At 62.3% G+C, this 113,718-nt stretch carries 110 protein-coding genes, 2 tRNA genes, 1 pseudogene and 1 riboswitch (2 of these 114 cut by a window edge); of the genes and pseudogenes, 58 read left to right on the forward strand and 55 right to left on the reverse strand.

Annotated elements, in window-relative coordinates; genetic code table 11:
* From AC0969_RS00280 to AC0969_RS00300, 5 genes are all read left to right on the forward strand, one after another.
* Positions 1-130, forward strand: partial view of an ABC transporter permease gene (locus AC0969_RS00280; RefSeq protein ID WP_479622128.1) — the final stretch only. Its footprint begins 842 nt before the window's first position; only the last 130 of its 972 coding nucleotides appear in the window; its start codon lies off the left edge, out of view; it ends in the stop codon at positions 128-130.
* A 1-nt stretch (position 131) separates the two neighbouring features.
* On the forward strand, positions 132-446 hold the full coding sequence (gene rhaM / locus AC0969_RS00285) for an L-rhamnose mutarotase (RefSeq protein WP_479622129.1): 315 nt from the start codon (positions 132-134) through the stop codon (positions 444-446).
* Position 447: 1 nt separating this feature from the next.
* Positions 448-1,881, forward strand: coding sequence for an FGGY-family carbohydrate kinase (locus AC0969_RS00290; protein WP_479622130.1), 1,434 nt, complete (start codon positions 448-450; stop codon positions 1,879-1,881).
* Between the two features lie 181 nt (positions 1,882-2,062).
* Positions 2,063-7,585, forward strand: a complete 5,523-nt coding sequence (locus AC0969_RS00295; protein WP_479622131.1) for a diguanylate cyclase — start codon at positions 2,063-2,065, stop codon at positions 7,583-7,585.
* A 198-nt stretch (positions 7,586-7,783) separates the two neighbouring features.
* A riboswitch (FMN riboswitch) is annotated at positions 7,784-7,956 on the forward strand.
* Positions 7,957-8,035: 79 nt separating this feature from the next.
* Complete coding sequence (locus tag AC0969_RS00300) at positions 8,036-8,509, forward strand: 6,7-dimethyl-8-ribityllumazine synthase (protein WP_479622132.1); 474 nt, start codon at positions 8,036-8,038, stop codon at positions 8,507-8,509.
* Here the strand turns inward: AC0969_RS00300 and AC0969_RS00305 are convergent.
* The 7 genes from AC0969_RS00305 to AC0969_RS00335 form a co-directional block, all read right to left on the reverse strand.
* Positions 8,498-9,463: a response regulator gene (locus AC0969_RS00305; RefSeq protein WP_479622133.1), complete on the reverse strand. Its 966-nt coding sequence runs from the start codon at positions 9,461-9,463 to the stop codon at positions 8,498-8,500. The genes AC0969_RS00300 and AC0969_RS00305 overlap by 12 nt on opposite strands.
* Before the next feature lie 215 nt (positions 9,464-9,678).
* Positions 9,679-10,257, reverse strand: coding sequence for a flagellar transcriptional regulator FlhC (gene flhC, locus AC0969_RS00310; RefSeq protein WP_479622134.1), 579 nt, complete (start codon positions 10,255-10,257; stop codon positions 9,679-9,681).
* A gap of 10 nt (positions 10,258-10,267) precedes the next feature.
* The gene (gene flhD / locus AC0969_RS00315) at positions 10,268-10,594 is read right to left on the reverse strand and encodes a flagellar transcriptional regulator FlhD (protein WP_315246203.1); all 327 of its coding nucleotides are present in this window, start codon (positions 10,592-10,594) and stop codon (positions 10,268-10,270) included.
* A gap of 185 nt (positions 10,595-10,779) precedes the next feature.
* A complete protein-coding gene (locus AC0969_RS00320) occupies positions 10,780-11,808 on the reverse strand; it encodes an NAD(P)H-dependent glycerol-3-phosphate dehydrogenase (RefSeq protein ID WP_479622135.1) in 1,029 nt (342 codons plus the stop codon).
* 3 nt (positions 11,809-11,811) lie between these two features.
* Positions 11,812-12,279, reverse strand: coding sequence for a protein-export chaperone SecB (secB, locus tag AC0969_RS00325; protein ID WP_479622136.1), 468 nt, complete (start codon positions 12,277-12,279; stop codon positions 11,812-11,814).
* Between the two features lie 92 nt (positions 12,280-12,371).
* A complete protein-coding gene (gene grxC / locus AC0969_RS00330) occupies positions 12,372-12,632 on the reverse strand; it encodes a glutaredoxin 3 (RefSeq protein ID WP_479622137.1) in 261 nt (86 codons plus the stop codon).
* Positions 12,633-12,643: 11 nt separating this feature from the next.
* Positions 12,644-13,054 (reverse strand): rhodanese-like domain-containing protein, encoded by a 411-nt coding sequence (locus AC0969_RS00335; protein ID WP_479622138.1) that lies wholly within the window; start codon positions 13,052-13,054, stop codon positions 12,644-12,646.
* Positions 13,055-13,175: 121 nt separating this feature from the next.
* Between AC0969_RS00335 and gpmA the strand changes: the two genes are divergently transcribed.
* The 6 genes from gpmA to AC0969_RS00365 all read left to right on the forward strand — a co-directional run bounded on the left by gpmA (position 13,176) and on the right by AC0969_RS00365 (position 19,664).
* Complete coding sequence (gene gpmA / locus AC0969_RS00340) at positions 13,176-13,922, forward strand: 2,3-diphosphoglycerate-dependent phosphoglycerate mutase (RefSeq protein WP_479622139.1); 747 nt, start codon at positions 13,176-13,178, stop codon at positions 13,920-13,922.
* Positions 13,923-14,001: 79 nt separating this feature from the next.
* Entirely contained in the window at positions 14,002-15,438 is a 1,437-nt protein-coding gene (locus tag AC0969_RS00345) for a S41 family peptidase (protein WP_479622140.1), read from the forward strand.
* Between the two features lie 63 nt (positions 15,439-15,501).
* Complete coding sequence (locus AC0969_RS00350; RefSeq protein WP_479622141.1) at positions 15,502-16,251, forward strand: HesA/MoeB/ThiF family protein; 750 nt, start codon at positions 15,502-15,504, stop codon at positions 16,249-16,251.
* A 48-nt stretch (positions 16,252-16,299) separates the two neighbouring features.
* Positions 16,300-17,985: a SulP family inorganic anion transporter gene (locus AC0969_RS00355; protein WP_479622142.1), complete on the forward strand. Its 1,686-nt coding sequence runs from the start codon at positions 16,300-16,302 to the stop codon at positions 17,983-17,985.
* An 80-nt stretch (positions 17,986-18,065) separates the two neighbouring features.
* The gene (locus AC0969_RS00360) at positions 18,066-18,833 is read left to right on the forward strand and encodes a GGDEF domain-containing protein (protein ID WP_479622143.1); all 768 of its coding nucleotides are present in this window, start codon (positions 18,066-18,068) and stop codon (positions 18,831-18,833) included.
* Between the two features lie 3 nt (positions 18,834-18,836).
* On the forward strand, positions 18,837-19,664 hold the full coding sequence (locus AC0969_RS00365) for a MinD/ParA family protein (protein ID WP_479622144.1): 828 nt from the start codon (positions 18,837-18,839) through the stop codon (positions 19,662-19,664).
* Here the strand turns inward: AC0969_RS00365 and AC0969_RS00370 are convergent.
* The 4 genes from AC0969_RS00370 to folE form a co-directional block, all read right to left on the reverse strand.
* Positions 19,661-21,631 (reverse strand): sensor domain-containing diguanylate cyclase, encoded by a 1,971-nt coding sequence (locus tag AC0969_RS00370; RefSeq protein ID WP_479622145.1) that lies wholly within the window; start codon positions 21,629-21,631, stop codon positions 19,661-19,663. The genes AC0969_RS00365 and AC0969_RS00370 overlap by 4 nt on opposite strands.
* A 219-nt stretch (positions 21,632-21,850) precedes the next feature.
* Positions 21,851-22,720 (reverse strand): DUF429 domain-containing protein, encoded by an 870-nt coding sequence (locus AC0969_RS00375; RefSeq protein ID WP_479622146.1) that lies wholly within the window; start codon positions 22,718-22,720, stop codon positions 21,851-21,853.
* A gap of 87 nt (positions 22,721-22,807) precedes the next feature.
* On the reverse strand, positions 22,808-23,230 hold the full coding sequence (locus AC0969_RS00380; RefSeq protein WP_479622147.1) for a BLUF domain-containing protein: 423 nt from the start codon (positions 23,228-23,230) through the stop codon (positions 22,808-22,810).
* A gap of 4 nt (positions 23,231-23,234) precedes the next feature.
* The gene (folE, locus tag AC0969_RS00385; RefSeq protein ID WP_479622148.1) at positions 23,235-23,969 is read right to left on the reverse strand and encodes a GTP cyclohydrolase I; all 735 of its coding nucleotides are present in this window, start codon (positions 23,967-23,969) and stop codon (positions 23,235-23,237) included.
* A 199-nt stretch (positions 23,970-24,168) separates the two neighbouring features.
* On the opposite strand from folE, the gene AC0969_RS00390 reads away from it, so the two are divergent.
* On the forward strand, positions 24,169-24,540 hold the full coding sequence (locus AC0969_RS00390) for a nuclear transport factor 2 family protein (RefSeq protein WP_479622149.1): 372 nt from the start codon (positions 24,169-24,171) through the stop codon (positions 24,538-24,540).
* Here AC0969_RS00390 and AC0969_RS00395 read toward each other — a convergent pair.
* On the reverse strand, positions 24,537-25,757 hold the full coding sequence (locus AC0969_RS00395; RefSeq protein WP_479622150.1) for a urate hydroxylase PuuD: 1,221 nt from the start codon (positions 25,755-25,757) through the stop codon (positions 24,537-24,539). The genes AC0969_RS00390 and AC0969_RS00395 overlap by 4 nt on opposite strands.
* 116 nt (positions 25,758-25,873) lie before the next feature.
* The gene (gene xdhC, locus AC0969_RS00400) at positions 25,874-26,692 is read right to left on the reverse strand and encodes a xanthine dehydrogenase accessory protein XdhC (protein ID WP_479622151.1); all 819 of its coding nucleotides are present in this window, start codon (positions 26,690-26,692) and stop codon (positions 25,874-25,876) included.
* A gap of 27 nt (positions 26,693-26,719) precedes the next feature.
* Here xdhC and AC0969_RS00405 point away from each other — a divergent pair, with 27 nt between their 5' ends.
* On the forward strand, positions 26,720-27,250 hold the full coding sequence (locus AC0969_RS00405; RefSeq protein ID WP_479622152.1) for a hypothetical protein: 531 nt from the start codon (positions 26,720-26,722) through the stop codon (positions 27,248-27,250).
* A gap of 10 nt (positions 27,251-27,260) precedes the next feature.
* Here the strand turns inward: AC0969_RS00405 and AC0969_RS00410 are convergent, their stop codons facing one another.
* Positions 27,261-28,127 carry a tripartite tricarboxylate transporter substrate binding protein gene (locus AC0969_RS00410; protein WP_479622153.1) on the reverse strand — a complete coding sequence of 289 codons (867 nt, stop codon included), beginning with the start codon at positions 28,125-28,127 and terminating at the stop codon, positions 27,261-27,263.
* A gap of 196 nt (positions 28,128-28,323) precedes the next feature.
* Positions 28,324-28,674, reverse strand: a complete 351-nt coding sequence (uraH, locus tag AC0969_RS00415; RefSeq protein WP_479622154.1) for a hydroxyisourate hydrolase — start codon at positions 28,672-28,674, stop codon at positions 28,324-28,326.
* A gap of 77 nt (positions 28,675-28,751) precedes the next feature.
* Here uraH and AC0969_RS00420 point away from each other — a divergent pair, with 77 nt between their 5' ends.
* The 14 genes from AC0969_RS00420 to AC0969_RS00485 all read left to right on the forward strand — a co-directional run bounded on the left by AC0969_RS00420 (position 28,752) and on the right by AC0969_RS00485 (position 43,388).
* The gene (locus AC0969_RS00420) at positions 28,752-29,420 is read left to right on the forward strand and encodes a GntR family transcriptional regulator (RefSeq protein ID WP_479622155.1); all 669 of its coding nucleotides are present in this window, start codon (positions 28,752-28,754) and stop codon (positions 29,418-29,420) included.
* A gap of 33 nt (positions 29,421-29,453) precedes the next feature.
* The gene (gene puuE, locus AC0969_RS00425; RefSeq protein WP_479622156.1) at positions 29,454-30,401 is read left to right on the forward strand and encodes an allantoinase PuuE; all 948 of its coding nucleotides are present in this window, start codon (positions 29,454-29,456) and stop codon (positions 30,399-30,401) included.
* Between the two features lie 14 nt (positions 30,402-30,415).
* A complete protein-coding gene (gene uraD / locus AC0969_RS00430) occupies positions 30,416-32,176 on the forward strand; it encodes a 2-oxo-4-hydroxy-4-carboxy-5-ureidoimidazoline decarboxylase (RefSeq protein WP_479622157.1) in 1,761 nt (586 codons plus the stop codon).
* Between the two features lie 8 nt (positions 32,177-32,184).
* Positions 32,185-33,417, forward strand: coding sequence for a M20 family metallopeptidase (locus AC0969_RS00435; RefSeq protein WP_479622158.1), 1,233 nt, complete (start codon positions 32,185-32,187; stop codon positions 33,415-33,417).
* Between the two features lie 106 nt (positions 33,418-33,523).
* A complete protein-coding gene (locus AC0969_RS00440) occupies positions 33,524-35,836 on the forward strand; it encodes an NADP-dependent malic enzyme (RefSeq protein WP_479622159.1) in 2,313 nt (770 codons plus the stop codon).
* Between the two features lie 99 nt (positions 35,837-35,935).
* The gene (locus AC0969_RS00445; RefSeq protein WP_479622160.1) at positions 35,936-36,967 is read left to right on the forward strand and encodes an ABC transporter substrate-binding protein; all 1,032 of its coding nucleotides are present in this window, start codon (positions 35,936-35,938) and stop codon (positions 36,965-36,967) included.
* A gap of 67 nt (positions 36,968-37,034) precedes the next feature.
* The gene (locus AC0969_RS00450) at positions 37,035-37,841 is read left to right on the forward strand and encodes an ABC transporter ATP-binding protein (RefSeq protein ID WP_479622161.1); all 807 of its coding nucleotides are present in this window, start codon (positions 37,035-37,037) and stop codon (positions 37,839-37,841) included.
* A complete protein-coding gene (locus AC0969_RS00455) occupies positions 37,838-38,605 on the forward strand; it encodes an ABC transporter permease (protein ID WP_479622162.1) in 768 nt (255 codons plus the stop codon). Before AC0969_RS00450 ends, AC0969_RS00455 begins: the two co-directional genes overlap by 4 nt.
* Before the next feature lie 154 nt (positions 38,606-38,759).
* Entirely contained in the window at positions 38,760-39,071 is a 312-nt protein-coding gene (locus AC0969_RS00460; RefSeq protein ID WP_479622163.1) for a high-potential iron-sulfur protein, read from the forward strand.
* Positions 39,071-39,226 (forward strand): DUF2256 domain-containing protein, encoded by a 156-nt coding sequence (locus tag AC0969_RS00465; RefSeq protein ID WP_479591881.1) that lies wholly within the window; start codon positions 39,071-39,073, stop codon positions 39,224-39,226. The genes AC0969_RS00460 and AC0969_RS00465 overlap by 1 nt, the downstream gene beginning before the upstream one ends.
* The gene (locus AC0969_RS00470) at positions 39,219-40,769 is read left to right on the forward strand and encodes a cryptochrome/photolyase family protein (protein WP_479622164.1); all 1,551 of its coding nucleotides are present in this window, start codon (positions 39,219-39,221) and stop codon (positions 40,767-40,769) included. Before AC0969_RS00465 ends, AC0969_RS00470 begins: the two co-directional genes overlap by 8 nt.
* Entirely contained in the window at positions 40,766-42,031 is a 1,266-nt protein-coding gene (locus AC0969_RS00475) for an FAD-binding domain-containing protein (protein WP_479622165.1), read from the forward strand. Before AC0969_RS00470 ends, AC0969_RS00475 begins: the two co-directional genes overlap by 4 nt.
* A complete protein-coding gene (locus tag AC0969_RS00480) occupies positions 41,970-42,719 on the forward strand; it encodes an SDR family NAD(P)-dependent oxidoreductase (protein ID WP_479622166.1) in 750 nt (249 codons plus the stop codon). Before AC0969_RS00475 ends, AC0969_RS00480 begins: the two co-directional genes overlap by 62 nt.
* Before the next feature lie 99 nt (positions 42,720-42,818).
* Positions 42,819-43,388 (forward strand): hypothetical protein, encoded by a 570-nt coding sequence (locus AC0969_RS00485; protein ID WP_479622167.1) that lies wholly within the window; start codon positions 42,819-42,821, stop codon positions 43,386-43,388.
* A 41-nt stretch (positions 43,389-43,429) separates the two neighbouring features.
* On the opposite strand, the gene AC0969_RS00490 is transcribed toward AC0969_RS00485, so the two are convergent.
* From AC0969_RS00490 to AC0969_RS00505, 4 genes are all read right to left on the reverse strand, one after another.
* Positions 43,430-44,821: an MFS transporter gene (locus tag AC0969_RS00490; RefSeq protein WP_479622168.1), complete on the reverse strand. Its 1,392-nt coding sequence runs from the start codon at positions 44,819-44,821 to the stop codon at positions 43,430-43,432.
* Positions 44,822-44,963: 142 nt separating this feature from the next.
* Positions 44,964-45,596, reverse strand: a complete 633-nt coding sequence (leuD, locus tag AC0969_RS00495; protein ID WP_479622169.1) for a 3-isopropylmalate dehydratase small subunit — start codon at positions 45,594-45,596, stop codon at positions 44,964-44,966.
* Positions 45,589-47,007, reverse strand: coding sequence for a 3-isopropylmalate dehydratase large subunit (gene leuC, locus AC0969_RS00500; protein ID WP_479622170.1), 1,419 nt, complete (start codon positions 47,005-47,007; stop codon positions 45,589-45,591). Before leuC ends, leuD begins: the two co-directional genes overlap by 8 nt.
* Positions 47,004-47,903 (reverse strand): alpha/beta fold hydrolase, encoded by a 900-nt coding sequence (locus tag AC0969_RS00505; RefSeq protein ID WP_479622171.1) that lies wholly within the window; start codon positions 47,901-47,903, stop codon positions 47,004-47,006. Before AC0969_RS00505 ends, leuC begins: the two co-directional genes overlap by 4 nt.
* A gap of 106 nt (positions 47,904-48,009) precedes the next feature.
* Here AC0969_RS00505 and AC0969_RS00510 point away from each other — a divergent pair, with 106 nt between their 5' ends.
* A complete protein-coding gene (locus AC0969_RS00510) occupies positions 48,010-48,933 on the forward strand; it encodes a LysR family transcriptional regulator (RefSeq protein ID WP_479622172.1) in 924 nt (307 codons plus the stop codon).
* A gap of 74 nt (positions 48,934-49,007) precedes the next feature.
* Here AC0969_RS00510 and AC0969_RS00515 read toward each other — a convergent pair whose 3' ends face one another.
* On the reverse strand, positions 49,008-50,561 hold the full coding sequence (locus tag AC0969_RS00515) for a cryptochrome/deoxyribodipyrimidine photo-lyase family protein (protein ID WP_479622173.1): 1,554 nt from the start codon (positions 50,559-50,561) through the stop codon (positions 49,008-49,010).
* Between the two features lie 139 nt (positions 50,562-50,700).
* Between AC0969_RS00515 and AC0969_RS00520 the strand changes: the two genes are divergently transcribed.
* Positions 50,701-51,534, forward strand: a complete 834-nt coding sequence (locus AC0969_RS00520; protein ID WP_479622174.1) for a hypothetical protein — start codon at positions 50,701-50,703, stop codon at positions 51,532-51,534.
* A gap of 137 nt (positions 51,535-51,671) precedes the next feature.
* Here AC0969_RS00520 and AC0969_RS00525 read toward each other — a convergent pair whose 3' ends face one another.
* From AC0969_RS00525 to orn, 8 genes are all read right to left on the reverse strand, one after another.
* Entirely contained in the window at positions 51,672-52,424 is a 753-nt protein-coding gene (locus tag AC0969_RS00525; RefSeq protein ID WP_479622175.1) for an alpha/beta hydrolase, read from the reverse strand.
* Positions 52,425-52,485: 61 nt separating this feature from the next.
* A complete protein-coding gene (locus AC0969_RS00530; protein ID WP_479622176.1) occupies positions 52,486-52,686 on the reverse strand; it encodes a hypothetical protein in 201 nt (66 codons plus the stop codon).
* Between the two features lie 232 nt (positions 52,687-52,918).
* Positions 52,919-53,011: transfer RNA gene (locus AC0969_RS00535), tRNA-Ser, on the reverse strand.
* A 35-nt stretch (positions 53,012-53,046) separates the two neighbouring features.
* Positions 53,047-54,315, reverse strand: coding sequence for an aspartate kinase (locus tag AC0969_RS00540; protein ID WP_479622177.1), 1,269 nt, complete (start codon positions 54,313-54,315; stop codon positions 53,047-53,049).
* 42 nt (positions 54,316-54,357) lie between these two features.
* Entirely contained in the window at positions 54,358-55,350 is a 993-nt protein-coding gene (gene tilS / locus AC0969_RS00545; protein ID WP_479622178.1) for a tRNA lysidine(34) synthetase TilS, read from the reverse strand.
* Positions 55,351-55,356: 6 nt separating this feature from the next.
* A complete protein-coding gene (locus tag AC0969_RS00550) occupies positions 55,357-56,838 on the reverse strand; it encodes a sensor domain-containing diguanylate cyclase (protein WP_479622179.1) in 1,482 nt (493 codons plus the stop codon).
* Positions 56,839-56,949: 111 nt separating this feature from the next.
* The gene (locus AC0969_RS00555; RefSeq protein WP_479622180.1) at positions 56,950-58,941 is read right to left on the reverse strand and encodes a DEAD/DEAH box helicase; all 1,992 of its coding nucleotides are present in this window, start codon (positions 58,939-58,941) and stop codon (positions 56,950-56,952) included.
* Between the two features lie 219 nt (positions 58,942-59,160).
* Positions 59,161-59,757: an oligoribonuclease gene (gene orn, locus AC0969_RS00560; protein ID WP_479622812.1), complete on the reverse strand. Its 597-nt coding sequence runs from the start codon at positions 59,755-59,757 to the stop codon at positions 59,161-59,163.
* A gap of 27 nt (positions 59,758-59,784) precedes the next feature.
* Here orn and AC0969_RS00565 point away from each other — a divergent pair, with 27 nt between their 5' ends.
* Genes AC0969_RS00565 through rsgA form a run of 3 tightly spaced genes read left to right on the forward strand, consistent with a single transcriptional unit; the run spans position 59,785 to position 62,359 of the window.
* Positions 59,785-61,074: a M48 family metallopeptidase gene (locus tag AC0969_RS00565; protein WP_479622181.1), complete on the forward strand. Its 1,290-nt coding sequence runs from the start codon at positions 59,785-59,787 to the stop codon at positions 61,072-61,074.
* Complete coding sequence (locus tag AC0969_RS00570; RefSeq protein WP_479622182.1) at positions 61,071-61,421, forward strand: 4a-hydroxytetrahydrobiopterin dehydratase; 351 nt, start codon at positions 61,071-61,073, stop codon at positions 61,419-61,421. Before AC0969_RS00565 ends, AC0969_RS00570 begins: the two co-directional genes overlap by 4 nt.
* Entirely contained in the window at positions 61,373-62,359 is a 987-nt protein-coding gene (gene rsgA / locus AC0969_RS00575; RefSeq protein ID WP_479622813.1) for a ribosome small subunit-dependent GTPase A, read from the forward strand. Before AC0969_RS00570 ends, rsgA begins: the two co-directional genes overlap by 49 nt.
* On the opposite strand, the gene hisC is transcribed toward rsgA, so the two are convergent.
* The 7 genes from hisC to rpsP all read right to left on the reverse strand — a co-directional run bounded on the left by hisC (position 62,356) and on the right by rpsP (position 67,454).
* Positions 62,356-63,426: a histidinol-phosphate transaminase gene (hisC, locus tag AC0969_RS00580; RefSeq protein ID WP_479622814.1), complete on the reverse strand. Its 1,071-nt coding sequence runs from the start codon at positions 63,424-63,426 to the stop codon at positions 62,356-62,358. The genes rsgA and hisC overlap by 4 nt on opposite strands.
* Positions 63,427-63,490: 64 nt before the next feature.
* Complete coding sequence (locus tag AC0969_RS00585) at positions 63,491-64,474, reverse strand: CobD/CbiB family protein (RefSeq protein ID WP_479622183.1); 984 nt, start codon at positions 64,472-64,474, stop codon at positions 63,491-63,493.
* Between the two features lie 33 nt (positions 64,475-64,507).
* The gene (locus tag AC0969_RS00590; protein WP_479622184.1) at positions 64,508-65,206 is read right to left on the reverse strand and encodes a CoA pyrophosphatase; all 699 of its coding nucleotides are present in this window, start codon (positions 65,204-65,206) and stop codon (positions 64,508-64,510) included.
* Between the two features lie 77 nt (positions 65,207-65,283).
* Entirely contained in the window at positions 65,284-65,685 is a 402-nt protein-coding gene (rplS, locus tag AC0969_RS00595; protein WP_479622185.1) for a 50S ribosomal protein L19, read from the reverse strand.
* Between the two features lie 119 nt (positions 65,686-65,804).
* Positions 65,805-66,557 (reverse strand): tRNA (guanosine(37)-N1)-methyltransferase TrmD, encoded by a 753-nt coding sequence (gene trmD / locus AC0969_RS00600; protein WP_479622186.1) that lies wholly within the window; start codon positions 66,555-66,557, stop codon positions 65,805-65,807.
* A 17-nt stretch (positions 66,558-66,574) separates the two neighbouring features.
* Positions 66,575-67,153 (reverse strand): ribosome maturation factor RimM, encoded by a 579-nt coding sequence (rimM, locus tag AC0969_RS00605; protein WP_479622187.1) that lies wholly within the window; start codon positions 67,151-67,153, stop codon positions 66,575-66,577.
* A gap of 40 nt (positions 67,154-67,193) precedes the next feature.
* A complete protein-coding gene (gene rpsP / locus AC0969_RS00610) occupies positions 67,194-67,454 on the reverse strand; it encodes a 30S ribosomal protein S16 (protein ID WP_479622188.1) in 261 nt (86 codons plus the stop codon).
* A 229-nt stretch (positions 67,455-67,683) separates the two neighbouring features.
* Between rpsP and AC0969_RS00615 the strand changes: the two genes are divergently transcribed.
* Positions 67,684-68,205: an N-acetyltransferase family protein gene (locus tag AC0969_RS00615; RefSeq protein WP_479622189.1), complete on the forward strand. Its 522-nt coding sequence runs from the start codon at positions 67,684-67,686 to the stop codon at positions 68,203-68,205.
* Between the two features lie 9 nt (positions 68,206-68,214).
* The gene (locus tag AC0969_RS00620) at positions 68,215-68,661 is read left to right on the forward strand and encodes a TM2 domain-containing protein (protein ID WP_479622190.1); all 447 of its coding nucleotides are present in this window, start codon (positions 68,215-68,217) and stop codon (positions 68,659-68,661) included.
* 31 nt (positions 68,662-68,692) lie between these two features.
* Here AC0969_RS00620 and AC0969_RS00625 read toward each other — a convergent pair.
* Both AC0969_RS00625 and AC0969_RS00630 read right to left on the reverse strand, forming a co-directional pair.
* A pseudogene (locus AC0969_RS00625) lies at positions 68,693-69,030 on the reverse strand (inorganic phosphate transporter); the annotation flags it as partial.
* Positions 69,031-69,312: 282 nt separating this feature from the next.
* Positions 69,313-69,675: a hypothetical protein gene (locus AC0969_RS00630; RefSeq protein ID WP_479622191.1), complete on the reverse strand. Its 363-nt coding sequence runs from the start codon at positions 69,673-69,675 to the stop codon at positions 69,313-69,315.
* Positions 69,676-70,059: 384 nt separating this feature from the next.
* Between AC0969_RS00630 and AC0969_RS00635 the strand changes: the two genes are divergently transcribed.
* Entirely contained in the window at positions 70,060-71,340 is a 1,281-nt protein-coding gene (locus AC0969_RS00635) for an undecaprenyl-phosphate glucose phosphotransferase (RefSeq protein ID WP_479622192.1), read from the forward strand.
* Positions 71,341-71,404: 64 nt separating this feature from the next.
* Here AC0969_RS00635 and folK read toward each other — a convergent pair whose 3' ends face one another.
* The 5 genes from folK to AC0969_RS00660 are packed head-to-tail and all read right to left on the reverse strand — an operon-like array spanning position 71,405 to position 75,827.
* Positions 71,405-71,872: a 2-amino-4-hydroxy-6-hydroxymethyldihydropteridine diphosphokinase gene (gene folK, locus AC0969_RS00640; RefSeq protein ID WP_479622193.1), complete on the reverse strand. Its 468-nt coding sequence runs from the start codon at positions 71,870-71,872 to the stop codon at positions 71,405-71,407.
* The gene (pcnB, locus tag AC0969_RS00645; RefSeq protein ID WP_479622194.1) at positions 71,865-73,400 is read right to left on the reverse strand and encodes a polynucleotide adenylyltransferase PcnB; all 1,536 of its coding nucleotides are present in this window, start codon (positions 73,398-73,400) and stop codon (positions 71,865-71,867) included. Before pcnB ends, folK begins: the two co-directional genes overlap by 8 nt.
* Positions 73,397-74,071 carry a histidinol-phosphatase gene (locus AC0969_RS00650; protein ID WP_479622195.1) on the reverse strand — a complete coding sequence of 225 codons (675 nt, stop codon included), beginning with the start codon at positions 74,069-74,071 and terminating at the stop codon, positions 73,397-73,399. Before AC0969_RS00650 ends, pcnB begins: the two co-directional genes overlap by 4 nt.
* A gap of 11 nt (positions 74,072-74,082) precedes the next feature.
* Positions 74,083-74,754, reverse strand: coding sequence for a DnaA regulatory inactivator Hda (gene hda / locus AC0969_RS00655; RefSeq protein WP_479622196.1), 672 nt, complete (start codon positions 74,752-74,754; stop codon positions 74,083-74,085).
* Between the two features lie 2 nt (positions 74,755-74,756).
* Positions 74,757-75,827: an AI-2E family transporter gene (locus AC0969_RS00660; protein ID WP_479622197.1), complete on the reverse strand. Its 1,071-nt coding sequence runs from the start codon at positions 75,825-75,827 to the stop codon at positions 74,757-74,759.
* A gap of 220 nt (positions 75,828-76,047) precedes the next feature.
* Between AC0969_RS00660 and purM the strand changes: the two genes are divergently transcribed.
* Positions 76,048-77,097 (forward strand): phosphoribosylformylglycinamidine cyclo-ligase, encoded by a 1,050-nt coding sequence (gene purM / locus AC0969_RS00665; protein WP_479622198.1) that lies wholly within the window; start codon positions 76,048-76,050, stop codon positions 77,095-77,097.
* Between the two features lie 78 nt (positions 77,098-77,175).
* Positions 77,176-78,435 (forward strand): PilT/PilU family type 4a pilus ATPase, encoded by a 1,260-nt coding sequence (locus tag AC0969_RS00670; protein WP_479622199.1) that lies wholly within the window; start codon positions 77,176-77,178, stop codon positions 78,433-78,435.
* Here the strand turns inward: AC0969_RS00670 and AC0969_RS00675 are convergent.
* Complete coding sequence (locus AC0969_RS00675) at positions 78,432-79,730, reverse strand: hemolysin family protein (protein ID WP_479622200.1); 1,299 nt, start codon at positions 79,728-79,730, stop codon at positions 78,432-78,434. The genes AC0969_RS00670 and AC0969_RS00675 overlap by 4 nt on opposite strands.
* A gap of 23 nt (positions 79,731-79,753) precedes the next feature.
* Here AC0969_RS00675 and AC0969_RS00680 point away from each other — a divergent pair, with 23 nt between their 5' ends.
* Positions 79,754-80,599, forward strand: a complete 846-nt coding sequence (locus AC0969_RS00680; RefSeq protein ID WP_479622201.1) for a symmetrical bis(5'-nucleosyl)-tetraphosphatase — start codon at positions 79,754-79,756, stop codon at positions 80,597-80,599.
* Here AC0969_RS00680 and AC0969_RS00685 read toward each other — a convergent pair.
* The 8 genes from AC0969_RS00685 to AC0969_RS00720 all read right to left on the reverse strand — a co-directional run bounded on the left by AC0969_RS00685 (position 80,596) and on the right by AC0969_RS00720 (position 92,707).
* On the reverse strand, positions 80,596-82,059 hold the full coding sequence (locus AC0969_RS00685) for a DEAD/DEAH box helicase (RefSeq protein WP_479622202.1): 1,464 nt from the start codon (positions 82,057-82,059) through the stop codon (positions 80,596-80,598). The two genes, AC0969_RS00680 and AC0969_RS00685, sit on opposite strands and share 4 nt — an antisense overlap.
* A gap of 158 nt (positions 82,060-82,217) precedes the next feature.
* Positions 82,218-84,641, reverse strand: a complete 2,424-nt coding sequence (lon, locus tag AC0969_RS00690) for an endopeptidase La (protein ID WP_479622203.1) — start codon at positions 84,639-84,641, stop codon at positions 82,218-82,220.
* Between the two features lie 96 nt (positions 84,642-84,737).
* A complete protein-coding gene (clpX, locus tag AC0969_RS00695; RefSeq protein ID WP_479622204.1) occupies positions 84,738-86,003 on the reverse strand; it encodes an ATP-dependent Clp protease ATP-binding subunit ClpX in 1,266 nt (421 codons plus the stop codon).
* Between the two features lie 105 nt (positions 86,004-86,108).
* Positions 86,109-86,729: an ATP-dependent Clp endopeptidase proteolytic subunit ClpP gene (gene clpP / locus AC0969_RS00700; protein WP_479622205.1), complete on the reverse strand. Its 621-nt coding sequence runs from the start codon at positions 86,727-86,729 to the stop codon at positions 86,109-86,111.
* 90 nt (positions 86,730-86,819) lie between these two features.
* On the reverse strand, positions 86,820-88,130 hold the full coding sequence (tig, locus tag AC0969_RS00705; RefSeq protein WP_479622206.1) for a trigger factor: 1,311 nt from the start codon (positions 88,128-88,130) through the stop codon (positions 86,820-86,822).
* Between the two features lie 28 nt (positions 88,131-88,158).
* Positions 88,159-88,245: transfer RNA gene (locus AC0969_RS00710), tRNA-Leu, on the reverse strand.
* A 114-nt stretch (positions 88,246-88,359) separates the two neighbouring features.
* Positions 88,360-91,557 (reverse strand): efflux RND transporter permease subunit, encoded by a 3,198-nt coding sequence (locus AC0969_RS00715; protein WP_479622207.1) that lies wholly within the window; start codon positions 91,555-91,557, stop codon positions 88,360-88,362.
* A 7-nt stretch (positions 91,558-91,564) separates the two neighbouring features.
* On the reverse strand, positions 91,565-92,707 hold the full coding sequence (locus AC0969_RS00720) for an efflux RND transporter periplasmic adaptor subunit (RefSeq protein WP_479622815.1): 1,143 nt from the start codon (positions 92,705-92,707) through the stop codon (positions 91,565-91,567).
* Between the two features lie 297 nt (positions 92,708-93,004).
* Between AC0969_RS00720 and hpnC the strand changes: the two genes are divergently transcribed.
* From hpnC to hpnE, 3 genes are all read left to right on the forward strand, one after another.
* Complete coding sequence (gene hpnC / locus AC0969_RS00725) at positions 93,005-93,805, forward strand: squalene synthase HpnC (protein ID WP_479622208.1); 801 nt, start codon at positions 93,005-93,007, stop codon at positions 93,803-93,805.
* 10 nt (positions 93,806-93,815) lie between these two features.
* Positions 93,816-94,655 (forward strand): presqualene diphosphate synthase HpnD, encoded by an 840-nt coding sequence (gene hpnD / locus AC0969_RS00730; protein ID WP_479622209.1) that lies wholly within the window; start codon positions 93,816-93,818, stop codon positions 94,653-94,655.
* A 163-nt stretch (positions 94,656-94,818) separates the two neighbouring features.
* Entirely contained in the window at positions 94,819-96,063 is a 1,245-nt protein-coding gene (gene hpnE / locus AC0969_RS00735; protein ID WP_479622210.1) for a hydroxysqualene dehydroxylase HpnE, read from the forward strand.
* Here hpnE and AC0969_RS00740 read toward each other — a convergent pair.
* Together AC0969_RS00740 and AC0969_RS00745 are read right to left on the reverse strand one after the other, a co-directional pair.
* A complete protein-coding gene (locus tag AC0969_RS00740; protein WP_479622211.1) occupies positions 96,026-96,649 on the reverse strand; it encodes a ferritin-like domain-containing protein in 624 nt (207 codons plus the stop codon). The two genes, hpnE and AC0969_RS00740, sit on opposite strands and share 38 nt — an antisense overlap.
* A 202-nt stretch (positions 96,650-96,851) precedes the next feature.
* Positions 96,852-97,547, reverse strand: coding sequence for an HAD family hydrolase (locus AC0969_RS00745; protein ID WP_479622212.1), 696 nt, complete (start codon positions 97,545-97,547; stop codon positions 96,852-96,854).
* A gap of 21 nt (positions 97,548-97,568) precedes the next feature.
* On the opposite strand from AC0969_RS00745, the gene hemH reads away from it, so the two are divergent.
* From hemH to AC0969_RS00810, 13 genes are all read left to right on the forward strand, one after another.
* A complete protein-coding gene (gene hemH, locus AC0969_RS00750; RefSeq protein ID WP_479622213.1) occupies positions 97,569-98,675 on the forward strand; it encodes a ferrochelatase in 1,107 nt (368 codons plus the stop codon).
* Between the two features lie 48 nt (positions 98,676-98,723).
* On the forward strand, positions 98,724-99,944 hold the full coding sequence (locus tag AC0969_RS00755; RefSeq protein WP_479622214.1) for a BaiN/RdsA family NAD(P)/FAD-dependent oxidoreductase: 1,221 nt from the start codon (positions 98,724-98,726) through the stop codon (positions 99,942-99,944).
* A 98-nt stretch (positions 99,945-100,042) separates the two neighbouring features.
* A complete protein-coding gene (locus AC0969_RS00760) occupies positions 100,043-100,795 on the forward strand; it encodes a hypothetical protein (protein WP_479622215.1) in 753 nt (250 codons plus the stop codon).
* 103 nt (positions 100,796-100,898) lie between these two features.
* Positions 100,899-101,144: an outer membrane protein assembly factor BamE domain-containing protein gene (bamE, locus tag AC0969_RS00765; RefSeq protein WP_479622816.1), complete on the forward strand. Its 246-nt coding sequence runs from the start codon at positions 100,899-100,901 to the stop codon at positions 101,142-101,144.
* A 198-nt stretch (positions 101,145-101,342) separates the two neighbouring features.
* Positions 101,343-101,615: a type II toxin-antitoxin system TacA family antitoxin gene (locus tag AC0969_RS00770; protein WP_479622216.1), complete on the forward strand. Its 273-nt coding sequence runs from the start codon at positions 101,343-101,345 to the stop codon at positions 101,613-101,615.
* Positions 101,612-102,097 (forward strand): GNAT family N-acetyltransferase, encoded by a 486-nt coding sequence (locus AC0969_RS00775; protein ID WP_479622217.1) that lies wholly within the window; start codon positions 101,612-101,614, stop codon positions 102,095-102,097. The genes AC0969_RS00770 and AC0969_RS00775 overlap by 4 nt, the downstream gene beginning before the upstream one ends.
* A 481-nt stretch (positions 102,098-102,578) precedes the next feature.
* On the forward strand, positions 102,579-103,502 hold the full coding sequence (osmF, locus tag AC0969_RS00780; protein ID WP_479622218.1) for a glycine betaine ABC transporter substrate-binding protein OsmF: 924 nt from the start codon (positions 102,579-102,581) through the stop codon (positions 103,500-103,502).
* 4 nt (positions 103,503-103,506) lie between these two features.
* Positions 103,507-104,652 (forward strand): ABC transporter permease, encoded by a 1,146-nt coding sequence (locus AC0969_RS00785; protein ID WP_479622219.1) that lies wholly within the window; start codon positions 103,507-103,509, stop codon positions 104,650-104,652.
* Entirely contained in the window at positions 104,649-105,581 is a 933-nt protein-coding gene (locus AC0969_RS00790) for an ABC transporter ATP-binding protein (RefSeq protein WP_479622220.1), read from the forward strand. The genes AC0969_RS00785 and AC0969_RS00790 overlap by 4 nt, the downstream gene beginning before the upstream one ends.
* Before the next feature lie 65 nt (positions 105,582-105,646).
* Complete coding sequence (locus AC0969_RS00795) at positions 105,647-106,324, forward strand: ABC transporter permease (protein WP_479622221.1); 678 nt, start codon at positions 105,647-105,649, stop codon at positions 106,322-106,324.
* Between the two features lie 194 nt (positions 106,325-106,518).
* Positions 106,519-106,731 carry a 30S ribosomal protein S21 gene (gene rpsU, locus AC0969_RS00800; protein ID WP_092756237.1) on the forward strand — a complete coding sequence of 71 codons (213 nt, stop codon included), beginning with the start codon at positions 106,519-106,521 and terminating at the stop codon, positions 106,729-106,731.
* Positions 106,732-106,825: 94 nt separating this feature from the next.
* Entirely contained in the window at positions 106,826-107,287 is a 462-nt protein-coding gene (locus AC0969_RS00805) for a GatB/YqeY domain-containing protein (protein WP_479622222.1), read from the forward strand.
* 65 nt (positions 107,288-107,352) lie between these two features.
* Positions 107,353-108,543 (forward strand): FecR family protein, encoded by a 1,191-nt coding sequence (locus tag AC0969_RS00810; RefSeq protein ID WP_479622223.1) that lies wholly within the window; start codon positions 107,353-107,355, stop codon positions 108,541-108,543.
* A gap of 159 nt (positions 108,544-108,702) precedes the next feature.
* Here AC0969_RS00810 and gntR read toward each other — a convergent pair whose 3' ends face one another.
* On the reverse strand, positions 108,703-109,737 hold the full coding sequence (gene gntR / locus AC0969_RS00815) for an HTH-type transcriptional regulator GntR (protein WP_479622224.1): 1,035 nt from the start codon (positions 109,735-109,737) through the stop codon (positions 108,703-108,705).
* A gap of 224 nt (positions 109,738-109,961) precedes the next feature.
* On the opposite strand from gntR, the gene AC0969_RS00820 reads away from it, so the two are divergent.
* Genes AC0969_RS00820 through AC0969_RS00835 form a run of 4 tightly spaced genes read left to right on the forward strand, consistent with a single transcriptional unit; the run spans position 109,962 to position 113,311 of the window.
* Positions 109,962-110,471 carry a gluconokinase gene (locus AC0969_RS00820; protein ID WP_479622225.1) on the forward strand — a complete coding sequence of 170 codons (510 nt, stop codon included), beginning with the start codon at positions 109,962-109,964 and terminating at the stop codon, positions 110,469-110,471.
* A complete protein-coding gene (locus AC0969_RS00825) occupies positions 110,458-110,961 on the forward strand; it encodes a TRAP transporter small permease (RefSeq protein ID WP_479622226.1) in 504 nt (167 codons plus the stop codon). Before AC0969_RS00820 ends, AC0969_RS00825 begins: the two co-directional genes overlap by 14 nt.
* Before the next feature lie 6 nt (positions 110,962-110,967).
* Positions 110,968-112,260 (forward strand): TRAP transporter large permease, encoded by a 1,293-nt coding sequence (locus AC0969_RS00830; protein WP_479622227.1) that lies wholly within the window; start codon positions 110,968-110,970, stop codon positions 112,258-112,260.
* A gap of 31 nt (positions 112,261-112,291) precedes the next feature.
* Positions 112,292-113,311: a TRAP transporter substrate-binding protein gene (locus AC0969_RS00835; RefSeq protein WP_479622228.1), complete on the forward strand. Its 1,020-nt coding sequence runs from the start codon at positions 112,292-112,294 to the stop codon at positions 113,309-113,311.
* A gap of 84 nt (positions 113,312-113,395) precedes the next feature.
* Here AC0969_RS00835 and pmbA read toward each other — a convergent pair whose 3' ends face one another.
* Positions 113,396-113,718: the 3' end of a metalloprotease PmbA gene (pmbA, locus tag AC0969_RS00840; RefSeq protein WP_479622229.1), read on the reverse strand. 1,069 nt of this gene lie beyond the right edge of the window; 323 of the gene's 1,392 nt are visible here — the last part of the coding sequence; its start codon lies off the right edge, out of view; the stop codon is at positions 113,396-113,398.

Below are 113,718 nucleotides of genomic sequence, written 5' to 3' on the forward strand. Positions count from 1 at the left end.
CACCTTTGCGATGGGCATGGCCAACGTGACCGGCATCGTGATGTCGATGGTCGTTGGCTGCCTGCTCATCGTGTCCATGGTGCTGCCCAAGTTCAAGCTGCGTGGGCGGCTGGCAGCTGCAAAGGCCTGAGATGGAAAAAATCGCCTTCCGCATGTTCCTGCACCCCGGCTGTGTGGCCAAATATAAAAAGCGCCACGACGAGATTTGGCCCGAGCTGGTGCAATTACTGAAGTCGGCTGGTGTCAGCGACTACAGCATCTACCTCGACGAAGAACACCATGTGCTGTTCGCCGTGCTGCGCCGCCCCATCGGCCACAGCATGCACAACCTGCCCCAGCACCCGGTAATGCAGCGCTGGTGGGCCTACATGGCCGACCTGATGCGGGCCAATGCCGACGGTTCGCCAGTGGCGGAACCGTTGCCCTGCATGTTTCACCTGGATTGAAATGCTGGACCTCACCCTCGTCATCGACATAGGCAAAAGCCACGCCAAACTGCTGCTGGTAGACGACTTTGGTCATGTGCTGGAGCAGCATGGCCGCAAGAACGCACCCGTAACCGCCCAAGCACACGCCCCGCTGGACTACAGCGCACTCGACATCGCTGGGCTGACCGACTGGATCTGCACCACGCTGGCGGCATCTAGCCTCACGCCGCGCTGCGCCCGCGTGGTCACCAGCACCCACGGCGCAGCCTTTGTCGGCATCACCGCTGACGATGTGGCCTGGCCGCCGCTGGACTACGAATGCGACACCTATGCAGACCAGACCAGCGCCCTGCACCACGCCTACCAGCACCAGCGCGATGGTTTTGAGACCACCTATGCGCCCGATCTGCCGGTAGGCCTGAACGCTGCCCGCCAGCTCTACTGGTTGCAACACACGCACCCAGCAGCATGGGCGCGCACCCAGACCCTGCTGCCCTACCCGCAGTACTGGGCCTGGTGGCTCAGCGGCGTGGCGGCCAGCGAGGTATCGTCTTTGGGCTGCCACACCCAGCTCTGGTCGCCAGACAGCCAAGATTTTTCGCCCCTGGCCAAAGCCCAGGGCTGGGCCGACAAGTTCGCCCCTCTGGCCCCGGCCTGGCAGGTCTTGGGCTGCGTGCGCCCTGCCCTGGCCGAGGCACTGGGCCTGCCGCCTAGCTGCGAAATCCATGTGGGCGTGCACGACAGCAACGCCTGCCTGGCCCGCTACCTGTCCAGCACGGCCGAGCTGACCGTGGTGTCGTCCGGCACCTGGACCGTGCTGATGGCACCCGACGCGCCCACCGCCACATTGGATGCGCAGCGCGACATGCTGTGCAACGTCAACGTGCGTGGCCAGGCCACGCCCACTGCCCGCTTCATGGGCGGCCGAGAATTTTCCGCCCTGCTGGACGGCGCCCCCGCCGACCTGGGCACGCTGGAAGATGCCGAATCTCTGCTGCGCAGCCACACCAGCGCTCTGCCCAGCTTCGCCCCACAAGGTGGCCCGTTTATGCACCGCACCGGTGAGGTACTGCGCGCAGGCCAACCCATCGCCCTGCAAACCCTCACCCCCGCCGAACGCTCAGCCCTAGCCGCCATCTACTGCGCCCAGGTCACCGCCTGGCTGGTGCTGCAACTGCGCCCCGGTGCCACCGAATCCACGGTCGTCGTAGAAGGCCCGCTGGCGCACAACCGCCTGTATCTGGGCCTGCTGCAAGCCCTGCTGCCCGGCCACACCTGCTACGCCAGCATCGACGCCATGGAAGGCACAGCCCGTGGTGCCTGGATGCTGGGCCGCTGGAGCCAATCCACAGCGTCCCAGCACCTGCTGGCTGCGCCTGCTTACAGGCTGGATGGGTTGATGGCGTACCACGCGGAGTGGCTGGAGCGTTGCCTTACGGTAAGCGCCCAATAACCCAGGACTTACGCAAGCCTCCCGGTTCGCCCAACGGGCGGCACAGGGGGCGCTGCGCAAGTCCCAAAAACTGTACTTTTGATAGCTGCTAGCGCATATAGAACATGCGCTAGCGGCCTATTTCATTTAAAAAATACCCGCACACACCACCTGTCAAGACAAGCCACTATCATGCCTACCCATGACTGCGTTGCGCTTGCCATCCCTCTCGGTCTTCGATGCCACCACCGCCAGTGGGCAAGACGACACCGGTCCGGTGCCGATTTTTGCGGTGCCGGGCAGCAGCTTCGGTGCGTACACCGTGCTGGAGCAGGTGTACCAGGGACGGCGTTCGGTGGTGGTGCGCTGCCTGAAGGCCGGGGTGCCGATGGTTGTCAAATTTTTGCTGCGGGCACAGTTGGGGCCGGGCGATGTGGCCCGGTTTCGGCGCGAGTACGAACTGTCGCGCCGGGTGCGCCATGGCCATGTGGTCAGCGCCGAGACGCTGGACAGCCACGGTGGCGTGCTGTTTCTGGCCATGCCGGACGACGGCGCGGTGTCGCTGCGCAGCCTGCTGCAACACGGGCCGCTACCGCTGGCCGATGCCTTGCACATCGCCATCGCCGTGGTCGATGGCCTGGAGGCCATCCACGGCCACAACATCCTGCACAAGGACATTGCACCCGGCAACATCATCACCCACCTGGCCAGCGGCAGCGTCAAGCTGATTGACTTCGGGATTGCCGCCGACATGTCGGTCGAGCGCCCCCAGGCCACCAGCCTGCGCGACCTGGAAGGCAGCCTGGCCACCATGGCCCCCGAGCAAACCGGCCGCATGCACCGCGACCTGGACTACCGCGCCGACTTCTATGCCTTGGGTGCCACGCTGTTTGAACTGCTCACCGGCAGCCCGCCGTTTGGCCGCACCCGCGACCCGGTGCAGGCCGTGCACGCCCACCTGGCGCTGACCCCGCCAGCGGTCCACAGCCTGCGCCCGGACGCGCCCCGGGTGCTGTCTTCCGTGGTGGCACGTCTGCTGGCCAAAGAACCCGAGGCCCGCTACCAGAACCACCACGTGCTGCGGCGCGATCTGCAACACATCTTGCAGCACCTGCACGACCCGCAGGCGCTGGACGCGCTGGTGCTGGCGCAAGGCGATTTATCCGAACGCTTCCAGGTTTCCGGCCGCCTGTATGGCCGCGCCGACGGGGTCCGCCGCATGCTGGAGGTGTTCGAGACGGCGGCTGTCGGCCCGGCCCAAACGGTCACCATCGCCGGGGTGTCGGGCATTGGCAAAACCGCGCTGGTCAACGAGGTGCAGCGCAGCCTGCTCGGCCAGCGGGGTTTTATCGGTGAGATGGTTAACGGCAAATTCAACCAGTTTGGCCAGCACACCCCCTGCGCGGCTTTTGTGCAAGCGTTGGAGCAACGCGCCCGCCAGGTGCTGGCGCTGCCGCCCGGCGAACAGGCCGTGTGGCGCGACGCACTGCGCAGCCTGCTCGGCCCGAATGCCGCCGTCGCCCACAGCGCCCTGCCCGAACTGGGCGTGCTGCTCGGCGATGCGCTGCCACCGGTAGCGGTGCTCGGCCCTACCGAAACCGAAAACCGCTTTCTGCGCAGCATGCAGCTGTGTTTTGCGGCACTGGCCCGCGCCGATGCACCGCTGGTGGTGTTCATCGACGACCTGCAATGGGCCGACCGCGTCTCGCGCCGCCTGCTGCGGGAGCTGGCGCTGGACGAAGGTTTGCAGCACCTGCTGCTGATTGGCGCCTACCGCGCCGACGAAGTGCCACCCGACCACCCCCTGCACCAGGACCTGGCCGCACTGGCCGACAACGGCGGGCGCAGCCTGGCACTCACCGTGGACGCACTGCGGCTAGACGACGTGGCCCAGTTGCTGGCCGACACCCTGCGGCAGCCACTGCCCCAGGTGCAAGAACTGGCGCAGCTGTGCCTGGACAAAACCGGCGGTAACCCGTTCTTTCTGGGGCGCTTTCTGGAAGACCTGCACCGCCGCCAACGCATCTGGCTAGACCGCAGCCAGCCGCGCTGGTGTTGGTCCGAACAACGCATCCGTGGCGAACACATTGCCGACAACGTAGTCGCGCTGATGCTGGAGCAATTGCGCCGCCTGCCGCCCGACACCGGCAGCCTGCTGACCACCGCCGCCTGCCTGGGCAGCCGCTTCACACTGGACACACTGGGCACCGCCTGCCAGCGCTCTGACCACGCTGTGCAGCAAGCCCTGGCCCCGGCCCTGGCCGCCGGGCTACTGGTGCCACAAGACGCGCGCTACCAGTGGATGGCGGTGCTGGAAGCGCATGAAAGCCAAGGCCTGCGGGTGGAACTGGCTTTTGTACACGACCGCGTGCAAGAAGCCGCCTACCTGCTGGCCACGCCCGCGCAGCGCCCGGCCCTGCACCTGCGCATCGGCCGCCTGCTGCGCGATGGCACACCCGGGCAAGCGCCCGACTTTGCCGTCGTCAACCACCTGAACCAGGGCCAGGCCCTGGTGGACGATGCCGCCGAGCGCCGCCAGCTGGCCGACTTCAATGCCCAGGCCAGCCAGTGGGCCTGCGCTGCGGCCTCCTTCGACCTGGCCGCTGACTACGCGGCCCAGGCCATCGCCCTGCGGGGCCCCCGGCATTGGCAAGACGACCCTGCGCTGGCACTGGACCTGCAAGTACACGCCGCCCGCATGGCCGCGCTGAAAGGCGACGCGGCGGCGATGGATGCCTTGATCGACACCGCGCTGCCCCAGGTGGCCGACCCGACCGCCCGCGCCCGCCTGCTGGACGTGCGCATCGAATCCTTCTACGCCTCTGGGCGGCTGGACGAAACCCTGGAACTGGGGCTGGCCGTGCTGCGCCTGCTGGGCACTGCGCCGCCGCTGGCCGCCACACCCGCCGCCGCCATGCAACTGGTCGCCGCCGCCCGCGCAGAAATCGACACGCTGGGCATCGCCACCCTGGCCGACCAGCCCGCCATGACCGACCCGCTGTACCTGCAACAGCTCAGCGTAATCGCCAAAATGACAGCCGCCGCCTATATCGCCCGCCCGGCCTTGCTGCCGCTGCTGACGGTGATGCAGGTGCGGCTGATGGTGGCCCACGGCCATGCCCCGGCGGCACTATCGGCCTATTCGGTGATGGGGCTGATGGTGGCCGAATTTTTGCGCGACTACCGCTTTGGCACCCGGCTGGGCCGCATGTCGATGGCACTGATAGAGCGCCACGGCTGGCGCCACGTGCATGCGCATGCCGGCTTTTCATTCAACGCTTTTTTGCGCCACTGGACCGAAGGCATCGCCAGTGGCCTGCCCGCACTGCACGAAGTGCACCAGCTGGGCCTGGAAACCGGCAACCTGCGCCACGCCGGGCTGGCCCTGTACGTACACGACTACCACGCGTTTTTCACCGGCACCCCACTGGCCGAACTGGATGCCCTGCTGGCCCTGCACGCCACCACGCTGCGGCGCATCCGCCAGCCGGTAGCACAGGACTACCAGGGTGCGCTGCGCGCCGCCATCCACGCGCTGCGCCAGCCCCGGTTTGCCGACGTGCCCATGGAAACCGCAGCGTTCTCCGCCCGGCAACTGGAGCAGACCTACACCGCCCGCGCCGACCAGACCGGCACCCTGTTCCTGCAAGCCTGGCGCTGCATGCTGCACACGCTGGCGGGGCAGTTCGACGCGGCACTGCTGGCCGGCGATGCGGCCCAGTTGCTGTTCCCGGCCGGGCGCGGCATGGTGATGGTGCCGTTCTGCCTATTTTTTACCGCCATCGCCGCACTGGACCGCAGCCAGACCGTGGGGGCCACCGCCGACGCGGATCTGCACACCCGCTGCACCAGCGCACTCGACCGGCTGGCGCTGTGGGCCCAAACCTGCGCCGATGTGCGGCCCTTGCAGCACCTGCTGCGCGCCCGCATGCTGTTGGCTGGCGTGCTGCCACATACGGCAGGTGCTGCCCCCATGCTGGCCGAATTGGACGCAGCGCAACAGGCCGCGCAGGCCATCGACAACCTGCTGGTGCAGGGCCTGGTACACCGCTACCGCAGCCAGGCGCTGGTACTGGCAGGCCCACCGTACGCCGCCAGCGCTGCCGCCGAACGCGCCGAAGCCCGGGCCCTGTTTTTACGCTGGGGTGGCCGGGCGCTGGTAGACCGCCTGGACGGCGACATCGCCACCACTCCAGCCGCCGTGCCGCGCCTGCCCCTGGCTGCGCTGCATGCCGATGTGGAAACCGTGGTGGCCGTACCCGGTAGCGCGCTGGATGTCTCCACCCTGATGAAAAGTGTGCAAGCCGTGACCGGCGAGACCACCCTCGACGCCCTGCTGACCCGGCTGGTTCACGTGTTGCGTGAAAGCGCCGGGGCCAGCCGGGCCAGCATCGTGCTGCGTGACGGCGGCCAGTGGGTGGTGCAGGCCGACAGCGGGCTGCATACCGCAGCCACCATCCAGGTCATGGAAGGCCTGCCACTGGAAGACGCCGCCGCGCGCCTGCCCCGCGAGATGCTGCGCAGCGTGCTGAACACCGCCAGCCCGGTACTGGTACACGACGCGGCACACGACCCGGCATGGCAGCGGCTGCCCTACTTTCGGGACCGCACCACCCGCTCGGTGCTGTGCATGCCGCTGGTGCGCCAGGGCCGGGTGCTGGGCGCGCTGTACCTGGAGAACCAGGCCGTCAGCGGGGCGTTTTCGCCCGAGCGGCTATTGTTTCTGGAGCTGCTGTCGGGCAACGTGGTCAACGCCATCGACAACGCCCGCCTGGTAGCCGAGCTGCGCCGCCTGGCCGACACCCTGGAGCAACGCGTGGCCGACCGCACCCGCGAGCTGCGCGAAAGCGAAGGCCGGACGCTGGCGATTCTGCAAAATGCGCCCCTGCCCATGACGGTCACGCGGATAGCCGACAACGTCTTCGTCTACGCCAACGCGCGGGCCGCAGAACTAGCCGGTATGCCCGCCCCCGACCTGCTGGGCCGCGAGCCGCGCAGCATGTACCGCAGCCCCACCGACCGCGACCAGATGATGGAACAGTACCGCCGCGAAGGTGTGCTGCGCGACTACGAGATGTGCCTGCTGGTGGCCCCGGAACGTGAAATTTGGGTGCTGATTTCGATGGTGCCCATCATCTACGACGGCCAATCCTGCGCCCTGTCCACCATCATCGACATCACCGAGCGCAAGGCGATGGAAAACGCGCTGCGCCAGATCGCCACCACCGACAGCCTGACCGGCATGGCCAGCCGCAGCCACTTCATGGGCTACGCCGAAACCGAGCTGGCCCGCGCCCGCCGCCATGGCCGCCCGCTGTCGATGGTGATGCTGGACGTAGACCATTTCAAGCAGATCAACGACCGCCACGGCCACGCCATGGGCGACGCAGTGCTGCGCGTACTGACCCGTACTTGCCGGGCACTGGTCCGCCAGCAAGACCTGGTGGGGCGCCTGGGCGGCGAAGAGTTCGGCATCCTGATGCCCGATACCGACAACGAACACGCCTTGGCCCTGGCCGAGCGCCTGCGCAGCGCCATTGCGGCCCTGCGCCTGGCCACCCCTCACGGCGATACGGTCGCCGTGACCGCCAGCTTCGGCATCAGCATCCTGCTGGCCGACGACACGCTGGACCGCCTGCTGGCCCGCGCCGATGCCGGGCTGTACCTGTCCAAAAATGCCGGGCGCAACCGCGTCAGCTGCGCCCCGGTGCCGTCGCGCTATTGACACAGGAATACCCATAACTGGCGCAGTTCACCCCGGTGTCGCGCTCTGGACGCACAAGGTTGCAGCGCAAGTCCAAATACTACTATTTTGATAGCTTACAGCGCATACACCATATGCACTAGAGCCACATTTTCCTTATAAAAACAGGGTTTCTGCTTGCCCTTACACTCTGGGCCTCTGCGCCACTTTGGCGCAGAACAGCGTTCTCAGGGCGGGGTGGAATTCCCCACCGGCGGTGATGGCAGCCATGCACAAGCCCGCGAGCGCCTGCGGTTGGCAATAGCCGCAGGGTCAGCAGATTTCGGTGCGATTCCGAAGCCGACGGTTAGGGTTTTAAGCAACCCTTAAAGTCCGGATGCAAGAGAACGCGCCATCTGCAAACCCGTCTCTGGCGGCTTGTGTCTGTGCGCGTGCGTCCTGGGTTGGAAAGATTTTTTGCCAACACCTTTTATGACCACTACCGCTACCGCCCCCCTCCGTATCGCCTTCGTCCAGGCCACCTGGCATGCCGACATCGTCAACCAGGCCCGTGACGGCTTTTTGGCCGAAATGGCGCGCCAGGGTGTCGCCCGCGATGCCATCACCGTGCTGGAGCTGCCCGGTGCCTTCGAGATTCCGCTGCACGCCAAGAAGCTGGCCCAGTCTGGCCAGTTTGATGCCATCGTGGCCTGCGCGCTGGTGGTAGACGGCGGCATTTACCGCCATGAATTCGTCGCCAATGCCGTCGTCCAGGGACTGATGACGGTACAGCTGGATACCGGCGTGCCGGTGTTCTCTGCCGTGCTGACCCCGCACCACTTCCACAGCCACGCCGAGCACCAGCAGTTCTTTGGCGACCACTTCGTGCACAAAGGTGTGGAAGTGGCCCAGGCCTGCCTAGCCACCGTGGCCAGCCTGCGCAGCCTGCCTACGTCAGTGGGCTAAACCGGCTGCTGGAGTCAAACACACTCGACTCCACGCGGTTGCGGCCCTGGCGTTTGGCCTGGTAGAGCATGGTATCGGCCTGCTCCAGCAGCAGGGCCGGGTCGTGGCGGCCACCGGGTGGCCGTACCGGTCGTTGAACTGCTTGAAGAAATCCACATCCATCATCGCCAACCCCAGCGACTCCTTGCGCCGGGCCGTCAGTTGGCAGACCAGCTTGAGCGATTCATCGAACGAACGGCGGTTGGCAATGCCGGTCAGGCCATCGCGGCTGGCCAGGGGGTCGGCCCCGAGGTAGCGGGCGGTGGATTTGAGGATATGGGCCTGTCGGCCCAGTGTCTGGCGCGGCGGCGGGCCCACAGGCGGCAGCCACTGGGCCGACAGGTGGGCGAAGTCGCGCACAAAACCACGCAGCACGCGCTGCAAACTGGCCGGCCGACCGCCCAAGCGCGCCACCGCCAGCCGCAAATCCAGCCCCGGCAGCATGTCGGGCAAAGGGGTTTCGGTGGCCGGGGGCACAAATTGCAGCAGGGTTTGGTACAGGGCGGCCTCGTCAATCGGCTTGCCCAGATAGGCATCCATGCCCGCTGCCACGGTGGCCAACTGACCCACCTGCGCGTCGTGCGCGCTCAGAGCAATCAGCGGCAGGCAGGCCCAGCGCGCCTGTTTGCGGATCTCGCGGCTGGCCGCCAGCCCATCCATCACCGGCATTTGCAGGTCCATCAGCACCATGTCGAAGTCGCCCTGCGCCAGGCAGTCCAGCGCTTGCAGACCATTGGCCGCCAGCACCACCTGCATGCGCACCGCCTGCAAAAATTCACTGGCAACTTCGCGGTTCAGGGCGTTGTCGTCCACCACCAGCACCCGCAGGCCGGCCAGCGCCGCCAGCGCCGGGTCTGTGGGCAAGGCACCCAGGTTGCCTGGGCTAAAGCGCCCGTAATTCCCATGTCGAAACATCGTGCTACCTATCCAATGCCTGAAAACCAGAATTAATTCCAGTTCGGGTGCGTTCCGATGGGATCGAAAACTTCCGAATTCAAAGCGCTATGGTAAGGCGATAGATGCCGACATCTGAGTGACTCAAGTCACTTTCAATGATTTTTAGCGATGGGTTAACGTCCGTTGCACGCCAATTGCAAATACTTGGGCAATTCAGCGTCCGATTCGCACGTTTAATGCAACATCAGGGTGCGCTCGCCCTTGCACTTGCCGGCGCGGGCCGGTGGGCTGCACAGACCGCAGACGTATTGGCGGGGGTTTTCGTACAGTTCGGTGACAAATTTTCCACCGCAGCTGCTGCACTGGGTCATGTTGAGCATGTTGGCATCGACAAACTTGACCAGCCGCCAGGCCCGGGTAAACGACAGCAGCGGGTCCACCTCGGCGGCCACGATTTGCTCGTTGTACAGGCGGTAGGCCTTGGTCAGGATGTCGATGGAGTCCAGGTCCATGCTCTTGGACAGGTATTCGTAGATGTTCAGAAACAGCGACGAGTGGATGTTTTCTTGCCAAGACAAAAACCAGTCGGTCGAGAACGGCAGTTGGCCCTTGCTGGGCGACTTGCCCGACACCTCTTTGTACAGGCGCAGCAGGCGCTCGTAGGACAGGTCGGTTTCCGATTCCAGCACCTGCATGCGGGCGCCCATGCGGATCAGGGCGGCGGCGCGTTCGATTTGCTGCGAGTCTTGCAACACGCTTTTCGGAGCTTTGGGGGCCTTGGCCACTTTGGTAGCAACAGCAGTAGAGGTCATGCGGGGCTCCTTACAGAACTTCGGCCACGCGGCCAGCCATCAGGATGTTGGCGTGCAAGGTGTTGGTAGCGGGGTTGCCGACCTTCTTGATGTCGTGGTTGGTCAGCAGGCTCCAGACCAGGCTGTCTTCGACGCGGAAGTGGCACAGCAGCATGTTGCCCGAGGCCAGTTTCAGAATTTGTGCGGCCGACAGGGCACCCAGAATGTCGGCGGCTTCTTCGTTGATACCCAGGCGGAACAACGCCTCGGCCTTGTCCTGGCGGATCAGGCTTTGCGCCAGCATGAGGTACGTCAGATTGGCCTCGCGGATTTCGGCAATGATCTGTTCGGTGTTCATGGTGTGTCCTTTGGGTTCAACCGGTTCAGGCTGCCTTGCGTGTGCCGCAATCTGCTTCTTCCCGATCCGTTGAAATGGATTGTGAATACCCCCCAATCAAAAATTAAGTCGGGGGGCACCCATACCGCAGGTCAGATTTTTACCGGGCCGTGTAAGAAGTTCCCTTACACAGCAGACACACAACCCTACGCCAGCTCGGGCACAGCGGCCCGCCCCATCAGAGACGCCACCGCGTCAGCCGGGCGGATGCGGCCGTCCAGCAAAGCCACCACGCTGTGGGTGATGGGCATGTCCACGCCCAGGCTGTGTGCGCGCTGCGCCACGGTACGGGCGCTGTACACGCCCTCGGCCACATGGCCCAACGAGGCCACCGCCTGGTCCAAAGTCTGGCCTTGGGCCAGCAGCAAACCCACCTGCCGGTTGCGGCTCAAATCGCCGGTGCAGGTCAGCACCAGATCGCCCAGGCCCGACAGGCCCATAAACGTCTCGGCCTTGGCCCCCAGAGCCAGCCCCAGGCGTGTCATCTCGGCCAAGCCACGGGTTACCAGCGCCGCCCGGGCGTTTAGCCCCAGGCCCAGGCCGTCGCACAGGCCGGTGGCAATGGCCAGCACGTTCTTCACCGCGCCGCCCACTTCCACGCCCACCACATCGTCGCTGGCATACACCCGCAAGGCCGGGCTGTGGAAGGCCGCCACCAGCGCATCGCGCACCTCGGCACGGCTGCTGGCCGCCACCAAGGCCGTGGGCTGGCCACGGGCCACTTCCTGGGCAAAACTGGGGCCACTGAGCACGCCGTAACCGGTGGATGTGCTCGCTATATTTTCTATAGCTGCCTGCGCATATACCTCATGCGCCAGCAGCCCAAAAGGCATTAAATTGGGGGCTTCAAAGCCCTTGCACAGCCAGGCCACCGGCGCGGTACAGCCCGCAATCGCCTGCAACATGCTGCGCAGGGCGGACATGGGCGTGCCCAAAATGACCAGGTCGTGCGTGGCCGCCAGCGCAGCCACATCGGGCTGGGCGCTGATGGCCAAGGTATCGGGGAAGGCAATGCCGGGCAGGTAGCGCTGGTTGCAGCGCTGGGCTTGCATGGCAGCGGCCTGCGCCGTGTTGCGCGCCCACAGCGTGACGCTGTGGGTGGCTTGCGGGTGAAGGCTGGCGCTGATGGCCAGCGCCGTACCCCAGGCACCCGCACCCAGAACGGCGATCTTCACAGCTTATTGCAGCGTGGCGGTGGGCGCTTCGGCGGCGGCAGCGGCGGCATTGGCTTGCTGCTGCTCGTACATCGCCTGGAAGTTGATTTCGGCCAGATGCACTTGGGGGAAACCGGCGCGCTGGACCATGTCGGCCACATTGCTGCGCAGGTAGGGGTAGACGATTTGCGGGCAGGCGATGCCGATGATCGGGCCCATCTGCTCTTGCGACATGTTGCGAATTTCAAAAATACCGGCTTGCTTGGCTTCCACCAAAAACACGGTTTTGTCGCCAATCTTGGTCTGCACGGTAGCGGTTACGGCCACTTCAAAAACACCGTCCGCCACCGGATTGGCTTCCACGCCCAGCTGGATTTCCACCGTGGGCTGGGCCGGGTCCAACAAAATGCCCGGGGAATTGGGCTGCTCCAGCGAAGCCTCTTTCAGGTAGACGCGTTGGATTTGGAATACGGGATCTTGTTGCTCGGACATGGAATTCTTTCGGTAGACATCAAAACAAAGCCCGCCGAAAAGCAGCGGCGGGCGGAAAAAGCAACCGGATTATTGCCGATTAAAAAGGCGTTTTAAGCGGCATTCAACAAGGGCATTAACCCGCCCTGCCCGTCCAGCGCCACCAGGTCATCACAGCCACCCACATGGGTGTCGCCGATGAAGATTTGCGGCACGCTGCGGCGGCCGGTCAGCTCCATCATGGCTGCGCGGGCCTCGGGCAGCTGGTCCACGCGGATCTCGTCGATCTGCTCAACACCCTTGCTTTTCAGAATTTGCTTGGCACGGATGCAGTAAGGGCATACGGCGGTGGTGTACATCTTGACGGCTTGCATGGCGGTGCTCCTTATGATTTTTCTAGCGGCAGGTTGGCTTCGCTCCAGGCCTTCAGGCCGCCGCTGAGGACTTCGGCCTGTTCGTAACCTAGCTTTTTGGCCGTGGCCAAGGCCCGGTTGGCCCGCGCACCGGTGGCGCACACCAAAATCAGGGGCAGCGACTTATTCTTCACCGTGGCGGCCAGCTTGTCTTCCAACTGGCCCACCGGCAGGTTCTTGGCGGCAGCAATGTGGCCGCTGGCAAATTCATCGGCCTCGCGCACGTCCAGCACCACGGCTTTTTCGCGGTTGATGCGCATCACCGCGCCATTGGCCGTCAGGGCACCCGCGCCGGCACTGCTGGAGATCACCGGCCACAGCAAGCCGCCACCCGCCGCCAGCGCTATCGCAATCAACATCCAGTTGTCTAGTAAAAACTTCACTTTGCACCTTTATTTGTGGTTTTGCGGGACTACCCCGAACCGGCGATTTTAGAATGGCGTGCCCGCCCTTGTTGGGGCCTGTATTTTTGCCCCCTTTTCATTCACAGAGACACGCCGCCCTATGTACAAACTTGTTCTGATCCGCCACGGCGAATCCACCTGGAACCTTGAAAACCGCTTCACCGGCTGGACCGATGTGCCCCTGACGGACACCGGTATTGAACAAGCAAAAAATGCAGGCCGCCTGCTGAAGGCCGATGGTTACGAGTTCGACGTGGCCTACACCAGCGTGCTCAAACGCGCCACCCACACCCTGTGGCACTGCCTGGACCAAATGGACCGCACCTACCTGCCGGTGGTACACAGCTGGCGCCTGAACGAGCGCCACTACGGCGCGTTGCAAGGCCTGAACAAGGCGGAGACTGCCAAGCAATACGGCGACGACCAGGTGCTGGTCTGGCGCCGCAGCTACGACACGCCGCCACCGGCGCTAGAGGCTACCGACGTGCGTTGCGAGCGCAGTGACCCGCGTTACGCCAAGCAGTCTGCCGACCAAATTCCGCTGACCGAATGCCTGAAAGACACCGTGGAGCGCGTGCTGCCGTTTTGGAATGAAGCGATGGCCCCCGCCATCAAGGCCGGTAAACGCGTGGTGCTGGCCGCCCACGGCAACTCGATCCGCGCGCTCATCAAGTACCTGGACAACATCTCCGACGACGACATCGTGGGCCTGAACATCCCCAACGGTATTCCGCTGGTGTACGAGCTGGACGAAAACCTGCAACCCATCCGCCACTACTACCTGGGCGACGCCGTTGCCGCCGCAGCGGCAGCCGCAGCCGTGGCCGCCCAAGGCCAAAAGAAATAGGCTTCTTAAAGGTTTACACGGAACGTATCCACGCGGGTGGATACCAACGTGTACATTCATAGCGACTTGAAAGATGCTTATGGGCCAGAAACTCAAAATTACCGGTTGGATTGCCGCCGGTGCCATTGCCGGAGCCCTCACCACGGTTTCCCTACAAACCGTTGCCCGTGGCGCAATGGCGCCCCTGCCACTCGAAGAGCTGCAACAGCTTGCCGCAGTCTTCGGCATGGTCAAAACCGACTATGTAGAGCCGGTAGACGAGAAAAAGCTCATCAGCGACGCGATTGCGGGCATGGTCGCCAGCCTGGACCCGCATTCCCAGTATTTCGATAAAAAGTCGTTCAAGGAATTCCGCGAAGGCACCACCGGCCGCTTTGTCGGCGTGGGCATCGAAATCACCCAAGAAGACGGCCTGGTGAAGGTGGTGTCGCCCATCGAAGGCTCGCCCGCCTTCCGGGCCGGCCTCAAGCCCAACGACCTGATCACCAAGATCGACGACACCGCCGTCAAAGGCCTGGCCTTGAACGAGGCTGTGAAAAAGATGCGCGGCGAGCCCAACACCAAGGTCAACCTGACGATCTTCCGCAAGGACGAAAACCGCAGCTTTCCGGTGAGCATTACGCGCGAAGAAATCCGCACCCAGTCGGTACGCGGCAAGGTGGTGGAGCCCGGCTACGCCTGGATCCGCCTGAGCCAGTTCCAAGACCGCACGGTGGATGACTTTGCCGCCAAGATCACCGACATCTACAAGCAAGAACCCAAGCTCAAAGGCCTGGTGCTCGACCTGCGCAACGACCCCGGTGGCCTGCTGGACGCGGCCGTGGCAGTGTCGGCAGCTTTCCTGCCCGAAAACGTGACCGTGGTGTCCACCAACGGCCAGTTGGCCGACAGCAAGTTCACCTACAAGGCCGCGCCTGAGTTCTACCAGCGCCGGGGGGCCGATGCTCTGGCCAAATTGCCCGTGGCCCTGAAAACCGTGCCGCTGGTCGTGCTGGTCAACGAAGGCTCGGCCTCGGCCAGCGAGATCGTGGCGGGCGCGCTGCAAGACTACAAGCGCGGCACCATCATGGGCAGCCAAACCTTTGGCAAGGGCTCAGTGCAAACCGTGCGCCCCCTTGGCCCAGATACCGGCCTGAAGATCACCACCGCCCGCTACTACACGCCCAGCGGCAAATCCATCCAGGCCAAGGGCATCGTGCCCGACGTGATGGTCGATGACACGCTAGAAGGCAGCCCGTTTGCCGCCCTGCGCATGCGCGAAGCCGACCTGGAAAAGCACCTGAACAGCGGCCAGGGCGAAGAAAAGAAGGACGAAGCCCGCGAAAAAGCCCGCGAAGAAGCCCGTAAATTACTGGAAGCCGAAGCCCTCAAGCCGGTGACTGAGCGCAAGCCACCGCCTGAATTTGGCAGCGACAAAGACTTCCAGCTGATCCAGGCGCTGAACCAACTCAAGGGCAAGCCCGTCACCGTGAGTAAGACCTTGGTCGAGCGCAAAGAAGAGAAAAAAGAACAGTAAGTAGCCCGCTACTCCCTCCCCAAAACCCCGCTCTGCGGGGTTTTTCATTGCGACAATGCCAAGATGAACGACGACCAACTGCTGCGTTACTCTCGCCACATCCTGCTCGACGACATCGGGATTGAGGGCCAAGACAAGTTACTGGCGGCCCACGCGCTGGTCATCGGCGCGGGCGGGCTGGGCTCGCCGGTCGCGCTGTACCTGGCCACCGCCGGCATCGGCCACATCACCCTGGTAGACCACGACACGGTAGACCTGACCAACCTGCAACGGCAAATTGCCCACAGCCTGGAGCGCGTGGGCCAGCCCAAGGTGGCATCCGCCCGCGCCGCCATGCAGGCCATCAACCCCGAAATACACATCACCGCCGTCCACGCCCGGGCCGATGCCGCGCTGTTGGACACCCTGGTGGCCCAGGCCGATGTGGTGCTGGACTGCTGCGACAACTTCGCCACCCGCCATGCAGTGAACGCAGCCTGCGTGCGCCACCGCAAGCCGCTGGTGTCGGGCGCGGCCATCCGCATGGACGGTCAGATCAGCATGTTTGACGCGCGTAACCCAGCTTCACCCTGCTACGCCTGCGTGTTTCCGCCCAGCGCCGACTTTGAGGAAACCCGCTGCGCCGTGATGGGCGTGCTGGCCCCGCTGGTGGGCATCATCGGGGCCATGCAGGCGGCAGAGGCCATCAAGCTGCTCAGCGGCGCAGGCACCTCACTGGCCGGGCGGCTGCAAATGCTGGATGCGCGCAGCATGGCCTGGAACGAGATCCGCATCCCCCGCGACCCGGAATGCAGCGTCTGCGGGTCAGCGTAAAGCAACTCCTATTTTTATAGCTACCCCCGCATATGGAATAAGCGCTAGATGCCTAAAACACGTATAAATTTAGCTTATTTTCAGCGCTGGTTTCCCTTCCTAGCCTGGCCACGCCCCAGCCGCAGCACCCTGGTGGGTGAGCTGTGGGCCGGGCTGACGGTAGGCATGATGGTGATTCCCCAGGGCGTGGCCTACGCCGCGCTGGCGGGCATGCCGCTGGTGACCGGCATCTACGCCTCGCTACTGCCTGCGCTGGTCGCGGTGCTATGGAGTTCGTCCACCCGCCTGTCGGTAGGGCCCACGGCTTTAAGCGCCCTGTTGGTGGGCAGCGCCTTTTTAGGCATTGCAGAGCCCGGCAGCGCGCAGTGGGTCACGCTGGCGGTATGGCTGGCCTTGCTATCGGGGGCGCTGCAAATCGTGCTGGGGTTGGGGCGCTTTGGCTGGCTGCTGAATCTGGTCAGCGCACCGGTGCTGACCGGCTTTACCCAAGCGGCGGCGATTCTGATTCTGCTGTCGCAGCTGCCCGCGCTGATCGGCCTCCAAGGGCCGCTGGCCAACCTGCTGCACCAGCCGCAGATCGACTGGCAGGCCACCGCGTTCGGCCTGGGGGCGCTGGCCGTGCTGGTGCTGGGCAAACGCTGGTTTCCCAAGTTTCCGGTACTGATGGTGCTGGTGGTGGCCAGCGCGTTGGTCAGCGCCGGGCTGGGCTTTGCAGCGGGTGGCGGTGCGGTGGTGGGGGCCTTGCCTGCGGGCCTGCCCGCGCTGCACCTGCCGGGCCTGATCACGCTGGCGCAACTGGGCGACCTGGCCATGCCGGTGCTGGTGCTCACGCTGATCAGCTTTCTGGAAACCGCGTCCAGCGCCAAGGTGGACAACCAGCGCGGTGGCACGCGCTGGAACGAAAACCAGGACCTGATCGGCCAGGGCATGGCCAAGGTGGCCTCGGGGCTGTGCGGGGCGTTTCCCACCAGCTCGTCGTTCTCGCGCTCGGCCATCAACCTGTACGCCGGGGCCAAGACCGGCTGGGCAACGATTTTCTCGGTGCTGCTGGTGCTAATGGTGCTGCTGTGGCTGACCCCGGCGCTGTTCCACGTGCCGCAGGCGGTGCTGGCAGCGGTGGTGGTAGCGGCTGTGGCCAGCCTGGTGCAACCGGCCGAGCTGCGCCGCATCTGGCGCGCCGCCCCGGTGGAGGCCGTGACCTGCGCCACCACCCTGGTACTGACGCTGGCTACCGCGCCCCGGTTGTACTGGGGTGTGCTGGCCGGTTTGCTGATGGCCTTGTCGCACTTTTTGTACCACCGACTGCACCCGCGCATTATTGAAATCGGCCTGCACCCCGACGGCAGCCTGCGTGACCGGCACCTGTGGAACCTGCCGCCGCTGGCCCCGCACCTGTTTGCCCTGCGTATGGATGCCGAGCTGGACTTTGCCTCGGCCAGCAGCCTGGAGCGGGCGGTGATGGAGCACCTGGCGCTGCACCCCGGCGTGCGCCAGGTCTGCCTGTTTGCCCAGCCGATCAACCGCATCGATGCCACCGGCGTGGAAACCTTTGGCAAACTGCGCCAGGCCCTGGCCCAGAAGCACATCACCCTGCACCTCAGCGGGATGAAGCTGCCGGTCGAAAACGTGCTGCGCCGCGCGGGTGAACTGCCGCCCGATGGCGTGCGCCTGCACCGCACCGACCACGACGCGCTGCTGGCTCTGCAACACCGGCTGGACGACTTTGCGATTTAACCGGCTTTCACCCCGCAAAAGCGGCGCTTTTTTCGACTAAGCTACTGTTAAACTTTCTGTAACTTTTGCCACACAAGCCCGTGTCTTCATCGGAAAACCACCCCACCATTGACCTGCGCAATATGCGCCTGGAGTCGGCCTGTGCGCTTCTGCAACAAGGTGCGCCGCTGGTAGACACGCCTAACCCCGCCGCCTATTTGCAAGACATGATCGACGGTCTGTGCGACTTGTCGCTCAAAGACCCACTCACCGGCCTGTCCAACCGCCGCCACTTCAACACCGTACTAGAGGCCGAGGTAGACCGCGTAGCCCGTTCCGGCGAAGCCGCGTTGCTGCTGATGATCGACATCGACTTTTTTAAACACGTCAACGACACCCACGGCCACCCCGCAGGCGACCAGGTACTGCGCGTAGTAGCCAAGGCGCTGCAAGCCTGCGTGCGCCCTATGGACACGCTAGCCCGCTACGGCGGCGAAGAATTTGTGGTGGTGCTGCCGTCTTGCCAACCGTCTTTTGGCCACGCAGTGGCCGAGCGCATCCGCCGTAGCATTGAAAACACCCGGATCCCGATTGCCCCCGGGGTTGAACTCCAGGTCACCATCAGCATCGGGGGTGCATTTGCATTGCAGTGGATTCGCTCCACCACCGAGCTCTGGACCGACCGAGCCGACCAACAACTGTATTTGGCCAAGACCTCCGGGCGCAACCGCCTGTGTCTGGAGCCGCAACCCGAAAGCCATGTCAGCGCAGAAGAGAAAAATTTGTTGTTTGGTCATTTGTCTGCCGCAGAACCGGCTTGGATTGATATGTCGTCTGGTGCCGCCAATGGCAGCACCGGACAAAGGTAAGCCGTGATAAGCAACATTCTGAATTCCCCCTCCCCCCTTAGCGGCCCCGGTGCCAAGGTGATTGCCATCACCAGCGGCAAAGGCGGTGTTGGTAAAACCTTTGTTTCGGCCAATTTGGCCGCTGCCCTGGCCAAGCGTGGCCACCGCGTGCTGGTGCTGGATGCCGACTTGGGCCTGGCCAACCTGGACGTGGTGCTGAACCTGCACCCCAAGATCACCCTGCACGACGTGTTTACCGGCAAAGCCACGCTGGACGAGGCCATCGTCAAGGCCCCTGGCGGCTTCTCGGTGCTGCTGGCCGGCTCGGGCATGGTCGAATACTCCCGCCTGACCCCCGAAGTGCGGGATGAATTTTTGCAGGTGGTGCGCACCCTGATTCCGCGCTTCGATGTACTGCTGCTGGACACTGGTGCGGGCATTTCCGATGTGGTGCTGTTCTCGGTGTCACTGGCCTCCGAGGTACTGGTGGTGGCCACGCCCGAGCCCACCTCGCTGACCGATGCCTATGCCGCCATCAAGGTGCTAGCTATGCAGCAAAAGCGCCAGCATGTGCGCATGGTGATCAACCAGACCGCCCGCCCTGGCGATGGCCGCGCCATCACCACCCAGTTGCAGCAGGTGCTGGACCGCTTTGTGACCAATGGCACAGGGCGTTCGATTCGGCTTATCCATGTCGGCGACATCCCGGCGGACCCGGCGGTCCGTGAAGCCGTGATGCGTCGCCAATTGCTGATGGTCAACACGCCCGGCTGCCCGGCTGCCTTGGCCGTGGCAGAGCTAGCCCGCAAGCTGGACGAAACCGTCATTTCCCCGCCCGAACTGCGCAATTAAATAGCAGCGCCAGCGTCTACCGGCGCTACCTGAGCTAAGGGGGCAAATAGCTGTACCTGGTTACGTCCCTGCTGCTTAGAGCGGTACATCGCCATATCGGCATTTTTAGACAGCTCTATTTCATCCCGGCCATGGTCGGGAAAAATGGCCACGCCGGTGCTGGAGGAGATATTCACCATCTTGCCAGGCACCACTTCAAAGCTTTGGTTCAACGCAAAACGGATTTTCTCGGCGACGGCCAGCGCATCTGCCGCATCGTGCACGGTGGGTAACAGCACCACAAATTCATCGCCACCAATGCGGGCCACCGTATCGGAGGCGCGAACGCACTCGAACATGCGCTGCGCCACCGCCTTGAGCAGAACATCGCCTACCGCATGCCCCAGGGTGTCGTTCACGGGCTTGAAGTGGTCCAGATCTACATACAACAAAGCCAAGCGCCCCCGCTGGCGGTGGGTTTGTACGATGGCGTGCTGCAGCCGGTCGTCAAACAGCGCGCGGTTAGGTAAACCGGTCAACGTGTCATGTTGCGCCATATGCGCCATGCGGTCTTCGATAGCTTTACGGCCCGTGATGTCGCGCACCACCCCGACAAAACAAGCCACGCCTTTGAAGCTTGCCGGTTGTGCCGACAAAATGCCAATGATGGTCTGGCCGTTCTTGCTCACCAAGGCCACCTCCAGATTTTTACAAAACTTGTGTTCGGCCAGCGCATTACGGTAACGCCGCCGGTCGTCAGCGGACTTCCAGATCGGCAAAACGCCGATCGAGCGGCTGACCACATCGCTACGCTCATAACCGGTCAGGAGCGTAAAACCTTTGTTGATGTCTACCACCAGCCCATCGACTTGCTGGGTGACCACCATCCCATCCGGGCTGCTGTCAAAAATCAGTTCAAAGTGCTCTTTGGTTTCACGCAACTCAGCGGTCATCTGGGTGGCAATGATGGTGGTCCGCGCCCGGTCGCTCAACAGCACCCAGGCCAGCAGCGCCAGCACCACACTCAAGAACACCCCATTGCGGGCAATCATTTGCGCCTTGTTGTGGACAGCAAATGCCGCAGAATCGACCGACTCCACCATCGCCAGCGTCCAGGTGCGTCCAGCCACTTTCAGATATTCCAGCGTACCAACCCTGGTTGCCTGGACCAGGTTGGCAATAGGACTGCTATCAAACAGCAAGGACTGCTGACCGAGTTCTATGCCATCAAAAATACGCACCCCCACGTCGCTGGTGTGCAAGCCCGGCAGACTCGCCATCCACACATCCATACGGCATGGTGCCACCACCCAACCCAGCAGATGGGCCCGCCGTTCGGATACGGTGTCCGAGGGGAAGCCCGGATGGTAGACCGGTAAAAACATCACAAACCCCAGCCGTGCACCGCTGCCGGTTTCCAGCAAACGGGATAGCTTGCCGGTGATGGTGGCCGCACCGGTATCACGGGCGCGCTCCATCGCGGCACGACGCTCCGCATCGGCCAACAAGTCTTGGCCATAAAGACGCAGACCAGGCTCCAGCGCGGGCTCCAGCTGCACCAGTGGGGCATAAAAGGGCCGCGTACCCGCCGGAAGAATGGCGTAGCTGGAATAGCCTTGTTCTTGCATGTCTGCCACATGTGCCGGTTGCTCCGCTGCTGGCACCCAGGGGGCCCAGCCCACGCCCTCCAGCCCCGCCACTTCGGCCCCCAGCTGCAAAGCTTCGACATAACGGGCAAAAGCCTCGCGCCCCACCGGAGCACCGGCCGCAAACAGGCCTTGCACGCCCCGCAGCACCTGCTCCTGGACCCGCATGCGCTGCTCAACTCGGCTGGCAAATACCTGCACATTGGCATCCATATGCATCTTCAGGTCCAGTTCCGCATTGCGCGTTTCAAACTGCCAAAGCCAGAATGTCGTGCCCAATGACAGCGCCAACACCAGCGCTGCACCGCCCAGGTGGTGGAGCCAGTTGTCGGGGCGCTTCAAGCCAAGCCCCTCAAAAAGCCAGCATCGCGCACGCTAGCAGTCTGGCTGGCAGCTAGCAGGGAGGATACATACTGGCACAAAGCAAAATACATAATTTGTACGCAACAGATGAAACACTGAGATATGCAGGAAGTGTTCGCGAACAACTATACAGCGCTCAGTAGCCTAGAGGCTTACACATCAGGTGGCACCTAGTGGCACAGGAGCGCAGCCTCCTGTTTACACCGTGATGATCCAGCCTTCCAGCGGATCGCTATGGCGCGGCAGGCCATAACACGGCAAGCCTGCAGCATGCTGCTGCCCGGCCCACGCGGCTTGCAGCAGGCATAGCACGGCATCCAGGGCATCGCCGCTGGCATCGGCTACCAGCAGGGCGCGCTGGGGCGGTGTCAATTGCAAGCGCAGCCCTAGCCGCAGCGGCCCGTGCGGGCCCTGCCCTGCCTCCAGCGCCTGGACCAGAGCGGTGCGTGCAGCCAGCCGCTCGGGCGTTTGTTTGGCCTTGTCGTCGCTTTTATAGCTGCGCCGCCCGATGCCCTTGACACCCGGTGCCCAGCCGTCCAGCACCTCGCGCGCCAGCAGGCCGGGGTAGGCCTCCAGCGCCACACGCTGTGCATCACCGGCGTGCAAACCCGGAAAATCCACCCCGGCATCGAGCAGCAAGGGCACACCGGCATGCAGCATGTAGGCCACCGGCGGGTTCACCCATTTCATGGACGGGCTGGAGCCGGCCAGTGCATCGCAGGCACGGTGGGCAAACTTGAACCCCACCGGACGGGCATCGCAAAAAGCCGCAAACAAACTGCGGATCTGCGCCCGCTCCAGGCTGGCAAAGTGGCGGATGCAGGCCGCCCACTCCAGCGGCCAGCCCAAGGATGCGACCAGTTCGCGCGGCAGGCCAAAGGGCAGATCGAACGCGCCCACCCAGGCCCGTGGCGGGGCCAGCGCGGCGGCAAATGCAGCCAGGGACGATAGCCGCTCCAGGCGCTGCAAAACCACGCGCCCCTCGGCCATCCGCCCCCAGGCGAGCACGATGTGCTTACGGGCGTTGGGACTACTGGAGAAATCGCAGCCCAGGAGTTCGGAGTCCATAGCAACAGCAAACCTACAAAAAACAAAACCCGCAAGTCGCTGCGGGCTTGCGGGTTGGAAGGAGCGCGCGGAAGGATGAGAACGTACTTACACGCGACCGACGATAGAGGCCGTAGCCATCAGCTCTTCGAGCAGGGCCAGCGAGACCTTGCCAGACACCGCATACGGGTTCAGCTCGGGCTTTTCGGCGTATTTAAGCAAGATCGACTGGTTGAGCTTGAGGATGTTGACCTGGCCCATCGTCCAGCCACCAAACCGGCGCTCGGAGATTTCTTCAAAGTGCAGCAGCGCCACGTCTTTGTGCCGCGCATCGCGCTGGATGTGGCCGTACAGTTCGTTGACGGGCATGCGCCCACCTTCGATGGCCTGCAAAAAGATGCCGCCGCCGTAGCACAAGATGCCAGTGATGCCGCAGGCAGGGTTGTATTGGCGCGACTGGGCCAGGATGGCTTCGATGGCACCGGCACTGGTGTCGAGGGCGCGGCTGGCGTAGAGCAAACGTACAAGCATGGGGTTAGCCTTTTCTAGGAATGAGGGCCAAAAATTCGCGGCGCAGGTTCGGGTCTTTCAAGAAGGCACCGCGCATCACCGAGTTGATCATCTTGCTGTCCATGTCTTTCACGCCGCGCCAGCCCATGCAGTAGTGGCTGGCTTCCATGACGATGGCCAGGCCGTCGGGCTGGGTTTTTTCCTGGATCAGGTCGGCCAGTTGCACCACGGCTTCTTCCTGGATTTGCGGGCGGCCCATGATCCATTCGGCTAGGCGCGCGTACTTGGACAGGCCAATCACGTTGGTGTGCTCGTTGGGCAGCACGCCGATCCAGATCTTGCCGATCACCGGGCACAGGTGGTGCGAACAGGCGCTGCGCACGGTGATGGGGCCGACGATCATCAGCTCGTTCAGGTGCTCGGCGTTGGGGAATTCGGTGATATTAGGGGCCGTGACGTAGCGCCCCTGGAACACCTCTTTGAGGTACATCTTGGCCACGCGGCGGGCGGTATTGTTGGTGTTGTGGTCGCGGTCGGTGTCGATCACCATGCTGCTGAGCACGCCCTGCATTTTGTCGGTCACTTCGTCGAGCAGCAGCTCCAGCTCGCCGGGCTGGATGAACTCGGCAATGTTGTCGTTGGCGTTAAAGCGTTTGCGGGCAGCCTGCAAGCGTTCACGGATCTTGACAGAGACGGGCGTGCCCTCACCGTCGCGGGCATCGGCCAGCGCAACAGAATTCATAGCGTCGGGTGGTTTCATTAACATCCAAGAATAGTAGCAGGGCAGGCAGCCCGGTTGCACGGACAGGGTGCAAAGCCCCTAAGCAGCGTTTCAAGTACATAACCGGCACGCATGGCCAAAGCCCTTGCGGCGCACGGGATAATCGGACGATTCGCAAACTTGCGTAACTATCAAGTTCAGCCCCTTTCTGCCCGTCTGACACCACTAAAAAGAAGCTATGGACAACCTCAACTTACTCAACACCCGCGAAGACTGGTATGCCGCATTTTTCGCCGGAGACACCGACTTTATGGCCAGCGTACAGGCCGACTCGTTTTGCGTGGTGCATGCCAGCGGTATCCAGTCCAAGTGGGAGCAACTACACGGCATCTCGCGTGCGGTGCAAGCCGACCTGTGGTTTCCCGACACGGCCTACAAACAAGATGCCAGCCTGTCATTGCAAAACCACGGTGACTTTGCCGTGGTGTCGGGCCAAAGCCAGACCTTGATTGACGACACCCCGCACAGCAGCGTGTTTTTTAGCGAGCTGTGGCGCAAAGGGGTAGACGACTGGCAGTTGATGCACCTGCACTTCACCCCGGCCAGCTAATCCAGCTTTGCCCCACCCTCAAACCACTGGCCAATCAGCGCCCGTTCGGCATCGGTGATGGCGGTGGCGTTGTTCATGGGCATGATTTTGGTGACCACCGCCTGCTGGTAGACCGCCTGCGCGTGCTGCTGGAGTGCGGCGGGTGAATCCAGCCGTACGTTCTTCATCTGCACCTGCGCACCGTGGCACATGGTGCAACGCTGGGCAATCACCGCCTGTACTTTTTCATAAGAAATAACCGGTCTAGTGCTTATTTCACCTGCGCTAGTAGCTATATTATTTATAGCAACCACGGGTTTCATCCAAACGATGACCGCCGCAATCACCGCCAGCCCCACCAGCGCGTAGCCGATGGGATGCCGGTTGCGGCCCAGCAAATAGCCGTGGCGCAGCACAAAGAACTGCCGTATGGCTGCACCCGCCAGCATCATCAGCACCAGCACCAGCCAGTTCTGCGGATGGGTGTAGGTAAAGCTGTAGTGGTTGCTGAGCATAGAGAACAGCACCGGCAGCGTGAAATAGGTGTTGTGTACGCTGCGCTGCTTGCCGCGCAGACCGTGGATGGGGTCGATGGGTCGGCCCGCCTGGATGTCGGCCACCACGGTGCGCTGGCCGGGGATGATCCAGAAGAACACGTTGGCGCTCATGGTAGTGGCGATCATCGCGCCCACCAGCAAAAAGGCCGCCCGCCCGGCAAACCAGTGGCAAGCCAGCCAGGAGGCGGCGCACACCAGCACCGCCACCAGCGCGCCAACGATGGCCTCGCCGCCTTTGCGCTTGCCAAAAATCTGGCAAATGCAGTCGTAGGCCATCCAGAACACCACCAAAAACGCCAGCGCCACGCTCACTGCCGCGCCACCGGACCACTGCATCAGCGACTTATCGACCAGGTAGGTGCTGGCGTTCCACAGGTAGGTGACGGTGAACAGCGAAAAGCCGGTCAACCAAGTGGAATAGCTCTCCCAATAGAACCAGTGCAGATGCTTGGGCAACTGGGGCGGCGCACCGGCGAACTTGACCGGGTGGTAGAAGCCGCCGCCGTGCACGGCCCACAGCTCGCCACTGACGCCTTGTTTCTTGAGGTCGTCATCCACCGGCGGGGTCAGGCTGCTGTCTAAAAAGACGAAGTAAAACGACGAGCCGATCCAGGCGATGGCGGTAATGACGTGGACCCAGCGCAGCAGCAGGTTGGCCCAGTCGAGGTAATAGCTTTCCATGTGTCACTCACCCTTGACAGTATTGCGATGCCCACCACTGCGGGCGCTGTGGGCACTAAAAAGTCACGCACACAAGCCCCGGGGAGTTGGCTTTGCACCGCTGCGACCGGTTGATTCTAGGCAGTTACCCTTTGCAACAACTGTGCCGCGACCGCAATGGCGATGACTTCCGGCTCTTTGCCGGGGATACCGGGCACGCCAATCGGGCAGGTGACGTGGGCCAGCTCGGCCGCACTGAAGCCGCGCGCTGCCAGCCGCTTTTGAAAACTGGCCCATTTGGTCTGGCTGCCGATCAAGCCGATAAAAGGCAGGTCCGCGTGCACGCGCTGGCGTTGCAGGCAGGCAGCCACGATGTCCAGGTCTTCGGCGTGGCTAAAGCTCATTACCAGCACCTGGCTACCGGGGGCCAGGCCGCGTACCGCCTGCTGCACCGGATCGGAATGTTCGCAGCGCACCGCAGCGGGCAGATCGGCAGGGAAAATTCCGTCGCGGCTGTCGATCCAGGCCAGGGCAAACGGCAGGCGCACCAGCACCTGCACCAGCGCATGGCCCACATGGCCGCCACCAAACAGGGCCACGGGCGGATGCACGGGCGTGAGCTCGGCACGCAAGCGCGCTATATCGGCAGCTGCCACCCGTTCCAACCGCAGCTGCACCACGCCGCCGCAGCACTGCCCCAAACGGGGGCCTAGCGGATAGCGCAGCACATCGGGCCCCTGCGCACCGGCCAAGCGTGTTCGGGCCTCTGCGATGGCCTGGAATTCGAGGTGGCCGCCGCCGATGGTGCCGACGATGTGCCGGGCCCACACGGCCATCCAGGTGCCCGGCCCGCGCGGCACCGAGCCTTGGGTAGACTGCACCCGGACCAGCATGGCGGGGGCGGACGGTAGCCGGTGGAGTAGATCGTCTAGATGGTTCACCCGCGCAGTATGCATGGCTGAAAAACGAAACCGATAGGCACGATGAAACAACATCTTCTGAATTTGCGCTGGACGCTGGCAGGCTTCTCTACTGCCGCAGCCACCCTGCTGGCCGGTTGCAGCTCGCCCCCCGCATCCGCACCCAGCCCGTCTGCGCAGCCGGTGCAGCCGGCTACATCAGAACCCCACAAGCCATCGGCACCGGCCTCCGAACCGGTGGCCCCGCCCAAAATATCCACCGCAGCCACGCCGCGCGACTACCGCCGCGATGCCGCCCGCCATGTGTACGCGCACAACGCCAGCCGCATTTACCAGGGCAAGCTGCAACCTAATTTGTACGCGGTGGGGGTGCTGGATGTACACCTGGACCGCCAGGGCCGGGTCACCCGGCTGGACTGGCTGCGGGCCCCCCGGCATGCCCCGGAGGTCATCACCGAGATCGAGCGCACGGTGCGCGCCGCCGCGCCGTTCCCACCGCCGTCCCGCATGGGCCGGGTGGTCTATACCGACACCTGGCTGTGGGACAAAAGCGGCCAGTTTCAGCTGGATACGCTGACCGAAGGGCAGCTATAGCCCCCGGCGGTTATTCCAGCTTGAGATTTTGGGTTTTGACCACGTTGCGCCAGGCGCGGTAATCGGCTTCGATGAAATGCCCCAGCAGCGCGGGCGATCCGGGCGCGGCCTCTACCGCATCGGCCTTGAAGCGGGCCACCACCTCGGGCAAAACCACCACTTGGTTGATGGCGGCATTGAGCTGCCCGACGATGGCCGCAGGCGTGCCCGCCGGGGCCATCAGGGCAAAGTAGTTCACCACGTCAATACCCGGAAAACCCGCCTCGGCCATGCTCGGCACATCCGGCAAGGCGCTGGAACGCTTGGCGCTGGTCACGGCCAGCGGGCGCACCCGGCCGTCTTTGATGAAAGGCAGCAGCGCCGGAATGGTGCCGGTGACCAGCTGCACATGGCCGGCCAGCATGTCCATCGTGGCCGGGGCCACGCCACGGTAGGGAATGTGGGTAATGAAGGTACCGGTGCGCGCTTTTAGCAGCTCTAACACCAGGTGGTTGACCCCGCCCGCACCGGCCGAGCCGTAGTTCAGCACGCCGGGTTTTTGCCGGGCCAAACGCACTAGCTCTTTCATATCGTGCACCGGCACCTGGCTACTGGTAGCCCACACCAGGGGGCCGCTGGCAATCATGCCCACCGGCACAAAGTCGCGCAGAGGGTCGTAGTGGGCGCTGGGCATGGCGGCGGCTACGGTGGTGAAGGGCGACGCCACCAGCAGCAAGGTGTAGCCGTCGGCAGCGGCAGCGGCCACCGCCTGGGTGCCAATGGCACCCGAGGCACCGCTGCGGTTCTCCACCACAAAATTGCCGCCCAGCACCTCGCCCAGCTTGAGCGCCATCAAGCGGCCCATCGCATCCGTGCCCGCACCGGGGGCAAACGGCACCACGATCTTGACCGGCTTGTCGGGGTATGCCGGGTGGCCTTCTGCCGCGCATGCATTTGCTACAAAAAGAGTAGCTACTCCCGCAATCAGAATATACGCTAGAGGCCTATTTTTTATAAATTTAAAAACCATAACAGCTCCCGCCAAAAGGAGAGATTTTGTCCAGGCCCCAAGTCATGGGGATGACAAACACGGCTCAACTACCCCGGTAGGTGGAATAGCTCCAGGGGCTGACGAGCAGCGGCACGTGGTAGTGCTGCTGGGGGTTGGCAATACCAAAGTCCAGGCTGACGCGGTTCAAAAAGTTCGGCTCGGGCAAGGCCACGCCCCGGGCGGCAAAGTACTCCGCCACGTCAAACGTCAGTCGGTAGGTACCGACTTGCAGACTCGCGGCGTCCAGCAAAAGGCCGTCGCTGCGGCCGTCTGCGTTGGTGACAAAGCGCTTGAGCAGGGTGCTGTTGTCGCCCTGCGTTGTGTAAAGCGCTACGGCCATACCAGCCGCCGGGCTGCCGTGCATAGTGTCCAAAACGTGTGTGCTCAATCCCATATGTGTCCTCATGTAATCAAATACATTGAAATAAAACAAACTTGTATACAGTAAAAATTCTGCGCTATTATGGTGACATGGAATCCACCACCAACACCAATACCATCGTTGAGGCGCTGACGAAGGCGATTGTTGAGCACCGACTCCATCCGGGCACTAAGCTGGCAGAACAAAAACTGGCCGACCATTTTGGGGTCTCGCGCACCTTGGTGCGGCAGGCCCTGTTCCAGCTCTCGCAAAACCGCCTGATCCGCCTGGAGCCCGCACGCGGGGCTTTTGTGGCCGCGCCCTCGGTGGCCGAAGCCCGCCAGGTGTTTGCCGTGCGCCGCATGCTAGAGGCCGAACTGGTGCGGGCCTTGGTGCGCGACATCACCCCAAGCAAAATCAAGGCCTTGAAAGACCAGCTGGCGATTGAAAAAGCCGCACTCAAAGACAAAGACCTGGCCAACCGCACCGAAGTGCTGGGCAATTTCCACATCCGCATGGCCGAGCTGCTAGACAACGATGTGCTGGTGCAAATGATGGTGGAGCTGCTTTCGCGCTGCTCGCTCATCACCCTGATGTACCAGACCGACAACCCCACCGAGCACGCCAGCGAAGACCACGACGCGCTCATACAAGCCCTGGCTGCCAAAGACGAAGCCCTGGTAGTCAGCCTGATGGACCAGCATCTGCACAAAGTCGAAGCCAACCTCACCTTCGACCGCAAAATCCCCAGCAACGACATCGCGATGGCCCTGGCCTGACGCACTGGCCTGACTTGTGCTTAAAGGCGTGGCATGACCGAAACATCTGCACACTATCCCCGTGACCTTGTCGGCTACGGCCGCAACGTGCCCCACGCCCAATGGCCCCACCAGGCCAAGATCGCGGTGCAGTTCGTACTCAACTACGAAGAAGGCGGCGAAAACAATGTGCTGCACGGCGACGCGGCCTCGGAAACTTTTTTGTCCGAGCTGATCACCGCCCAGCCCTTCCCCGACCGGCACATGACCATCGAGTCGATGTACGAATATGGCTCGCGGGCGGGCTCGTGGCGCATCCTGCGCGAGTTTGAAAAACGCGGCCTGCCGTTGACCGTCTTTGGTGTGTCTATGGCCTTGCAGCGCCACCCGGAACTCACCCAAGCGTTTGTCGATCTGGGCCATGAAATCGCCTGCCACGGCTGGCGCTGGATCCACTACCAAAACCTGCCCGAAGCCACCGAACGCCTGCACATGGCGGTGGGTGCCGAAATCATCCGCACCATGACCGGGGGCCTTTGGCCCCAGGGCTGGTACACCGGCCGCGACAGCCCCAACACCCGCCGCCTGCTGGCCGACCAGGGCGGCTTCAGCTACGACAGCGACTACTACGGCGACGACCTGCCGTTCTGGATGCCCACCACCAAGAGCAACGGCACGGTGGAGCCACGGCTGGTGATCCCCTACGCACTGGACACCAACGACATGCGCTGCGTGCAGGTGCAGGGCTTCAACACCGGCGACCACTTCTTGCAGTACCTGAAAGACAGCTTCGACGTGCTCTACGCCGAGGGCGACCCGCAAGGTGAAGACCGCCCCAAAATGATGAGCATCGGCATGCACTGCCGGGTGCTGGGCCGACCCGGCCGGTTTGGCGCGCTGCAAAAGTTTTTAGACTACGTGCAAAGCCATGACCGCGTGTGGATTTGCCGCCGCATCGACATCGCCGAACACTGGCAAAAAGTCCACCCCTACAAGCCCTGACCCCTGGTTACACCATGCCCCTGACGCTCGCTTTCCTCAACACCGCTCCCCAGCACGAGGTACTGCAGCAGCTACCCGGCCTGTACGAACACTCCCCCTGGATCGCAGAAAAAGCCCTGGCCGTGCGGCCCTTTGCCTCGCTGGCTGGCTTCAAATACGCCATGGTGCAGGTGCTGGCAGAAGCGGGTGTGCAGGCCCAGCGGGACCTGATCCGCGCCCACCCAGAGCTGGCAGGCAAAACCGCAGAACCGCTTACCACTGAATCCAGCCATGAGCAAAACCAGGCCGGCCTGACGCGCTGCACGCCGCAAGAGCTGGCCCAGCTAGGGCAACTCAATGCCGACTACGGCCAGAAGTTCGGTTTTCCGTTCATCCTGGCGGTACGCGGGCCACGCGGCACCGGGCTGCGCAAGCAGGAAATCATCAACACGTTTGTGCGTCGCCTGCACAATCCGCCCGATTTTGAGCACCTTGAAGCGCTGCGCAACATCCACCGCATCGTCGAAATCCGCCTCAACGATGCGTTTGACACCCACCCCGCGCAGGGCAACACGGTGTGGGACTGGCAAGAAGACTTAAGCCTCCACACCGACCCCGGCTATGCAGAGCTGGGCCAGCTCACCGTCACCTACCTGACCGACGCGCACCGCGCCTGCGCCGCCCAGATCGCCCAAAACATGCGCGACTGCGGCTTTGACACGGTGCAGATCGACGCTGTGGGCAACGTGGTGGGCCGCTATCTGGCAGCCACGCCCGATGCCAAAACCCTGCTCACCGGCAGCCACTATGACACCGTGCGCAACGGCGGCAAATACGATGGCCGCCTGGGCATTTTTGTGCCTATGGCCTGCGTGCACGCCCTGTCAAGCCAAGGCAAACGTCTGCCCTTTCACTTGGAAGTGGTGGGCTTTGCCGAAGAAGAAGGCCAGCGCTTTAACGCCACCTTCCTCGGCTCCGGCGCATTGATCGGCCACTTCAACCCCGACTGGCTGGACCAGACCGATGTGGATGGCATCAGCATGCGCACCGCCATGGCGCACGCTGGTTTGCAAGTCAACGACATCCCCGCTTTGCAACGCACGCCCGAAGACTACCTGGGCTTTGTCGAAGTCCACATCGAGCAGGGCCCGGTGCTCAACGGGCTGGATATTCCTTTGGGCATCGTCACCTCCATCAACGGCAGCGTGCGCTATACCGGCACGGTGCTGGGCGTCGCCTGCCACGCGGGCACCACGCCGATGCACCAGCGCTTTGACGCCGCCACCGCCGTGGCCGAGCTGGTGTTGGTTGTAGAGCAACGTGCCGGGCAAGATGGCGACTCGGTGGGCACGGTGGGCATACTGCATGTGCCCAACGGCTCCATCAACGTAGTGCCCGGCCAGTGCAACTTCAGCCTGGACCTGCGCGCCCCCCACAATGCGCAGCGCGATGCCCTGGCCCACGATGTACTGGCCGCCCTGCATGCCATCTGCGACCGCCGGGGCCTGCGCTACACGCTGAAAGAGACGATGCGCGCCGCCGCCGCCCCCAGCGCGCCCGTGTGGCAGCAGCGCTGGGAAGCCGCCGTCGAGGCCCTGGGCGTGCCCCTGCACCGCATGCCCAGCGGCGCGGGCCACGATGCCATGAAGCTGCACGAAGTGATGCCCCAGGCCATGCTGTTTGTGCGCGGCCAAAACGCCGGCATCAGCCACAACCCGCTGGAGAGCAGCACCGCAGACGACATGCAACTGGCCGTGGATGCCTTCTCCCACCTTTTGAATAACCTCGAAGTTTGATAACTGCCATGACAGATTACGCCCCGCTCGATGCCTGGATTGACCAGCATTTCGACGAAGAAGTCGCCTTTTTGCAAGCGCTCGTTCGCGTCCCCACCGACACCCCGCCCGGCAACAACGCTCCCCACGCCGACCGCACGGCCACGCTGCTGGAAGCAATGGGTTTGGTGGTCGAAAAACACCCCGTGCCCGCCACCGAAGTGGCCGCCGCAGGCATGGTATCCATCACCAACCTGGTGGTGCGCCGCCAATACGGTACTGGTGGCCTTGGCAAAACCATCGCCCTCAACGCCCACGGCGACGTGGTCCCCCCCGGCGACGGCTGGACCCACGCGCCCTACGGCGGTGAGATTGCCGACGGCCACATTTTTGGCCGCGCCACGGCGGTCAGCAAGGGCGACTTCGCCAGCTTCACCTTCGCCGTGCGGGCGCTCGAATCCCTGGGCCTGCCGCTCCAAGGCGCGGTCGAGTTGCACTTCACCTACGACGAAGAATTCGGCGGCGAACTCGGCCCCGGCTGGCTGCTCAAAAACAACATCGTCAAGCCCGACCTGATGATCGCCGCAGGCTTCTCTTACCAGGTGGTTACCGCGCACAACGGCTGCCTGCAAATGGAAGTCACCGTGCACGGCAAAGCCGCCCATGCCGCGATTCCCGAGAGCGGCGTAGACGCGCTGCAAGGCGCGGTGCAAATTTTGAACGCCCTGTACGCGCAAAACACGCTCTACCAGCAGGTCACGTCTAGCGTGGAAGGCATCACCCACCCCTACCTGAACGTGGGCACTATCCAAGGCGGCAGCAACACCAATGTGGTGCCCGGCAAGGTCAGCTTCAAGCTAGACCGCCGCATGATTCCCGAGGAAAACCCGGTGGAGGTCGAAGCCAACATCCGCCAGGTGATAGCCGATGCCGCCGCCCGCCAGCCCGGCATCACGGTAGACATCAAGCGCCTGCTACTGGCGCACTCCATGCAGCCCCTGCCCGGCAACCAGCCGCTGGTAGATGCCATCCAGAAGCACGGCCTGGCGGTGTTTGGCGAACCCATTCCGGCGATGGGCACGCCGCTCTACACCGACGTGCGGCTGTACGCCGCTGCGGGCATCCCCGGCGTGATCTATGGCGCAGGGCCGCGCACCGTACTCGAATCCCACGCCAAGCGCACCGACGAGCGCCTGAGCCTGGAAGACCTGCGCCGCGCCACCAAGGTGATAGCCCGCACGCTGGCCGATCTATTGGCATAACCCCATACGCCTTTTGCATCGAGATAGGTAGTCTCCACCGCGACTACCCGCTATTGCTTGCGTTAGGCTTACATGGTCAAAAACACCAACGAGGACGACGAGCAACATGGCCCAAGACATTTCCCCCGCAGAAATGGCGCTGCGCGACGCAGCCCGCGAATACCACTGCACCCCCAGCAAGGGAAAAATATCGGTCAACGCGACCAAGCCGCTGTCTAACCAGCGCGACCTGTCGCTGGCCTACTCCCCCGGTGTCGCCTACCCTTGCCTGGACATCCAGCGCGACCCGTCCCTGGCATCCGAATACACCTCGCGCGGCAACCTGGTCGGCGTGATCACCAACGGCACGGCGGTGCTGGGCCTGGGCAATATCGGCCCGCTGGCCTCCAAGCCGGTGATGGAGGGCAAGGGCTGTTTGTTCAAAAAGTTCGCCGGTATCGACGTGTTTGACATCGAACTGGCCGAAAACGACCCCGACAAACTGGTGGACATCATTGCCGCGATGGAACCCACCCTGGGCGGTGTGAACCTGGAAGACATTAAAGCCCCCGAGTGCTTCTACATCGAGCAAAAGCTGCGCGAGCGCATGAACATCCCGGTGTTCCACGACGACCAGCACGGCACGGCCATCATCTCGTCGGCCGCCCTGCTTAACGGCCTGGAGCTGGTGGGCAAGAAGATCGAAGACGTGAAGGTGGCCGTGTCGGGTGCGGGTGCCGCAGCCATTGCCTGCCTGGACGTGATGGTCGGCCTGGGCGTGCAGCGCAAAAACATCTTCGCCTGCGACTCCAAGGGCATCATCTACCAGGGCCGCCCCGGTGGTTTTGATGCATCCAAAGAGCGCTACGCCCAAGACACCTCGGCCCGCACGCTGGCCGACGCGGTCAACAACGCCGACGTATTTTTGGGTTGCTCTGCCGCCGGTGTATTGACGGCCGAGATGGTCAAAACAATGGCCACCAGGCCCATCATCTTGGCGCTGGCCAACCCCGAGCCCGAAATCCGCCCCGAGCTGGCCAAGGCCGTGCGGCCCGACTGCATCATCGCCACCGGCCGCTCGGACTACCCGAACCAGGTCAACAACGTACTGTGTTTCCCGTACATCTTCCGGGGCGCACTCGACTGCGGCGCGACCAAGATCACCGAAGCCATGAAGCTGGCCTGCGTGCGCCAGATTGCCGATCTGGCCAAGGCCGACATCAGCGAAGAAGTGGCCGCCGCCTACTCCGGCAAAGAGCTGGTGTTTGGCAGCGAATACCTGATCCCCACGCCGTTCGACTCGCGCCTGATTCTGCGCATCGCCCCCGCCGTGGCCAAGGCCGCCGAAGAATCCGGCGTGGCCACCCGCCCGATCCAGGACTACGAGGCGTACCGCCAAAGCCTGATGCGCTTCGTCTACCAAACCGGCATGTTCATGCGCCCGGTGTTCAGCGCCGCCAAGGCCGTGCCCGCCAACGCCAAGCGCGTGGCCTATGCCGAAGGGGAAGACGAACGCGTGCTGCGCGCCGCCCAACTCGCGGTGGACGAAAACCTGGCCCACCCGATTTTGATCGGCCGCCCCGCCGTCATCGAAGCCCGCATCCTCAAAGCCGGCCTGCGCATCCGCGTCGGCGTGGATGTGGAAGTGGTGAACCCCGAGGACGATGCCCGCTTCCGCCAGTACTGGGAAACCTACCACCGCCTGATGGGGCGCCGTGGCGTGTCGCAAGACGTGGCCAAGGCGGCGGTGCGCCGCTCCAACACCACCATCGCCGCGCTGATGGTGCGTCTGGGCGATGCCGATGCCATGCTGTGCGGTCTGCTGGGCCGCTACGAGGTGCATTTGCAGCACATCAGCGACATCATCGGCCTGAAAAAAGGCGCCACGGGCTTTGCCGCCCTGAACGCGCTGATGCTAGAAAAGCACACCTTGTTCATCACCGATGCATTTGTGAACGAAGACCCGACTGCCGAGCAGCTGGCCAGCATCGCCGTGATGGCCGCCGAGGAGGTCGCCCGCTTCGGCCTGCCGCCCAAGGTGGCGTTTTTGTCGCACTCCAACTACGGCTCGTCGGACCGCCCCTCGGCCCGCAAAATGCGCGCCGCCCACGAACTGTTCAAGGCGATGGCCCCCGACATCGAATCCGACGGCGAACTACAAGGCGATGCCGCCCTGTCGCAGCCCATGCGCGAAGCCGCCCTGCTGGATGCCGAGACGAATTTGCACGGTGAAGCCAACCTGCTGGTCTGCCCCAACCTGGACGCAGCCAACATCTTGTTCAACGTGCTCAAGGTCACCGGAGGCAACGGCGTGACGGTCGGCCCCATCCTGCTGGGTGCGGCGGCCTCGGCGCACATCCTGACACCATCGGCCACCGTGCGCCGGGTGGTCAACATGACGGCATTGGCCGTGGCCAACGCCGCCACCTTGCACAAGTAAGCCAACCCAGCCCCGCAAAAAGCGCACTTTTACAGTGCGCTTTTTTGTTTGGGTGGCATCTTTATTGCTGTACCGTCTGGACACCCCTTTGGAGACTCCATGACAAAACGCGCCTTCCTGCACACCGCCCTCGCCAGCGCCGCCCTGCTACTGGCCGCTCCGGCCTTCGCCCAAAACACGCCCATCAAGTTCCAGCTCGACTGGCGCTTTGAAGGCCCGGCCGCGCTGTTCCTCACGCCCGCCGCCAAAGGCTATTTCAAGGATGCCAAGCTGGACGTGAGCATCGACGCAGGCAACGGCTCGGGCGGCGCGGTCACCCGCGTGGCATCCGGTGTGTACGACATGGGTTTTGCCGATTTGGCCGCCTTGATGGAATTCCACGCCAACAACCCCGACGCGCCCAACAAACCGGTGGCGGTAATGATGGTGTATGCCGACACCCCCGCCTCGGTGATGGTTTTAAAGAAATCCGGCATCAAAACCCCGGCCGACCTGAGCGGCAAAAAGATTGGCGCCCCGGTGTTCGACGCAGGCCGCCGCGCCTTCCCGATCTTCGCCAAGGCCAACGGCATCACCGGCGTGCAGTGGACCAGCATGGACCCGCCACTGCGCGAAACCATGCTGGTGCGTGGCGATGTGGATGCCATCACCGGCTTCACCTTTACCTCGCTGCTGAACCTGGAAGCCCGGGGCACCAAGGCCGAAGACGTGCTGGTCCTGCCCTACCCGCAGTTCGGCGTAAAGCTGTACGGCAACGCCATCATCGCCTCGCCCAAGCTGATCAAGGAGAACCCGGCCGCCGTCAAAGCCTTCTTGCAAGCGGTGGCCAAGGGCATGAAAGACGTGATCGCCAAGCCCGCCGCCGCCATTGAAGACGTCAAAGCCCGCGACGGCATCATCAACAGCGCCCTGGAATTGCGCCGCCTGCACATGGCCATCGACACCGCCATCAACACCCCTAACGCCCGCGCCGAAGGCTTTGGCCAGACCACGCCACCGCGCCTGTCGCTGATGGCCTCGCAGGTGTCCGACGCGTTTGCCACCAAAACCCGGGTGAATGCGGACGCGGTGTGGAACGGCAGCTTTTTGCCCTCGGCAGCCGAGTTGAACGTACTACCCGCCAAAAAGTAATTACTATTAATTTCATAGCTACTAGCGCAGGTGGTATATGCGCTAGCGGCCTATTTCTTATAAATTTGTGAACACAGCTCCTTTTGTAGATTTCCGTGATGTCTGGCTGGCCTACAACGACACACTGCTGGCGCAAAACCAGTTTGCGGTCGAGGCCATCGACCTGCAGGTGCAACAGGGCGAATTCATCGCCATCGTCGGCCCGTCGGGCTGCGGCAAGTCCACCTTCATGAAGCTGGCCACCGGTCTGAAGATGCCGTCCAAAGGCAGCATCCGCATCGACGGCCAGCCGGTGACCGGGCCGCTGAAGATATCCGGCATGGCCTTCCAGGCCCCGTCGCTACTGCCTTGGCGCACCACGGTAGACAACGTGCTGCTGCCGCTGGAGATCGTCGAACCCTACCGTAGCCAGTTCAAAACTAGGCGCAAAGAGTACGTGGAACGCGCCCGCCAGTTGCTGCAAAAAGTGGGGCTGGGCGGCTATGAAGACAAATTCCCCTGGCAGCTGTCGGGCGGCATGCAGCAGCGCGCCAGCATCTGCCGCGCCCTCATCCACGAGCCCAAGATGCTGCTGCTCGACGAGCCCTTTGGCGCGCTGGATGCCTTTACCCGCGAAGAGCTATGGTGCATCCTGCGCGACCTGTGGACCGAGCAGCGCTTCAATGTGATTCTGGTCACGCACGACCTGCGCGAGTCGGTGTTCTTGGCCGACACGGTCTACGTGATGGGCAAGAGCCCGGGCCGCTTCATGCACAAACAGCACATCACCCTGCCCCGCCCGCGCGACCTGGAGCTGACCTACACCCCAGAATTCAGCGACATCGTGCACGCCCTGCGCGGCCACATCGGCAACTTCCGAAAGGCCACGCCATGAACCCCAAAACCCTGCAACGCTGGTCCCCCTGGGTGCTGCTGGTGGCGATTCTGCTGCTGTGGCAGGGCATTTGCACCGCATTCAACGTGTCGGAATTCATCTTCCCCAGCCCCTGGCGCATCTGGACGCAACTGCTCGAATTCAAAGGCCCGATTGCCCTCCACGCCTGGCGCACCTACTGGGTGACGATGGCGGGCTTTGGGCTGGCGATTGTGGTGGGCGTACTGCTGGGTTTTGTGGTGGGCAGTTCGCGCCTGGCCTATGCCGCCATCTACCCGCTGATGACGGCCTTCAACGCCCTGCCCAAGGCGGCGTTTGTGCCGATTCTGGTGGTGTGGTTTGGCATCGGCACCGGCCCGGCCATCCTGACGGCGTTTTTGATCAGCTTCTTTCCCATCATGGTCAACATCGCCACCGGCCTGGCCACGCTGGAGCCCGAGCTGGAAGACGTGCTGCGCGTGCTGGGCGCCAAGCGCTGGGACGTGCTCACCAAGGTCGGCCTGCCGCGCTCCATGCCCTACTTTTTCGGTTCGCTCAAGGTGGCCATCACCCTGGCCTTTGTGGGCACCACGGTGTCGGAAATGACCGCTGCCAACGAAGGCATTGGCTACCTGCTGATCTCGGCCGGCTCCAGCATGCAGATGGGCCTGGCCTTTGCCGGGCTGATGGTGGTGGGCGCGATGGCGATGGTGATGTACGAGCTGTTCAGCTATATCGAGCGGCACACCACCGGCTGGGCGCACCGCAGTTCGCAAGGCGACTGAAAAGTGTGACTAGGTAGTATCAGACTAAACCACTGCGTATTGATTTTGATCAAAGCAGTGTTTGGAAGGCTTGCGTATGCTCCAGCCACCGTTACTTTTGACGGAGGCAGTCCGCCGCTATTCCCGCCCGGGAACATCGGCAGGAGATACCCAAATGACCCACCCACGACGCGTTTTTCTCATGGCCATCGCGGCCACCGGTACAACCCTTGCCACCCTCAGCACCGGCGCACGCGCCCAGGCCAAGGTCGATGAAAAAGACCCCCAGGCCGCCGCCCTCGGCTACGCCGCCGACACCACCAAGGTAGATGCCAAAAAGTACCCCAAACACGCCGCCGCCCAGCTGTGCAGCAACTGCGCGCTGTACCAGGGCAAACCGGCCGATGCCGCCGGTGGCTGCCCGCTGTTTGCAGGCAAACAGGTAGCAGCCAAGGGCTGGTGCAGCGCCTGGGCCAAGAAGGCCTGATGCCTCTCACAGGTTTCAAAGGCAACAAGCAGTCCCTGCCCAGCAAGCCCTGCGTGGCCTGTGGCAGGGCCATGGCCTGGCGCAAAAGCTGGGCCAAAAACTGGGCCGAGGTGAAGTACTGCTCGGATGCCTGTAGAAAGAACAAGAATGCTTAGAAACCTGGTCATCGTGCTGGGCGACCAGCTCGACATGCAATCAAGCGCCTTCGACGGGTTTGACCCCGCCCAAGATGCCGTGTGGATGGCCGAGGTGGCCGAGGAGTCCACCCACATCTGGTCCAGCAAACAGCGCATCGCCCTGTTTCTGGCCGCCATGCGCCACTTTGCCAAAGGCCTGCGGGACGCGGGCTACCCCCTGCACTACACCCGCTTGGACCAGCCCGGCAACCGAGGCAGCTTGGCAAGCGAACTGCATTTTGCTATTAAAAATCTAGCTACTCACGCCCTAGTCATAAGCGGTGCAGGTGATTTCCGTGTGTATAAATCCATCCAGGCCGTAGCCCAACAGGGCGGTGTGCCGCTGGACGTGCGCGAAGACCGCCACTTTTTTGCCACCGTGCGCCAGTTTGCCGACCACGCCCAGGGCCGCAAATCGCTGCGCATGGAGTATTTCTACCGCGAAATGCGCCGCCGCCACGGCGTGCTGATGGAGGGCGACCAGCCCACCGGCGGCCAGTGGAACTTCGATGCCGAGAACCGCGAAGCCTTTGGCAAAACCGGCCCCGGCTCGGTGCCCGCCCGCACCACCTTCGCACCCGATACCACCACGCAAGAGGTGATCGACCTGGTCAACACCCGCTTCGCCAGCCACCCCGGCACGCTGCACAGCTTTGCCTGGCCCGTCACCCGCGCGCAGGCGCTGCAATCGCTGGATGCGTTCATCGCAGAGCGTCTGCCGCTGTTTGGCCGCTACCAAGATGCCCTGTGGCCGGGCGAGGCCTGGCTGTACCACTCGCACCTGGCAGCGGCGCTGAACCTCAAACTGCTGAACCCGCGCGAGGTGGTGGCCGCTGCCGAGGCCGCCTACCACGCCGGTGCCGCGCCGCTGGCCTGCGTAGAAGGCTTCATCCGCCAGATTCTGGGCTGGCGAGAATACGTGCGCGGCATCTACTGGACGCAGATGCCCGCCTACGCCGACCGCAACGCCCTCAACGCCCAAGAGCCCCTGCCCGCCTGGTACTGGACCGGCCAGACCGACATGGCCTGCCTGCGCGATGCCATCGGGCAAACCCTGGCCCACGGCTACAGCCACCACATCCAGCGCCTCATGGTGACCGGCCTGTTCGCCCTGCTGCTGGGCGTGCAGCCGCAGCAGGTGCACGCCTGGTACTTGTCGGTCTACGTAGATGCCGTGGAATGGGTGGAGCTGCCCAACACCCTCGGCATGGCCATGTACGCCGACGGTGGCCTGATGGCCAGCAAGCCCTACATCGCCACCGGCAAATACATCGAGCGCATGGGCAGCAAGCAGCACTGCGCCAGTTGCCGCTACGACCCGGCCCTGCGCGAAGGCGAGCGCGCCTGCCCCTTCACCACGCTGTACTGGGACTTTCTGGCGCGGCACGAAAAGATGCTCACCGCCAACCCGCGCATGTCCTTGCAGGTCCGCAATTTAGCCCGCCTGAGCGACGCACAAAAGCAGGCCGTGGCCGAGCGCGCCGCCGCCATCCGCAGCGGTGCCGTAGGAGCCAGCACATGAGTTTCGAACCTACCCTGGCAGCGGCACAGGCCCGCATCAAAGCAGTCCGCCCCGCCGACTACGCCCGCAGCCGCAATGCCATCGAAGGGGCGGTCACCGGCCTGTCGCCCTACATTACCCACGGCTTTGTCACCTTGCCCGAAGTATTGGCGGGCGTGGCGGCGCAGCACCGGCTGGACGTGGGGCACAAGTTCGTCTTCGAGCTGGGCTGGCGCGAATACTTTCGCCATGTCTGGCAGCACCTAGGCAATGGCATCTTGCAGTCGCTGCACGAAGGGCTGCTGCCCAAGGCTGCCTACGCGCCCGAGATGCCCGCAGACATCCGCCAGGCCCGCACCGGCATCCCCGCCATCGACACCGCCGTGCGCAAGCTCTACGCCACCGGCTACTTACACAACCACGCCCGCATGTGGCTGGCTAGCTACGTGGTGCACATCCGCAAAGTGCATTGGCGGGCCGGGGCCGACTGGATGCTGGCCCACCTGCTCGACGGCGACCTGGCCAGCAACCACCTGAGCTGGCAATGGGTGGCGGGCACCGGCAGCAGCAAACCCTATCTATTCAATGCCGAAAACGTCGCCCAGTACGCCCCGCCCGACTGGCACAGCCCCGGCAGCGTGATCGACACCAGCTACGCCGCGCTGGATGCCATCGCCCGCAACCCGCATGCGTTGGCAGAACCGTCTGAAACCGAAGGCGTGGACGAGCCCGCTGTGTCCTCCATCCCGCCACACGCCACCGCCCCCGATGCCGCGCGGGTCGCTGGCCGCGACGTGTGGCTGGTCCACCCCTGGGCGCTACGCCTGCCGCCGGACCTGCCCGCCGAAACGCTGTGCATCGGCATCTACCACTCTGATTTTCATAGCATCTGGCCCTGGAGCGATAAGCGCTGGGGCTTTGTGGGAGCCCGCATGGCAAAGATGACCGCTGCGCAGTGGCACGCCGACACGGCCACGCTGCAACAGGCCCTGCGCGGTGCGCGTTCGGTGCGCACCGTGGCCGACCCGCACCTCGACCTCAGCGCCCTGGCCCAGGTCCAGCCCGCCCCCTATTTGTTTGCCGAAGTCGCCCGCCCCTGCACCTCGTTCTCGCAATGGTGGACGCGCACCACGCGCGGTGTCAGCCAGTTGCACGACTTGCCCGGACTGGCCAGCCTGTCGGCAGGCCCTTTGTTTGATACCACTCCAGAAAGCACTCACCATGACAACCACATCCCCCCAGATCGCCCTGGTGACCGGCGCACGCGGTGGCATAGGCCGTGAAGTCGTCTCCCAGTTGCGCCTGGCAGGCCACCGCGTAGCCGCAGTAGGCCGCGATGCCACCAGTCTGGCCGAAGTGGCCGCAGATGCCCATATCGCCGCCGACACCACCACGCCCGAAGGCGCTGCCGAGGCCATCTCCGCCTGCATCGCCCAGCTCGGCGGCCCGCCCACCCTGCTGGCCCACTGCGTCGGCAGCACGCTGATTGCGCCCCTGCACCGCAGCACGGCGGCCCAATACCGCGAAGTCATGCGCATCAACCTGGACAGCGCCTTCTTCATGCTGCAAGCCTGGGTGGAAGCCCTGCGCGTGGCCAAGCTGCAAGGCGCGGCCGTACTCGCCTCCAGCGTGGTGTCGCGCATCGGCGTGGCCAACCACGAGGCGATAGCGGCAGCCAAAGGCGGCATCGAAGCCCTGGCCCGCAGTGCAGCAGCCACCTACGCCCCGCTGGGCCTGCGCGTCAACGTGGTCGCCCCCGGCATGACCGACACCCCCATGACCGCCGGCATGCTGCGCATGGACGCGATGCGCGAAGGCGCGGGCAAGCAATACCCCTTGGGTGGGGTGCAAACCGCTGCGCAGGTTGCCGACGCGATGACGTGGTTGCTAAGCGACGGCGCAGCGCGGATTACCGGGCAGGTGATTGCGGTGGATGGTGGGTTTACGACTGTGCGGCCGCTGGTGAAGTAGGCGCGGCTGCTGGCGGGGATTGCTATTCAATAGATAGCTGCTCTCGCTTATGGAATGGGCGGCAGGGGCACTTTTCGCTTAGCTCATTAGGCGAACGGTATGCGTACCGACAGCGTCATGATGCGCACACCGCAAGTACCACGGAGGTCCATGCGCATCTTCGCCACCCTCGCCCTCCTAGCTCTGTCCAACAACCTGCACGCCCAGGTCTACCGCTGTGGCAACACCTACAGCAGTACCCCCTGCGCGGGTGGTCGGTCTGTGGACACGTCGCCCGCCATCAGCGCGCAGGGCGGCGCTTCGGGGACGACGACGCTGTACCTGTGCCAAAGCTATGGCGGCGGGCAGTTCTGGGCACTGGAGCATTGCAGTCAACGCAGTGCCCTGGTCGAGCGCATGGAATCCGTGCCCTCGGGGGTGCCGTTTGACCAGCAAGTGCAACTGGCCCAGGGCCAACGCGCCAGAAGTGCAGCTTTGGCATCCCCACCCGTGCAAGCCACACGCGTGGAGTCCAACACGCCGAGCCAGCCATCCCAGTGCGCTGCTCTGGATGCGCGCATCCGCTACCTGGACCAACTGGCGCGCTCCGGCGGGAACGCACAATATATGGACTGGATTGCCAACGAACGTAAGCAATCGCGCGACCAGCAATTCCGGATGCGTTGCTGAAGGTTTGCGCCGCAGCTCAATCGTCCACTGGAGAGATAGCCTTAATTGCGGGCCACGAAATGGTCCCCCGCCCCCCGAGGCAGGCGCAGCGTGTCCAGCAGCCCCGCCAACGCCACCATAGCTGCCACCACAAAAGCCACTTTGTATTCCACCGCCACCACATCCACGTGGCCCACCAGCCCCTCGCCCAAACGGATCGCCATAGCGCCCAAGGTGATACCCGCCGCCATGCTGACCTGCGAGATCACGTTGAACAGGCCATTGGCATCGCCCATCTGCCGCTCGGGCACGTCGGCAAAGGCGATGGTGCCCAGGCTGGTGAACTGCATCGAGCGCGTCATGCCGCTGATGAACAGCATGGGCACCAGCACGACGGCGGGCGTGGCGGGGCCCACCAGCGCCCAGGCCGCCAGACACAGCGCGGCCAGCAGGCCGTTCCACAGCATCACCGGGCGGTAGCCAAAGCGCCGCAGTATCGGCGTGGTCACGGTCTTCATGGCCAGGTTGCCTGCAAACATCACCAGCAGCCACAGGCCCGAATGCAAGGCATCCAGCCCCAGGCCGAGCGGGAACATCAGCGGCAGCAAAAACGGCAGGCTGCTAATGCCCATGCGCGAGAGGGAGCCGCCGACCATCGCCGCCCGAAAGGTGGGGATGCGCATCGGCGCCAGGTCCAGCATCGGGCTGGCCGCGCGGTGGAAATGCCGCACGGCAGCGGCCAGCATCAGCGCGCCGCCCACACACGCCAACAGGTTGGCGGCATCGACCGCATTGCTCAGCTGCTCCAGCCCGCCCAGCAGAGCAAACATGCCACCGCCGCACAACACAAAGCCGGTCCAGTCAAAGGGTTTGCGGGCCTCGGGCTCCATCTTCGGGATCAGCCACAGCGCCAGTCCAAAGGCCACCAACCCCAACGGCACGTTGAGGAAAAATATCCAGTGCCAACTGGCGTGGCTGACGATAAAGCCGCCCAGCGGCGGCGCAAGCACCGGGGCCACCAGCGCGGGCCAGACCAGGTTGGACATGGCCGCCATGCGCCCTGCCTGGGGCGTGTGGCGCAACACCAGCAAGCGCCCCACGGGCACCATCAGCGCGCCGCTGGCCCCTTGCAGCACCCGCAGGGCGATGAAGGTGTGCAGGTCCGTTACCAGCCCGCAGGCCACCGAGGTGAGCGTGAAACCGGCGATGGCGCAGGCAAACACATTGCGCGGGCCGAGCCGGTTGGCGATCCAGCCGCTCACGGGAATGAATACGCCCAGCGCCAGCAGGTAGGCGCTCATCGCTACGTTGAGCTGCACAGCCTGCACCCCGAACGATCTGGCCATGTCGGGCATGGCGGTGGCGATGATGTTGCCGTCCAGCACCTCCATGAACATCGCGCCGGTGACCAGAAAAGTCACCCAGCGCAGGCGTGCGCCTTCTAACTTGCCCATTCCCATGTTCCTTTATGGCAAAGCCACCCCCTGGCAGCCGCGCCAAGCATGGTAACGGGACTAGGTCACCGCCGAATTAGCTATATTTTTTATAGCTATTCTCGCTTATCAAATAAGCGCCAGAGCCACTTTTTATATAAATTTATCCCAAGCGCTGGCGCGTGCCTGCGGCCACATCGCGCAGCCACGGGTGCTGCTGCCAGTGCTGCGCGGCAAAGGCCTGGATCTGCGGCTGGTAGGTGAGCGACAGGCCGATCACATCCAGCCCTTCCAGAAACATCTGGCGGTGCCGGTCACTCAGGGTGAAGGCAGCGTCCACGCTGGCGCTGCGCACCCGCATGGCCTGCACGTCGATCTGCACCGTGCCGTGCTGGTCGGCATCCCGCGCCAACGCGTCGATTTGCGCCTGCGGCAGCATGGCCAGCAGCAGGCGGTTGTTCATGGCGTTGGAGTAAAAAATTTCGCCAAAGCTGGGCGCAACCACCGCCTGGATGCCGTACTGCTGCAGCCCCCACACGGCGTGCTCGCGGCTGGAGCCGCAGCCGAAATTGGCCCCGGCCACCAGCACCCGGGTGGAGGCGTAGGCGGGCTGGTTCAGCACGCAGTCGGGGCGCGGCTGGCCCTGGCCGTCAAAGCGCAGGTCGTACAGCAGGCCCTGGGCCAGGCCGGATTTGTCGATGCCGTGCAGAAACTGCTTGGGCATGATCTGGTCGGTGTCGAGGTTTTCGGTGCGGATGGCGGCCATGCGGCCTTCGATCAGATTGGACTCAAGCATGGTGCAGCTCCAGGGTGCGGACATCGGTGATGCAGCCGGTGACGGCGGCGGCGGCGGCCATGGCCGGGCCCATCAAATGGGTGATGGCGCCGCGCCCCTGGCGGCCCTCGAAGTTGCGGTTGGTGGTGGACGCGCAGCGCACGCCGGGTGCCAGCAGGTCGCCGTTCATCGCCAGGCACATCGAGCAGCCGGGTTGCCGCCACTCGAAGCCCGCGTCCAGCAGCAACTGGGCAATGCCTTCGCGCTCGGCCTGCTGTTTGACCGCACCCGAGCCCGGCACCACCATGGCCCGCACGCCCGCAGCCACATGCCGCCCGCGCACCACGGCGGCCACGGCGCGCAGGTCCTCGATGCGGGCGTTGGTGCAGGAGCCAATGAACACGTGCTGCACCGGCGTACCCGCAATGGCCGCGCCCGCCACCAGCCCGGTGTAGCGCAGGGCCTGCTCGGTGCTGCGGCGCACCGGGCCTTCGGGCTGGGCCTCGGGCCGGGGCACGCAGCCGTCGATCGCCACCACCTGGTCAGGGCTGGTACCCCAGGTGACGTGCGGGGCCACGCTGCGGGCATCGAAACAGTGCTCCACGGCAAACACCGCGCCGGGGTCGCTGTGCAGCGTGGCCCAGTGGGCCAAAGCCGCCTCTTGCACTGCGCCCTGGATATCCGGGGCGCGGGCCAGCACGTAGGCGATAGCCGTGGCATCGGGCGCAATCAAAGCGCCGCGTGCGCCCGCCTCCACCGCCATATTGCACAGGGTGAAGCGCGCCTCGACCGACAAGGCGGCGATGGCGCTGCCGCAAAACTCGACCACAAAGCCGCGCGCGCCCTGGGCACCGATCTGGCCAATCACCATCAGAATCAAATCCTTGGCCGTGGTGCCCGGTGGCAACTGGCCGTCGATGCGGATGCGCATGTCTTGCGCCAACCGGTACACCAGGGTTTGGGTGGCCAGCACGTGCTCCACCTCGGAGGTGCCAATGCCAAAGCCCAGCGCCCCCAGCGCGCCGTAGGTGGTGGTGTGGCTGTCGCCACACAAAATCACCATGCCGGGCCGCACCATGCCGTGTTCGGGGGCAATTACATGCTCGATGCCTTGCAGCGCGTCGTTGGTGTCGAACAGCGGAATGCCGTAGCGCACGCAATTGCGCTGCAAGTTGCTGGCTTGCAGGGCTGGGGCGGCATCGGCAATCACCCGCCAAGACGTCGGCGTGGTGGGAATCACATGGCTGACCACCGCCACGTTTTGCCCCGGCATGGGCACGCCACGGCCTTGCTCTTGCAAACCGGCAAAGGCCTGCGGGCTGGTGTATTCGTTCATCAGGTGCAGGTCGCAAAACAGCAGCACGTTTTGCGCGTCCAGCACCGCCACGGTGTGGCTGGCGACGAGTTTTTGGTACAGGGTGCGGGCCGTCATAGCGTGGCTCCGGCCAAGAACGGCAGCACCTTGGCCAGCAGGGCCTCGGGCGCTTCTTCGGCGATGTAGTGGCCACAGGGCAGCGGCTCGCCGCGCACGTCATCGGCCACGCGCTGCCATTCGGCCAGCGGCTGGAAGCAGCGGTGCACCACGCCCTGCGCGCCCCACAGCGCCAGCAGCGGCATGGGCAGACGCAGCCCGGCGGCCACATCGGCGCGGTCGTGTTCCAGGTCGATGCTGGCGGCGGCGCGGTAGTCTTCGCACAGGCCGTGGGCCGCGCCCGGCAGGGCCAGGGCGCGGGTGTAGGCGGCCAGCGCACGCGGGTCAAACGGGGCCAGCCCCGCGCTGCGGCTGCCCATCACATCGCGGATATAGGCGACGGGGTCGGCCTGGATCAGGCGCTCGGGCAGCGGCGCGGGCTGGATCAAAAAGAACCAGTGCCAGTAGGCCCGGGCAAAGGCCTCGGTGGTTTGCGCGTACATGGCCAGGGTGGGCGCAATGTCCAGCAGCGCCAGGCGCTGCACGGCTTGCGGGTGGTCGGCGGCCAGGCGGTGCGCCACGCGTGCGCCCCGGTCGTGCGCCAGCACATCGAACCGAGCATGGCCCAGCGACTGCATCACCCGCAGCATGTCCTGCGCCATCACGCGCTTGCTGTAGTTGCCGTGGTCGGCATCGCCCACCGGCTTGGACGAATCTCCATAGCCACGCAAATCGCACAGCACCAGGCTGAACTGCGCCGCCAGCACCGGCACCACCTTGTGCCAGATGGCATGGGTCTGCGGGTGGCCGTGCAGCAGCAACAGCGGCGGGCCGTTGCCGCCCACCAGAGTGTGGATGTGGATACCGGTGTCGGTGGGCACGGCGTGCTGGGTAAAGCCTTGGAACAGTGGCTGCATGGTGTGGTCTTCAGTCGTGTGGAACTTGGGGCTATGCTACGCATGAACCTGTAAAACACAATATGTGCAAATTTACTTCTTACAGTCTTAAAAGTTAACAATCACCATGGATGGATTTTCCGATCTGGCGTTTTTTGTGCTGCTGACCCAGCAGCCCAGCCTGGCGGCGGCGGCGCAGCAGCTGGGCATCACGCCGCCCGCTGTCAGCAAGCGGTTGGCAGCGCTGGAGCGGCGCCTGGGCGTGCGCCTGCTAAACCGCACCACGCGGCGCACCAGTCTCACGCCCGAGGGCGAAACCTATCTGCTGGAGGGCACGCGGGTGCTGGAAGCGCTGAGGGCCCTGGAGCGCAATGTGAGCGGCAGCCGCGCCACGCCGCAGGGCACCGTGCGCATGGGGGCCACCCTGGGCTTTGGCCGCCAGCACCTGGTGCCTGCGCTGTCGCAATTCGCCCGCAGCTTCCCCGAGGTGGAGGTACAACTGCACCTGACAGCCCAGCCGCTGCACCTGGTGGAGCAGGGCCTGGACCTGCTGGTGCGCTTTGGCGAGCTGCCCGATGCGCGCCTGACGGCCCGGCTGCTGGCCCACAACCGCCGCCTGCTGTGCGCCGCCCCGGCCTATTTGCAACGCGCGGGCACCCCCGCCACGCCGCGTGAGCTGGCCCAGCACGCCTGCCTGTTCATCCGCGAAGGTAACGAGATTTTTGGCACCTGGCATTTGTCCAACGGCACGCGCAGCGAGAGCGTAAAAGTGCGCGGCCCGCTGTCGACCAACGACGGGGCCTCGGCGCTGGCCTGGGCGCTGGACGGGCACGGCATTGTGGTGCGCTCGCAGTGGGAGGCGGCGGCTCTGCTGCGTGCGGGCCAGTTGCAAGCCGTGCTGCCCGGCTGGAGCCCGCCCGCCGCCGACATCTTTCTGGTGTTCCAGGCCCAGCCCAACCTGCCCGCCAAAACCCGGGCGCTGGTGGACTTTTTGCGGGACCAGTTTGCCCCCTACCGTGCCCAGGGCGATGCAGCGCTGGGGCCGTGGTGACGACTTAAAATTTTAGCCAAAATGGCCTTTAGCGCAATGGATACCTGCGGCTATAGCTATATTAATAATAGCAATTAATCCGCAAACAAGTCCCTCTGCGGCGAGGGCGGCAGCACACGTGCAGGCTTGCTGCGGGCCATGCCGGTGCGCGGCAACCCGGCCTTGCGCGAGCCGTGCTGGTGCTGGATCGCATCCGCTTCGGTGCGTGATGCAGCCGTGCCGCGCAGGCCATACAGCCGCTCTTTGGCCGCCTTGACCGCCACCGCATCGTCCACGATGGGCGCGGGGTAGTCCTGGCCGATGACACAGCCCACCGCGCGCTGCTGCGCCGCGCCCATGCGCCACGGCGTGGCCAGCAGAGACAAGGGCACATTGGCCAGCTCGGGCACCCAGCGGCGGATGAATACGCCTGCCGGGTCGTGGTCTTGCGCCTGTTTGGTGGGCGAGTAGATGCGCAGGGTGTTGATGCCGGTGGTGCCGCTTTGCATCTGCATCTGGCTCCAGTGGATGCCGGGCTCGAAGTCCAGAAACTGCCGCGCCAAAAACAGCCCCGTGGCCCGCCAGTGCAGCCACAGGTGGTAGGAAGCAAACGACACCAGCATGGCGCGCATCCGAAAGTTCAACCAGCCGGTGGCGCGCAGGCTGCGCATGCAGGCATCGACCATGGGGTAGCCGGTTTGGCCCGCGCACCAGGCATCGAAACGGGCTGCATTGAAGTCGTTCTCGCGCAGGCCATCGCAGACGCGGGCGAAGTTTTGGAACTCGATGCGCGGCGCGTCTTCCAGTTTTTGCATGAAATGGCAGTGCCAGTGCAGCCGCCCCGAGAAGCCGCGCAAAGCCGCCACCCAGTGGCGAACGTCGGGGTCGCCCGCGCCTTTGATCTGCGCAATGCGTGCCTCGGTGGCCTGGTGAACCTGCCGCACCGACAGCGTGCCAAACGCCAAGTGGGGGCTAAGGCGGCTACAGCCGTCTTCGGCCGTCAAGGGGCTGGACAGCGACTGCCGGTAGTCGCCGCCGCGCAAATGTAAAAAGCTGTGCAAGGTGGCGTGCGCCGCGCCCTCGCCTGCGGCTTGTATTTGGCGGTTGTGGGGCGCACAGCCCAACTGGGCCAGCGTAGGCAAATCCGGCATGGCTGCCCGCGCACCGGCCCAGCCCGCAGGCATCACCACCTGCGGTGTCGCCATGCGCTGCTGCCAGCGCGCCGCCCAGCCGTTGCGCGAACGCAGGCGGCGGATCACGCCGGTGTGGGCAAATTCCCGCCACTGCACGCCGTGCGCGCGGCACCAGTCGGCTACCGCCAGATCCCGCGCATAGGTCCAGCCGGAGCCGGTTTCTTCGTGGCTCAGCAGGTGCTGGAAGCCATAGCTTTGTTGGAGTTCAGTGAACACCGACAGCACCGACCCCACCCGTACCAGCAGCGGCAGGCCGCGCGCCGCAAGCGCCAAACGCAGCTCGGCCAGGCAGGCCAAAGTGAACGCTACATGCTGGGCATCGCACTCGGCGCTGGCTAGCCATTCGGGCTCGACCACATACACCGCCAAAGCCGCGCCGGGCAAGCCTGCAGCCGTCGCCAGCGGCGCATGGTCGCAACTGCGCAAATCCTTTTTTAACCAAACAACAACGTTCATGCCCAGACTGTCGCCGATTTAGGGGTAGGGGTGTGCCAGTGGGGTATTTCGAAAAGTGGAACCAAATCGGCGGGGTCAGCGCGGCGGGCAATTCAAGTAGAGTCGGCGCTTTGCGGCAATCCATTGTCCATTTCTCGCCATGAACAGATTACAAGCCGAATTGCGTCGCCTATACCTCTCAAGCAACGCAAAGGGCGACGATGCTAATTCTGAAGAATCCGGCTTGATCAACCCCGACGGCGGTGTACGCGCGATGGTCTTGGAACTTGCCCGGCCCGCCGACTGGAATGCGCTGTCGGCGCTGTGGCAAGGGGTGCAGGTCGATCTGGAGTTACCCGCTCCGGCCATTGCCGTATCGGGCATCGATGGTTTTCAGCTTTGGTTCTCTCTGTCGGAGCCCGTGCCCGCAGCGCAAGCCAGCAGTTTTCTGGAGTCGCTGCGCCTGCGGTATCTGGGCCATATTGCGCCCAAACGTATCGATATGAAGCCGTCCTTGGGTGCATTGCCCCAAGAGCCTATCCAACACGCCAAGGTGGTGCCAGCTCTCAGAGAAGTTACAGGCCAATGGTCGGCCTTCATCGCACCTGATCTGGCCGCAGTGTTCTCCGAGGAACCCTGGCTCGACGTATGCCCTAGCCCAGATGCCCAAGCCGAAGTGCTATCGCGCCTGAAAAGCACCAAGCCCGCTGACTTTCAAATGGCTTTGGACCGGCTCAACACTGCCGCCAAACCCGCTACACCGCACCCCGCACCGCCCACAACCGAAAGGGCTGGCAGCACCCGCACCGCGCAAAAAACCGGCGAAGTACGTGCGGAAAGTAGCCAGGACCCAAAACGCTTTTTGCTGGATGTGATGGGTGACCCGGCCCTGGAAATGCACCTGCGCATTGAAGCCGCGCGGGCGCTGTTGCCGTATTTTGAAATCCAGCGAAGCACTGCAAGCATGGCAAATCCGCAACCACAATCGGCTTAAAGTTTATTTCTTCAGGTGAGTTAAACCCATCGCGTTATACACACCGCACCCAAAACGACTTTGTGGCACGACCAATATTTGGTTCTTCAGGCTGCCTTGAGCGGGCAACCTGTTTGATGGTGTGCCATAGCGCTAAATCAGTTCACAGGATTTTTGATCCAGCTGGAGATTGAATCCACTGCCTCCTTCTCCATGCCAATATACCCATGCCAGTGCTGCGCAGCGCACACGTCTCCAGTGGGGTTCGCCCCGCCATCAACAAAGATCAATTTCTTGATTGGAACGTTACTGAGTCCTTTGATGATCGCAGGCACCTCGTCTGGTCGGCAGTGGATGCAAGCATCCTTGCTGTGGTGAAACACCAGCACCGGAACCTTGATCGCGGCCAAATCCTGCTTAGGCACCGCGCCTGGCTTCTTGAAGTTGACTATGCTGGAAGTCAGCACCAACCCGGCAATGCCACTCTGCGCGGAAATGGCGGTCGCCGTGGCAGAGATCGTGCCCCTGCTAGTACCAACAATCCAAACCGGCGCGGCGCTCTGGGTCTTCAAGAAGTCCAGCACGGCGCGCACATCGGACATGTGCGTGTCGCTAACCCGATCGCCGAAGTCTAGGTCTTCCGAATCACTGGGTCGGCCAAAAATCGCCACGTTGAACCCGTTGGCCATCCAGTAGGAAACCGTGCGCACCAGAAAGTTGTTGCCGGTCGCATTGCCGTTTTCAACCTTGCCAAAGCCACCACCACCGCCTGGAAACAAGAAGACGGTGGCTTTTGCGCCCTGCACAGGCTCCCAAAATAGTGTGGTTTTCACATCTGGCCGGGTAGGCACCTTGAACAACGTGCCTTCGGCGTGAACCGTTTGCCCAACCAGGACCAGCAACAAAGCCATAGCCCAACGGCAAAAAAAAGTCCGGTTCATAGGTGCTTTCAAGCGAGGGACAAAGCCCGGTTCATGGCGGTACGCAGCGCCATTGCAGCAGCATCAACAACTCAACCGCCACCAGCACACACCACGTGATGGCATAGGCCTTTCCATGGCCGAAAGCCTTGGTGTGGCCGAACAGGTACACGGGAAACTTCTCCGGTGCAACGATACCTAGCGCCACGGTGATGTGGCCCTGCTGTTGCAGCCGGAAGTGGTCGATGCGCATGAAAACATATTGATGACGCCAACTCCAGAATGACCAGCACAGCCAGTAGCTGGATGCACCGTCTTGGCGAATAAGACCGGCCCGTTTGAAGTTGGCATATGCGCGCCTAACTGGTTAATTCAAAGTCAACACTTTGTGAATTGAGTGACTTATTAACCGCTTCCGCCATTGGTAGAAACAATGGTAGGAACAATAAAAAAGCGCCCCGAAAGGCGCTTGTTTATTTGGTTCTTGGAGGAGACGGAGGGATTCGAACCCTCGATGGAATTTTAAGTCCCATACTCCCTTAGCAGGGGAGCACCTTCGGCCACTCGGTCACGTCTCCAAGACCAATATTATCGCACGACTTTGGGTGGTTTTTTAGGCCACGGGCTGGTCAAGTTCAAAAGCTTTGTGCAACGCGCGCACAGCCAGTTCCATGTACTTCTCGTCGATTACCACCGAGGTCTTGATTTCGCTGGTGGAGATCATCTGGATGTTGATGCCCTCTTCCGACAGACAGCGGAACATCTTGCAGGCCACGCCCACATGGCTGCGCATGCCGATGCCGACGATGCTGACCTTGCAGATCTTGGCGTCGCCGATGATCTCAGACGCACCCAGCGTGGGCAGCACTTGCTCTTTCAGCAGATCGACCGTCTTGGCGAAGTCGTTGCGGTGCACGGTGAAGCTGAAGTCGGTTTTGCCGTCTTTGCTGACGTTTTGGATGATCACATCGACTTCGATGTTGGCATCGGCCACGGCACCCAAGATTTGGTAGGCGATACCGGGGGTGTCGGGCACGCCCAGCACGGAGACCTTGGCTTCGTCGCGGTTGAATGCGATGCCCGAGACAATGGCTTGTTCCATATTTTCGTCTTCTTCAAAAGTAATCAGGGTGCCAGATTTGGCTTCAATCTCGATGTCAATATCCCAGGGCGTAAAGCTGGACAAGACGCGCAGCGGCACCTTGTATTTGCCCGCAAATTCGACCGAGCGAATTTGCAGCACTTTGGAGCCCATAGAGGCCATCTCCAGCATTTCTTCAAAGCCCACGGTGTGCAGGCGGCGCGCTTCGGGCACGACGCGCGGGTCGGTGGTGTAGATGCCGTCCACGTCGGTGTAGATCAGGCATTCGGCAGCCTTCATGGCAGCGGCTACGGCCACGGCCGAGGTGTCGCTACCGCCACGGCCCAGCGTGGTGATGTTGCCCGCCTCGTCCACGCCCTGGAAACCGGTGACGATGACGACCTTGCCGGCCGCCAGATCGACGCGCACTTTGTGGTCGTCGATGGATTCAATCCGGGCCTTGGTGTGGGCGCTGTTGGTCAAAATAGGCACTTGCCAACCCGCGTAGCTGACCGACTCCATGCCCTCGCCTTGCAGCGCAATGGCCAGCAGGGCGACCGAGACTTGCTCGCCGGTGGAGGCCAGCATGTCGAGTTCGCGCTGGTAGGCGTCGGTGGTTTTGGCGGGTGCCAGCTCTTTGGCCAAGCCCAGCAGGCGGTTGGTTTCGCCGCTCATGGCGCTGGGGACCACCACCATCTGGTGGCCCGCGCGCGCCCATTTGGCGACGCGCTTGGCGACAAGGCGGATGCGCTCGGTGGAGCCCATCGACGTGCCGCCGTATTTGTGAACGATCAATGCCATGGAATGTAGAAGACGCTAGAAGTGGATGCCCAAAGGCATGAATTACAAGGGCTTTGGAAGCGCCGCAGAAACGGTACCCAAAGCCTTGGGATTGTACCAATCCAGCCACAGGCCCCGCCGTACCGCAAAGCCCGCACCGACCTTGATATGGATTGTGTGCCCGCGCGTGGTGCAGGCGGCGATTTGGCGTTGCAGCTCGTGCAGTTGCGCGGTGCTGGGTGTAGTGCGGTGGGTGCCGGTGAGCCAGTGGCGCAACACATTGGCTTGGCGGGCTAATGACAGGGTTTGCAAGGCAGCCATCACAGGCGGATCGCCCACGGCGGCCAGGTCTTGCACGGCCACTTCCGCCAGCACGGTTTGCGCCTGGGCGGCATGGGCGGCGCTGCGGGTAAAGGTGTCGCGAAACGCTGGAAACGCGGCCTCCAGCACCGGCAGCAGCTGGGCCCGGATGCGGTTACGGGTGAAGCGCTGGTCGGCATTCGTCGGGTCGGTCACGTAGGCCACGCCGCGTTGCGCCAGCCAGTCGCGGATGTGGTCGGCCCGCACGCCCAGCAGCGGGCGGTGGTAGTGGATGCCGTCGCGCATCCAACGTGACGGCATACAGGCTAACCCCGGCAGGCCCGCGCCCCGGCTCAGGGCCAGCAACAGGGTCTCCACCTGGTCATCGGCGTGCTGGGCCAATACTATCGTTTTGATAGCTACTTGCGCAGATGGAATATGCGCTAGAGCCTTAAAAGCCTTGTAACGTGCCTTGCGGGCCGCATCCTCCGGGCTCTCGCCGGGCGCGGGCTGGGCATGGACGCGCACCACCTGCAATGGCACCTGCAAGCCCGCACAAAAGGCTTCGCAATGCCGCACAAAATCGTCTGCCGCCGCCTGTAGGCCGTGGTGGATATGCACGGCCTGCACCTGGCCCGGCCAGCGCTCGGCACAGGCCAGCAGCAAGGCGGTGGAATCGGCACCGCCGCTGAACGCCACCGTGAATGGCAGCGTTGGCGCAAACGCCTGTATCGCATCAACCAGTGTGTGGGCCATCGTGCTTTAGTGGTCGGGCACCCGCCGCTCGATCTGCTGCTCTTGGTAGTAGCGGGTTTTTTCGACATACATGGCGCGGTCGGCCCGGATTAGCGTGGCTTCCAGCTGGTCGCTGGCGGTACAGGTGGCCATGCCGATGGCGATGCTGAGTTTGTGGCCGGTGTAGAACTGGTTGTTCAGCTCCAGAATCGAGTGGATGCGGTCGATGGTGGCCTGCGCCCCGCGCTCGTCGGTGCCGGGCAGCAGCATGGCGAATTCGTCACCGCCGGTACGGGCCGCGCAGGCCTGGGGAGCCGCCACCTTGCTGAACACCTCACCCGCGCGCCGCAGCAGCGCATCACCCGCCACATGGCCGTGCTCGTCGTTGACCTGTTTAAGGCCGTTCAGGTCCATCACCAGCACGCTCAGTGGCCACGGGCCTTTGCGCGACAGGCGGTTCAGCTCGTCCATGTAGAAGGCGCGGTTGCGCAACTGCGTCAGCGAATCGTGCTTGCCCAGGTATTCGAGGTAGGCTTCGGCCTTTTTGCGCGCGGTGATGTCCACCAGCGACACCAGCACCAGGTCCCAGTTGGCCAGGTAGCCGGGCAGTACGGCAAACTGCATGTGGATGTTGACCAAATCGCCGCTCAAACGGTAATTGACCACCTCGCGCATCAGCGTGGTCTTGCCCTGCCACAGCTCGATCAGCTGCTCGGCAAAAGAGTCGCGCATTTCGCCCTGGAACACATCGCCCAGTCGGGCCAACAGCTCGGCCTTGTTCTGGGCACCAAACATGGTCAGGGTTTGCTGGTTCACGTCGATGACACGGATTTCCTGCATGCAGCGCGACACAAATTCGGGGTGCACGTTGATGAAGGTGCGGAAATCTTCGATGCCGCGCATGCGCACTTCGTCGATCAGCCGCTTCACCGCGCTGAAGTCTTCCACCCACAGGGACACCGGGGAGTAGTCGAACAGGTTGCGCGCATGCTGTTCGCTGGCGGCCAGCAAGGTGGAGCTTTGCAATTCTGGAGTGATGTCTTGCAGGGAGATCATCACGCGGTCCCATCGGTCTTCGTGGCCTTGCAGCACGCGGGCCTGCACTTTGACATCCAGCCGGCGACCGTCCAGCGTGTAATTCACGGTTTGCACCGCAAAGCCCATCAACCCGTCCCACATCGGAATCATCTGCTGCGCCAGGTGGTCCAGCATGTCGCCACGAAACACCTGCGACAGATTGGCCAGCAAATGCGCTTGGCTGCTGGCCCCAAATAGTTCCAGCGTGCGCTGGTTGACCTCCAACACCTGCAAGGATGCGGCGCATTCGGCCAAACATTCGGGGTGCACGGCCATATGGGCGCGCAGATCGCTAACGCCCTCGGCACGCCAGCGATCGAACAGGTTTTTCAGTGCACTGAAGTCCTCTAGCCACAGGGAAACAGGGGCTAACGCGAACAATTGGGTGTAGTCGGCGGGGGATGAGATGGGGGACACGTTGATAAGCTCCATGCAGCTATTGTGCGGGGGGAGCCGCTTGCAAATAGAACGCCTGTGCACTTTGGGCAAAAAAAAACCAGGCCGCAGGGGCCTGGTTTTTTTAGAAGGTCAAAACCTTACGAATCAACGTGCGGGCTTGGGGGCCAGACGCTTCTTGGTGTCGCGGGGCACAAACACCTTGCCGCCGTTGCCAGCACCTACACCGGGCTTGCTGAAAGCAGGCTTGGAGAAGGCGGGACGGGGTGCATTGAAGTCACCACGCTCGGCACGGTCGCCACGGGGGGCAAAGTCGGCACGGGGAGCGAAATCACCACGCGGGGCGAAGTCAGCACGGGGGGCAAAGTCGCCACGTGGAGCACCACGGTCGCCACCAAAGCCGCCGCCGTTGTCACGGTTGCCTTGGAAGCCACCACCGGTACGGGCTGGGGGACGGCTGTTGCGGTCGTTGAAGCCGCTGGCGCCGCCGTAGCCGCCACCATTCGCACCGCCATCACGGCTACCGCCGAAGCCGCCACCGTCGCGCTGACCACCACGGTCGCCGCCGAAACCACCACCATTGCCGCCGCCACCGAAGCCACCACGGTCATTGCCGCGTGGCGATGGGCCGAAGCTGCGGCCACGGGGAGCGCCATCACGGCTGCCACCACCGAAACCACCGCCACCGCCACCACTGCGTGGGGGACGCGAATCAGGCTGGCGCTGTTGTGGCTCCATACCAGGAATCACTTCCGACTTGAACTGCTGGTGGCTGTAGCTTTCGATGTCGAAAATCTTGCGACGATCGCGCATTTCAGCGAAGGTCACGGCGATACCGTCGCGACCGGCACGGCCGGTACGGCCAATACGGTGGGTGTAGTCTTCGGCCTTCATTGGCAAGCCAAAGTTGAACACGTGGCTAATGCTTGGCACGTCAATACCGCGGGCTGCCACATCGGTTGCTACCAGGATTTGCACCTGGCCTTGGCGCAGGGCCATCAGGCGGCGGTTACGCAGACCCTGGCTCAGGGCACCGTGCAATGCGACGGCGCTGAAGCCTTCTTGTTGCAGGTCGGCGGCCAAGCCATCGCACTCGATTTGGGTGCTGGCAAACACGATCGCCTGGGCAATCGAGGTGTCACGCAGCCAGTGGTCGAGCAGCTTGCGCTTGTGCTGGGCGTTGTCGGCCCAGAACAAGATTTGCTTGATGTTCTGGTGTTTTTCTTGCGGGCTGTCGATGGTCACGCGCTGGGGTTCGCGCATCACGCGCTGGGCCAGTTGCTGGATGCGCGGCGCAAAGGTGGCGCTGAACATCATGGTTTGCTTGCGGCCAATGGTCATTTGGTTGACATCGGCAAGGTCGTCCGAGAAGCCCAGATCGAGCATACGGTCGGCTTCGTCCACCACCAGGAACTGCACCTGGTCCAGCTTGATTTGCTGCGAACGCTGCAAGTCGAGCAAACGGCCTGGGGTCGCAACCACCAGGTTGGCGTTTTGCAACTTGGCAATTTGCAACTGGTAAGGCATACCGCCGACCACGTTGGCTACGCGCAGACCACGGCAATGGGCCACCAGGCCAATCGCATCGTGGGCTACTTGCTGGGCCAACTCACGGGTGGGGCACAAGATCAGGGCACCAGGGGTGGCGGCCTTGAAGTTGCGGGCATTGGTGGGGTCTTTACGCTTGGCGCGCTTAGGAGCGGGTTCGCCATTGGCTTCGGCTTCGGCCACAGCGGCTTCGTACTCGGCTTTTTCAGCGGCTTCGGCTTCGGCTTGCTGGCGCAGCAAGGTGTGCAGCACGGGCAGCAGGAAGGCAGCGGTTTTGCCGCTACCGGTTTGGCTGGACACCATCAGGTCAACAAAGCGAGCGGACTCACCTTGCATGGCCATAGGGATGGTTTGCATTTGCACAGCAGTAGGCTGGGTGTAGCCCAGATCGGCCACGGCTTGCACCAGCTCAGGGGCCAGGCCCAGGGTCACAAAGCCGTTAGGCAGTGCGGGAGCCGCATCGGCTTCAGCGGCAACAGCCACGTCAGCGCCTTCGACAGACAGCAAAGTCTCGGTCACGAAGGTGTCGTTGGTGGAGGAAAGGTCGGCGGCAGGCGAAAAATCACCCGCGACATCAAAAGAGTCGTTCATTTAATTACTCACACGAGGACACCGCAAAGGCTGCAGCGCGCCCCGTTAATGGTTAAAAAACATCAACCATCAAACGGAGCCAGTACCGATTAGGGTGGTACTAGTTGGCGCAACTTTGTGCGCCAGATGTGTGAAGGGAGATGTGCAAAGTGCCCTGGAACATTTCTATCATTCCCAGTGCAGCCTCGAATTATATCCCGAATTCGGGTTTTTACCTAATTAGTCTGCTGCCATCTTCAAAAAGTGTGTGCGGTAGTGCACAAGTTCTTCAATAGATTCATGCACATCGGCCAACGCCGTGTGGGCTTGCTGCTTTTTGAAAGCCGCCGCCACCTCGGGCCGCCAACGCTTGGCCAGCTCTTTCAGGGTGCTCACGTCCAAGTTGCGGTAGTGGCAAAAGGCCTCCAGCCGGGGCATGTACTTGGCCAGAAAACGCCGGTCCTGGCCAATGCTGTTGCCACACATCGGCGAAGTGCCTTTGGGGATGTACTGGGCGAGAAAGGCGATGATCTGTGCCTCGGCCTCAGGCTCGGTCAGGGTAGAGGCTTTGACCTTGTCGATCAGGCCGCTGCGGCCATGCGTGCCTTTGTTCCAGGCATCCATTTTGTCCAGCAGAGCATCAGATTGGTGGATAACCAGCACCGGGCCTTCGATGCGAGGCTCCAAATTGGGGCCGGTGACGACCACGGCGATTTCGATCAGGCGCTCGGCCTCCGGGTCCAGGCCAGTCATTTCACAGTCCAGCCAGATCAGGTTTTGGTCCGATTTAGCCAGCAATACAGGGGAGTGGGTGTTAATTTCAGCCATAAAGCGCATTGTCACCGATGGCCTACACTCCCGGCCATGCAAGATTCCGCTCCTTTTTCTCCCTCGATCGCCCTGAGCTTGGGCTTTGCCACCCTGTTATTAATAGGCATCGTGCTCAAGATGTGGCTGGCCTCGCGCCAGATACGCCATGTGGCCCAGCACCGCCATGCCGTGCCCGCCGCCTTCGCTGGCAACATCACCCTGGCAGCCCACCAAAAGGCCGCCGACTACACCATCACCAAGGCCCGTTTCGGCCTGCTGGAGCTATCGCTGGGCACGGCGGTGCTGATGGGCTGGACGCTCCTGGGGGGCCTGAATCTGCTGAACCAAAGCCTGCTGGCCTGGCTGGGCGGCGGCATGCTGCAACAGCTGGCGCTGCTGGTCGGTTTTGTGCTCGTCAGCAGCTTGATCGACATGCCCGTGGCGCTGTACCAGACCTTTGTGATCGAGGAGCGCTTTGGCTTCAATAAAACCACGTTCAAACTCTGGCTGGGCGACATGCTCAAGTCCAGCGTGGTGGGTGCCGTGATCGGCCTGCCCATCGCGGCACTGATTTTGTGGCTCATGGGCACGGCCGGGCCGCGCTGGTGGCTGTGGGCCTGGAGTGCCTGGATGGGCATCAACCTGCTGCTGCTGATGGTCTACCCCAGCTTCATCGCCCCGCTGTTCAACAAGTTCCAGCCGCTGGAGGATGAAACATTGAAGGCCCGCGTCACCGCCCTGATGCAGCGCTGCGGCTTTGCGGCCAAGGGCTTGTTTGTGATGGACGGCAGTAAGCGCAGTGCGCACGCCAACGCCTACTTCACCGGATTCGGGGCGGCCAAGCGCGTGGTGTTTTACGACACCTTGCTGAGCAAGTTGGCCCCCGCCGAGGTGGATGCCGTGCTGGCCCACGAACTCGGCCACTTCAAGCACAAGCACATCATTCAACGTATCGTGACCCTATTTGCCTTCAGCCTGCTGGGCTTTGCACTGCTGGGCTGGCTGTCTACCCAGGTGTGGTTCTACACCGGCCTGAGCGTGATCCCCAATATGTCGGGCGAACCCAACGACGCGCTGGCGCTGCTGCTGTTCATGCTGGTGACGCCGGTGGCCACCTTCTTCATTGCGCCGCTGTCGGCCCAGGTGTCGCGCAAGCACGAGTTCCAGGCCGATGCTTACGCAGTGCAGCAGACCAGCGGCCAGGACTTGTCAAGCGCCCTGCTGAAGATGTACGAGGACAACGCATCCACCCTCACGCCCGATCCGGTGTTCGTGAAGTTCTACTACTCGCACCCACCCGCTTCCGAGCGGCTGGCCCGCATGGCACAAGGAGTAGCCGCATGAGCTCAGATTTCAAGCCAAAAAACTGGTCAACGCAGACAAGACGTGCGCTAACAGCTACACAAATAGTAGCAAAATTAGCCCATGTTGACGGCTGGCAGTTGGACGGTGACGGTGCCTCGGTGACCATCACCAAGACTTTCCGCTTTGCCAACTACTTCGAGACTATCGCCTTCGTCAACGCCGCCGCATTTGTGGCCCACGCGCAAGACCACCACCCGGATTTGCAGGTCAGCTATAACCGCTGCGTGGTGCGCTTCAACACGCACGACGTGGGCGGTTTGTCGGTCACCGACTTTGACTGCGCAACCCAGATCAACGCCCTGCTGGTCGCGAAGGTTGCGGTTTGAGCACCCGCCCTCACCACCAAGTGCAGCTCCTCCCCGGCCTGGTGGTTGCCACCTATGGCCGCCACTGCATGGTGGAGCGCCCCGACGGCACCCGCCTGATCTGCCACCCCCGGGGCAAAAAAAGCACGGCGGTAGTCGGTGATACCGTGCAGTGGCTGCCCGCCGCCGAGGGCCAGGGTGAAGACGGCACGATCGAGAAGCTACAGCCGCGCCGCAACCTGTTCTACCGCCAGGACGAAATCCGCACCAAATCATTTGCCGCCAACTTAGACCAGGTGCTGATCCTGATCGCTGCCGAACCCGAGTTCTCGGAAACCCAGCTGTCCCGCGCCTTGATCGCCGCCGAGGCCGAGCGCATCACGCCGCTGATCGTGCTGAACAAACAAGATTTAACCGTACCGTTTGAGCGCGCCTGGGGCTGGCTGGCCGCCTACCGCGACATGGGCTACCGCATGCTGCCGCTGTCGCTTAAAGGCTCCAGCGACAGCCTGGATGCACTGAAGGCTGAGTTGGCAGGCAAGACCACACTGGTACTCGGCCCATCGGGCGCGGGCAAAAGTACGCTAACCAACCATCTGGTGCCCGGCGCGCTGGCCGCCACGCGCGAGATTTCGCAGGCGCTGAACACCGGCAAGCACACCACCACCAGCACCACCTGGTACTGGGTGGACAAAGAGGCCAAAACGGCGCTGATCGACTCTCCCGGTTTCCAGGAATTTGGCCTGCACCACATTGACGCCCGGCATTTGTCGGGCCTGATGCCTGACATCAAACCCTTTGTGGAACGCTGCAAGTTCTACAACTGCACGCATTTGCACGAGCCGGGCTGCGGCGTGATGGCAGCGGTCAAAAGTGACTCCACCGTAGGCAGTATCAGCGACAGGCGCTATAAAATTTATAAAGACCTGTTCGCCGAACTGGACGCGCCGAAGTTTTAACCGAGGATCGCGGCTAGGGCCTCCAGCAGCGTGTCGCACTGCGCAGGCGTGCCCACGCTGATGCGCAGGTACTGGTGGATGCGGGGCTGCTTGAAGTGACGCACCAGCACGGCCCGCGCACGCAATTGCTCCGCCAGCTCTGCCGCATCAAACTGCGGATGGCGGGCAAACACGAAGTTGGCCTGCGATGGCAGCACCTCAAAACCCATGTCTTCCAATTGCAGCGCCAACCCATCGCGGCTGTGCACCACGGCCGCGCAGGTCTGGGCAAAGTAGGCTTGGTCTTCCAACGCGGCCAGTGCACCGGCCTGGGCCAAGCGGCCTAGCGGATAAGAATTGAAGCTGTTTTTTACCCGCTCCAGCGCCTCGATCAACGGCCGTTGACCACAGGCCAAACCCACCCGCAAACCGGCCAGCGAGCGCGATTTGGACAGGGTTTGCGTGACCAGCAGATTCGGGTAGCGGGCTATCAGGCCGACGGCGGATGCGCCACCAAAATCCACATAGGCCTCGTCCACCAGCACTGCATGCTGCGGGTGCATTTGCAGCAGGCGTTCGATCTGCGCCAACGGCAAGCCGATGCCGGTGGGCGCATTCGGGTTGGCAATCACCACGCCCGCCAGCTCCGGCGCCGTCAACGCATCTACGTCAACGCGCAAGCCTTCTGCCAAGGGAACAACGTGCATCGGGATGCCGTATAGCCCGCAATACACCTGGTAGAAGCTATAGGTCACGTCCGGCATGACCAGCGGCGCGGCGTGCTGAAATAGGGCGAAGAAGGCGTGGGCCAGCACTTCGTCGGAGCTGTTGCCGACGAACACCTGGTCCATTTGCAGCCCGTACTGCCGGGCGACCTCGGTGCGCAAGGCGACAGATTCCGGGTCGGGGTAGAGCTGCAAGCCCTGCTGGGCTACAGCCTGGATGGCGGCCACCACCTTGGGGGATGGCGGGTACGGGTTCTCGTTGGTGTTGAGCTTGGTCAGGTTGGCGACCTTGGGTTGCTCGCCAGGGACATACGGCACCAGCCCGGCGACCACCGGACTCCAAAAAGGGGAAGAAGTCAAAATGCTATTACTTTCATAGCTACTAGCGCAGATAATATATGCGCTAGAGCCGTATTTTCTTTAAAAATTAGCCCAACAGATTCGCCAGGGTTAGCAAGGCCAGCATGCCCATCCACAGCACCACTGCACGCCACACCAGCCCCACCACGCTGCGCAAATGGGCTAGCTCGGGGTCGCGGCCCGGGGTGGACTCGGTGTCGATGCCCAGCTCCAGAGGGGCCGCATGTTGGCTGGCCTGGGCCTCGGTGGTCTTCAGGGCCTCGCCACCCAAGCGCACGTTCAGCGCGCCCGAGGTGGCGGCCAGCACCACGCCATCGTTGTCGTTGGGAAAGCGCTGGGCATAGTTGCGCCAGCTGTCGATGGCATCTTCAAAACTACCCACCACCGCAAAACCCAGGGCAGTAGCCCGGGCGGGCAGCCAGTCGATGGCGGTCCAGGCGTTGGCGGCGGCTTTTTGCAGCGAAGCGCTGGCGGGCTGGTGCTGGTCGCGGGCTTTGTGCTTCCAGTAGCGCGAGACGAATTCGCTGAGCCGGTAGAACACCGCACCCGCAGGTCCTAAACCCAGCGCGGCCAGCACCGAGTACCAGGCCAGCACGCCGAACACATGGCGGTGCGCGGCCAGCACCGAATATTCGATCACATGGCGAACGATTTCGCTGCGCGGCAGTTCGCTGGCATCCACTTGCTGCCACTGCGCCAACAGCTCACGCGCCAGCGGCTCGTCGCCACTTTCCAGCGCATCGCGGATTTCGGTGAAATGGTGGCTGAACTGGCGAAAACCCAGCGTCAGGTAGAGCACGGCCACGTTCCACAGCACCGCCACCGGCCAGCCAATGGCCCACACCAGCAACCAGTGCAAACCCAGCGCGGCCAAGCTTGGCAAGACGACGGCCAGCGCCCACGCAATCCAGCCGTGTTGCGGTTTGCCTGCATCAAAATTGCGGCTAGAGGCACGCACCCAGGCGCGCAACAGGCCGTGGACGGGGTTGTCTCGGGCTACGGGGCGCACCTGCTCCAGCAAGAGCGCAAACATGATGGCGAAAAAGCTCATGGCAGGATGATAACGGCCTGCGGTTACAAGTTTTCAGGCCGACAAGAATCGGTAAAAATTGCGCAGCATGCCCGCTGTGGCCCCCCAGATAAAGCGCTCGCCCTGCGCGTCGGTGTAGGGCATGGAGAACCACTCGCGCTGCACGCCATCCCAGTCGAACGCGTGGCGGCGGTGGTGCGCCGGATCCATCAAAAAAGCCAGCGGTACCTCGAACGCATCGGCCACCTCTTCGGGCTGGTGCACTAGCGTAAAACCGGGCTGCACCAGGGCCACCACGGGCGTGACGATGAAGGCGGTGCCGGTCAGGTACGCGGGGAGCTGGCCGATGACCTGCACGTCATCGCGTGCCAAACCCACCTCCTCCCAGGCTTCGCGCAGGGCGGCGGCGCTGGCATCGGCATCACTGGCATCCACTTTGCCGCCGGGAAAGGCGATCTGCCCGGCGTGGGACGACATGTGCGCGGTGCGTTGGGTTAGCAAAACGGTGGGCTGGTTATGCAGCACGATGGCGATCAGCACGGCGGCCTCGCGGGGCGCGCGGTCGGTGAAGCGCGGCTCGGCACGCACCTCGGGTTGCCACACTGGCGGGTTCTGAAAGCGCTGACGCAAGGCACCGGGCGAGAGTTGCGTCGCATCGACCGCAGGCAAATGCGTATCCGAGCCCAGCACCGGAATCTTGCGCGGATCGAAATGAGGCAACTTCGACAAAGACATAGCGGGCAGTTGGGACATCGCAGAATTTCAAAGACGCATGAAAAAAGCCGCCACAGCTTGACGCATGTGGCGGCTTTTTCAAGGAACAGTGCTGATTACACTGCTGCGGCTGCGGCTGCCTTAGCGGCTGCAACCTTGGCGCGGTTAGGCAACTTTTCCTTGATACGAGCCGACTTGCCGCTGCGGTCACGCAGGTAGTACAGCTTGGCGCGACGCACATCACCACGGCGCTTGACTTCGATGCCAGCGATCAACGGGCTGTAGGTTTGGAACGTACGCTCCACGCCTTCGCCGCTGGAGATCTTGCGCACGATAAAGCCGCTGTTGAGGCCACGGTTGCGCTTGGCAATCACGACACCTTCATAGGCCTGCACACGCTTACGTGCACCTTCAACCACATTGACACTGACGATCACCGTGTCGCCAGGGGCGAACGAAGGGATCACTTTGGCCAAGCGGGCAATTTCTTCTTGCTCAAGAATTTCGATTAAGTTCATGGTTTTCCTCTAGTGATCATGCCCGCGCCAAAATTAGCAATAGCTTTACCAGAATGGAAAGCGGCCGGGTATAGGATCGAAAAGCCTTCAAGTATAGCATTTAGGGCTATACGGCCTGCTCAGACGGGGGGCAGGCTCTTTAAGAAGCGCTCATCCACGCGGTCCAGGCGGCCTGCGGCGCGGGCGGCTTGCAGCAGATCGGGGCGGCGCTGTGCTGTCAGTTGCAGGCGCTGGTCACGCCGCCAGCGTTCAATCTGCACATGGTGGCCCGACAACAAGGCTGCTGGAACGGTGTGGCCATCCCAGACTTCGGGACGGGTGTAGTGCGGGCAGTCCAGCAAGCCGTCGAGTGCAGGGTTGAAACTATCAAACTGGTGGCTACCCGCGTCATTCAACACACCGGGCTGCAAACGCGCCACAGCATCCAGCAATGCCAGCGCGGCAATTTCGCCGCCCGACAGCACAAAGTCCCCCAAGCTGATCTGGTGGGTCACAAAACGGTCAATGAAACGCTGGTCGAGGCCTTCGTAGCGGCCACACACCAGCACCGCACCGGCACTGGCCGACCAAGCTTCCACCGTGGCATGCGTGAGTGCCGTACCTAGCGGAGAAAACAAAATGACGGGAGCCACATCGGCACGGGCTGCCTGGATGGCAGCCAGGCAGCGCGCCAGGGGCTCAGCCAGCATCACCATGCCCGGGCCGCCGCCAAAAGGCCGGTCGTCCACGCGGCGGTAATTGCCATCGGCAAAATCACGGGGGTTCCAGAGGTGCAACTCGACCAAGCCAGATTCAAACGCACGGCGCGTCACGCCGCTGGTCAAAAACGGGGCAAACAACTCTGGGAAAAGACTAATGACATCGAACCGCATGCGCAGTGCCTACCGACTTAGTAGTCGGGCTGCCAGTCCACGGTGATTAAGCGCGTAGGCAAATCAACTTTGTCCACATACACAGCAACAAACGGCACCATGCGCTCCAAGGCTTGGATAACACCGGCTTCGTCCGCTTCTTGGTAGGCGATCACGAGCACGGTTTGTGCGCCGGTAGACAGCAGCTCTTTCACCTGCCCCAGCGCAACGCCTTCGCGGTTGACTACGTCCAGACCAATCAAATCAACCCAGTAGTACTCATCAGTGGAAACAGTGGGGAAACTGGTGCGGGCCACGAAAATGCGTGAGCCGCGCAATGCTTCGGCAGCGTCGCGCCCTACAACCTCTTGGGATTGGGCTACGACACCACCTGAATGTTCTTTTGCTTCCAGCACGTGCAACAGCCGGGTGCCGTCGAAGGGCTTGGCACCCCGCTCGGTGGGCTGCAAATACCAACGTTTGGAAGAAAAAAGCGCCTCGGGTGCGGCGCTGTGGGAGACGACCTTGAACCAGCCTTTGACTCCCCAGGCATCACCAATGCGCCCTACTTCAATGGCATCCGCCGGTAAATCTGCGGATTTTAGAGAGGGCATCATGGTGGTGCAGAGCAGGCAAAAACTTGCCTGCCATTTTCATTTAGGCAGTAGGAGCGGCTGCTTTGGCGGCTTGTGCAATCAGACGTTCCACTGTGGGGGAAGCCTGGGCACCAACGCTGCGCCAGTAAGTCAGGCGGTCTTGGACAATACGGATGCTTTCTTCATTCACCGTAGCGCTGGGGTTGTAAAAACCGACGCGCTCAATGAAACGACCGTCACGGCGGTTACGCTTATCGGCCACAACGATATTGAAAAACGGGCGTGCTTTTGCACCGCCACGGGCGAGTCGAATGACGACCATGATTTATCCTTCGGGGTGGCTGAAATAATTCAACCTATTGCCATAAGTGCCAAGTAAGCACCTGGCGTTTTATTTCAGCGTTGAGACACGCAACTGACCACCTAGCCAGTGACACGCTGAAAAGCCTTCCATTATACCGCGATCAATTACCACCTGGACTTACGCAAGTCCCCCCGTGCGCCCAAAAGGCGACACAGAGGGCGCAGCGTAAGTCCTAACCACTCTACCCATGCCGACCATCCGCCCAGCGCAAGACGAAGATATCGCAGCCATCACCGCCATTTACAGCCACCACGTTCTGTGGGGTACTGGTACGTTTGAGACCACACCACCCAGCGCAGAGGACATGGCCGCTCGCCGCGCCGACGTATTAGCCAAAGGCTTGCCTTATTTAGTGCTGGTAGACGCAGGACAGTTGCTGGGCTTTGCCTACTGCAACTGGTTCAAACCACGCCCGGCCTACCGCTTTTCTGCCGAAGACTCGGTGTATCTGGCCCCCGACAGCAACGGCAAAGGCTGGGGACGGGTTTTGTTGGCCGAGTTGGCAGCACAGGCCGAACGGGCAGGCATTCGCAAATTGATCGCCGTGATTGGTGATTCGGCCAATGCGGGCTCGATCGGCGTACACCAATCGCTCGGTTTTACCCACGTCGGTGTGTTGCGCGCCTGCGGCTGGAAATTTGGCCGCTGGCTAGACGTGGTGATGATGGAAAAGGCCCTGGGCGCGGCAGACAGCCATTCGCCTGAATAATCGGGACCTATGAAAAATAAAACTTTGGCCGCCTGGTTGGCATTTTTAGGGGGCCCCATCGGGCTACACCGGTTTTACCTGCACAGCCTGGGCGACCTGTGGGGCTGGCTGTATTGGATTCCTACAGCACTGGGGCTGTATGGCATACAGCGGGTGCAAGTGGCCGGGGTAGACGACCACTGGAGCTGGGTGCTGATTCCGCTGCTGGGCTTCAGTTTGGCCGCCAGCGCGCTGACGGCCATCGTCTACGGCCTGATGGCCCCGGAAAAATGGAACGCACAATTTAACCCCGGCACAGCCGCAGATGCCCTACCCGGCCAAACCAACTGGCTCACAGTGGGCGCATTGGTCTGCGCGCTGTTGCTAGGTTCTGGCACGCTGATTGCCAGCCTGGCCTTCAGCTTTCAGCGCTACTTTGAATACCAAATCGAAGCAGCGCAGGAAATAAGCCAGTAACGACCAGAGCTAACGTAGCGCCCGCTTCAGAAATTTGCAGACTGACCCAGTAAGCAACTGCTGCCACAAACGCGCTGGCGGGAATAGTGAAAATCCAGGCCCACACAATGGCATCCACCGCAATCGCGGCATAGCGACACACGATGATCCAGTTGGGTGGCGCGGCATCGGCAGACCACGCATAACCGGTCGCGATCAGGAGCATCCAGAGGATGCCGATGTTTTTCTGCGCATCATTGCCGCCGTGGCCTAGGCTATAGGCCCCGACAGACACCAACTGCAAGCGCCGAAACCAACCATCCACCCGCGAAGGTTTGCACGGCGGCATACCCAAGCCACCGTCATAAACGAACCCAACGTAAAGCCCATCTCGCTGTACATAAGTCTGAAACTTCATATGAATCAACAATTTACGGAGCCAAGCGATTGCGCTTATCTTTGATTGCACACCACGCAAACTGACTTTGTATGTAGAGATGGCCCCACGGTTAGATTGCCAATAGCGCGAGGTATCCCGTAACAGAGCAGGCAATGGTGCTGACCGAATTTACGCGGGTCGCCTTACCTGCCCGGGGGCAGAAGCAAGGGGAGCGTAACGGGTCAAATATGAAAAAAACCCCGGCACCCGCCAGGGCGACCCCACAGAATGATTTACCGGCGAATGCGACGCAAAGCAATCACCATCATCAAGATGAACCCGGCAACCAACATGCGCCCGTCCACCCCGGTGGCCTCATCAAATATCTCGGCACCGCCATCGGAAGACGCTGGCGAATTAAACGAAAAATCATCGCTCCGGCTACGGGCTTGTGTGGACAAACCAAGTTTTACCCGCGCTCCGTTCTGCAATGACTGGATCAAGGCATCCATACCCGCCAAGTCTTTGGCACCCACCATAACTGCCTGAGCACTCGACTCCGAAGGCGCACCCGATTTGACTTCTACGGCGTGCGCTCCTGTAGCCAAAGCTAAGGATATCGCCAGAGTCGCCAGGATATTGATCAATTGGTTCATAAAAACTCCCACCATAAAACGACACATCTAGCTGCGAGCAACATTCATGCCGAATACATGGTAAACCCTTAATACCAATATAAACATCCATTGAAAACAATATGTTGCATCGCAACATATTTTTTCCAGCCTAGCAACAAAATATGTAACAAAATTACAGTGTAAAAAATATCGACACATCAAATGCATTTTTGAGCATCCACAGGTGCTTCGATAAGGCTACATTTGTGCACTTAGTCAACAATGCGGCTTCTGTTTTTCCATTCGCTCATGATTAATGCTATTGACAAACAAAAAAACTTTCTTCGCCCCAGCTTCACGCTCATTAGCGCCATCGAGGCCTTTTTAGATCCGGCCGTAACGATAGTTACATTGGTAGGCTGCTTGGCATGGTTTGCGCACCCTCTTTCGGCCCGGTACATCATCCTGGGAGTGATTGCGTTTTCACTATCCTTCCCTGGCAACGTGGGTTTCCACGAAGTACCGCGCCGCATGGTGCGCAAGTTGCTGACCAACTGGCTGGTTTTTCTGGTGATTCTGGGAAGTTTTGGGGTGGCTACAGGCTACATGCGGGCCTTCACCCGTCCGGTACTGATTGCCTGGGCGATCGGCACACCTTTTATCCAAATTACTTGCCACTTCTTTCTCCGCTGGGCCATGCCCAAAGCGATTGCCAAGAGCGGGCAACAGCGGCGTGTGGTGATTACAGGTGTGAATGAAGTGGGCTTGCGCTTGCTGCGCGAATTTGAATCGAACCCGTACCTCAATACCCACGTACTCGGTTTCTTTGATGACCGCAATTCCGAGCGATTGGGAGAACTCGGCAAAGTCCCCCTCCTGGGACGAATGGCGGATTTGGCCGGCTATATGAAGGACCACGATGTAGAGGCCATTTACCTGGCGCTACCGATGGCTTCGCAGCCACGCATCTTGAGTGTGCTGGACGACCTGAAAGACACCACCGCATCGATCTACTTTGTACCCGACATCTTCATGACCGACCTGATCCAGGGGCGCCTGACAAATGTGGGTCCGATGCCCGTGATGGCCGTGTGCGAAACACCTTTTAACGGCATCAGCGGCATCATCAAGCGCATCTCGGATATATGCATTTCGCTGTTGATACTGCTGCTGGGTTCCCCGGTTTTTCTGGTGTTGGCGGTGGCGGTCAAACTCACCTCCCCCGGGCCCATCATCTTTAAACAGCGCCGCTACGGACTCGATGGCAAGGAAATTTTGGTCTACAAATTTCGCTCCATGACCACCGAAGACAATGGTGCCGTGGTCAAACAAGCCACCAAGAACGACACGCGCATCACCCCGTTGGGAAATATTTTGCGCAAAACGTCGCTCGACGAGCTCCCCCAATTCGTCAACGTATTGCAAGGCCGCATGAGCATTGTGGGACCGCGCCCACACGCTGTGGCGCACAACGAAACCTACCGCAAGCTGGTTAAGGGCTACATGGTGCGGCACAAGGTAAAGCCGGGCATTACCGGCTGGGCACAGGTGAGTGGCTACCGGGGAGAAACGGAAACCATCGACAAGATGGAAAAGCGCATCGAGTACGACCTGGAGTACCTGCGCAACTGGTCGCTGGGGTTCGACCTGTGGATCATCGTGAAAACCGTGTTGGTCGTTTTGAACGACAAAAAAGCGTACTAAACCAAACGCTATTATTTATATAGCTACCAGCGCAGGTAACATATGCGCCGGTAGCCCATTTGGCTTATAACTTTTCGACCACCTGGTCGCGCACCGCACGCAGTTGCTTTGGGCTGACCAAGGCTGGTGCGATCTCGGCCAAGGGCCGCAGCACAAAGGCCCGCTGCCCCATGCGCGGATGCGGCACCACTAGCGCCGGGCTGGTGATCTGGCCGCTGCCAAATAACAAAATATCCAAATCCAGCGTGCGGGGCGCGTTGCGGTGGGGGCGCTTACGGCCAGCGGATTGCTCCAGATTTTGTAGCTGCTCCAGCAGATCGGGCGGGCACAAACCGGTCAAAACCTCTACTACCGCGTTCACATAATCTGGCCCGTCCGAATCCACCGGGGTGGTGAGGTACAGCGACGAACGCTGCACCACCTGGGTGCGCGGCATGGCGTGGATGCTGTCCATCGCCTTGCGCACGGTGCTGGCGGCATCACCCAGATTGGCACCCAGGGCGATGTAGACGGTAACCTGCAACTCAGACATCGGAACCTGGCGTAGCGGCCCCACCGGCGTTGGGCTTGCGGCGACGGCGGCGTTTTTTGGGTGCAGCATCGGGATCGACCTCAGGTGCGGCATCGGGCTGTGCGGCGTTCGTGGCGCTTGCAACGGGCACCACACGGGGTACGCGCACCGGCTTTTGGCGGCGGTTTTGCTCTTCGCGGGCCTGGGCCAGCAGGTCTTCGCGCTGGTCGTCGCTGCCAGTGGTGAATTCTTGCCACCAGTCGGCTATTGCTTGCTCGACTTCACCGACATCGGCGCGCAGGCGCATGAAGTCGAAGGCGGCGCGGAAGCGCGGCTGGTCGATCATGCCGTAGGGGCCGCTGCCCACGCGCTTCTCGAAGCGGGGCTGCATGAGCCAGGTTTCGCGCATGTCCCCGGCCAGCTTGCCCCGGCCCGATACATCGCCGATGCGGGCGTTGAACACGTCTTCGACCGCGTCTTGCAGCGCGGCAAACGAGGGCTGGTGGCCTGAACGGGCAGCCCAGCCTTCGCGCACATCGGCCCACAGCACGCAGGCCAGCAAAAAGCTGGGCGCCACGGGTTTGCCCTCACCGACACGGCGGTCAGTGTCTTGCAGGGCGGCCAGCACAAAAGGCTGATCGGCACGCTCCACCACCACGTCCAGCAGCGGGTAGATGCCGGTGGCCATGCCGAGCTTGCGCAGCTGGGCGATGGTGGCGACAGCGTGGCCAGTTTGCAGCAGCTTGAGCATTTCGTCGAACAGGCGGCTTTGCGGCACGTCGGCCAGCAGCTTTTGCGAATGCACCAGCGGGGCGGCAGTTTTGGGCTCTAGCGCAAAGCCCAGCGGGCCCAGCTTGGCGGAAAAACGCACGGCGCGAATGATGCGCACCGGGTCTTCACGGTAGCGCGTGGCAGGGTCGCCAATCATGCGGATGACGTGGTTTTTGCTGTCTTTCAGGCCGCCGTGGTAATCAACCACGACTTGGCTCTTGGGGTCGTAGTACATGGCGTTGATGGTGAAGTCGCGGCGGACCGCGTCTTCCTCTTGCGGGCCCCAGACGTTGTCGCGCAGGACGCGGCCACTGGCATCGACCGCGTGCTTCATGTTGGCCAGCTCGCTTTTGCTGGTGCGCTCGTTGCCCGCGACCTGCTCGGCGGCGGTGTTGTCCATGTAGGCGCGGAATGTAGAGACTTCAATGACCTCGTTCTCGCGGCCCCGGCCATAGACCACGTGGACGATGCGAAAGCGCCGCCCGATGATGAAGGCGCGGCGGAACAAACCCTTGACCTGCTCGGGGGTGGCGTTGGTGGCCACGTCGAAGTCTTTGGGGCGCAGGCCGACCAGCAGGTCGCGCACCGCACCGCCGACGATGTAGGCCTCAAACCCGGCCTGTTGCAGGGTGCTGACCACATTGAGGGCGCGCTCGTCCACTAAATTGGGGTTGATGCCGTGCTCGGATACGGGGATTTCGACGCGTTTGCCAAACTTAGGCTTTTTGGCGGCGGCTGGCTTTTTGCCGAGTATTTTGTCGATGAATGTCTTGATCATGGGTGCTTTGTAAACAGGTCCAGTATGCGCCAGCCGCGCTGGGTGGCGATGGCGCGCAGAGGCGCATCGGGGTTGGTGGCAACCGGGTGCTGCACTTTTTCCAGCAGGGCCAGGTCGTTGATGGAGTCGGAGTAGAAGGTGGCGTCTACGTCTTGCCAGGCCAGGCCGCGGTGGGCCAGCCAGGCTTCGACGCGGGTGATCTTGCCTTCACGAAAAGACGGCACACCTTGGATACGGCCCGTCATCCAGCCGTCGGCACCGTGTTCCAGGTCCACCGCTATCAGCTCGGCAACGCCCAGGGCATCGGCGATGGGGCGGGTGACGAAGGCGTTGGTGGCGGTGACGATGACCACCTGGTCGCCCGCATCCTGGTGCTGTTTGAGCAAATCGCGGGCCACGGGCTGTATGGCCGGGAGGATCACCGTGCGCATGAAGTCTACGTGAGCAGCTATGGATTTTGCAGCACCCTGCTTGCGCGCGGCCTCGGTGGCAAACAACACGTATTCCACAATATCGAGCGTACCGGCCTTGTAGTGGGCGTAGAAATAGTCGTTGCGTTGCTTGAAGACCTCCGGGTCGGTCCAGCCGATGGTGGCGGTGAAATCGCCCCAGGCGTAGTCGGAATCCAGGGGCAGCAGAGTGTGGTCCAGGTCAAACAGGGCGAGCTTCAAAGGTGTCACTTTCAAATGGTCTCCAACATGGATTTAACCAACGGGATGGTGATGGCGCGCTGGGTTTGCAGGGCGTAGCGGTCAAGGTGCTCTAGCAGTTGCATCAGGCTACCCAGGTCGCGGCTGAAGCGGCGCAGCAGGTAGTCCACCACCTCGGCGCTCAGGGTCACGCCACGGGCCAGGGCCTCCTGGCCCAGCACGGTGCGCAGCTCGGCCTCGCTGAGCAGTTGCAAGGCAAATACGTTGCCGCCGCCCAGGCGGGTGCGCAGGTCTTCACGCAGCTGCAAATCAGCCGGGGGCACATCACCCGCGCCCAGCACCCAGCAGCTACAGGTTTGTGCATTGACAAACCATTTGAAGGCCATGTGTTGCTGCGCCGGGTTGTACAAATGCACATCGTCCAGCAGCACCGCCGCCCAGGTGTCGTCGAATTCGGGCGGCTCGTAAACGCTGGGGTCCATCCAGCCCACGCGGGCGGCCTGCACCCGGTAGGCCTCGCGCACGGCGCGCAGCATATGGGTTTTTCCGGTGGCGGGGCCGCCCCACAAATAGGTTTGCAGTGGCCGGCCGTTATGCACCACGGCCTGCTGCACGTGCTGCAAAGCGGCGGCGTTGGGGCCGCCAAAAAAGTTGGCAAGCGAGGGGCTGGTGCCCAGGCCGATGTCCAATACCAGTTGCTGCATGCTTAGCCTTGGTAGAGCCGGCTGGCCAGGTAGCTGTCGCGGATGCGGCGCATCGCCACCAGCAGCACCGCACTGGCGGGCAGAGCCACCAAAACGCCCACAAAACCAAACACCTGGCCAAACGCCAGCAGGGCAAAAATCACCGCCAGCGGGTGCAGACCAATGCGCTCGCCCACCAGCCGAGGTGTCAGAAACAGGCTTTCCACAAACTGCCCCACGCCATACACCACGGCCACCATCACCACCGCCTTGATGGAGGCAAATTGCAGCAGCCCTGCCAGGGCCGCCAGCACCAGGCCCACGCCAAAGCCCAGGTACGGCACAAACATGGCTAAACCGGTGAACAGGCCGATGGGGAGCCCGAGGTCCAGCCCAAACAGCGACAGGCCGATAGCGTAGAACGCCGCCATGATCAGCATCACCAGCAACTGGCCGCGCAGGTACTGGCCCAGCACGTCGTCGGCCTCGTCCACAAAGCTATCGAAACCGGGGCGCGCACGGGTGGGCACCAGGAACACCAATTGGGCAATGAAACGATCCCAGTCCATCAGCAGGTAAAACAATGCCACCGGAATCAGCACCAGGTTGCCCAGCACCGCCATGGCCACGCTGCCGCCCAGCCGCACGGACGACACCAGCGAACCCAGCGCGTCTTCCACATTGGCGTTGAGGTACTTGAACACGAAGGCTTTGATGCTGACCGGATCGAGGGCCACCTTGACCCCCAGCTGGGACAGCAAGGGCTTGAGCCAAGTCGCCAGGCCGTCGAGCAGCAAGGGCAACTGCTCGCGCATCAAGGGCGCTTCTTTGACCAGAATGGGCACGATCAACAAGGCGATGGCCAACACCACCACGATGAACAGCAGCTCCACCACCACCACCGCCAGCACGCGCGGCACGCGGCCCCGGCACAGGTTGTCCAGCCGGTCTACCAACGGGGTGAGCACATAGGCCAGCACGGCCGCCACGGCAAACGGTGTCAGCACCGGCCCGAGCAGCCACAGAGCCAGCACGGCCACGGCAGCAATCGAGAACCAGGCCAGAGCGCGCCGTTGGGTAGAGGTGAATTGCATCAGGTGGAGGATGTGGTGTCGAAATCGAATGGGTGGCAGGATGCGGACGGGATACCAGTGTGGGTTCCCGCGTGAAACCAGCATACAGGGCGGACCTGCGCCTGCCCTTAAAATCCGTGCAAATTGTAGAGGGCTATGCGGGCAAATCCCGTCGGCCCCGATATCTGGGCATTCTTAAAGCCCTTCACCTCTTGATTCACCCCGTGTGAACGCACTGACCATGACCACTTTCCAAGCCGACCACACCGCCCCCCTCTCCTACAAAGATGCAGGGGTCGATATCGACGCTGGCGACGCGCTGGTCGAGCGCATCAAACCCCTGGCAAAAAAGACCATGCGCGAAGGCGTGCTGGCCGGTATTGGCGGCTTTGGCGCGCTGTTTGAAGTGCCCAAGCGCTACAAGGAGCCGGTGCTGGTCAGCGGCACCGACGGCGTGGGCACCAAGCTGCGCCTGGCGTTTGAGTGGAATATGCACGACACCGTGGGCATCGACCTGGTGGCCATGAGCGTCAACGACGTGCTGGTGCAAGGCGCGGAGCCGCTGTTCTTTCTAGACTACTTTGCCTGCGGCAAGCTGGACGTGGACACCGCAGCGGCGGTGGTGGGCGGCATTGCCAAGGGCTGCGAATTGTCTGGCTGCGCGCTGATTGGCGGCGAAACCGCAGAAATGCCCGGCATGTACCCGGCAGGCGAATACGACCTGGCCGGTTTTGCCGTGGGTGCGGTCGAAAAATCCAAAATTTTGACGGGCCGCGACATCCAGCCCGGCGACGTAGTGCTGGGCCTGGCCAGCAGCGGCGTGCATTCCAACGGCTTCAGCCTGGTGCGCAAGTGCATCGAGCGCGCCGGTGACGCGGCCCCGGCCACGCTGGACGGCCAGCCCTTCAAGCAAGCCCTGATGGAGCCCACCCGCCTGTACGTGAAGAACGTGCTGGCCGCGCTGGCCGAGCACCCAATCAAGGCGCTGGCGCACATCACCGGCGGCGGCTTGCTGGAGAACATTCCCCGCGTGCTGCCCGAAGGCACGGCGGCGCACCTGGTCAAGGGCAGCTGGCCCCAAACCGAGCTGTTCGCCTGGCTGCAAAAGACGGCCGGTATCGACGACTTTGAGATGAACCGCACTTTCAACAACGGCATCGGCATGGTGGTGGTGGTGGACGCGGCCAACGCCGCCGCCGCCGCAGCCACCCTGCGCGGCCTGGGCGAGACGGTGTTCGAGATTGGCATGATCGGCGCACGCGGTGAAGGCGCCGCCGTCGTCGTCGCCTGAATTTATAAGAAATAGGCCTCTAGCGCATATTTCACCTGCGTTATTAGCTATATAAAATGTAGCAAACCAAGGTCCGCCATGTCCGCACTCACCGAAGACCAAGCCCGCAGTTACATGCACAAGCTGCTGGCGGCGATGCACCAGGCGGGTGGATCGGACCTGTTTATCGCCAGCGATTTCGCGCCCAGCATGAAGGCGCATGGCGAGATGAAACCCCTGGCCGGCCAAAAGCTCAGTGCTGACGTGACCCGCATGCTGGCCCAGGCGATGATGAACGAGCGGCAAAACGCCGAGTTCGCCAAGGAAATGGAGTGCAACTTCGCCATCGCCCTGCCCGGCGTGGCGCGGTTTCGGGTGAATGTGTTTGTGCAGCAACAGGCCGTCAGCATGGTGATCCGCACCATCGCCGCCGAGATCCCCAGCTTTGCCACCCTGGCCCTGCCCGAGGTGCTGAAGGAAGTCATCATGCACAAGCGCGGGCTGGTGCTGGTGGTGGGCGGCACGGGCTCGGGCAAATCGACCTCGCTGGCAGCCATGATCGACCACCGCAACAGCAGCTCGGGCGGCCACATCATCACCGTGGAAGACCCGGTGGAGTACGTACACACCTCAAAGATGTCGCTGGTCAGCCACCGCGAGGTGGGGGTGGACACCCTCTCATGGCACCACGCCCTGAAGAACACCCTGCGCCAGGCTCCAGATGTCATTTTGATTGGCGAAATCCGCGACACCCAGACGATGGAGCACGCCATTGCCTTCGCCGAAACCGGCCATCTGTGCCTGGCCACGCTGCACGCCAACAGCGCCAACCAGGCACTGGACCGCATCATCAACTTCTTTCCCGATGAGCGGCGCAACCAATTGCTGATGGATATGTCGGCAAATCTGCGCGCCATCGTCTCGCAGCGGCTGGTACGCACCGAAGATGGCAAGGGCCGCTGCGCCGCCGTGGAGATTTTGCTGAGTACCCCGCTGGTGGCCGACCGCATTTTCAAAGGCCAGTTCACGGAACTCAAGGCGCTGATGGAAAAATCCCGCGAGCTGGGCATGCGCACCTTCGACTGGGCGCTGTTCGACCTCTACAACGCAGGCAAAATTTCCTACGAAGAAGCCCTGCGCAACGCCGACTCGGCCAACGAATTGCGCCTGAACTTAAAACTCAAAAGCGTACGCGGTGAGCCGCAGACTGCGGCAGGCGGCATGGACCTCACCTTCGACAAGGCGCTGACAGCCGAAGAAGTGGAGGCCCTGCGCACCGAAGAACTATCCAAGCAGCAGCAAAAACGCCGCCAGATGGAAGACGAGCAGCTCACCCGGCTGCGGCAGGCCAAAGGCTAATCGGCTACCGCCAAGACGCTGGCCAGCACCTTGTCGATGCGCTTGCCGTCAAGGTCCACCACCTCAAAGACCCAACCCGCGCACTCGATGCGCTCGGCCGTCGCCAGCATGCGGCCCGCCACCGACAGCAGCAGCCCCGCCACGGTGTTGTAACGGCCCCGGTCTTCTTCCGGCAGGTCTTTGATGTCCAGCCGGGATTTGAGCTCACTCACCGGCATCAGCCCATCCAGCAGCCAGGAACCGTCTTCGCGCGGGGTCGCCCAGGCATCCGCCTGCGCACCGGGCTGGAGCTCGCCGGTAATGGCCTCCAGCAGGTCACGCGGGGTCATCAAACCCTGCACCACGCCGTATTCGTCCACCACAAACACCATCCGGCCCGACTTGGCGCGGAACTGCTCCAGCAGCTCCATGCCGCTCAGGGTTTCAGGCAAAAACGCAGCGGGCAACACGTGCGGTTCAATCGGACCGGGTCGATCGACCCCCAGCTCCAGCAGGCGGCCGACACATATCACGCCGACCACATCGTCCAGCGAGCCCCGGCACACGGGGTACCAAGAATGCGAGCCTTTGTTGGCGCTGCTGCTGGCCTTTTGCAGACACTGCGCCACGGTGTGCGAGGCATCCAGCCATTCCATGTCGGTGCGCGGCACCATCAACGAAGTCAAGGGCCGCTCGTCCAGCCGGAACACGTTTTGCACCATCTGGTGTTCGTTTTCTTCGATCACGCCCGCGTCTACGCCCTCCTCCAGGCTGGCCACAATTTCTTCTTCGGTAACAGCCCGGCCCGCCGCGTTGTCAATGCGCAGCAGCTTGAGCACCGCATGGGTACTGACCGACAGCAAGCGCACAAAAGGTTTAGCCCCAGAGGCCACATAGGTCATGGGACGCGACACATGACGCGCCACCAGTTCGGGGTACAGCTGGCCGATGCGCTTGGGCACCAGCTCACCAAACACGATGGTGATGAAGGTGATCACCGTCACCACCACCACCGTAGCCGTCACATCGGCGGCCCCGGTGGCAACGCCAAAGCCCTGCACCCAGGCCGACACGCCATCGCTGAAGGCGGCCTCACCCAAAATACCATTCACCATGCCAATCGAGGTGATGCCAACCTGCACCGACGACAAAAACTGGGTGGGATTCTCCAACAGCACCAAGGCCGCCTTGGCCCCCTTGTCGCCCGACTCGGCCATGGCCGTCAACCGCGCCTTGCGGCTGGATGCCAGCGCCAGCTCTGACATCGAAAACACGCCATTGAGCAAAGTCAACAGCAAAATCAGCAATAAATCCATGGATCTTCACAGAAAATGAACACATGGCACTTTACATGATTGGTGATTTGCAGGGCTGCGACAGCCCGCTGCAACGGCTTTTGGACCGGCTGGACTTCTCGCCCAGCCGCGACACTATTTTTTTACTGGGCGATCTGGTGAACCGGGGGCCCTCCTCGGTGCAGGTGCTGCGCCGCCTGATGGGCTATGGAGACGCAGCCCGCTGCCTGCTGGGCAACCACGACCTGCATTTGCTGGCCGCCGCCCACGGCATACGCCCCACGCACCGACTGGACACGCTGCAAGGCATCCTGGAAGCCCCAGACCGTGCGGCGCTGCTCGACTGGGTGCGGTACCAGCGCATGGCCATGCGTGAGACGCTAGAGGGGCAGGACATCCTGATGGTGCATGCCGGCGTGCTGCCCAGTTGGAGCGCGGCACAGACTATGGCGCTGGCAGGCGAAGTGGAGGCAGTTCTGCGTGGCCCGAACCTCGCCGCATTTTTAGGCCAGATGTACGGCAATGCCCCGACGCAGTGGAGCGATGACCTGCACGGCGCAGACCGGCTGCGGGTGATCGTGAACGCACTAACACGGCTGCGTTTTTGTTCGACAGATGGCGTGATGGAGTTCGACAGCAAAGAAGGCGCTGGCAGCAACCCCGCAGGTTACCTGCCGTGGTTTGACGTGCCCGGTAGACAGACCGCCCATTTGACTGTGGCTTTTGGCCACTGGTCTACGCTGGGCTGGCTGGGTCGCAGCGACGTGCTGTCGCTGGACACCGGTTGCGTGTGGGGCGGTTCGCTGAGTGCACTGAAGATTGGGGCAAACCCCGCTGCCAACGAACTCATCCAGGTACGCTGCGAGCAAGCGCAGCGCCCCGGAAGCTAAACCTCGGCAGCAGCGACGCTGATGGCCTTGAACAAGGCCGCGACTTTGCGCTTGGGCTTGATATTGGCCGAGATGCCGCGCACAGTGGCGTGTTTGGCTGCCGCTTCCCAGCTGGGTGCATCGGTGGCCGCAGTCGCCTCGTAGGGCTTATCGAAGAAGGCATCGCGCGGTGCGCTGTGGCGATGCTGGGCGCGCACGTGGTGCTGGGGACGTGGCGGCGCGTCGATCACATCGCGTGGATCATCACCGCCCCAGGCGCGGCGACCGTCATTGATACGGCCTTGTTCGCGGATCTTGGGGGTGTCTTCCTCGAACTCCATCGCTTCGAGTTCGATCTTGCTCTTGACCAGTTTCTCGATATCGGCCACCAAACGGGCATCGCTGCCAGCCACAAAGCTCACCGCAATGCCGGAGGCACCCGCACGGCCGGTACGGCCAATGCGGTGCACATAGTCTTCGGCATTGAAAGGCACGTCGAAGTTGAACACGGCGGGCACATCCTTGATGTCCAGGCCACGCGCAGCTACATCGGTACAGATGAGCAGATCCACTTCGCCTTTTTTGAACGACTCCAAAGCTTTCAGGCGCTCGTCCTGGCTTTTATCACCATGCAAAGCGGTGGTTTTAAGACCTTCATTTTCCAGCGAGCGTGCCAATCGGGCGCACCCCAGTTTGCTGTTCACAAACACAAAGGCTTGCTTGATGCCTCGCGACTTGAGCACCTGGTGCAAGGCACGGCGTTTGTCGTCGGCATTGACGCTGTAGAAATGTTGCTCCACGGTGGAAGCAGTGGCATTAGAGCGGGCCACTTCGATGGTGACCGGGTCTTGCAGGTAACTGCTGGCCAGGCGCTTGATTTCGGGCGAGAACGTGGCCGAGAACAGCAAGGTAGTGCGCTGCTTGGGCAAGTAGCTCAGGATGCGTTGCAAGTCGGGCAGGAAGCCGATGTCGAGCATGCGGTCGGCCTCGTCCAACACCACGTATTCGACCTGGTTCAGCACCGCATTTTTAGCTTCGATGTGGTCGAGCAGACGGCCTGGCGTAGCAACCAGAATCTCCACGCCTTTTTTCAGCTCCAGCGTTTGCGGCTTCATGTCCATGCCGCCAAACACCACGGCACTGCGCAGGTTGGTGTGCTTGGCATACGATTTGACGGCCTGGGCCACCTGGTCGGCCAACTCACGCGTTGGTAGCAACACCAGCGCACGCACCGGATGGCGGGCGGGCGAGGTAGAGGCATTTTCATGCTTGAGCATGCGTTGCAGCAATGGCAGCGAGAAGGCTGCTGTTTTGCCAGTGCCGGTCTGGGCAGCGCCCATCACATCACGGCCTTGCAACACCACCGGAATGGCTTGCGCCTGGATCGGTGTCATGGCGGTGTAGCCCATGTCGGCCACAGCACGTGACAGGGGTTCTGCAAGCTGCAGCTGCGAGAAAGAATCCAGGGGGGTATCGCTCATCAAATCCGGAAGGGTTGTGGCTATTCAAACAATAGCAAATTGCACCCACGTGGCGTGGGTAAACCCCGATTATCTCTGAATTTACACATCCGGGTCTAAAACGGAAAAGGCCGATGGAGCAAATGCCCCATCGGCCTTACGTTCAGGACGGTTTTCCGCTAGTGCTTGACCGAGACCGTCGGTACAACAACAACCGCTTCCAGCGCTGGGGCCACGGCCACCGGCTCTTCGTCAGGCAGCGGCTGGGGCATGCGCTCCAGAGCCACTTCCAGCACCTGGTCGATCCATTTCACAGGGATGATTTCCAGGCCGTTTTTGACGTTCTCGGGAATGTCTTGCAGGTCTTTGGCGTTTTCTTCGGGGATCAACACCGTCTTGATGCCGCCGCGCAAAGCCGCCAACAGCTTTTCTTTCAAACCACCAATGGCAGTGACTTCGCCGCGCAAGGTGATTTCACCCGTCATGGCCACGTCGCCACGCACTGGGATACCGGTCAAAGCAGACACAAAGGCGGTGGTCATGGCGGCACCCGCACTCGGGCCGTCTTTAGGCGTTGCGCCGTCGGGCACGTGGATGTGGATGTCCTTTTTCTCGAACACCTCGTCCTTGATACCCAGGCGTTTGGAACGGCTGCGGACCACGGTGCGGGCCGCTTCAACCGACTCTTTCATCACATCGCCCAGCGAACCGGTGCGCGTGATCACGCCCTTGCCGGGCATGATGGCGGCTTCGATGGTGAGCAAATCGCCCCCCACTTCGGTCCACGCCAAGCCCACGACCTGGCCGATCTGGTTTTGCTGCTCGGCACGGCCATAGCTATACTTTTGCACGCCCAGATAGTCATTGAGGTTGTCGGCTGTGACTTTGACCTGCGGCACCATCTCCTTGAGCAACAAGCCCTTGACCACCTTGCGGCATATCTTGGACAGTTCACGCTCTAGCGAGCGCACGCCCGCCTCACGGGTGTAGTAGCGCACGATGTCGCGCACGGCCTCAAAACTGACCAGCAGTTCAGACTCGGCCAGACCGTTGTTTTTCAACTGCTTGGGCAGCAGGTATTTGACGGCGATGTTGGTCTTTTCGTCTTCGGTGTAGCCCGACAGGCGGATCACTTCCATACGGTCCAGCAGGGCCGAAGGAATGTTCATGGAGTTAGAAGTGGCGACAAACATCACGTCGCTCAAATCGAAGTCCACTTCCACGTAGTGGTCACCGAATGTGTGGTTTTGCTCGGGGTCTAGCACCTCCAGCAGCGCACTCGACGGATCGCCACGGAAATCCATGCCGAGTTTGTCAATTTCGTCCAGCAAAAACAGCGGATTACGCGTGCCAATCTTGCTCAGGCTTTGCAGCACTTTGCCCGGAAGTGCGCCAATGTAGGTACGGCGGTGGCCGCGAATCTCGGCTTCGTCGCGCATGCCGCCCAAGGCCATACGCACATATTTGCGCCCGGTAGCCTTGGCAATCGACTGGCCCAGCGAGGTTTTACCCACACCAGGAGGCCCGACCAAGCACAGGATAGGCGCTTTGACCTTGTCCACGCGCTGCTGCACCGCCAGATATTCCAGGATGCGGTCCTTGACCTTATCGAGCCCGAAATGGTCTTCGTTGAGCACGCCTTCGGCATTGCGCAGGTCATGCTTGATCTTGGTCTTTTTGCTCCACGGCAAGCCGGTGAGCACGTCGATGTAGTTCCGTACCACGGTGGCTTCGGCCGACATGGGCGACATGAGCTTGAGCTTTTTGAGCTCGCTCTCGGCCTTTTTCAAAGCCTCCTTGGACATCTTGGCGAGCTTGATCTTTTTCTCGATCTCGTCGATGTCCGCGCCCTCTTCGCCTTCGCCCAGTTCTTTCTGGATGGCTTTGACCTGCTCGTTCAGGTAGAAATCGCGCTGGTTTTTCTCCATCTGGCGCTTGACGCGGCCACGGATTTTTTTGTCAACATTCAGGATGTCCACTTCACGTTCCAGCTGGCCGTAGAGGTTTTCCAGGCGCTCGCGCACGTCCGACAAATCCAGTACCACCTGCTTACTGTCCAGCTTGAGTGGCAAGTGGGCGGCAATAGTGTCGGCCAGACGACCGGGATCATCGATGCTGGAGATCGAAGTCAAAATCTCTGGCGGAATCTTTTTATTGAGTTTGACGTACTGGTCAAACTGTTGCATTACGGCGCGGCGCAGGGCCTCTATTTCCGTGGTCTTCTGCACAGACACCGCAGCAACCACGGGCGTGGTATTGGCCGTGAAATGCGACTCACCATCTTCGATGTGGTTGACGCGGGCCCGTTGCTGGCCTTCAACCAGCACCTTGACCGTGCCATCCGGCAGCTTCAGCATTTGCAAAATGGTGGAAATGCAACCGACATCGAACATGTCGGACACGGAAGGCTCGTCCTTGGCGGCGGCTTTTTGGGCCACCAGCATGATGCGGCGGTCGGATTCCATCGCGGCTTCCAAGGCCTTGATGCTCTTCGGACGCCCCACAAACAAGGGGATCACCATATGGGGAAAGACCACCACGTCGCGCAGCGGCAATAAGGGCAGGTCGAGGGGTTCGGCAGGTAGGGGAGTGTGTCCGGACATGAAGATCCTTTGAGTAACCTGTTGAATATGGACTTCGAGCGGTAATTTTCAACCGGCTGGCGCCTTTATTTCAGTGCGCCAGCCGGTGAACTCCTGTCAGGCCTTTTTAGCGGCTTCGCGGTACACCAACAGAGGTGGTTTGTTTTCGTCAATCGTCGATTCATCGACCACCACTTTATCTACGTTGTGGTTGGTGGGCAGATCAAACATGGTGTCGATCAATGACAGCTCCAAAATTGAACGCAGGCCGCGCGCGCCCGTCTTGCGGGCCAGCGCCTTCTTGGCGATGGCTTTGAGAGCCGACGGACGGATTTCCAGGTCCACACCTTCCATTGCCAACAGCTTGCTGTACTGTTTGACCAACGCGTTTTTAGGCTCGGTCAGGATCTGCACCAACGCGTCTTCGCTGAGTTCGGCCAGGGTTGCTACGACCGGCATACGACCGACCAGCTCGGGGATCAGGCCAAACTTGATCAGATCTTCGGGCTCGACATCACGGAAGACTTCGGTCAGGCTGCGCTGGGCTTTGCTTTTAACAGCTGCGCCGAAACCAATACCCGACGATTCAGTCCGGTTGCCAATGACCTTTTCCAGCCCTGAGAACGCACCGCCCAGGATGAACAGGATGTTGGTCGTATCGACCTGCAAGAAGTCCTGGTTGGGGTGCTTGCGCCCGCCCTGTGGCGGCACGCTGGCCATTGTGCCTTCGATCAGCTTGAGTAAAGCTTGCTGCACGCCCTCGCCCGACACGTCGCGGGTGATGGAGGGGTTGTCCGATTTGCGCGAGATTTTATCGATCTCGTCGATGTAGACGATACCGCGCTGGGCCCGTTCTACTTCGTAGTTACAACTTTGCAGCAACTTGGCGACGATGTTTTCCACATCCTCACCCACGTAACCAGCTTCGGTCAGGGTGGTGGCATCGGCCATCACAAACGGCACGTCCAACATGCGGGCCAGCGTTTGTGCCAGCAGGGTTTTGCCAGAACCGGTAGGGCCAATCAGAAGAATATTGCTTTTGGTTAGCTCAATATCGTCCTTCTTGGCGGTTTCCTTGTGGCGCAGACGCTTGTAGTGGTTGTATACCGCAACCGCCAAAGTACGTTTAGCCACTTCCTGGCCAATCACGTAGTTGTCTAGGTTGTTCTTGATGTCTACCGGTGTGGGCAACGCGGCACCTGCATCGCGGGCTTCGGTGCCTGCGGGCAGTTCATCACGGATGATGTCGTTACACAGGTCGATACATTCATCGCAAATGAAAACCGACGGCCCTGCAATCAGCTTCTTCACTTCATGCTGGCTTTTGCCGCAGAAGGAGCAGTACAGGGTTTTTTCGCTGGAGGAGCCTTTTTTCTCGGCCATGGGAGGAATGCCTTTTCAGTCGTTACTGAATGATAACCAAATAAAAACGGCGCTTTCTGTTGCAGAAAACGCCGTTATGGGCTGCTGCCCCACCCTAACTAGGGCTTAGGGGCGCTTGCTGATCACTTCGTCTACCAGGCCATAGGTCTTGGCTTCGTCGGCAAACATGAAGTAGTCGCGTTCGGTGTCGCGCTCGATTTTCTCAATGGGCTGACCGCAACGCTCAGCCAAGATCTTGTTCAACTGGTCACGGGTCTTCAAGATATCACGGGCGTGGATCTCGATATCGCTAGCCTGCCCTTGCGCACCACCAGAAGGCTGGTGGATCATGACGCGGGAATTGGGCAGGGTGAAACGCTTGCCCTTGGTGCCCGCAGCCAGCAAGAAAGCACCCATGCTGGCGGCCATGCCGATGCACAGGGTGGACACATCGGGTTTGATGAATTGCATGGTGTCGTAGATCGCCATGCCGGCCGTGACCGATCCGCCAGGGGAGTTGATGTAGAACGAAATATCCTTGTCAGGATTTTCGCTTTCCAAAAACAGCAACTGGGCCACCACCAAATTGGCGGTCTGGTCATTCACCGGCCCGACTAAAAAGATGACGCGCTCTTTCAGCAAACGCGAGTAAATATCGTACGAACGCTCGCCACGACCGGACTGTTCAATCACCATCGGCACCATGCCGAGGCCCTGAACTTCTTGCGCACTATTACGGATGAACATGGTGATTCCTACTTTATGGGAGAGCGATTAAAAGCAAATAAGGGCTTGCGCCAAAAACACAAGCCCTTATGCGTTACATCTTGCAGCAGATTAGTTCTGGCCCATCAGCTCATCAAACACAACCGCCTTTTCAACCACTTGGGCCTTGCCCAAAATGAAGTCGGTGACATTGGTTTCAATAACGATGGCTTCGACTTCGGCCAGACGCTGGTTGTCGCTGTAGTACCAACGCACTACGTCAGCAGGCTTCTCGTAGCTGGCAGCCAACTCTTCAATGTGGGCCTTGATTTGCTCGGCGGTGGCTTGCAACGCATTGCTACGCACCAATTCGGCAACCACCAGACCCAGGCGCACGCGGCGCTCGGCCTGGGGACGGAAGATGTCATCAGGAATGGGGGCTTTGTCCGCATCCTTGATGCCGCGCTGCTTCAAATCAGCACGCGCACCCGCGACCAGACGGTTCAACTCACCCTGCACGCTGTAGTTGGGCAAATCGAGTTCCGACTTGGCAACCAAAGCATCCATTGCGGCTTGCTTGTTACGGGCCAGCACGCGGAACTTGACTTCGCGCTCCAGGTTTTTGCGGATGTCGGCGCGCAGACCTTCGACCGTTGCATCGGTAATGCCGAGCGACTTGGCCAGAGCTTCGTCTACGGCGGGCAGGTGGGCTGCTTCAATTTTCTTCACGGTGACCATGAAGTCGGCTTGCTTGCCGGCCACGTCTTTGCCGTGGTAGTCGGCCGGAAATGCCAACGGGAAAGTGCGGCTTTCGCCGGACTTCATGCCACGCACGGCATCTTCAAATTCCTTCAGCATCTGGCCTTCGCCCACCAGGAACTGGAAGGCTTCGGCTTTGCCGCCTTCAAAAGTTTCGCCGTCGATCTTGCCTTCAAAGTCCACCGTAACGCGGTCACTGTCTTCGGCAGCAGCTTCGAGCGCGCGCTGGGCAAAGGTACGGCGTTGCTTGCGCAGGATTTCGACGGTCTTGTCGATCGCGCCATCGTCCACAGCGGTGGTGATTTTTTCGACTTCAGCGGTGCTCAGGTCGCCAATTTTCACATCCGGGAAGACTTCGAAAATCGCATCAAAAGCCATTTGACCTTCGGGTGAAGTCTCGTTTTCGCTGATACGGGGCTGACCAGCAACGCGCAGCTTGGCTTCGTTGGCGGCAACGGCAAAAGCCTCGCCCACTTTGTCGTTCATCACTTCGTAGTGGACCGAATAACCGTAGCGCTGTGCCACCACATTCATGGGCACCTTGCCTGGACGGAAGCCGTCCATCTTGACGGTGCGGGCCATCTTCTTGAGACGGGTAGCCACTTCGTTCTGGATCACTTCCACGGGCAGGGACAGCGTGATTTTGCGTTCCAGCTTTTCAAGGGTTTCAACAGTAACAGCCATCTTGGTCTCGGTCTCGTATAAAAAAGTGTGGTGCGCGGGGGGGGACTCGAACCCCCACATCCTTGCGGACGTCAGGACCTAAACCTGGTGCGTCTACCAATTTCGCCACCCGCGCAAATACAGAACTAACAAACGATCTTGAACAACGCCAAGACCATTTGTATGAAATCGGTCAGCCTGCTATTTTAGCGTGCTTGCAGACCGGTTTTTATACCGGTAAACCTGGACCTCACCGGGAGTCGCGCTGGACCCGGAACCAGGCTGCATACATAGCGGGCAAAGCCAGCAGGGTCAGCACCGTGGCCACGATCAGGCCGCCCATGATGGCCACCGCCATAGGACCCCAAAACACCGAGCGCGACAGCGGAATCATGGCCAGTACGGCGGCAGCGGCGGTCAGCACAATCGGGCGCAAACGCCCCACGGCCGACTCCACAATCGCGTCCCAGGTGGGCATGCCTCGGGCGCGCTCTTGCTCGATTTGGTCGATCAGGATGACCGAATTGCGCTGGATCATGCCCATCAGCGCAATCACACCCAGCAGCGCTACAAAGCCAAACGGGCGACCCAGCAAGATCAACGCGCCGGCCACCCCGGCAATACCCAATGGCCCGGTCAGGAAAACCAGCATAGCCCGGCTGAAACTTTGCAGTTGCAGCATCAGCAAGGTAAAGGTAATGAACAGCATGATGGGGATGCCCGCCGCAATGGAGGCCGAGCCTTTGCTACTCTCTTCCACCGCACCAGCCACCTCTATCCGGTAAGCCCCCATGCCCTTGCTGGCCCACTGCGCCTCCAGCGCTTTCAAAGCGGGCAGTAGTTCATCCGTCACGGTAGCTCCCTGCAAGCCTTCGGTGATGTCGGCCTGCACCGTGATGCCGTAGTCGCGGTTTTCACGCCACATCACGCCGGGTTCCCAGTCAAACACCGGTTTGGCGATTTGCAGCAGCGGAATCGACTGCCCGGAAGCCGTGGGCAAATACGCATTGCCGATGTCAGTGATGGCGCTGCGCTCGTCCAGCGGCTGGCGCAGCACGATGTCGATGAGCTTGTCGTTCTCGCGGAACTGGCCCACGGTGGCACCGGTCAGAATTACTTTGGCTGCCTGGGCAATCGACTGGCTGGTGACCCCCAAGGCGCGTGCCTTGGCCTGGTCCACTTCCAGGCGCACCACCTTGATCGACTCGTTCCAGTTGTCGTTCACCCCCCGGGTGTTGGCGCTTTTACGCATCACGGCCTTGACCTCGTCGGCACGCAGTCGCAACACGCTGGGCTCGGTGCCAATCACACGGAACTGCACCGGATACGGTACTGGCGGGCCGGTAGACAAGAGCTTGGCCCGCGCACGCACGTCGGGAAACTCGGTGGCCAGCAACGTGGGCAACTTGTTGCGCAGCACATCCCGCGCCTTCAGATCCTTGGTCATCACGATGAGCTGCGATACGTTGGTCTGGGGAAACACCTGGTCCAGCGGCAAGAAGAACCGTGGCACACCCGACCCGACCCAGGCCACCACCGAACTGACACCCGGCTCCTGCAGCAGCCGCGCCTCGACCAGCTTGGCGGAAGCATCGTTGGCCGCAAAGGAGGTGCCCTCGGGGAACCACAGGTCCACCAGAATCTCCGGGCGGCTGGAGTCCGGGAAAAACTGCTGCTGCACCCGGCCCATGCCGAAAATGCCCAGGGCAAAAATCAGCAACGTCAGGGCGATGGTGATCCAACGGTGCAGCACGCACCAGCCCACCAGGCGGCGAAACCGCTGGTAGAACGGCGAATCAAAGCTGTCGTGTCCGTGCACCGGTGCATCGCCGGGTGCGCCATCGGCCAGCACTTGGGCATGCGGCGGTTTCTTCAGCAAGAGCACCCCCAAGTAGGGCACAAAGTAGACCGACACGATCCAGCTCAGCAGCAAGGCCAGCACCGTTACGGCAAAAATCGCAAAGGTGTATTCGCCGGTGGTGGACTTGGCCAGGCCGATAGGCAAAAAGCCCGCTGCCGTGATCAGCGTGCCGGTCAGCATGGGCATGGCGGTGATCTCGTAGGCAAACGTGGCAGCACGCACCTTGTCGTAGCCCTCTTCCATTTTGCGCACCATCATTTCCACCGCGATGATGGCATCGTCCACCAGCAGGCCCAGGGCGATGATCAGCGAGCCCAGCGAAATCTTGTGCAGGCCAATGCCCCAGTACCACATGCCCAGAAAGGTCACGCCCAGCACCAGCGGGATGGTGATGCCCACCACCAAGCCGGGCCGCATGTCCAGCGTGTAGCGGCGCCAGAGCGGATTTTTGCCCGGTCGCTTGTGCAGGCCCAGGCTGATAAAGCTCACCGCCAACACGATGACCACCGCCTCAATCAGCACGCTGATGAACTCGTTTACCGAAGTGCTCACGGTTTTGGGCTGGTCCTGCACCTGCACCAGCTTGATGCCGGCGGGCAGGCTCTTGCCGATCTGGGCGGCCATCGCATCCATCGCCGTGCCCAAGCGGATGATGTCGCCGCCCTTGGCCATCGACACCCCCAGCGCAATCACTTCCTTGCCCTGGAAGCGTACCTTCACGCTCGGCGGATCGACGTAGCCGCGCGTGATCTCGGCGATATCGCCCAGCCGCAACTGGCCCGCACCGGCGGTCGTGCTGCCCGCACCCCGGATGGGCATGGCCTGGAGCTGCTCCACCGTCTGGAACTGCCCGGCCACCCGCACCTGCACCACGTCCAGCGGGGTTTGCACCGCACCGGCGCTCTCCACCGCGTTTTGTTGGCCCAACTGCGCCAGCACCTGGCCCATATCCAGCCCGAGCTGGGCCAGGCGCTTTTGCGAAACCTCAACATAGACTTTTTCGGCCTGCACGCCAAACAGCTCGACCTTGCCCACATCGGGCACGCGCAGCAGCTTTTGGCGCACCTCGTCGGCAAACACCTTGAGCTCGGCGTTGCTGAAACCGTCGGACTCCAGCGCGTAGATCACGCCGTATACATCGCCAAAGTCGTCATTAAAAAACGGCCCCTGCACGCCCGACGGCAGGGTGTGGGCCATGTCGCCAATCTTTTTGCGCGTGATGTACCAGAGGTTGGCCACATCGCTGCCTTTACTGGAATCTTTCACCTGGAAGATGATTTGCGACTCGCCGGGCTTGGAATAGCTGCGGATCTTGTCGGCATACGGCACCTCTTGCAGCGCGCGCTCCAGCTTATCGGTGACCTGCTCGGCCACCTGCTGGGCAGTCGCCCCGGGCCAGAAGGTCTTAACCACCATCACCCGAAAGGTAAACGGCGGATCTTCGTCCTGGCCCAACTGGAAGTAGGCGGCAAAGCCCATCACCATTAGCACCACCAGCAAATAGCGGGTTAGCGCGGGATGCTCCAGCGCCCATTTGGAAAGATTGAAGCCCGGCTTGGGCTGGTCAGGGGTGTGGGGTTGCGTCATCTGAAACTCACTGTGCAGCAGATGCGGGTGCAGCCACGGGACTTGCTACTTTTTCAATAGCTACTTGCGCAGATGCTGCCTGCGCTGGAGTCGTTTTAGACTGGTAAATAGAGACCTTTTGTCCCTCGGCCAGCACATGCACACCGGCGGCCACCACCTGCATGCCGGGCTGCAAACCGCTGGCAATCACGGTCAGGTTGCCATCCGCCGTGGCCACCACCACCGGCTGGGACTTGACCGTCATGCTGGCGGGGTCCAGCAGCCACACGGCGGTACTGCCATTCGCCTCCCGCTTGAGCGCACTGGTCGGCAGCTTGATGGCGGGTATGCCCGCCAGGCTCAGCGCCTGCGGCAACACACTCACCGTAGACCCCAGGCCGGGAGCGGTATCGGCATCAATCGCCACCTTCACCTGGAAAGTCCGCGTCACCGGGTCGGCACTGGCCGCCACCTCGCGGACCTTGCCCGCCAGCGTGATCTTGCTGGCCCATACCCGCACTTCCACGGCCGACCCCAGCGGGATGCCCGCCACCCGGTCTTCGGGCACCACAAAAACCACATCGCGCGCACCGTCTCGGGCCACGCGCACCACCGGCGTACCGGCCGCCACCACCTGGCCGGGCTCGGCGGCGATAGCCGTGACCACACCAGCCACATCCGACACCAGCCGGGTATACGCCGCCTGGTTGCCTTGGGACGACAATTGCGCCTGCGCCAGCTGCACCTGGGCCTGGGCCGCCTTGAAGGCACTGTCGCGCTGCTCCAACTGGGCACCGCTGATGAAGTTCTGCTCTTTTAGCTCTTTGTAGCGCTTGTAATCGGCGCTGGCGAGATCGCGGTTGGTGGCCGCAGCGGCCAATTGGGCGCGCGCGGCATCGGTAGCCAGTTTGTAATCTTGCGGGTCCAGCTGCGCCAGCACCTGGCCCACCTTCACGCGCTGGCCTAGCTCGGCCTGGCGCTGGATGATCTTGCCCGCAACCCGGAAACCCAGTGCCGACTCGGTCTGCGCCCGCACTTCACCGGCAAATTCCAGCGTTGCCTGCATGCTGCTCGGCGCCACCGTCAGCACCTTCACAGCGCGAATAGGCTCAGGCGCAGGCTCAGGTTTGGAACACCCCGCCAGCACCGCCACCACCCCGATCCAGCACATGCTGGCACGGAACATGGGGCGCACGCTGGGCGGCAAAGAAAAATAATGTGGCATAGCAGACCTAAAAAATCCGGACTTACGCAAGTCCCCCTGTGCACCTACAAGGCGACACAGGGTCTTGCGTAAGTCCTGTCTTATAACTGTGGACAATGGCGTAAACCATTATTACTGACTGGCGGGTTAGTAATCTAGAAGAACACCTAGGGCTTGTCAAGCGACAATCCCGGCGTGAAAGCACAACCTACCTTGAAACAAAATGCTACCCCACAAACCGTGAGCCACTATGAAAATTTTCCAGTGGCGTCCATCTTGTGCCCGGCCCATCTGCGCGCGCCCATCGCTGCTATCTACTGGTTTGCACGCACGGCGGACGACATTGCCGACGAAGGCAAGGCCTCTGCGGCGCAGCGTCTCAGCGACTTGGCCGTCTTTCGCGCCGACCTGGCCGCTGCCGCCGCAGGCCAACCCACATCGACCCGCTGGCCCAGAGTGTTTGGCCCCTTGCAGGTCGCCATCGCCCGGTGGAAGCTGCCCCAGCCGCTGTTGGCAGACCTGCTCAGCGCCTTCTGCCAAGACGTGGTCAAAACCCGTGACCAGACCGGCTACGCCAGCCGCGCCGAGTTGCTGGACTACTGCCAGCGCTCTGCCGCGCCCATAGGTCGGCTGCTGCTGCACGTGTATGGTGTGAAAAATGCGCAAGCGCTGCAACAAAGCGATGCCATCTGCAACGCCTTGCAATTGGTCAATTTTTGGCAAGACCTGGGCCAGGATGTATCCCGGGGCCGCTTCTACCTGCCGCAAGACCGCAGCCGTTATTACGATGTAGACGCGCGGGCACTCAACCAAATCCCCCAAAGCCGCCCGCTGACCAAGCTGATGGAAGAAAACGTCCGCTGGACACGCGCACTGATGCAGCGCGGTGCCCCCTTGGTACACCGCGTGCCGGGCCGCGCCGGATGGGAACTGCGCCTGGTGGTGCAAGGCGGACTGCGCATTCTGGAGAAGATCGAAGCCCTGGGCTTTGCCACCCGCCACACCCGCCCCACCATAGTCAAAGCCGACTATCCCCTGATGCTGTGGCGCGCCTTATGGATGTGACAATTAGCCCATGACCCCTGAGCAATACGTCCAAAACAAAGCCGCGTCTTCTGGCAGCAGCTTCTACTACGCCTTTCTGTTCCTGCCCAAGCCGCGCCGGGCCGCTATCACCGCCTTCTACGCCTTCTGCCGCGAGGTGGACGATGTGGTGGACGAAACCGCCGATGCCGGTGTCGCCCGCACCAAGCTGGCCTGGTGGCAAGGCGAAGTCGCCAACGCGTTTGCAGGCAAACCCAGCCACCCGGTGATGAAGGCCCTGATGCCGCTGGCCGCCGACTACCAGATCGAGCAGCGCCACCTGCAAGCCATCATCGAAGGCTGCAACATGGACCTGGAGCAAACCCGCTACCTCGACTTCCCCGGCCTACAGCGCTACTGCCACCTGGTGGCGGGCGTGGTGGGCGAGGTATCGGCCCGCATCTTTGGCCAGACCGACCCCGCCACCACCGCCTACGCCCACACCCTGGGCCTGGCGTTCCAGCTCACCAACATCATCCGCGACGTGGGCGAAGACGCGCTGATGGGCCGCATCTACCTGCCGGTGAATGAGCTGCAGCAGTTCGACGTGAAGGCCCACGAAGTCTTGAAGCGCACTTATTCCGACAGATTCACCGCCCTGATGCGCTTCCAGGCCGCCCGCGCCCACGCCTTGTACGAAGAAGCCTTTGCGATGCTGCCCGCCGCCGACCGCCGCGCCCAGAAGCCGGGGCTGATGATGGCCAGCATCTACCGCACCCTGCTGCGCGAGATTGAAGCCGACAACTTCCAGGTGCTGCACCAGCGCGTCAGCCTGACCCCGCTGCGCAAGCTGTGGCTGGCATGGAAAGTCCAGGCACTGAACAAGTTATGAGACTCCCCACTGTCTTGCCGGGCTAACGTATGCACGCATCGCTGATGACCGCCCACCCCCACCCCAGCCCTCCCCCAAAGAGGGAGGGAGTAAGACCGGACCCCGCATTGCCCCCTCCCCTTGCGGGGGAGGGTTGGGGTGGGGGCCGGATGTCCGGCATGCGGTGAAAGTAGCCATCATCGGCGCAGGCTGGGCCGGACTGGCCGCCGCCGTCACCGCCACCCAGGCCGGGCACCACGCTACAGTTTTTGAAGCATCCCGTGCAGTAGGCGGTAGGGCTAGAGCCTTATCTGACCCACAATTTGACAACGGACAGCACATCCTTATCGGGGCCTACACCGAGACACTTAAGCTGATGCGTGTGGTGGGCGTAGATAATAAAAAAACCCTGCTGCGCCTGCCGCTGACCCTGCTGTTCCCCGACGGCCACGGTCTGCGTTTGCCCGCCCTGCCCGCGCCTTTCGATGCGTTCATCGGCATCCTGCAAGCCAAGGGCTGGGGCTGGCGCGACAAGGCCGCGTTGCTGCGCACGGCACTCGGCTGGCAACTGGCGCGCTTTCAGTGCAGCCCCCAGCTATCGGTGGCCGACCTGTGCGCCACGCTCACGCCACGGGTGGTAGACGCGCTGATCGACCCGCTGTGCGTGGCCGCGCTGAACACGCTCGCCGCGCAGTCCAGCGGGCAGGTGTTTTTACGCGTGATCCAGGATTCTTTATTTGGAGCCCCGGGCGGCTCGAACCTGCTGCTGCCCCAAGTCGATCTGGGCAGCCTCTTCCCCACCCCCGCCGTGCGCTGGTTAGAACAGCACGGGGCCACCGTCACGCTGGGCCACCGGGTGCAAACCCTCCAGCCCCAGGGCGGGCAATGGTGTGTAGACGGCCAACTTTTCGACCGCGTGCTGCTGGCCTGCCCGCCGTGGGAGGCAGCCCGGCTGGTGGCTGGCAGCGGCGTGGCGGCGGATGCGTGGCTACAGCAGGCGCAGGCCCTGCAATTCGAGTCCATTGCCACGGTGTACGCCACCAGCACCACCCGGCTACCCCAGCCCATGTTGTCACTAAGGGGTGGCCCGGCGCAGTTTGTGTTCGACCGGGGCCAGCTCGGCGGCCCGCCCGGTCTACTGGCATTTGTGGCCAGCGCCAGCCAGGGCGACCGGCAGGCGCTGGAGGATGCCGCCCTCCAGCAAGGGCGCGTGCAACTGGGTTTGGCAGATCTGCAAGCCGTACAGACCGTGGTGGAAAAGCGCGCCACCTTTGCCTGCACGCCCGGCTTGCAGCGCCCCGCCCAGTACATCGCACCCGGGCTGGCCGCCTGCGGCGACTATGTGGACGGGCCGTATCCCGCCACGCTAGAGGGCGCGGTGCGCAGCGGTATCAGCGCTGCGGCGTGTAGCCGTCACGCAGTACCTTAATCATGTCGTGGTTCTTTTGCACGCCCTGCATCTGGCGCTCCACCATCGCGCGGATGTCAAACGGCAGCGCCTCTTTGAGCGCCTTGCGGTAGCGGCCCAGCGCAATATCCTCGCCGCGTTCGCACTCCTCCAGCACCGCCCTGTCGTTGTCACCGTCGTTAGTCAGCATGTCGCGCACGGCGACCCAGCCACGGTGTACCGTGCCGCTGAGGGTGCCACTGTCCTCGGGCGTACCGCCCAGACGCACCACCGCGCTGGCCAGTTCGGCGGCAGAGCTGGCGCAATCCCGCATCCGCTCTTCAAACACGCTTTTCAGGTTCTGGGCGCTGGTGCGTTCGGTGCAGGCCTTGAAGCCATATTCACCGTCATAACAGGTTTCGACCAGGGTGTTCAAGGTGGCAATGACATCGTCGTTGTCCATAGGCAACTCGCCATCGACGACATCATTGACATTGCGGACATCGCCCACATCGGGCACCCCTGCGATCATCGGGGCCATGGGAACCGCCTCGCCGCCCAGCACCATACCGGCCATCAAGGGTGTATCCCCCAGCAGGCCAGGGTCTCGGTATTTTTCGTTTGCCATACAAATGCTCCTTCAGAAAATGGAATGGAATCCGATCCGCCCTCAGCGGCTCGGCAGGTGCATCCATCTTCCGGCGGGGCGTGCGGCTTGTACGTCGGCCAAGCCATGCCCTGCGTGTAGGAGCATGCGCCGCATCCATGCACACGCAAATACTATCTATTTGATAGCTTACAGCGCAAGCAGAATATGCGCCAGATGCCTATTAGGCTCCTAAAATTTCGCACAGCGCCACCAGCTCCACCACATGCAGATGCGGCTGGATGGGGTGGTTCCAGGCGTGGCCCGCGCGGTTCACCCACACCGACTGCATGCCTGCGCTGACGGCACCCACCACGTCCATCAGCGGGTCGTCGCCCACGTGCAGCACGGCCTCGGGGGACACCCCGGCGGCCTGGGCGGCGGCGTGGAAGATGCGCGGGTCGGGCTTGGCCACGCCGAATGCACGGGCGCTCACGGCGGCGGTGAAATGCGCGCCAATGCCCACCCGGTGTACGTCGGCATTGCCGTTACTCAACGCCACCAGCGGATAACGCGCCGCCAGCCGGGCCAGCGCGGGTAGCGCGTCGGGGTAGAAGTCCACGCGCTGGCGGGCGGCAAAAAACACTTCGAAGGCGTCTTCGGCCAGCGCCGGGTCGTCGCCCGCGTGGCCCAGCGCCAGGCGGATGGATTCGCGGCGCAGCGTGCTCAGGTCGTGCAGCAGATCGGGCCGCTCCCGCTCCAACTGTTCGCGCACCGCCCGCAGCGCCAAGCTGGTGGGATAGCGCGCTGCCGTGGCCGGGGCGTGGTCGCCCAGCCACTGCAACAGCGTGGCCTCGGCCCGCTCGATGGCGGGCCACACGGGCCACAGGGTGTCGTCCAGGTCGAGGGATATGGCTTGGATGTGGGAAGTGTTCAGCATAGGTGCATGAGAATACCCGCCATGCCACTATTTGCCTCCCCCTTCCGCCCAGAGCCCCCTTTCAACCACGCCCAGACCGCCCGCACCGGCGTGCTGTACTGCAATCTGGGCACGCCCGACGCGGCCACGCCCATAGCGGTGCGGCGCTACCTGGCGCAGTTCCTCAGCGACCACCGGGTCATCGAAATCCCCAAAGTCATCTGGAACGTGATCCTGCACGGCATCATTTTGCGCACCCGGCCCAAGCAATCGGCCGCCAAATACGCCAGCATCTGGACTCCGCAGGGCTCGCCGCTGCGCACCGGCACGGCACTGCAGGCCACCATGCTGCGCGGCTGGCTGGGCGAGCGCGGCCACCAGGTGCAGGTGGACTACGCCATGCGCTACGGCAGCCCGTCCATCGCCGAGCAGCTGGACAAGTTCAAGGCCAGCGGCGTGACCCGCGTGCTGATCGTGCCCGCCTACCCGCAGTATTCGGCCACCAGCACCGCCAGCGTGTTCGACGCGGTGTACGACTGGGCCGCCCACACCCGCAACATCCCCGAGCTGCGCTTCGTCAACCGCTACCATGACGATCCCGGCTACATCGCCGCCCTGGCCCGCCGCATCCGCAGCCACTGGCAGCAGCACGGCCGCCCCGACCAGCTGGTGATGAGCTTCCACGGCGTGCCCGCGCGCACCCTGCAGCTGGGCGACCCCTACCACTGCGAATGCCAGAAAACCGCCCGCCTGCTGGCCAACGCACTCGACCTGACCAAAGAGCAGTACAAGCTCACCTTCCAATCCCGCCTGGGCCGCGCCAAATGGCTGGAGCCCTACACCGAGCCCAGCCTGATCGCCATGGCCAAAGCCGGAGTCAAACGCGTGGATGTCGTCTGCCCGGGCTTCACCAGCGACTGTCTGGAGACCCTGGAAGAGATTGCCATGGAAGGCAAAGCCGCCTTCCTGAACGCGGGCGGCAAAGAGTTCCACTACATCCCCTGCCTGAACGGCGAGCCTGACTGGATCACCGCCCTGGCCAGCATCGTGCAAACCCACCTGCAAGGCTGGCCCACGCAGGTTGCACCGGATACCCAAGCCCTGGCAGACACCCAAGCCCGCGCCAAAGCGCTAGGAGCCACACAATGAATTTAATAGCTACCCCCGCACATTCCATAAGCGCCAGAGGCCGATTTGATGCACAAGTTTGATGTCGTCGTCATCGGCGCAGGCGCCGCCGGTTTGTTCTGCGCCGGGATTGCCGGGCAACGCGGTTTGAAGGTGCTGCTTCTAGACCACAGCGAAAAAGTGGCCGAGAAAATCCGCATCTCCGGCGGTGGCCGCGCCAACTTCACCAACAAGGACGTGACCCCCGCCAACTTCCTCAGCGACAACCCCCACTTCTGCCGCAGCGCCCTGAGCCGCTACACGCCCAAAGACTTCACCGAACTGATGGCCCGCCACGGCATCCCGTTCCACGAAAAGCACAAGGGCCAGCTCTTCTGCGACCGCAGCGCCGAAGATTTGATCACCATGCTGCTGGCCGAATGCACGGCGGGCAACGTCACGCGCTGGCAGCCGTGCACGGTCAAAAATATAGCCTTTTCGGCCGCTAGCGCAGATAGCAACAGCGCAGGTAGCTATACCATTGATAGCAGCCACGGTCAAATTACGGCGCCCCAGATCGTGGTCGCCACCGGCGGCCTGTCCATCCCCAAGATCGGCGCCACCGACTTTGGATTCCGCATCGCCCAGCAGTTCGGCCTGCGCATGGTCACCCCCCGCCCGGCCTTGGTCCCGCTCACTTTCGACACTGAAGCCTGGGCCCCGTATGCCCACCTGTCGGGCCTGGCGCTGCCGGTGCAGATCGAGGTGGGGGCCAAAAAAGCCAAAACCGCCTTTCTGGAAGACCTGCTCTTCACCCACCGGGGCCTGAGCGGTCCGGCCGTACTGCAAATATCCAGCTACTGGCGCGAGGGCACGCCCCTCCGTCTGAACCTGGCCCCCAACGTCGATCTGCCCCCCGCCCTGGCCCGCGCCAAAGCCACCTCGCGCAAGCTGATCGCCAATGAACTAGCCCAACTCGTGCCATCGCGTTTGGCCGATGCTTGGGCCGGCCAAGACCCCGCCTGGCAAAAACCCATTGGCGATGCCACCGACAAAGCCCTGGCCCAACTGGCCGAAAAACTCGCGCGCTGGGAGCTGACCCCCAACGGGTCGGAAGGCTACAAAAAGGCCGAGGTCACAGCCGGGGGTGTGGACACGCGGGATTTGTCGTCCCAGACCATGGAGTCGAAGCAGCCGGGGTTGTTTTTTATCGGCGAGGTGGTCGATGTGACCGGGTGGCTGGGGGGGTATAACTTCCAGTGGGCCTGGGCGAGTGGGTTTGCTTGTGGGGGGGCGTTGGCGGTGGGGTAAAGCTGACTGGGCACAAAGTGAGAAGGTCGTTAATGTTGAAATTTTTTCGGAAAATCAACGCATTTAGAATGCCAACTATAATTAATTTTTAGACAAAAATGGTTAATCGTATTTTTATTAGCTTCACGTTACTTCTTGTACTCACCAACGCGTGCGCAGATTTATCTAATCCTAAAGTTTTAGAACTGCGTGGAATTACTGTTGGCGCTCCTTGTGACAACATCGCCACTGCATTAAAAAACCTGACACAGAAATCCACAAAACCGTTTGAAAGCATCAACTGCTCAGAATTATCCAATAAGTACACCATACGATCGCTAGGCATTACTTCAGACGAAAAATTCGAAGCTATTTCAATTCATTTCACACCTAACGGGGTTTTTTGGAAGGTCTCCTCATTCACTCGTTTCAGCGAGTTTGGACGACCATTACGAAGTGATGTACTCGAAGCCCTCGGAGCTAAATTTGGAGGCAACCCAGCACTTATACGGCCAAGAATCGAATTACAGGATCAAGATGTTGCGGTATGGAGCAGTACAAAGAATCCGCTTGAGGGCTCAATTTCTTACACCTATAAGTACCGCCCATGCACCGGCAAAGCTGGAGGCGACGAACATGACGTATGTATCACGCCGCAACACATAGAAAGCGGAAGGGCATGGATGAAAGCAGTTCAGGATCTCGGAGGCACTATTGCATCGACATCAGTGGAGTCCTCATCAAAGACACCCCCGGAGCGGGTAATTGCCGTAATGGTCCAAATCTACGATAGCGGAGTAGGTGCTGCCGCAGACGAAGATGAACGGTTAGAGCTAATAAAATCCAGTCGACCGATAATACCAAATTATTAAAAATTCACCCACTTCTTGTAGCTATATTATTTTTAAGAATTTTAATGTTTGTTAAAAAATAACAATTTCCGCGTTAATTTTCTTAACCGGTTGTCAAGCGATAATTTACGGAACCGCCTCTAATTTTGAGAAAATAGCTCTCGGCATGAATAAGCAACAAGTTATTCAAATTCTTGGCTCTCTGGTATCAGTAAGTGCAGATGGGGATAAAAGCGAAGAATATTTAATTTATAAAAAAATGAAACATGCCATTTCAGAATGGCCCAGAACCTACTCTGTAACACTTCGTAGTGGAAAAGTGGTCAAATACGGCGAACAATATGAAGAGAAAAATATTAATTCTTATTGAGGTTAATTTTTAATCTCCGTATTGGATTGGGGTGAGTATCCAGTGCTGGTCGATGTGTTGTGGCATGTTGCAGATAGTTGCGCTGATGTGCCCCTCTGACTTGCGATGGTGCATTTATGAACCCAACCAGTACGTATTGACAACAGCTACACGCCGCCTAAAATCGTATACCTATTGTCCACACACCCAGAGGTTTCCATGCGTGATGCTCCCATCAACTTACGCGCCCTGCCCGCCCAGCGCGACCTGATCGACCAAGCGGCGGTTTTGTTGGGCAAGAACCGCTCAGACTTCATGCTGGAAGCAGCCTGTGAACGTGCCCAGGCCGTGGTACTGGACCAGGTGTTTTTCGGTATGGACACGGACCGTTTCCAGGCCTTCACAGCCTTGCTCGATGCGCCTGCCAGCGCCAATCCCGGCCTGGCGCGGCTGATGGCGGTGCAGCCTCCTTGGGATCGTAAATCCGCATGAGCTTGCAGTTGTCGGCCCCGCAGCCGCTGGCGGGAGCCCACCAGCTCAGCCAGTTCGCCTGCGGCGAATCTTCATTGGACGAATGGCTCAGGCGCCGAGCGCTGACCAACCACCTCAGCGGTGCCAGCCGCACCTTTGTAGTGGCCGACCCTGCTGGCCATGTTTTCGGCTACTACGCTCTTGCCGCCGGTGCGGTGGCGCACCAAGATGCCACCAGCGCGGTGCGGCGCAACATGCCCGACCCGGTGCCCGTGATGGTCCTGGCCCGGCTGGCAGTGGACCAGCGGGCCCAGGGTTTGAAGCTGGGTGCGGCGCTGCTGCAAGACGCCGTGAACCGTGCGCTGGCGGTAGCGCAGAATGCAGGCGTGCGGGCGCTGCTGGTCCACGCGCTGAACGAACCGGCCAGGGCGTTCTATGCGCACTATGGATTTCAGAGCTCTGCGCTGCACCCGCTGACTCTGATGTTACGGCTCAGTACCTAAGGGGTTCGGCAATAGCCAAAACAACGCTGGGAATCCGCAAAAAACGGATTCCTAGCTTAAATTCAAGCGTTCTTTAATCTGCAAGAGCGCAATGAACGAAGTCTTTAATTACACGGCGCTGGGGCTGGTGCGACTCTCAAGCTGAAATTCATAAAAAATAGGCCGCTAACGCATATTGCACGTGCGCTACCAGCTACTATTTATATAGCACCCATTTCCGGCTACGCTAGCCCCGCCACCGACTCCAACGCCATCACCGCCGTGGCCGTATTCCAGATGGGGATGTGGCAATTTCTGTGCACCCGGCGCCGCTGGTTGCGGGCGCAGCTGGAGGCGGTGGTAGCCCCTGTTTTGGCACACCCGTGCTGTATCGCGCATGATGCGCCGTGTGTGCGCCAACGTGGCACACGCCCACACTAAAGCTTTTAGGACTTATGCAAGTCCTGGTTTTTTTCCCAAAATTTACTTTCAAGGAACGCCCATGACTGCCATTTTTTCTCGCCGCGTCTTGGTAACCGCTCTGGCCGTGGCCAGCCTATCGGGGGCACTGCATGCCCAAACGGCGGTGCGGGTGTCGTCCAAGATCGACACCGAAGGCGCGCTGCTGGGCAACGTGATCCGACTGGTGTTAGAGGCCAACGGCATCAAGACCGAAAACAAGCTGCAACTCGGCTCCACCAAAATCGTGCGCGGCGCGCTGGTGGCGGGCGAGGTGGATATTTACCCCGAATACACCGGCAACGGCGCGTTCTTCTTCTCCGACGAAAAAAATCCAGCCTGGAAAGATGCCAAGGCCGGTTTCGAGAAGGTCAAATCGCTGGATGCCGAGAAAAACAAGCTGGTCTGGCTGGAGCCCTCGCCCGCCAACAACACCTGGGCCATCGCCATCCGCAAGGATGTGGCCAGCAAGCACCAGCTGAAATCGCTGGACGACCTGGGCAAATGGCTGGGCACCGGCGGCAAGTTCAAGCTGGCTGCGTCGGCTGAGTTCATCGAGCGCCCGGATGCCCTGCCCGCCTTCCAAACCGCCTACGGCTTCAAGCTCACCCAAGACCAGTTGCTGACCCTGGCGGGCGGCGACACCACCGTCACCATCAAGGCAGCAGCCGAGCAAACCTCGGGCGTCAACGCCGCGATGGCCTATGGCACTGACGGCCCGGTATCGGCCCTGGGCCTGCTGGTGCTGGCCGACACCAAAAGCGCGCAACCCATCTACGCGCCCGCCCCGGTGGTGCGCGCCGAGGTGCTGGCCCGGCATCCCAAGATCAAAGACGTATTGGCACCGGTGTTCAAGAGCCTGGACGGCCCCACCCTGCAAAGCCTGAACGCCAAAATTGCCCTGGAAGGGCAGGATGCCCAGACCGTGGCAGCGGCGTATCTGAAGTCCAAAGGCTTCGTCAAGTAAACCCATGCGGGTGCACAACCGGGTGCTGTGCGCCTTGGCGCTGCTGGGCCTGTGCGCAGCCTGGGGCCTGGCGTTTGTGACGCAGGCACCAAACCGGCTGCTCACGGGTGTCGGCATACCGCTGGCCGAGGTGCTGGTGGGGCCGCGCTGGTGGGTGCTGCTGCCCGCCGCCGTGCTGGCCACCGGCGTGTTTTTACCGCCCACGCGGCGCACCCAGGGGCTGGTGCTGCTGGCGGCGGCCGCCAGTCTGGCGGGCTGGCTGTGGCTAGCGGGCGCGCAGGCCCAGTCCACGATGGACAGCGCCGAATCCCCGCTGGTGCGCACCTCTTTTGGCGCTGGCTTTTGGGTGCTGGTGCTGCTGTGCGCATTGGCGGCGGCCGATGCCTGGCAGCGCTTGCAACTGAATGCCGTGGCCCGCACGCTGGCCGGGATCGCCGTGGCCGCGCCGGTGCTGTACCTGCTGGCGCAAGGGCATCTGGATGCACTGTCGCTGCTGAAGGAATACGCCAACCGGCAAGAAGTATTCCAGTCCGCCTGGCGCAGGCATGTGCAGATTGTGCTGGCCACGCTGCTGCCCACGCTGCTCATCGGCGTGCCGCTGGGTGTGGCAGCGTACCGGCGGCCGCGCCTGTCGGCACCGTTGTTGGCGCTGCTGAATGGGGTCCAGACCGTGCCGTCCATCGCTTTGTTTGGCCTGCTGATGGCACCGCTGGCGGCGCTGGCTACGTGGTGGCCGCAGTCGGGTATCAGCGGTATCGGCCTGGCCCCGGCGGTACTGGCGCTGACGCTGTATTCGCTGCTGCCTATCGTGCACAGCACCATCACCGGGCTGCACCAGGTGCCCAGCGCAGTGGTGGAAGCCGCCAGCGGCATGGGGCTCACGCCGCGCCAAATCTTCTGGCGCGTCGAGGTGCCGCTGGCCCTGCCCTTGCTGGTGGCGGGCATCCGCACCACCGCCGTGCAGGCAGTGGGCCTGACCGTAGTGGCAGCGCTGATCGGGGCGGGCGGCTTTGGTGCCATCATGTTCCAGGGCCTGCTGAGCAGTGCATTGGACCTGGTGCTGCTGGGCGTACTGCCGGTGGTGGCGCTGGCGGTGCTGGTCGATGCGCTGTTCCAATCCTTGTCCGTTTTTCTGCGAACCACGCCATGATCGAATTCCAGCATGTACACAAATCGTTTGGCGGGGTGGCGGCGGTCCAAGACCTGTCGCTGAAGATCCCCAAGGGCGAATTCACCGTGCTCATCGGCGGCTCGGGATCGGGCAAATCCACCACCTTGAAGATGATCAACCGCCTGGTCGAACACGATGCAGGTCGCATCCTGTTCCAGGGTGAAGAAATCCGCAGCTTCCAGCCCGAGGACATCCGCCGCCGCATGGGCTACGCAATCCAGTCCATCGGCCTGTTTCCGCACTGGACGGTGGAGAAAAACATCGCCACCGTGCCCTCGCTGCTAGGCTGGTCCGCCGCCCGCATCCGCGACCGGGTGACCGCGCTGCTGGAGCTACTGGACCTGGCCCCCAACACCTATCGGCAGCGCTACCCGCACCAGCTGTCGGGCGGGCAACAGCAGCGGGTGGGCGTGGCACGGGCGCTGGCGGTGGACCCCGAGGTGCTGCTGATGGACGAGCCGTTTGGTGCGCTCGACCCGGTGACGCGCAGCACGCTGCAAAAAGAAATGCTACGCATCCACGCCAGCTCGGGCAAAACCATCGTGCTGGTAACCCACGACATCGACGAAGCGCTGCGCCTGGCCACCCGCATCGTGCTGCTGCACAACGGCCAGATCGTGCAAGCCGGGCCCCCCACCGCACTGCTGACGCACCCTGCCAACGACTTTGTGACCGACTTTGTGGGCCGCAGCGACATCGGCATCAAGCTGCTGGGCCTGGCCACGGTCGCATCCCATACCCGGCGCGGTGAAACTGCGCCGGGTGTCGCCCTGCCCGCCCACACCAGCCTGCGCGAAGCGCTGTCCACCCTGGTCGCCCGCGCCTGCGACCGCCTGCCCGTGGTGGACGCACTCGGCCAGCCGCTGGGTGTGCTGCATTTCGCCGACCTCTGGCAGCGCGCGGCATGACGTACAAAATACTGCACGACCGCTTACTCTTGGCGGCTCTATTGCTAGCATTATTGACATGGGGCATGCCGCATCTGCGCCCCTTGTTCGCGGCGCTGTTTCCGGCGCTGGAGCGGCCGGTCTACACCCAGGACAGCTTTGTGGCGCTGGTGCTGGCGCACCTGAACATCGTGTTCTGGTCCAGCCTGGCCTCGGTGGTGGTGGGCGTGGCAGCGGGGGTCGCTGTGACCCGGCCTGCGGGACGTGAATTTCAGCCGGTGGTGGAAACCGTGGTGGCCATAGGGCAAACCATTCCGCCAGTGGCCGTACTGGCGATTGCCGCGCCACTGATCGGTTTTGGCACCGAACCGGCGTTGATTGCACTGGCCTTGTACGGCCTGCTACCGGTGGTGCGGGCCACCATTGCGGGCATCGAGGCCGTACCTGCATCGGTACGTGAAATCGCCCTGGGACTTGGGATGGATAAGCGTGGGGTGCTATTGAAAGTAGAGCTTGCGTTGGCCCTGCCGGTGATCGTAACGGGGGTGCGCACCTCGGTCATTGTCAACCTGGGCACGGCTGCAATTGCCTCCACCGTGGGGGCCAAAACGCTGGGCTCGCCCATCATCGTGGGCCTGAGCGGCTTCAACACCGCCTACGTGCTGCAAGGCGCCATCTTGGTGGGCGGGCTGGCCATCGTCACCGACATGGCCTTTGCCCGCCTGGCCCGGCACCTGGACCGCTGGCGCAACCAGCAGCGCTGATACCGGATTTCCCCGCCCCGTCCGGGCGCAGCAGCGGGCTAAGCCGGCGGGTTACAGGCTATAATCCAAGGCTTTGCTGGCAAACCCCTGCTGCCTGATCAATTTAATAGCAGGGGAACACCGCAGATTCTTCGTCCAACGGCCTGATCTTCCTTTCGACAAGACCTGCACCTAAATCGGAAACCTTTTTTGTCATGACAACCATCCGTGTAAAAGAAAACGAACCCTTTGACGTCGCACTGCGCCGTTTCAAGCGCACCATTGAAAAGCTCGGCCTGCTGACCGACTTGCGTGCACGCGAGTTCTATGAAAAGCCCACCACCGAGCGCAAGCGCAAGAAGTCGGCCGCTGTCAAGCGCCACTACAAGCGCGTGCGTTCCATGCAGCTGCCTAAAAAGCTGTACTAAGCTTTTTCAAACTGGCAACAGTTTGACAAGCCCGCCCAGGGACGCCAGGGCGGGCTTTTTCTATTCCAGAACCCCAAACTCCAGGAGCACCAAGATGTCACTCAAAGAACAAATCACCGAAGACATGAAAACCGCCATGCGCGCCAAAGACAGTGTCCGCCTGGGCACCGTGCGCCTGCTGCTGGCGGCCCTCAAGCAAAAAGAAGTGGACGAACGCGTGGTGCTGGACGATGCCGCTGTGGTCGCCATCGTGGACAAGCTCATCAAGCAACGCAAAGACTCGATTGATGCCTTCACCAAAGCCGAACGCACCGACCTGGCCGACATCGAAAAAGCCGAGCTGACCGTGCTCTCCGCCTACCTGCCCCAGCGCCTGGATGCCGAGCAGGTAGCCGCCGAAGTACGCACCCTGGCCGACGCTATGGTGGCCGAGCTGGGCCGCCCCCTGGCAGGCGGCGACATGGGCAAGCTGATGGGTGCCGCCAAGGCGCAACTGGCGGGCAAGGCCGAAATGGGCCAGGTATCTGCCGCCGTGAAAGCCGCACTGGCAGCATAAACGCCCCAGGCCAACCAAGCGGACGGCTGCCGCGTTGTATGTGGGCCCCCACTCCTGCCCACGCCATGCCCTCCACTTTTGCCTCCAAAACCGCCCAGCTGCTGGGCGCGTTGCTGATTAGCCTGGCCACCCACCACGCCCTGGCGCAAGCCTATACACCGGGCCGGGTGGCACGCCTGAACCTGATGGAAGGCATGGTCCACTTTGCCCCGGCAAACAGTGGCAGCTGGAGCCCCGCCGAATTCAACCGCCCGCTGACCCAAGGCGACCGGCTGCAAACCGCGCCCGGCGCACGGGCCGAGCTGCACAGCGGCTCCACTACCTTGCGCATCAACGGCCCCGCCACGCTGGAAATCAGCGAACAAGACGACACCACCACCCGGCTCTCGCTCACCCAGGGCAGCTTGGCGCTGCGCGTACGCCAGCTCTACCCCGGCGAAACGCTAGAGGTCAACACCCCCAACCTGGCCTTCACCACCACCCAGCCCGGCGAATACCGGCTGGATGTCGATGCCCGTTTCGGCACCACCCGCATCACCGTGCGCAGCGGCAGTGCCGTGGTGTATGGCGAAAACGGAGCCACGCGCACTCTGGACAGCCCGCAGCAAGCCCGTTTTTTTGACCGGCTGCTCGGCCAGGAAGTGGTGCGCCCTAACCTGCAACGCGATGCCTTCGACCTGTGGAGCTACGCCCGTGACCGGGCCGAAGACACGCCGCCCGCCAGCTACTGGAGCACGGAGCCCAGCCCGGCCTACCCGCAGCCGCGCTATGTGCCCTACCCCATCCTGGTGCCGTTCCCGGTAGAAAGCCCCCACCGCTTCGGGCAAGACCACCGCCGCCCACCACCAGACCACTGGCCCGCACCCGGCCAGCGCCCTAACGACCTCTTCAACCGCCCACAGCAGCCCGACTGGAACCGCGCCCCGCGCAACCAGTCAGAGCTGGAGCAGCGGGCGCAGATACAGCGCCAACAGCAAATCGACCGCGAACGCCAGCAGTACAACCGCGAGCAGATGCAACGGCAAATGGAGCAACAGCAGCAGCAAATGCAGCAGCAGATGCGCGACCAGCAAAATCGCCAACAACAACAACAACAACAACAACAGCAACCCCAACCACCAGACCGCCAGCGCACAGAGCAAGCCCGCCCCATGCCCCGCCCGCAGATGGTGGAGCCCCAGCCGCCCGGCTCACCCGACCCACGCCGCCGCCTGCTGATGCCCGGCCCGCGCCCCGCAGACGACCCGCTCAAATAAAGTGGGGGCCCTGGGCAGGGGCCTTCCGTGCTATGTTTTTTATAAAAATAAGCATAGCGGCTTGCGCAGATAGAACCTGCGTCAGGGGGCGATTAGATGCCTGAAAAAAGGCCTTAAAACCTAAAACCCACAGGACTTACCCAGTTCTATGGACTGTACTCAGCTGCTACCGCGCACCACCAGCGCAAACCCCAGGTCGATGCTGCTCTGCGGCACCGCTTCGCCACGCATCAGGGCCAGCAGCATTCTGGCGGCCTGGATACCAATTTCGGCACGCGGGGTGCGCACGGTGGTCAGCGGTGGCAGCATCTGGTCGCTGCCCGCCAAATCATTGAACCCCACCACGGCAATCTGCTGCGGCACGGCCACCTGCAAACGCAGCGCCGCCAGCAAGCCGCCCTGGGCCAGATCATCGTTGCAGAAAAACACCGCATCCACATCCGGGTGGCGGACCAACAGGTCGGCCAGCAAGCGCCCGCCCAGCGCCATCGAGGTGGGCGCGGGGTCCAGCACCTCCAGTTGCGGGTCGTAGCACCCGGCCGCACGCAAAGCCGCCCTGTAGCCCTCGGCGCGCTGCATCACGCGTGGGTCCAGCTGGCCTGCCACATACGCAATCCGGCGGCGGCCCCGCTGCAGCAGGTGTTCGGTAATGCTGCGGGCCGCGTCGAACTGCGACAGGCCCACGCCGTACACGCCGGGGGTGGAAGGGGTTTCCATCAAATGCACGCAGGGCACGCCGCTGGCCGCAATCATCTGGCGGGCCGCATCGCTGCGGTCCAGGCCGGTGACCAACAGGCCCGCCGGGCGGTGCGCCAGGTAGCTGCGCAAGAGGGCATCTTCTTCGGCGGGCTGGTAATGCGTCACGCCCATCAGGGTCTGAAAACCTGCCGGTGCCAGGGTGTGCTGCACGGCCTCCAGCAGCTCGACAAACAGGGCGTTGGACAGCAAGGGAATCAGCACCGCCACATGCGTGCTGCGGGCCGAAGCCAGGGCGCGGGCGGCGGGGTCGGGCACATAGCCCAACTGCTGCGCCGCCACCTGCACGCGGTCCACCAGCAGCGGATCCACCGCCCGCGCACCGCGCAGCGCACGCGATGCCGTAATGGCGCTGACACCGGCGGCAGCCGCCACATCGGCCAGGGTGGCGCGGCCCGTGGCGCGGCGGCGCAGAGGGGTAGAGAGGGGCGTGTCCATGGAATGTGGACGCGATTCTAACCACGCCCATCCCCGGTTTTTTCGCCCCCGCCACGCCCCCCAAATAGGCCTTCTGGCTGGTGAAAACCCTAGTTAACCTGGGGGCACTTCGCCTTTAGGATAGCGCTGTCCAAATTTGCAATCTGCAAGCCAAGACATTCCGCAGGCCCCGCGTTTACGCATGGCCTGCATTTCTCAACCCTTTTGGGATTGCGCTGTCCAACATGGTTTCACTGGTCATCATGGGAGTCGCCGGGTGCGGCAAATCGAGCTTGGGGCAGGCGGCAGCCCAGGCACTGGGCTGGCCGCTTATCGAGGGGGACGACTTCCACCCCGCCGCCAACGTCGAAAAAATGCGCACCGGCATCCCGCTGGTGGATGCCGACCGGGTGGGCTGGCTGGCGCTGCTGGGGGCCGAGCTGCAACGCCACCCCGCTGGTGCGGTGCTGACCTGCTCGGCCCTCAAAGCCGCCTACCGCGACCAGCTACGCGCCGCCCTGCCCGGTCTGCGCTTTGTGCACCTGGCCCTCAGTATGGATGCCGCCCGCACCCGGGTGGCGCAACGCGCTGGCGGCCATTACTTCCAGGCGCATCTGGTCGATAGCCAGTTCGCCACGCTAGAGAGCCCCGCAAACGAGCCCGGCGTGCTGACGGTGGATGCCACCCAGACCCTGACCACCCTCACCCCCCACGCCGTCCGCTGGACGCAGGAGACCCCCGATGCATCCTTCTGATACCCCGACCCCCTGGCCGCAGCGCCTGGCCAACAACGCTATGGCCCTGTGCCTGGCGGTGATGGCCGTCTCGGTGTTTGTCAACGTGGTGCTGCGCTACGGCTTTGGCAGCGGCGTGGCCGCCAGCGAAGAGCTGTCGCGCCTGCTGTTTGTATGGATGGTGTTTATCGGTGCCACCGCCGCCTACCCCACCGGCGAGCACATGGCCTTCAACAGCCTGCTGGTGGCGCTGCGCGATAAGCCACAACTGCTGGCCGCTGTCGCGGTGCTGGTGCGGCTGCTGGTGATTTTGGGCTGCAGCCTGCTGGCCTGGGGCGCGTACCAACAGGTGCAGGTAGGCCTAGGCAGCCAATCGGTGGTGCTGGGTTATTCCACGGCCCTGCTGCCGCTGCCCGCCTTGCTGTGTTCCGTGGCAATTGGCCTGATGGCCCTGCGCGAACTTATCCGTAACCAAGCGCTGGACCTCGGTCCCGGCGCAGAACTGGAGTGACAAGCGATGTCCGTTGAAGGTCAAGCATTTATCGTTTTCTCACTCGGCATGCTGGTGCTGATGGGAATTGGCATGAACATGGGGTTGGCGCTGGTGCTCACCGGCGCGGGCATGGCCTATGTGCTGGACTTCTGGGACACCCAGTTGCTGGCGCAAAACCTGGTGGCCGGGGTAGACAGCTTCCCGCTGCTGGCGGTGCCGTTTTTCATCCTGGCCGGTGAACTGATGAACTCGGGCGGTATCAGCCGCCGCATCATCGACATGGCGCAGGCCTGGTTTGGCCATGTGCGCGGCGGGCTGGGCTATGTGACCATCGGCACGGCCATCATGCTATCGGCCATGTCGGGCTCGGCGCTAGCCGATGCCGCCGCCATGTCCACTATTTTGCTGCCCATGATGCGCAAGCACGGCTACCCCGTCGGCCCGTCGGCCGGGCTGATTGCGGCGGGCGGTGTCATCGGCCCCATCATCCCGCCGTCGATGGCGTTTGTGATCTACGGCGTGACCACCAACACCTCCATCTCCTCGCTGTTCATTGCCGGGATTGCCCCCGGCCTGATGATGGGCCTGGGCCTGGTCATCGCCTGGAAGATGCAGTTGCGCAAGTTCACCGTGCAAGCCGATGCGCCGCTGCCTGTGCGCCAGCGCTTGCTGGTGACCGCACGGGCCTTCTGGGCGCTGCTGATGCCGATCATCATCATTGGTGGCATGAAAAGCGGGGTCTTCACCCCCACCGAAGCCGCCGTGGTGGCGGCCTTCTACGCCATGTTTGTGGCCTTTGTGGTGCACCGCGAAATGAACTTTAGCGACCTGCACGGCGTGCTGGTGCGGGCCGCTAAAACCACCGCCATCGTGATGTTCCTGTGCGCCGGAGCCCAGGTGGCCAGCTACATGATCACCCTGGCCGACCTGCCTTCGGTGCTCACTGGCTGGCTGGGCCCGCTGGTGGACAACCCGCGCCTGCTGATGCTGGTGATGATGCTAGTGCTGGTGGTGGTGGGCACCGCGTTGGACCTGACACCCACCATCCTGATCTTCGCCCCGGTGATGTTGCCCATCGCCGCCAAGGCCGGTATCGACCCGGTGTACTTTGGCCTGATGTTTGTGCTCAACGGCTCCATCGGCCTGATCACCCCGCCGGTGGGCACCGTGCTGAACGTGGTGGCCGGCGTGGGCCGGGTGCCAATGCACACCGTCATCAAGGGCGTTAGCCCCTTCCTCATCACCTACACGCTGATCCTGCTGCTGTTTGTGGCCTTTCCCCAGCTCGTCACCGCGCCTGTCGCGTGGATGCGCTAAACCTTCCCCTTTTTACCCACCGGAGCTAACCATGCAAAAACTATTTCGCCGCACCGCGCTCGCCGCCTTGGCGGCCATCACCCTCGGTGCCGCCACCAGCGCACTGGCACAAGACATCAAGCCGCGCATCATCCGCTTTGGCTACGGCCTGAACGAGCAAAGCAACCAGGGCCGTGCGTCCAAAGTGTTTGCCGAAGCGGTAGAAAAAGCCTCGGGCGGCAAAATGAAGCTGCGCGCCATCGGTGCCGCCGCCCTCGGCCCCGACACCCAAATGCAGCAAGCCCTGATTGGCGGCGCACAGGAAATGATGGTTGGCTCCACCGCCACCCTGGTCGGTATCACCAAAGAAATGGCCCTGTGGGACACGCCCTTCCTGTTCAACAACACGGCCGAAGCCGACGCGGTACTGGACGGCCCCATCGGCCAAAAAGTCATGGCCAAGCTACAAGAAAAAGGCCTGGTCGGCCTGGTCTACTGGGAAAACGGCTTCCGCAACCTGACCAACAACAAGCGCCCCATCACCAAGCTGGAAGACATGGACGGCGTAAAACTGCGCGTGATGCAAAACGAGGTCTTCCTCAGCAGCTTCAAGTCGCTGGGTGCCAACGCCATTCCGCTGCCCTTCAGCGAACTCTTTAGCGCGCTGGAAACCAAGGCAGTGGACGGCCAGGAAAACCCGTTCAACACCATCGTCTCCAGCAAGTTCTATGAAGTACAAAAGTACCTCAGCGTGACCAACCACGTCTACAGCCCCTGGATCGTGTTGGCCAGCAAAAAATGGTGGGACGGCTTGAGCAAAGACGAGCAAAAAGTGCTGTTAGATGCTGCCATAGCCAGCCGCGACTTCGAGCGCAAAGACACCCGCGCCGAAGCCGCCAAAGCCCTGGCCGACCTGAAAACCAAGGGCATGCAAATCAACGAACTCGCCCCCGCCGAGTCCGCCCGCATGCGCGACAAACTCACCAAGGTCAACGCCCTGGTAGCCACCAATGTGGGGATGGAGTTGTGGCAGGAAACGCAGGCTGAGCTGGCGAAACGACGCGGTAAATAAGCACCAAAGCAAAACGCCACCAGCTATTCTTTCGATAGCTAGTGGCGCAGGTAGCATAAGCGCTAGAGCACTAAAAGTCTCAAATCAGCTCCCCGCCACCTTCATCTTGTTAATAAGAATCGAGCCCACGGTTTTAGCCCCGTAGTTGTAGGTATCTGCGCCAATCGCCTGGATGCCCTTGAACATGGTTTTCAGGTTCCCGGCGATGGTGATTTCTTCTACCGGGAAGGCGATTTCGCCGTTTTCCACCCAGAAGCCACTCGCGCCGCGCGAGTAGTCGCCGGTCACGTAGTTCACGCCCTGGCCCATCAGCTCGATGACGAACAGGCCGGTGCCCAGCTTCTTCAGCATGGCATCCAGATCATCGCCGGGACGGGTGCGAGTGGAAGACAGCACCAGGTTGTGCG

The organism is Rhodoferax sp. LB1P47 (assembly GCF_056521445.1).

Bases quoted from the DNA above. Each gene is read 5' to 3' on its own strand.
- rhaM (WP_479622129.1), top strand. From the start codon at position 132: ATGGAAAAAATCGCCTTCCGCATGTTCCTGCACCCCGGCTGTGTGGCC.
- AC0969_RS00290 (WP_479622130.1), top strand. From the start codon at position 448: ATGCTGGACCTCACCCTCGTCATCGACATAGGCAAAAGCCACGCCAAA.
- AC0969_RS00295 (WP_479622131.1), top strand. From the start codon at position 2,063: ATGACTGCGTTGCGCTTGCCATCCCTCTCGGTCTTCGATGCCACCACC.
- AC0969_RS00300 (WP_479622132.1), top strand. From the start codon at position 8,036: ATGACCACTACCGCTACCGCCCCCCTCCGTATCGCCTTCGTCCAGGCC.
- AC0969_RS00305 (WP_479622133.1), bottom strand. From the start codon at position 9,463: ATGTTTCGACATGGGAATTACGGGCGCTTTAGCCCAGGCAACCTGGGT.
- flhC (WP_479622134.1), bottom strand. From the start codon at position 10,257: ATGACCTCTACTGCTGTTGCTACCAAAGTGGCCAAGGCCCCCAAAGCT.
- flhD (WP_315246203.1), bottom strand. From the start codon at position 10,594: ATGAACACCGAACAGATCATTGCCGAAATCCGCGAGGCCAATCTGACG.
- secB (WP_479622136.1), bottom strand. From the start codon at position 12,279: ATGTCCGAGCAACAAGATCCCGTATTCCAAATCCAACGCGTCTACCTG.
- grxC (WP_479622137.1), bottom strand. From the start codon at position 12,632: ATGCAAGCCGTCAAGATGTACACCACCGCCGTATGCCCTTACTGCATC.
- gpmA (WP_479622139.1), top strand. From the start codon at position 13,176: ATGTACAAACTTGTTCTGATCCGCCACGGCGAATCCACCTGGAACCTT.
- AC0969_RS00345 (WP_479622140.1), top strand. From the start codon at position 14,002: ATGGGCCAGAAACTCAAAATTACCGGTTGGATTGCCGCCGGTGCCATT.
- AC0969_RS00350 (WP_479622141.1), top strand. From the start codon at position 15,502: ATGAACGACGACCAACTGCTGCGTTACTCTCGCCACATCCTGCTCGAC.
- AC0969_RS00355 (WP_479622142.1), top strand. From the start codon at position 16,300: ATGCCTAAAACACGTATAAATTTAGCTTATTTTCAGCGCTGGTTTCCC.
- AC0969_RS00375 (WP_479622146.1), bottom strand. From the start codon at position 22,720: ATGGACTCCGAACTCCTGGGCTGCGATTTCTCCAGTAGTCCCAACGCC.
- AC0969_RS00380 (WP_479622147.1), bottom strand. From the start codon at position 23,230: ATGCTTGTACGTTTGCTCTACGCCAGCCGCGCCCTCGACACCAGTGCC.
- folE (WP_479622148.1), bottom strand. From the start codon at position 23,969: ATGAAACCACCCGACGCTATGAATTCTGTTGCGCTGGCCGATGCCCGC.
- AC0969_RS00390 (WP_479622149.1), top strand. From the start codon at position 24,169: ATGGACAACCTCAACTTACTCAACACCCGCGAAGACTGGTATGCCGCA.
- AC0969_RS00395 (WP_479622150.1), bottom strand. From the start codon at position 25,757: ATGGAAAGCTATTACCTCGACTGGGCCAACCTGCTGCTGCGCTGGGTC.
- xdhC (WP_479622151.1), bottom strand. From the start codon at position 26,692: ATGCATACTGCGCGGGTGAACCATCTAGACGATCTACTCCACCGGCTA.
- AC0969_RS00405 (WP_479622152.1), top strand. From the start codon at position 26,720: ATGAAACAACATCTTCTGAATTTGCGCTGGACGCTGGCAGGCTTCTCT.
- uraH (WP_479622154.1), bottom strand. From the start codon at position 28,674: ATGGGATTGAGCACACACGTTTTGGACACTATGCACGGCAGCCCGGCG.
- AC0969_RS00420 (WP_479622155.1), top strand. From the start codon at position 28,752: ATGGAATCCACCACCAACACCAATACCATCGTTGAGGCGCTGACGAAG.
- puuE (WP_479622156.1), top strand. From the start codon at position 29,454: ATGACCGAAACATCTGCACACTATCCCCGTGACCTTGTCGGCTACGGC.
- uraD (WP_479622157.1), top strand. From the start codon at position 30,416: ATGCCCCTGACGCTCGCTTTCCTCAACACCGCTCCCCAGCACGAGGTA.
- AC0969_RS00435 (WP_479622158.1), top strand. From the start codon at position 32,185: ATGACAGATTACGCCCCGCTCGATGCCTGGATTGACCAGCATTTCGAC.
- AC0969_RS00440 (WP_479622159.1), top strand. From the start codon at position 33,524: ATGGCCCAAGACATTTCCCCCGCAGAAATGGCGCTGCGCGACGCAGCC.
- AC0969_RS00445 (WP_479622160.1), top strand. From the start codon at position 35,936: ATGACAAAACGCGCCTTCCTGCACACCGCCCTCGCCAGCGCCGCCCTG.
- AC0969_RS00455 (WP_479622162.1), top strand. From the start codon at position 37,838: ATGAACCCCAAAACCCTGCAACGCTGGTCCCCCTGGGTGCTGCTGGTG.
- AC0969_RS00460 (WP_479622163.1), top strand. From the start codon at position 38,760: ATGACCCACCCACGACGCGTTTTTCTCATGGCCATCGCGGCCACCGGT.
- AC0969_RS00465 (WP_479591881.1), top strand. From the start codon at position 39,071: ATGCCTCTCACAGGTTTCAAAGGCAACAAGCAGTCCCTGCCCAGCAAG.
- AC0969_RS00470 (WP_479622164.1), top strand. From the start codon at position 39,219: ATGCTTAGAAACCTGGTCATCGTGCTGGGCGACCAGCTCGACATGCAA.
- AC0969_RS00475 (WP_479622165.1), top strand. From the start codon at position 40,766: ATGAGTTTCGAACCTACCCTGGCAGCGGCACAGGCCCGCATCAAAGCA.
- AC0969_RS00480 (WP_479622166.1), top strand. From the start codon at position 41,970: ATGACAACCACATCCCCCCAGATCGCCCTGGTGACCGGCGCACGCGGT.
- AC0969_RS00485 (WP_479622167.1), top strand. From the start codon at position 42,819: ATGCGTACCGACAGCGTCATGATGCGCACACCGCAAGTACCACGGAGG.
- AC0969_RS00490 (WP_479622168.1), bottom strand. From the start codon at position 44,821: ATGGGCAAGTTAGAAGGCGCACGCCTGCGCTGGGTGACTTTTCTGGTC.
- leuD (WP_479622169.1), bottom strand. From the start codon at position 45,596: ATGCTTGAGTCCAATCTGATCGAAGGCCGCATGGCCGCCATCCGCACC.
- leuC (WP_479622170.1), bottom strand. From the start codon at position 47,007: ATGACGGCCCGCACCCTGTACCAAAAACTCGTCGCCAGCCACACCGTG.
- AC0969_RS00505 (WP_479622171.1), bottom strand. From the start codon at position 47,903: ATGCAGCCACTGTTCCAAGGCTTTACCCAGCACGCCGTGCCCACCGAC.
- AC0969_RS00510 (WP_479622172.1), top strand. From the start codon at position 48,010: ATGGATGGATTTTCCGATCTGGCGTTTTTTGTGCTGCTGACCCAGCAG.
- AC0969_RS00515 (WP_479622173.1), bottom strand. From the start codon at position 50,561: ATGAACGTTGTTGTTTGGTTAAAAAAGGATTTGCGCAGTTGCGACCAT.
- AC0969_RS00520 (WP_479622174.1), top strand. From the start codon at position 50,701: ATGAACAGATTACAAGCCGAATTGCGTCGCCTATACCTCTCAAGCAAC.
- AC0969_RS00525 (WP_479622175.1), bottom strand. From the start codon at position 52,424: ATGGCTTTGTTGCTGGTCCTGGTTGGGCAAACGGTTCACGCCGAAGGC.
- AC0969_RS00530 (WP_479622176.1), bottom strand. From the start codon at position 52,686: ATGCGCATCGACCACTTCCGGCTGCAACAGCAGGGCCACATCACCGTG.
- AC0969_RS00540 (WP_479622177.1), bottom strand. From the start codon at position 54,315: ATGGCATTGATCGTTCACAAATACGGCGGCACGTCGATGGGCTCCACC.
- tilS (WP_479622178.1), bottom strand. From the start codon at position 55,350: ATGGCCCACACACTGGTTGATGCGATACAGGCGTTTGCGCCAACGCTG.
- AC0969_RS00550 (WP_479622179.1), bottom strand. From the start codon at position 56,838: ATGGAGCTTATCAACGTGTCCCCCATCTCATCCCCCGCCGACTACACC.
- AC0969_RS00555 (WP_479622180.1), bottom strand. From the start codon at position 58,941: ATGAACGACTCTTTTGATGTCGCGGGTGATTTTTCGCCTGCCGCCGAC.
- orn (WP_479622812.1), bottom strand. From the start codon at position 59,757: ATGCGCTTTATGGCTGAAATTAACACCCACTCCCCTGTATTGCTGGCT.
- AC0969_RS00565 (WP_479622181.1), top strand. From the start codon at position 59,785: ATGCAAGATTCCGCTCCTTTTTCTCCCTCGATCGCCCTGAGCTTGGGC.
- AC0969_RS00570 (WP_479622182.1), top strand. From the start codon at position 61,071: ATGAGCTCAGATTTCAAGCCAAAAAACTGGTCAACGCAGACAAGACGT.
- AC0969_RS00585 (WP_479622183.1), bottom strand. From the start codon at position 64,474: ATGAGCTTTTTCGCCATCATGTTTGCGCTCTTGCTGGAGCAGGTGCGC.
- AC0969_RS00590 (WP_479622184.1), bottom strand. From the start codon at position 65,206: ATGTCCCAACTGCCCGCTATGTCTTTGTCGAAGTTGCCTCATTTCGAT.
- rplS (WP_479622185.1), bottom strand. From the start codon at position 65,685: ATGAACTTAATCGAAATTCTTGAGCAAGAAGAAATTGCCCGCTTGGCC.
- trmD (WP_479622186.1), bottom strand. From the start codon at position 66,557: ATGCGGTTCGATGTCATTAGTCTTTTCCCAGAGTTGTTTGCCCCGTTT.
- rimM (WP_479622187.1), bottom strand. From the start codon at position 67,153: ATGATGCCCTCTCTAAAATCCGCAGATTTACCGGCGGATGCCATTGAA.
- rpsP (WP_479622188.1), bottom strand. From the start codon at position 67,454: ATGGTCGTCATTCGACTCGCCCGTGGCGGTGCAAAAGCACGCCCGTTT.
- AC0969_RS00615 (WP_479622189.1), top strand. From the start codon at position 67,684: ATGCCGACCATCCGCCCAGCGCAAGACGAAGATATCGCAGCCATCACC.
- AC0969_RS00620 (WP_479622190.1), top strand. From the start codon at position 68,215: ATGAAAAATAAAACTTTGGCCGCCTGGTTGGCATTTTTAGGGGGCCCC.
- AC0969_RS00630 (WP_479622191.1), bottom strand. From the start codon at position 69,675: ATGAACCAATTGATCAATATCCTGGCGACTCTGGCGATATCCTTAGCT.
- folK (WP_479622193.1), bottom strand. From the start codon at position 71,872: ATGTCTGAGTTGCAGGTTACCGTCTACATCGCCCTGGGTGCCAATCTG.
- pcnB (WP_479622194.1), bottom strand. From the start codon at position 73,400: ATGATCAAGACATTCATCGACAAAATACTCGGCAAAAAGCCAGCCGCC.
- hda (WP_479622196.1), bottom strand. From the start codon at position 74,754: ATGCAGCAACTGGTATTGGACATCGGCCTGGGCACCAGCCCCTCGCTT.
- AC0969_RS00660 (WP_479622197.1), bottom strand. From the start codon at position 75,827: ATGCAATTCACCTCTACCCAACGGCGCGCTCTGGCCTGGTTCTCGATT.
- purM (WP_479622198.1), top strand. From the start codon at position 76,048: ATGACCACTTTCCAAGCCGACCACACCGCCCCCCTCTCCTACAAAGAT.
- AC0969_RS00670 (WP_479622199.1), top strand. From the start codon at position 77,176: ATGTCCGCACTCACCGAAGACCAAGCCCGCAGTTACATGCACAAGCTG.
- AC0969_RS00675 (WP_479622200.1), bottom strand. From the start codon at position 79,730: ATGGATTTATTGCTGATTTTGCTGTTGACTTTGCTCAATGGCGTGTTT.
- AC0969_RS00680 (WP_479622201.1), top strand. From the start codon at position 79,754: ATGGCACTTTACATGATTGGTGATTTGCAGGGCTGCGACAGCCCGCTG.
- AC0969_RS00685 (WP_479622202.1), bottom strand. From the start codon at position 82,059: ATGAGCGATACCCCCCTGGATTCTTTCTCGCAGCTGCAGCTTGCAGAA.
- lon (WP_479622203.1), bottom strand. From the start codon at position 84,641: ATGTCCGGACACACTCCCCTACCTGCCGAACCCCTCGACCTGCCCTTA.
- clpX (WP_479622204.1), bottom strand. From the start codon at position 86,003: ATGGCCGAGAAAAAAGGCTCCTCCAGCGAAAAAACCCTGTACTGCTCC.
- clpP (WP_479622205.1), bottom strand. From the start codon at position 86,729: ATGTTCATCCGTAATAGTGCGCAAGAAGTTCAGGGCCTCGGCATGGTG.
- tig (WP_479622206.1), bottom strand. From the start codon at position 88,130: ATGGCTGTTACTGTTGAAACCCTTGAAAAGCTGGAACGCAAAATCACG.
- AC0969_RS00715 (WP_479622207.1), bottom strand. From the start codon at position 91,557: ATGACGCAACCCCACACCCCTGACCAGCCCAAGCCGGGCTTCAATCTT.
- AC0969_RS00720 (WP_479622815.1), bottom strand. From the start codon at position 92,707: ATGTGCTGGATCGGGGTGGTGGCGGTGCTGGCGGGGTGTTCCAAACCT.
- hpnD (WP_479622209.1), top strand. From the start codon at position 93,816: ATGACCCCTGAGCAATACGTCCAAAACAAAGCCGCGTCTTCTGGCAGC.
- AC0969_RS00740 (WP_479622211.1), bottom strand. From the start codon at position 96,649: ATGGCAAACGAAAAATACCGAGACCCTGGCCTGCTGGGGGATACACCC.
- AC0969_RS00745 (WP_479622212.1), bottom strand. From the start codon at position 97,547: ATGCTGAACACTTCCCACATCCAAGCCATATCCCTCGACCTGGACGAC.
- hemH (WP_479622213.1), top strand. From the start codon at position 97,569: ATGCCACTATTTGCCTCCCCCTTCCGCCCAGAGCCCCCTTTCAACCAC.
- AC0969_RS00755 (WP_479622214.1), top strand. From the start codon at position 98,724: ATGCACAAGTTTGATGTCGTCGTCATCGGCGCAGGCGCCGCCGGTTTG.
- AC0969_RS00760 (WP_479622215.1), top strand. From the start codon at position 100,043: ATGGTTAATCGTATTTTTATTAGCTTCACGTTACTTCTTGTACTCACC.
- AC0969_RS00770 (WP_479622216.1), top strand. From the start codon at position 101,343: ATGCGTGATGCTCCCATCAACTTACGCGCCCTGCCCGCCCAGCGCGAC.
- AC0969_RS00775 (WP_479622217.1), top strand. From the start codon at position 101,612: ATGAGCTTGCAGTTGTCGGCCCCGCAGCCGCTGGCGGGAGCCCACCAG.
- osmF (WP_479622218.1), top strand. From the start codon at position 102,579: ATGACTGCCATTTTTTCTCGCCGCGTCTTGGTAACCGCTCTGGCCGTG.
- AC0969_RS00785 (WP_479622219.1), top strand. From the start codon at position 103,507: ATGCGGGTGCACAACCGGGTGCTGTGCGCCTTGGCGCTGCTGGGCCTG.
- AC0969_RS00790 (WP_479622220.1), top strand. From the start codon at position 104,649: ATGATCGAATTCCAGCATGTACACAAATCGTTTGGCGGGGTGGCGGCG.
- AC0969_RS00795 (WP_479622221.1), top strand. From the start codon at position 105,647: ATGCCGCATCTGCGCCCCTTGTTCGCGGCGCTGTTTCCGGCGCTGGAG.
- rpsU (WP_092756237.1), top strand. From the start codon at position 106,519: ATGACAACCATCCGTGTAAAAGAAAACGAACCCTTTGACGTCGCACTG.
- AC0969_RS00805 (WP_479622222.1), top strand. From the start codon at position 106,826: ATGTCACTCAAAGAACAAATCACCGAAGACATGAAAACCGCCATGCGC.
- AC0969_RS00810 (WP_479622223.1), top strand. From the start codon at position 107,353: ATGCCCTCCACTTTTGCCTCCAAAACCGCCCAGCTGCTGGGCGCGTTG.
- gntR (WP_479622224.1), bottom strand. From the start codon at position 109,737: ATGGACACGCCCCTCTCTACCCCTCTGCGCCGCCGCGCCACGGGCCGC.
- AC0969_RS00820 (WP_479622225.1), top strand. From the start codon at position 109,962: ATGGTTTCACTGGTCATCATGGGAGTCGCCGGGTGCGGCAAATCGAGC.
- AC0969_RS00825 (WP_479622226.1), top strand. From the start codon at position 110,458: ATGCATCCTTCTGATACCCCGACCCCCTGGCCGCAGCGCCTGGCCAAC.
- AC0969_RS00830 (WP_479622227.1), top strand. From the start codon at position 110,968: ATGTCCGTTGAAGGTCAAGCATTTATCGTTTTCTCACTCGGCATGCTG.
- AC0969_RS00835 (WP_479622228.1), top strand. From the start codon at position 112,292: ATGCAAAAACTATTTCGCCGCACCGCGCTCGCCGCCTTGGCGGCCATC.